108 protein-coding genes and 2 other RNA genes are annotated in these 115,343 nt (G+C 60.0%); 43 read left to right on the top strand and 67 right to left on the bottom strand.

Annotated elements, in window-relative coordinates; genetic code table 11:
- Nucleotides 1-163: 163 nt before the first annotated feature.
- On the top strand, nt 164-835 hold the full coding sequence (locus FF098_RS15630; RefSeq protein ID WP_166426585.1) for an HAD-IA family hydrolase: 672 nt from the start codon (nt 164-166) through the stop codon (nt 833-835).
- Between the two features lie 10 nt (nt 836-845).
- Here the strand turns inward: FF098_RS15630 and FF098_RS15625 are convergent, their stop codons facing one another.
- Nucleotides 846-1,046 (bottom strand): hypothetical protein, encoded by a 201-nt coding sequence (locus tag FF098_RS15625; protein WP_155142283.1) that lies wholly within the window; start codon nt 1,044-1,046, stop codon nt 846-848.
- Between the two features lie 202 nt (nt 1,047-1,248).
- Between FF098_RS15625 and FF098_RS15620 the strand changes: the two genes are divergently transcribed.
- The 3 genes from FF098_RS15620 to murD all read left to right on the top strand — a co-directional run bounded on the left by FF098_RS15620 (nt 1,249) and on the right by murD (nt 4,771).
- Entirely contained in the window at nt 1,249-1,959 is a 711-nt protein-coding gene (locus FF098_RS15620; RefSeq protein WP_188544148.1) for a helix-turn-helix domain-containing protein, read from the top strand.
- 93 nt (nt 1,960-2,052) lie between these two features.
- A complete protein-coding gene (locus FF098_RS15615; RefSeq protein WP_155142281.1) occupies nt 2,053-3,411 on the top strand; it encodes a hypothetical protein in 1,359 nt (452 codons plus the stop codon).
- Entirely contained in the window at nt 3,401-4,771 is a 1,371-nt protein-coding gene (murD, locus tag FF098_RS15610) for a UDP-N-acetylmuramoyl-L-alanine--D-glutamate ligase (RefSeq protein WP_155142279.1), read from the top strand. Before FF098_RS15615 ends, murD begins: the two co-directional genes overlap by 11 nt.
- A gap of 7 nt (nt 4,772-4,778) precedes the next feature.
- Here murD and FF098_RS15605 read toward each other — a convergent pair whose 3' ends face one another.
- From FF098_RS15605 to FF098_RS15570, 8 genes are read right to left on the bottom strand one after another with little or no spacing between them, the layout of a single operon-like run.
- Nucleotides 4,779-5,915 carry a bifunctional 2-methylcitrate synthase/citrate synthase gene (locus FF098_RS15605; protein ID WP_188544150.1) on the bottom strand — a complete coding sequence of 379 codons (1,137 nt, stop codon included), beginning with the start codon at nt 5,913-5,915 and terminating at the stop codon, nt 4,779-4,781.
- Nucleotides 5,916-5,933: 18 nt separating this feature from the next.
- On the bottom strand, nt 5,934-6,281 hold the full coding sequence (locus tag FF098_RS15600) for an antibiotic biosynthesis monooxygenase family protein (protein ID WP_155142276.1): 348 nt from the start codon (nt 6,279-6,281) through the stop codon (nt 5,934-5,936).
- Nucleotides 6,281-6,946 (bottom strand): sulfotransferase family protein, encoded by a 666-nt coding sequence (locus FF098_RS15595; protein ID WP_155142274.1) that lies wholly within the window; start codon nt 6,944-6,946, stop codon nt 6,281-6,283. Before FF098_RS15595 ends, FF098_RS15600 begins: the two co-directional genes overlap by 1 nt.
- A 23-nt stretch (nt 6,947-6,969) precedes the next feature.
- Complete coding sequence (prpB, locus tag FF098_RS15590) at nt 6,970-7,881, bottom strand: methylisocitrate lyase (protein WP_155142272.1); 912 nt, start codon at nt 7,879-7,881, stop codon at nt 6,970-6,972.
- On the bottom strand, nt 7,881-8,114 hold the full coding sequence (locus FF098_RS15585) for a hypothetical protein (RefSeq protein ID WP_205967534.1): 234 nt from the start codon (nt 8,112-8,114) through the stop codon (nt 7,881-7,883). The genes prpB and FF098_RS15585 overlap by 1 nt, the downstream gene beginning before the upstream one ends.
- Nucleotides 8,114-8,278, bottom strand: a complete 165-nt coding sequence (locus FF098_RS15580) for a hypothetical protein (RefSeq protein WP_155142270.1) — start codon at nt 8,276-8,278, stop codon at nt 8,114-8,116. Before FF098_RS15580 ends, FF098_RS15585 begins: the two co-directional genes overlap by 1 nt.
- On the bottom strand, nt 8,275-8,466 hold the full coding sequence (locus FF098_RS15575) for a hypothetical protein (RefSeq protein ID WP_155142268.1): 192 nt from the start codon (nt 8,464-8,466) through the stop codon (nt 8,275-8,277). Before FF098_RS15575 ends, FF098_RS15580 begins: the two co-directional genes overlap by 4 nt.
- A gap of 4 nt (nt 8,467-8,470) precedes the next feature.
- Nucleotides 8,471-10,003, bottom strand: a complete 1,533-nt coding sequence (locus FF098_RS15570; RefSeq protein WP_155142266.1) for an MmgE/PrpD family protein — start codon at nt 10,001-10,003, stop codon at nt 8,471-8,473.
- A 261-nt stretch (nt 10,004-10,264) separates the two neighbouring features.
- Here FF098_RS15570 and ald point away from each other — a divergent pair, with 261 nt between their 5' ends.
- The 7 genes from ald (at nt 10,265) to FF098_RS15535 (ending at nt 16,873) form a co-directional block, all read left to right on the top strand.
- Complete coding sequence (gene ald, locus FF098_RS15565) at nt 10,265-11,377, top strand: alanine dehydrogenase (protein ID WP_155142265.1); 1,113 nt, start codon at nt 10,265-10,267, stop codon at nt 11,375-11,377.
- 164 nt (nt 11,378-11,541) lie between these two features.
- Nucleotides 11,542-12,366 (top strand): ferredoxin--NADP reductase, encoded by an 825-nt coding sequence (locus FF098_RS15560; protein WP_155142264.1) that lies wholly within the window; start codon nt 11,542-11,544, stop codon nt 12,364-12,366.
- A gap of 106 nt (nt 12,367-12,472) precedes the next feature.
- Entirely contained in the window at nt 12,473-12,997 is a 525-nt protein-coding gene (locus FF098_RS15555; protein WP_155142262.1) for a hypothetical protein, read from the top strand.
- A 93-nt stretch (nt 12,998-13,090) separates the two neighbouring features.
- Nucleotides 13,091-13,498, top strand: coding sequence for a hypothetical protein (locus FF098_RS15550; protein WP_155142260.1), 408 nt, complete (start codon nt 13,091-13,093; stop codon nt 13,496-13,498).
- A gap of 13 nt (nt 13,499-13,511) precedes the next feature.
- Entirely contained in the window at nt 13,512-13,910 is a 399-nt protein-coding gene (locus FF098_RS15545) for a hypothetical protein (RefSeq protein WP_155142257.1), read from the top strand.
- 125 nt (nt 13,911-14,035) lie between these two features.
- The gene (locus FF098_RS15540) at nt 14,036-15,556 is read left to right on the top strand and encodes an aldehyde dehydrogenase family protein (RefSeq protein ID WP_155142255.1); all 1,521 of its coding nucleotides are present in this window, start codon (nt 14,036-14,038) and stop codon (nt 15,554-15,556) included.
- An 84-nt stretch (nt 15,557-15,640) separates the two neighbouring features.
- Complete coding sequence (locus tag FF098_RS15535) at nt 15,641-16,873, top strand: SGNH/GDSL hydrolase family protein (RefSeq protein ID WP_155142253.1); 1,233 nt, start codon at nt 15,641-15,643, stop codon at nt 16,871-16,873.
- A 7-nt stretch (nt 16,874-16,880) separates the two neighbouring features.
- Here FF098_RS15535 and FF098_RS15530 read toward each other — a convergent pair whose 3' ends face one another.
- From FF098_RS15530 to ssrA, 4 genes are all read right to left on the bottom strand, one after another.
- The gene (locus tag FF098_RS15530; protein ID WP_155142252.1) at nt 16,881-17,399 is read right to left on the bottom strand and encodes a hypothetical protein; all 519 of its coding nucleotides are present in this window, start codon (nt 17,397-17,399) and stop codon (nt 16,881-16,883) included.
- Between the two features lie 39 nt (nt 17,400-17,438).
- Nucleotides 17,439-19,532 carry a glycoside hydrolase family 43 protein gene (locus tag FF098_RS15525; protein ID WP_155142251.1) on the bottom strand — a complete coding sequence of 698 codons (2,094 nt, stop codon included), beginning with the start codon at nt 19,530-19,532 and terminating at the stop codon, nt 17,439-17,441.
- 173 nt (nt 19,533-19,705) lie between these two features.
- Nucleotides 19,706-21,289: a vWA domain-containing protein gene (locus tag FF098_RS15520; RefSeq protein ID WP_166426584.1), complete on the bottom strand. Its 1,584-nt coding sequence runs from the start codon at nt 21,287-21,289 to the stop codon at nt 19,706-19,708.
- Between the two features lie 561 nt (nt 21,290-21,850).
- Nucleotides 21,851-22,233: a transfer-messenger RNA gene (ssrA, locus tag FF098_RS15515) on the bottom strand.
- An 89-nt stretch (nt 22,234-22,322) separates the two neighbouring features.
- Here ssrA and FF098_RS15510 point away from each other — a divergent pair.
- Nucleotides 22,323-22,631 carry a helix-turn-helix transcriptional regulator gene (locus FF098_RS15510; RefSeq protein WP_155142248.1) on the top strand — a complete coding sequence of 103 codons (309 nt, stop codon included), beginning with the start codon at nt 22,323-22,325 and terminating at the stop codon, nt 22,629-22,631.
- Here FF098_RS15510 and FF098_RS15505 read toward each other — a convergent pair.
- Complete coding sequence (locus FF098_RS15505) at nt 22,628-23,698, bottom strand: hypothetical protein (RefSeq protein ID WP_155142247.1); 1,071 nt, start codon at nt 23,696-23,698, stop codon at nt 22,628-22,630. The two genes, FF098_RS15510 and FF098_RS15505, sit on opposite strands and share 4 nt — an antisense overlap.
- 126 nt (nt 23,699-23,824) lie before the next feature.
- On the opposite strand from FF098_RS15505, the gene FF098_RS15500 reads away from it, so the two are divergent.
- The 3 genes from FF098_RS15500 (at nt 23,825) to FF098_RS15490 (ending at nt 26,134) form a co-directional block, all read left to right on the top strand.
- Nucleotides 23,825-24,619 carry a thymidylate synthase gene (locus FF098_RS15500; RefSeq protein ID WP_155142246.1) on the top strand — a complete coding sequence of 265 codons (795 nt, stop codon included), beginning with the start codon at nt 23,825-23,827 and terminating at the stop codon, nt 24,617-24,619.
- Nucleotides 24,620-24,647: 28 nt separating this feature from the next.
- A complete protein-coding gene (locus FF098_RS15495) occupies nt 24,648-25,175 on the top strand; it encodes a dihydrofolate reductase (protein WP_166426583.1) in 528 nt (175 codons plus the stop codon).
- Nucleotides 25,176-25,369: 194 nt separating this feature from the next.
- The gene (locus tag FF098_RS15490) at nt 25,370-26,134 is read left to right on the top strand and encodes a MipA/OmpV family protein (protein ID WP_166426582.1); all 765 of its coding nucleotides are present in this window, start codon (nt 25,370-25,372) and stop codon (nt 26,132-26,134) included.
- Here FF098_RS15490 and FF098_RS15485 read toward each other — a convergent pair.
- Nucleotides 26,131-26,772, bottom strand: a complete 642-nt coding sequence (locus FF098_RS15485; protein WP_155142243.1) for a lysoplasmalogenase — start codon at nt 26,770-26,772, stop codon at nt 26,131-26,133. The genes FF098_RS15490 and FF098_RS15485 overlap by 4 nt on opposite strands.
- 104 nt (nt 26,773-26,876) lie before the next feature.
- On the opposite strand from FF098_RS15485, the gene FF098_RS15480 reads away from it, so the two are divergent.
- On the top strand, nt 26,877-27,755 hold the full coding sequence (locus FF098_RS15480; RefSeq protein ID WP_155142242.1) for a crotonase/enoyl-CoA hydratase family protein: 879 nt from the start codon (nt 26,877-26,879) through the stop codon (nt 27,753-27,755).
- Entirely contained in the window at nt 27,755-29,176 is a 1,422-nt protein-coding gene (locus FF098_RS15475) for a coniferyl aldehyde dehydrogenase (RefSeq protein WP_155142240.1), read from the top strand. The genes FF098_RS15480 and FF098_RS15475 overlap by 1 nt, the downstream gene beginning before the upstream one ends.
- A 4-nt stretch (nt 29,177-29,180) precedes the next feature.
- Here FF098_RS15475 and FF098_RS15470 read toward each other — a convergent pair whose 3' ends face one another.
- From FF098_RS15470 to ybgC, 15 genes are all read right to left on the bottom strand, one after another.
- Nucleotides 29,181-29,915: a hypothetical protein gene (locus tag FF098_RS15470; RefSeq protein ID WP_155142238.1), complete on the bottom strand. Its 735-nt coding sequence runs from the start codon at nt 29,913-29,915 to the stop codon at nt 29,181-29,183.
- Between the two features lie 71 nt (nt 29,916-29,986).
- Nucleotides 29,987-31,246 (bottom strand): MFS transporter, encoded by a 1,260-nt coding sequence (locus tag FF098_RS15465; RefSeq protein ID WP_155142236.1) that lies wholly within the window; start codon nt 31,244-31,246, stop codon nt 29,987-29,989.
- Nucleotides 31,247-31,326: 80 nt separating this feature from the next.
- Nucleotides 31,327-32,124, bottom strand: a complete 798-nt coding sequence (gene thiD / locus FF098_RS15460) for a bifunctional hydroxymethylpyrimidine kinase/phosphomethylpyrimidine kinase (RefSeq protein ID WP_155142234.1) — start codon at nt 32,122-32,124, stop codon at nt 31,327-31,329.
- A complete protein-coding gene (locus FF098_RS15455) occupies nt 32,121-32,648 on the bottom strand; it encodes a hypothetical protein (RefSeq protein ID WP_155142231.1) in 528 nt (175 codons plus the stop codon). Before FF098_RS15455 ends, thiD begins: the two co-directional genes overlap by 4 nt.
- 43 nt (nt 32,649-32,691) lie before the next feature.
- Nucleotides 32,692-34,062, bottom strand: coding sequence for a phosphoglucosamine mutase (glmM, locus tag FF098_RS15450; protein ID WP_155142229.1), 1,371 nt, complete (start codon nt 34,060-34,062; stop codon nt 32,692-32,694).
- Nucleotides 34,063-34,191: 129 nt separating this feature from the next.
- Nucleotides 34,192-34,992, bottom strand: coding sequence for a dihydropteroate synthase (gene folP, locus FF098_RS15445; protein WP_155142226.1), 801 nt, complete (start codon nt 34,990-34,992; stop codon nt 34,192-34,194).
- Between the two features lie 65 nt (nt 34,993-35,057).
- Entirely contained in the window at nt 35,058-36,980 is a 1,923-nt protein-coding gene (ftsH, locus tag FF098_RS15440; RefSeq protein WP_155142224.1) for an ATP-dependent zinc metalloprotease FtsH, read from the bottom strand.
- Nucleotides 36,981-37,027: 47 nt separating this feature from the next.
- Entirely contained in the window at nt 37,028-38,359 is a 1,332-nt protein-coding gene (gene tilS / locus FF098_RS15435; RefSeq protein WP_155142222.1) for a tRNA lysidine(34) synthetase TilS, read from the bottom strand.
- Complete coding sequence (gene ybgF, locus FF098_RS15430; RefSeq protein WP_166426581.1) at nt 38,353-39,402, bottom strand: tol-pal system protein YbgF; 1,050 nt, start codon at nt 39,400-39,402, stop codon at nt 38,353-38,355. The genes tilS and ybgF overlap by 7 nt, the downstream gene beginning before the upstream one ends.
- A 162-nt stretch (nt 39,403-39,564) precedes the next feature.
- Complete coding sequence (gene pal / locus FF098_RS15425; protein ID WP_155142219.1) at nt 39,565-40,092, bottom strand: peptidoglycan-associated lipoprotein Pal; 528 nt, start codon at nt 40,090-40,092, stop codon at nt 39,565-39,567.
- Nucleotides 40,093-40,268: 176 nt separating this feature from the next.
- Complete coding sequence (gene tolB, locus FF098_RS15420; RefSeq protein WP_166426580.1) at nt 40,269-41,600, bottom strand: Tol-Pal system beta propeller repeat protein TolB; 1,332 nt, start codon at nt 41,598-41,600, stop codon at nt 40,269-40,271.
- 150 nt (nt 41,601-41,750) lie between these two features.
- The gene (locus FF098_RS15415; protein WP_155142217.1) at nt 41,751-42,677 is read right to left on the bottom strand and encodes a hypothetical protein; all 927 of its coding nucleotides are present in this window, start codon (nt 42,675-42,677) and stop codon (nt 41,751-41,753) included.
- A gap of 29 nt (nt 42,678-42,706) precedes the next feature.
- Nucleotides 42,707-43,123, bottom strand: a complete 417-nt coding sequence (gene tolR, locus FF098_RS15410; protein WP_155142215.1) for a protein TolR — start codon at nt 43,121-43,123, stop codon at nt 42,707-42,709.
- The gene (gene tolQ / locus FF098_RS15405; RefSeq protein ID WP_155142213.1) at nt 43,124-43,843 is read right to left on the bottom strand and encodes a protein TolQ; all 720 of its coding nucleotides are present in this window, start codon (nt 43,841-43,843) and stop codon (nt 43,124-43,126) included.
- 173 nt (nt 43,844-44,016) lie between these two features.
- Nucleotides 44,017-44,445, bottom strand: a complete 429-nt coding sequence (ybgC, locus tag FF098_RS15400; protein ID WP_155142212.1) for a tol-pal system-associated acyl-CoA thioesterase — start codon at nt 44,443-44,445, stop codon at nt 44,017-44,019.
- A 99-nt stretch (nt 44,446-44,544) separates the two neighbouring features.
- Between ybgC and FF098_RS15395 the strand changes: the two genes are divergently transcribed.
- Nucleotides 44,545-45,147, top strand: a complete 603-nt coding sequence (locus FF098_RS15395; protein ID WP_155142210.1) for a PH domain-containing protein — start codon at nt 44,545-44,547, stop codon at nt 45,145-45,147.
- Here the strand turns inward: FF098_RS15395 and FF098_RS15390 are convergent.
- The 14 genes from FF098_RS15390 to tkt all read right to left on the bottom strand — a co-directional run bounded on the left by FF098_RS15390 (nt 45,144) and on the right by tkt (nt 57,182).
- A complete protein-coding gene (locus FF098_RS15390; RefSeq protein ID WP_155142208.1) occupies nt 45,144-45,572 on the bottom strand; it encodes a DUF3052 family protein in 429 nt (142 codons plus the stop codon). The two genes, FF098_RS15395 and FF098_RS15390, sit on opposite strands and share 4 nt — an antisense overlap.
- Nucleotides 45,565-46,041 (bottom strand): HD domain-containing protein, encoded by a 477-nt coding sequence (locus FF098_RS15385; RefSeq protein WP_166426579.1) that lies wholly within the window; start codon nt 46,039-46,041, stop codon nt 45,565-45,567. The genes FF098_RS15390 and FF098_RS15385 overlap by 8 nt, the downstream gene beginning before the upstream one ends.
- Before the next feature lie 8 nt (nt 46,042-46,049).
- The gene (locus FF098_RS15380; protein WP_155142203.1) at nt 46,050-46,511 is read right to left on the bottom strand and encodes a GFA family protein; all 462 of its coding nucleotides are present in this window, start codon (nt 46,509-46,511) and stop codon (nt 46,050-46,052) included.
- Between the two features lie 40 nt (nt 46,512-46,551).
- Nucleotides 46,552-47,586, bottom strand: a complete 1,035-nt coding sequence (gene ruvB / locus FF098_RS15375) for a Holliday junction branch migration DNA helicase RuvB (protein ID WP_308419385.1) — start codon at nt 47,584-47,586, stop codon at nt 46,552-46,554.
- A gap of 10 nt (nt 47,587-47,596) precedes the next feature.
- Nucleotides 47,597-48,256 carry a Holliday junction branch migration protein RuvA gene (gene ruvA, locus FF098_RS15370; RefSeq protein WP_155142201.1) on the bottom strand — a complete coding sequence of 220 codons (660 nt, stop codon included), beginning with the start codon at nt 48,254-48,256 and terminating at the stop codon, nt 47,597-47,599.
- Nucleotides 48,253-48,771 carry a crossover junction endodeoxyribonuclease RuvC gene (gene ruvC, locus FF098_RS15365; RefSeq protein WP_155142199.1) on the bottom strand — a complete coding sequence of 173 codons (519 nt, stop codon included), beginning with the start codon at nt 48,769-48,771 and terminating at the stop codon, nt 48,253-48,255. Before ruvC ends, ruvA begins: the two co-directional genes overlap by 4 nt.
- 90 nt (nt 48,772-48,861) lie before the next feature.
- Nucleotides 48,862-49,971, bottom strand: a complete 1,110-nt coding sequence (locus FF098_RS15360) for a tetratricopeptide repeat protein (RefSeq protein WP_166426578.1) — start codon at nt 49,969-49,971, stop codon at nt 48,862-48,864.
- Nucleotides 49,972-50,162: 191 nt separating this feature from the next.
- Nucleotides 50,163-50,810 (bottom strand): thiamine phosphate synthase, encoded by a 648-nt coding sequence (gene thiE, locus FF098_RS15355; RefSeq protein WP_155142195.1) that lies wholly within the window; start codon nt 50,808-50,810, stop codon nt 50,163-50,165.
- Nucleotides 50,811-50,855: 45 nt separating this feature from the next.
- On the bottom strand, nt 50,856-51,254 hold the full coding sequence (locus FF098_RS15350) for an MAPEG family protein (RefSeq protein ID WP_155142193.1): 399 nt from the start codon (nt 51,252-51,254) through the stop codon (nt 50,856-50,858).
- Between the two features lie 20 nt (nt 51,255-51,274).
- On the bottom strand, nt 51,275-52,168 hold the full coding sequence (locus FF098_RS15345) for a fructose bisphosphate aldolase (protein ID WP_155142190.1): 894 nt from the start codon (nt 52,166-52,168) through the stop codon (nt 51,275-51,277).
- A gap of 292 nt (nt 52,169-52,460) precedes the next feature.
- Nucleotides 52,461-53,657 (bottom strand): phosphoglycerate kinase, encoded by a 1,197-nt coding sequence (locus FF098_RS15340; RefSeq protein WP_155142188.1) that lies wholly within the window; start codon nt 53,655-53,657, stop codon nt 52,461-52,463.
- Between the two features lie 99 nt (nt 53,658-53,756).
- Nucleotides 53,757-54,197, bottom strand: a complete 441-nt coding sequence (locus FF098_RS15335) for a hypothetical protein (RefSeq protein ID WP_155142186.1) — start codon at nt 54,195-54,197, stop codon at nt 53,757-53,759.
- Nucleotides 54,198-54,204: 7 nt separating this feature from the next.
- The gene (gene gap / locus FF098_RS15330; RefSeq protein WP_155142184.1) at nt 54,205-55,212 is read right to left on the bottom strand and encodes a type I glyceraldehyde-3-phosphate dehydrogenase; all 1,008 of its coding nucleotides are present in this window, start codon (nt 55,210-55,212) and stop codon (nt 54,205-54,207) included.
- Between the two features lie 11 nt (nt 55,213-55,223).
- Nucleotides 55,224-57,182 (bottom strand): transketolase, encoded by a 1,959-nt coding sequence (tkt, locus tag FF098_RS15325; protein ID WP_155142382.1) that lies wholly within the window; start codon nt 57,180-57,182, stop codon nt 55,224-55,226.
- Nucleotides 57,183-57,415: 233 nt separating this feature from the next.
- Between tkt and FF098_RS15320 the strand changes: the two genes are divergently transcribed.
- From FF098_RS15320 to FF098_RS15305, 4 genes are all read left to right on the top strand, one after another.
- Nucleotides 57,416-57,697, top strand: a complete 282-nt coding sequence (locus FF098_RS15320) for a hypothetical protein (RefSeq protein WP_155142182.1) — start codon at nt 57,416-57,418, stop codon at nt 57,695-57,697.
- Complete coding sequence (locus FF098_RS15315; RefSeq protein WP_155142180.1) at nt 57,697-58,029, top strand: cell division protein ZapA; 333 nt, start codon at nt 57,697-57,699, stop codon at nt 58,027-58,029. The genes FF098_RS15320 and FF098_RS15315 overlap by 1 nt, the downstream gene beginning before the upstream one ends.
- A 6-nt stretch (nt 58,030-58,035) precedes the next feature.
- Nucleotides 58,036-58,190, top strand: a non-coding RNA gene (ssrS, locus tag FF098_RS15310) — 6S RNA.
- Between the two features lie 15 nt (nt 58,191-58,205).
- Nucleotides 58,206-58,799 carry a 5-formyltetrahydrofolate cyclo-ligase gene (locus FF098_RS15305; RefSeq protein ID WP_155142177.1) on the top strand — a complete coding sequence of 198 codons (594 nt, stop codon included), beginning with the start codon at nt 58,206-58,208 and terminating at the stop codon, nt 58,797-58,799.
- A gap of 3 nt (nt 58,800-58,802) precedes the next feature.
- Here the strand turns inward: FF098_RS15305 and FF098_RS15300 are convergent, their stop codons facing one another.
- Complete coding sequence (locus FF098_RS15300; protein ID WP_155142175.1) at nt 58,803-59,372, bottom strand: hypothetical protein; 570 nt, start codon at nt 59,370-59,372, stop codon at nt 58,803-58,805.
- A gap of 2 nt (nt 59,373-59,374) precedes the next feature.
- On the bottom strand, nt 59,375-61,150 hold the full coding sequence (locus tag FF098_RS15295) for a DUF885 domain-containing protein (protein ID WP_155142172.1): 1,776 nt from the start codon (nt 61,148-61,150) through the stop codon (nt 59,375-59,377).
- A 140-nt stretch (nt 61,151-61,290) separates the two neighbouring features.
- On the opposite strand from FF098_RS15295, the gene FF098_RS15290 reads away from it, so the two are divergent.
- From FF098_RS15290 to FF098_RS15250, 9 genes are all read left to right on the top strand, one after another.
- A complete protein-coding gene (locus tag FF098_RS15290; protein WP_155142171.1) occupies nt 61,291-62,115 on the top strand; it encodes a TIGR00282 family metallophosphoesterase in 825 nt (274 codons plus the stop codon).
- 122 nt (nt 62,116-62,237) lie between these two features.
- A complete protein-coding gene (locus tag FF098_RS15285) occupies nt 62,238-63,179 on the top strand; it encodes a LysR family transcriptional regulator (RefSeq protein WP_155142169.1) in 942 nt (313 codons plus the stop codon).
- 80 nt (nt 63,180-63,259) lie between these two features.
- Nucleotides 63,260-63,619, top strand: coding sequence for a hypothetical protein (locus tag FF098_RS15280; RefSeq protein WP_155142167.1), 360 nt, complete (start codon nt 63,260-63,262; stop codon nt 63,617-63,619).
- Nucleotides 63,620-63,698: 79 nt separating this feature from the next.
- Nucleotides 63,699-65,114 carry an alkaline phosphatase PhoX gene (locus tag FF098_RS15275; protein ID WP_155142164.1) on the top strand — a complete coding sequence of 472 codons (1,416 nt, stop codon included), beginning with the start codon at nt 63,699-63,701 and terminating at the stop codon, nt 65,112-65,114.
- Nucleotides 65,115-65,217: 103 nt separating this feature from the next.
- Entirely contained in the window at nt 65,218-65,961 is a 744-nt protein-coding gene (locus FF098_RS15270) for a YebC/PmpR family DNA-binding transcriptional regulator (protein WP_155142162.1), read from the top strand.
- Nucleotides 65,962-66,101: 140 nt separating this feature from the next.
- Nucleotides 66,102-67,160, top strand: a complete 1,059-nt coding sequence (locus tag FF098_RS15265; protein WP_155142159.1) for a GIN domain-containing protein — start codon at nt 66,102-66,104, stop codon at nt 67,158-67,160.
- A gap of 399 nt (nt 67,161-67,559) precedes the next feature.
- On the top strand, nt 67,560-68,123 hold the full coding sequence (gene efp, locus FF098_RS15260; protein ID WP_155142158.1) for an elongation factor P: 564 nt from the start codon (nt 67,560-67,562) through the stop codon (nt 68,121-68,123).
- A gap of 134 nt (nt 68,124-68,257) precedes the next feature.
- Nucleotides 68,258-68,638, top strand: a complete 381-nt coding sequence (locus FF098_RS15255) for a BlaI/MecI/CopY family transcriptional regulator (RefSeq protein WP_155142156.1) — start codon at nt 68,258-68,260, stop codon at nt 68,636-68,638.
- 37 nt (nt 68,639-68,675) lie between these two features.
- Entirely contained in the window at nt 68,676-70,373 is a 1,698-nt protein-coding gene (locus FF098_RS15250) for a M56 family metallopeptidase (protein WP_155142154.1), read from the top strand.
- A gap of 82 nt (nt 70,374-70,455) precedes the next feature.
- Here the strand turns inward: FF098_RS15250 and kdsB are convergent, their stop codons facing one another.
- Genes kdsB through galE form a run of 3 tightly spaced genes read right to left on the bottom strand, consistent with a single transcriptional unit; the run spans nt 70,456 to nt 72,680 of the window.
- Nucleotides 70,456-71,256, bottom strand: coding sequence for a 3-deoxy-manno-octulosonate cytidylyltransferase (gene kdsB / locus FF098_RS15245; RefSeq protein ID WP_188544151.1), 801 nt, complete (start codon nt 71,254-71,256; stop codon nt 70,456-70,458).
- Entirely contained in the window at nt 71,253-71,696 is a 444-nt protein-coding gene (locus tag FF098_RS15240) for a VanZ family protein (protein ID WP_155142152.1), read from the bottom strand. Before FF098_RS15240 ends, kdsB begins: the two co-directional genes overlap by 4 nt.
- Nucleotides 71,697-72,680, bottom strand: coding sequence for a UDP-glucose 4-epimerase GalE (gene galE / locus FF098_RS15235; protein WP_155142150.1), 984 nt, complete (start codon nt 72,678-72,680; stop codon nt 71,697-71,699).
- 142 nt (nt 72,681-72,822) lie between these two features.
- On the opposite strand from galE, the gene FF098_RS15230 reads away from it, so the two are divergent.
- The gene (locus tag FF098_RS15230) at nt 72,823-73,563 is read left to right on the top strand and encodes a metallophosphoesterase family protein (protein ID WP_155142148.1); all 741 of its coding nucleotides are present in this window, start codon (nt 72,823-72,825) and stop codon (nt 73,561-73,563) included.
- Between the two features lie 2 nt (nt 73,564-73,565).
- Here FF098_RS15230 and FF098_RS15225 read toward each other — a convergent pair whose 3' ends face one another.
- From FF098_RS15225 to FF098_RS15210, 4 genes are all read right to left on the bottom strand, one after another.
- The gene (locus FF098_RS15225) at nt 73,566-74,891 is read right to left on the bottom strand and encodes a class I SAM-dependent methyltransferase (protein WP_155142146.1); all 1,326 of its coding nucleotides are present in this window, start codon (nt 74,889-74,891) and stop codon (nt 73,566-73,568) included.
- Nucleotides 74,892-75,085: 194 nt separating this feature from the next.
- Nucleotides 75,086-76,240 (bottom strand): acetylornithine deacetylase, encoded by a 1,155-nt coding sequence (gene argE / locus FF098_RS15220; RefSeq protein ID WP_155142143.1) that lies wholly within the window; start codon nt 76,238-76,240, stop codon nt 75,086-75,088.
- Nucleotides 76,241-76,295: 55 nt separating this feature from the next.
- Nucleotides 76,296-77,138 carry a cupin-like domain-containing protein gene (locus FF098_RS15215; RefSeq protein ID WP_155142141.1) on the bottom strand — a complete coding sequence of 281 codons (843 nt, stop codon included), beginning with the start codon at nt 77,136-77,138 and terminating at the stop codon, nt 76,296-76,298.
- Nucleotides 77,135-78,325 carry a GNAT family N-acetyltransferase gene (locus FF098_RS15210; RefSeq protein WP_166426577.1) on the bottom strand — a complete coding sequence of 397 codons (1,191 nt, stop codon included), beginning with the start codon at nt 78,323-78,325 and terminating at the stop codon, nt 77,135-77,137. Before FF098_RS15210 ends, FF098_RS15215 begins: the two co-directional genes overlap by 4 nt.
- A gap of 173 nt (nt 78,326-78,498) precedes the next feature.
- Between FF098_RS15210 and FF098_RS15205 the strand changes: the two genes are divergently transcribed.
- Entirely contained in the window at nt 78,499-79,947 is a 1,449-nt protein-coding gene (locus FF098_RS15205) for a lipopolysaccharide biosynthesis protein (protein WP_166426576.1), read from the top strand.
- 33 nt (nt 79,948-79,980) lie between these two features.
- Here FF098_RS15205 and FF098_RS15200 read toward each other — a convergent pair whose 3' ends face one another.
- Nucleotides 79,981-80,601 (bottom strand): HAD-IA family hydrolase, encoded by a 621-nt coding sequence (locus tag FF098_RS15200; RefSeq protein WP_155142135.1) that lies wholly within the window; start codon nt 80,599-80,601, stop codon nt 79,981-79,983.
- 69 nt (nt 80,602-80,670) lie between these two features.
- Nucleotides 80,671-82,473, bottom strand: coding sequence for a peptide MFS transporter (locus FF098_RS15195; protein WP_155142133.1), 1,803 nt, complete (start codon nt 82,471-82,473; stop codon nt 80,671-80,673).
- Between the two features lie 178 nt (nt 82,474-82,651).
- Between FF098_RS15195 and FF098_RS15190 the strand changes: the two genes are divergently transcribed.
- The gene (locus FF098_RS15190) at nt 82,652-83,095 is read left to right on the top strand and encodes an HIT domain-containing protein (RefSeq protein WP_155142131.1); all 444 of its coding nucleotides are present in this window, start codon (nt 82,652-82,654) and stop codon (nt 83,093-83,095) included.
- Here FF098_RS15190 and FF098_RS15185 read toward each other — a convergent pair.
- Entirely contained in the window at nt 83,092-83,790 is a 699-nt protein-coding gene (locus FF098_RS15185; RefSeq protein WP_155142129.1) for a tellurite resistance TerB family protein, read from the bottom strand. The two genes, FF098_RS15190 and FF098_RS15185, sit on opposite strands and share 4 nt — an antisense overlap.
- Before the next feature lie 113 nt (nt 83,791-83,903).
- Nucleotides 83,904-85,310, bottom strand: coding sequence for a dihydrolipoyl dehydrogenase (gene lpdA / locus FF098_RS15180; protein WP_155142127.1), 1,407 nt, complete (start codon nt 85,308-85,310; stop codon nt 83,904-83,906).
- 151 nt (nt 85,311-85,461) lie between these two features.
- On the opposite strand from lpdA, the gene FF098_RS15175 reads away from it, so the two are divergent.
- The gene (locus FF098_RS15175; protein WP_155142124.1) at nt 85,462-86,076 is read left to right on the top strand and encodes a DUF998 domain-containing protein; all 615 of its coding nucleotides are present in this window, start codon (nt 85,462-85,464) and stop codon (nt 86,074-86,076) included.
- A 44-nt stretch (nt 86,077-86,120) separates the two neighbouring features.
- On the opposite strand, the gene odhB is transcribed toward FF098_RS15175, so the two are convergent.
- The 8 genes from odhB to FF098_RS15135 form a co-directional block, all read right to left on the bottom strand.
- Entirely contained in the window at nt 86,121-87,725 is a 1,605-nt protein-coding gene (gene odhB / locus FF098_RS15170) for a 2-oxoglutarate dehydrogenase complex dihydrolipoyllysine-residue succinyltransferase (protein ID WP_155142123.1), read from the bottom strand.
- 4 nt (nt 87,726-87,729) lie between these two features.
- Entirely contained in the window at nt 87,730-90,708 is a 2,979-nt protein-coding gene (locus tag FF098_RS15165) for a 2-oxoglutarate dehydrogenase E1 component (protein ID WP_155142121.1), read from the bottom strand.
- 187 nt (nt 90,709-90,895) lie between these two features.
- Nucleotides 90,896-91,798 carry a succinate--CoA ligase subunit alpha gene (gene sucD / locus FF098_RS15160; protein WP_155142119.1) on the bottom strand — a complete coding sequence of 301 codons (903 nt, stop codon included), beginning with the start codon at nt 91,796-91,798 and terminating at the stop codon, nt 90,896-90,898.
- 21 nt (nt 91,799-91,819) lie between these two features.
- Nucleotides 91,820-92,356 carry a hypothetical protein gene (locus tag FF098_RS15155; protein WP_155142117.1) on the bottom strand — a complete coding sequence of 179 codons (537 nt, stop codon included), beginning with the start codon at nt 92,354-92,356 and terminating at the stop codon, nt 91,820-91,822.
- Between the two features lie 75 nt (nt 92,357-92,431).
- On the bottom strand, nt 92,432-93,625 hold the full coding sequence (gene sucC, locus FF098_RS15150; protein ID WP_155142115.1) for an ADP-forming succinate--CoA ligase subunit beta: 1,194 nt from the start codon (nt 93,623-93,625) through the stop codon (nt 92,432-92,434).
- Nucleotides 93,626-93,858: 233 nt separating this feature from the next.
- Nucleotides 93,859-95,286, bottom strand: a complete 1,428-nt coding sequence (locus FF098_RS15145) for a M23/M56 family metallopeptidase (protein WP_155142113.1) — start codon at nt 95,284-95,286, stop codon at nt 93,859-93,861.
- An 89-nt stretch (nt 95,287-95,375) separates the two neighbouring features.
- On the bottom strand, nt 95,376-96,998 hold the full coding sequence (locus FF098_RS15140; RefSeq protein WP_155142110.1) for a M56 family metallopeptidase: 1,623 nt from the start codon (nt 96,996-96,998) through the stop codon (nt 95,376-95,378).
- Nucleotides 96,998-97,399, bottom strand: coding sequence for a BlaI/MecI/CopY family transcriptional regulator (locus FF098_RS15135; RefSeq protein WP_155142108.1), 402 nt, complete (start codon nt 97,397-97,399; stop codon nt 96,998-97,000). The genes FF098_RS15140 and FF098_RS15135 overlap by 1 nt, the downstream gene beginning before the upstream one ends.
- 178 nt (nt 97,400-97,577) lie before the next feature.
- Here FF098_RS15135 and FF098_RS15130 point away from each other — a divergent pair, with 178 nt between their 5' ends.
- The 4 genes from FF098_RS15130 (at nt 97,578) to FF098_RS17885 (ending at nt 103,306) form a co-directional block, all read left to right on the top strand.
- Complete coding sequence (locus tag FF098_RS15130) at nt 97,578-98,609, top strand: DUF3667 domain-containing protein (RefSeq protein WP_166426575.1); 1,032 nt, start codon at nt 97,578-97,580, stop codon at nt 98,607-98,609.
- Nucleotides 98,610-98,671: 62 nt separating this feature from the next.
- Nucleotides 98,672-99,568 (top strand): oxygenase MpaB family protein, encoded by an 897-nt coding sequence (locus tag FF098_RS15125; protein ID WP_155142104.1) that lies wholly within the window; start codon nt 98,672-98,674, stop codon nt 99,566-99,568.
- 105 nt (nt 99,569-99,673) lie between these two features.
- Nucleotides 99,674-100,699 (top strand): aspartate-semialdehyde dehydrogenase, encoded by a 1,026-nt coding sequence (locus tag FF098_RS15120; RefSeq protein WP_155142103.1) that lies wholly within the window; start codon nt 99,674-99,676, stop codon nt 100,697-100,699.
- 210 nt (nt 100,700-100,909) lie between these two features.
- On the top strand, nt 100,910-103,306 hold the full coding sequence (locus tag FF098_RS17885) for an FG-GAP repeat protein (protein WP_155142100.1): 2,397 nt from the start codon (nt 100,910-100,912) through the stop codon (nt 103,304-103,306).
- A 34-nt stretch (nt 103,307-103,340) separates the two neighbouring features.
- Here the strand turns inward: FF098_RS17885 and FF098_RS15110 are convergent, their stop codons facing one another.
- A complete protein-coding gene (locus FF098_RS15110; protein WP_155142098.1) occupies nt 103,341-104,090 on the bottom strand; it encodes a hypothetical protein in 750 nt (249 codons plus the stop codon).
- 35 nt (nt 104,091-104,125) lie between these two features.
- A complete protein-coding gene (locus FF098_RS15105; protein ID WP_155142096.1) occupies nt 104,126-105,541 on the bottom strand; it encodes a serine hydrolase domain-containing protein in 1,416 nt (471 codons plus the stop codon).
- Nucleotides 105,542-105,779: 238 nt separating this feature from the next.
- On the opposite strand from FF098_RS15105, the gene FF098_RS15100 reads away from it, so the two are divergent.
- The 4 genes from FF098_RS15100 to FF098_RS15085 form a co-directional block, all read left to right on the top strand.
- Entirely contained in the window at nt 105,780-107,507 is a 1,728-nt protein-coding gene (locus FF098_RS15100) for a calcium-binding protein (RefSeq protein ID WP_155142094.1), read from the top strand.
- A 170-nt stretch (nt 107,508-107,677) separates the two neighbouring features.
- The gene (locus FF098_RS15095) at nt 107,678-109,801 is read left to right on the top strand and encodes a calcium-binding protein (protein ID WP_155142092.1); all 2,124 of its coding nucleotides are present in this window, start codon (nt 107,678-107,680) and stop codon (nt 109,799-109,801) included.
- A gap of 183 nt (nt 109,802-109,984) precedes the next feature.
- Nucleotides 109,985-113,161 (top strand): calcium-binding protein, encoded by a 3,177-nt coding sequence (locus tag FF098_RS15090; RefSeq protein WP_155142090.1) that lies wholly within the window; start codon nt 109,985-109,987, stop codon nt 113,159-113,161.
- Between the two features lie 101 nt (nt 113,162-113,262).
- Nucleotides 113,263-115,343: calcium-binding protein (locus tag FF098_RS15085; RefSeq protein ID WP_413228470.1), on the top strand; the 2,081-nt coding region annotated here is incomplete at its 3' end.

The raw sequence follows: 115,343 nt of genomic DNA, 5'->3' as shown, positions 1-115,343 counted from the left end.
TTTAGGGTCCTTCAGAATCTGGCTTAACGGGCTTTCGCCCGCTCTCTAAATGACGATTCGTTTCGTATTATGGCACTGCCTTGGTAATCAACGCCCTAAGACGGGTTTTTCTTTTCCCCGCGTCACCCTAGAAGGCTTAGAAACGCATGAAGGGGCAAGTTGCATGGCATTTCAGGACATGGTGGTGATTTTCGATCTCGACGGCACGCTGGTCGATTCGGCACCGGATCTGGCCGGCGCCATGAACCATGTGCTGGCTCTGGAAGGCCACCCGCCCCTGCCATTGGAAAAAGTCCGCAGCCTCGTCGGCAATGGCGCCCGCGCCCTTCTGGAACGCGGCTTTGCCGAATATGACCATACCGATATCGCCACGGAAGAGATGGAGCGCCATATCGGCACCTTTATCGACTGGTATGTCGATCACATCGCCGATGACAGCAGGCCGTTCCCGGGCTGCGAGGAAATGCTGGATGCCCTTGCCGCCCATGGCGCGGCGCTCGCCGTCTGCACCAACAAGACCGAAAGGCTGGGATTTGCCCTGCTCGAGGCAATCGGCCTGAAAGACCGGTTCGAGACGATCATCTGCCGCGACACGCTGGCAACTTACAAACCGGCACCGGAACCGCTGCTGGAATGCGTCACGCGCACAGGCCGACAGAGCGGCGTCATGATCGGCGACACCATGACCGACCTGTCGGCTGCCCTTGCCGCCGACATGCCTTGCCTCATCGCCTCATTTGGCTATGGCAGCTTTACCGGTGAACAAAAGAAAAAGGCCGGGTGGTTCGACGCCTTCGACGCCCTGCCCGGCCTTTTATCGAAAATGTGTGACTGATCAAGTCAGCCTATGCATGCGCCTGCTGGTTGATTCGCCGCGGCATGCCATTGACCATGTCGCTGCGGATATCCGTCCGGGCGGAACGCATGGTTGATACAAAGCCCTCATTGACGAGCTTCACATCAACATCAAACCCTTTTTTACGCCAGTAATCGTTGATCAGATTTTGCAAACGGTGAGCGCCGTCCTTTGTACACAAGTCTGACATTGATCGAATTCCTCCTGTGCTTGGGTGAACTTTTTATGCCCATAAGCAAGCAGAGAATCCTTATCTTGTCCACACGAAAAATAGTTTAGCCTGATAACATTTATAGGAAATTCATTTGTTGCAGTGCAAAATCCTTGTTTAGCGCTAACATTCACTGCTCAAATATGTTGTTATATAATATTCTATAGGTTAGGCTAATAATATGGACAGAATGAAGATCATGGCGAGATATGCCTATCCCAACCAGAATGCGCCCGAACCGGCAGCTGAAGGGGATGTGGGGTCAATCGGGGCGAGAATCAAATCCGCCCGCAAGACAATCGGCCTGAACCAGGCCGATCTCGCCCTGCGCCTGGGCGTTTCCCAGCCGACCGTCGCGAACTGGGAAACCGGCGTTCACGACCCGCGCCAGCTGATGCTGGCAAAGCTCGCAGAGGCACTGCACGTCAATCTCGGCTGGCTTGCCTCCGGCGAGCGTTCCATGGCCGAACGGGACAAGCACCCCGCCGCCGCATATCTGCGCCGGGCGATCCACCATGTGCCGGTCATCCCCTATTCCCAGACTGTGCAGATGCTGGATCACGAGGCGTTCGACCCGCATGAGATCGCGACCGACTACATCCCGGTCACGTCGGGCAGTGAGCGCATGTTCGGCTTCTTCTCGGCTGACGCGGCAATGAACCTCGCCTTCCCGTCCAACACGCTGGTCGTCATCGACTATAATCACCGCGTTCCCGCAGACAGCGACATAGTGCTGATCCGGCGCGAGGACGGCACCCCCCTGCTTCGGCGCTGGCGCAAGGAGCCGTCGCGGCTCGAGCCCTATTCCAGCGATCCGAACCACGAGACACTGTATGTCGACAAGCTGACCGACATCATCGGAACCGTCACCGTCTCCATCCGTTTCCACTGATAACGCAGAGATCATGCTCTCGCCGCATTTTGGGGGCGAATATTGTCTTGTTAAGGCAATTGCCTCTACAGATGAGGGGAAACGGAACGACGCATGACAGACACCCCCAAGCGGGCCGACCGGTTCGCGCTTGCCGGATGGCAGGCCGACGAAACCGACCCCGCCATCCATTTCGATTTCACCTGCTCGCGCTTCGGCGCGTTTCGCGAGACCGTCGCCTGGCCGATGCTGGGCGCGCCGCTGAAAGGTCATATCGATGAGGGGCTGGCCGGGCTGATCGACCTCCTGCATGCGGCCCTTGGTGTCAGCTATTTCAAATGCGCGGCGGCCCATACGCTGGCCCTGCCCGGCGACCTTGGCCCCGAAGCACGGGAGATGGCCGTCAGTCTCTATACAGATGGCCTTGCCGAGTTCTATGTCCGCGCCGGACTGCCATGGCCGGCTGACCTGTCTTTCGAGTTCGAGGGCAAGCGCCACCAGCCCCACAGGGGCGGGGCAGCCCCCTTCCCTCAGATCGCCGAAGCGCTCGTCGCCTTTGGTGGTGGCAAGGACTCCTACGTCGCCGAACGCATCGTGGAAGAAGCCGGCGTCTCCTGGGCGGCGTCATCCTCGGTCATGTCGGATAAGGTCGCCAACACGATCCAGGGCACGTCCGTCACGCCGGTCCATTTCATGCGCCGCACGCTCGATCCGAAAATCCGTGAGGTAAATAATCAAGGCGCGTTCAACGGCCATGTGCCAATTACCGCGATCAACTCGCTGATGCTGGTCATTCTTGGGCGCCTGACGGGAGCGAGATACGCGATCTTTGCCAATGAACGCTCCGCAGACGAACCGACCATGGATCTGGGCGGCATCAGCGCCAATCACCAATATTCCAAGTCGAGCTTTTTCGAGGAGAAACTGCGCGCCGCGATCCACGCCGCCGATCCCGGTGCACCGGACTATTTCTCCATCCTGCGCCCCTTCTCGGAAATCTGGATCGCCCGTGCTTTCGCCGGCACGACGCTACCCAAGGTGAAGTTCACCAGCTGTAACCGCAATTTCCAGATCACCGGCGACGACAGCCCGCGCTGGTGCGGGGAATGCGCCAAATGCGCCTTCACCTCGCTGATGCTCGCCCCGCACATGCGCCGTCATGAGGCGGAGACAATCTTCCCCACTCTCTTTCCGGACAAGGTAGACTTGCTGCCGGTCTATCGCGAGCTGCTCGGCCTGACCGATACCAAGCCGTGGGACTGCGTCGGCACCATCGATGAGTGCCGCGCGACGCTTTATCAGATGAGCCTGATGGAGGACTGGAAGGACATGGCCTTCGTGCGCGACTTGCTGCCGGAAGTGCTGGCGCAGAATACGCCAGAAGAATTGCAGGCCTTTTGGGATGAAGGCCTGACTGAAGCACCACGCCATTTCGTGCCGCAGAAATTCATGGAGGCTGCCCGTGCGCTCTGAACAGGACATCAGCCTGCTGATCATGCATGGCCTCGGCGTCGAGGGCCGCGCCACCCTGCCCTGGTTCCTCGAGCGTTCAACTTGCCGGATCATCGCCATCGACAAGGCGGAAGCCGTCGAGCGCCTGCCAGAGGAACTGCGCCGCAACGAGCGTATCAGCTTTGTCGAAGAAAACCGGGTCACTATACCGGAAGAGAACCACGACACGACGCTCTATCTGCGCTCGCCCGGCATCCCGCCGCGCAACAAGGTCGTTGCCGCCATCGCCGAGGCCGGTATCGCGTCAACGACACCGACCGGCTACTGGATTGCGCAGCACGCCCCGGCGGGGACGATCACCATTACCGGCACCAAGGGCAAGAGCTCGACCGCCAGCCTGACGGCAAGCCTCTTGAAATGGTGCGGCGTCAAGGCCGAAGAAATGGGCAATATCGGGCGCACGCCCTATGAGGCCAATCCCGGGCCGGACACGATCTGCGTGTTCGAACTCTCATCCTACATGATGCACGACCTGCCGCAGGCGGATATCTTCCACACCGTCACCTCTCTCTATACGGAGCATACCGACTGGCACGGCACTCATGAGGCTTATGCCGAGGCGAAGATGCGGCCCTGGTTCTTCGACCCGCCCGCACCGGGCCTGACCAGTGGCGAACTGAAGCCCTACCTGCTGGAGAAACCCGACGGCGTGCGCTATTTCGAGGATGTGGTGCCCATTACGGCGGGCACGATCTTTCTCGGTCAGGGACTGACCTTCCGCCCGGCCGATTACAATGAGGCCTTCAAGGCCCCGACCATGGTTATGGCCCTGCGCACCGCCATCGCCATCGCCAAGGCGCGCGGCCTCGCCGAACCGGCCACCATGTATGACGCGCTGGAAAAGCACCTGCCGACATGGTCCGGCCTTGAATGCCGCCAGCAGATCATCACCTCGACGGACGGCAAGATCTGGGTCGACGATTCCCTCGCCACCGTGCCCGAGGCAACGGAGTCTGCGCTGACCCGCTGGGCTCGCACGCCCATACATCTGATTCTTGGAGGCAAGGATCGCGGCCAGTCTTTCGGCGACCTGATGGCGACCTGCGCCCTGCGCCAGGATGTGCGTATCTATGGCTTTGGCGACACAGCGGGCAAGATCGCCGATGCGGCTGAGGAAGCCGCCCTCGGCGTGCGCTTCCACGGCGCCAAAACGCTGGAAGACGCGATCACCATGGCCGCTGCGGCGGCAAAGGAGGGAGAGATCGTTCTCTTCTCCCCTGCCGCATCCTCATCGGAAATTCACGGCAACTATAAAGTCCGCTCGGGGATATTCAGGCAATACGCCTCTGGCGGGCCCGGCGCGAAACCGGGCCGCGCCTGACGTTTTCTCAGCGCTCGCCGATCGGCGTGACCGACCGCTCGTCAGGACCGGTATAGTTCGACAGCGGACGGATCAGCTTGTTTTCGTCCAGCTGCTCGGCGATATGCGCCGTCCAGCCGGTGATCCGTGACATGACGAACAGCGGCGTGAACATCGGGATATCGAAACCCATAAGGTAATAGGCAGGCCCCGCTGGGAAATCGAGATTGGGATAGATACCCTTCGCCTCGACCATGGTGTCGTCGAGAATGCGCGACATCTCCCAGTATTTGCGCGCCTCGTCCGTGTCGATAATATCGACCATGGCCTTGAACGCGTCGGTCATGGTCGGCACGCGTGAGTCGCCCGAGCGATAGACCCGGTGGCCAAAGCCCATGATCTTGCGCTTCTCTTTCAGGGCCGTCAGCATCCACTCGCGGGCGTTCTCCGGCTCGCCGACTTCCTTCAGCATGTGCATGACCGCTTCGTTCGCGCCGCCATGGAGCGGGCCTTTCAGTGCGCCGATGGCGCCGGTGACGGCAGAATAGATATCGGACGTCGTCGAGGCGATGACCCGCGCGGCGAAGGTCGAGGCATTGAAAGAATGCTCCGCATACAGCGTCATGGAAATATCGAAACACTTGATCACTTCCGGTGCCGGCACCTCGCCGAAACACATGTGGAAGAAGTTCTCCGAGAAGCTCAAGCCCTCGTCAGGCCCGATCGGTTTCTCGCCCTTGCGATGGCGATAGTCCGCCGCAACCATTTCCGGGATCTTCGCCATCATGCGGATCGACTTGTCGTAAAGCCCTTCCGGCGATGAATCATCGGCGGTCGGATCTTCCTGGCCGAGGAAGCTGACCGAGGTGCGCACCGTGTCCATCGGATGCGCATCGCGATTATACCGCGCAATGACGGAGAGCAAATCATCCGACAGGCCGCGCTCGCTTTTCTCACGCTTCCTGAACTCCTCCAGCTCGCTCGCGCTCGGCAGGTCGCCATTCCAGATCACATAGGCGGTTTCCTCGAAATCGGCTTGCGTTGCCAGGTCCTGCACAGCATAGCCGCGATAGGTCAGCGAGTTCGTTTCCGGCATCACCTTTGAGATCGCGGTATCGTCGGTCACGACACCGGCAAGGCCGTATTTTATATCGTCGCTCATCATTTCCTCCGTACTATTATCTTATTTCACCGCGGGGCGGCCATCGGGGCCGGAATAGGCCCGCTCGATCCGCGCCACGCGCAATTGATAGTGGGCATACCATTCACGTATGCCCTTGTCTTGTGCCGCCAGGTGATCCGACTGCTTTTTCCAGTTCACGATTGCGCTCTCGCTTTCCCAGTAAGAGACAGTGATACCGAAACCCTCCGAATTGCGTGTCGATTCAATGCCAAGATAGCCAGGCATGGTCTCGGCCAGCGCCGCCATGCGATCTGCCATCGCCTCATAGCCCGGCGCAGGCTCGCGCAGCTGGTTGGCGAAGATTACCGCGTAATAGGGCGGCGTGAGCCCCTCGGCGAAACTGGTCATCAGCCCATCATTTCCTTGCGGCGTTCGGCAAAAGCGGCGCGCTCATTCTCATGGGGGAACGGGCCGTCAGGCACCGGCGTTCCGAGGAAGTCGCAGAGCGGGGCCCAGCCCTCCTTCACATTGAACTCCAAGAGCCGGTCGGCAGGCACGGTGTCGCGAACATGCTGGTTATGCTTCTCGAAGACGGAGATCGCGAAATCCTTGTCATCGAAGCGATCCTCGAAATGGGTCTTCCAGACCAGCTTCTCGGCATAGAGGCCGGTCTTCACCATGGTCCGCAGGCTGGGCTTGAACAGCCAGCGCATGCCGATGGAGAGTTTTTCCGCCGTGTTCGGCTCAAACTGATAGATCGTATTCTTGGCGCTCTCATACCAGCTTTCCGGGTCGCGCACGGTCAGGACCACCTTGGCATCCGGATAGGCGGCGAGGATCTCTTCCCAGAAGTAAGCGACCGGGTAATCGACGGCTGCGCCATAGTCTGCGAACGGCACCGACCAGTCGTGCGGCTCGCCTTCCAAGGCCGCCTTCCATGTCGGCAGGTCCTGCGGCCGCTTCATCAGCTCGAACATGTGATAGCACGGCTGGTCCATCAGCTTTTCCAGCGCGAACTTAAGCGAAAACGTTCCCGTACGGCCCAATCCCGCGCCGATTACCTTCAGTGTCATGATCCCTCTCCCCTCCTCCGGGATTAATCCATTGGTGTGTCGCCGACCTCGAAGTTATACAGCGACTGGTCGAAGCGGTTATATTCCTCGTAACGCAACAGGTCGTAAAGGTCCTTGCGGTGCTGCATCCTGTCGAGAATGCCGTTCTGGTCGCCATTGGTGAGGATGTGGTCCAGCCCGCGCTCGACCTCGCCCATGGCGAGGCGCAGCGTCGTCACCGGATAGATCACGACGTTGAAGCCGAGGTCTTCGAGCTCTTTCTTGTTGAGTAGGCGGCTCTTGCCGAACTCGGTCATGTTGGCGAGAATCGGCACGTCGAGCGCCTCGCGCACGGCTTCGAATTCCTTTTCGGATTTCATCGCCTCGGGGAAGATCATGTCCGCCCCGGCATCGACATAGGCCTTCATCCGGTCGATGGAAGCCTCCAGCCCCTCCACCGCGCGGGCGTCGGAGCGGGCGATGAGCACGAAATTCGGGTCGAGCTTCGCATCAGCCGCGGCGCGCACACGCTGGACCATGGTGTGGGTGTCGACGATCTCCTTGCCATCCAGATGGCCGCAGCGTTTCGGCATCACCTGGTCCTCGATATGGCAGCCGGCGAGGCCCGCCTCTTCCATCAGGCGAATGGTGCGGGCCGCACTCATCGGCTCGCCGAAGCCGGTGTCGATGTCGATGAAGGCCGGCAGGTCGGTGACACGGGCGATCTGCTTGCCACGTGTCACGAACTCTTCCTGGTTGGCGATGCCGATATCCGGCAGGCACAGATCGGCAGCCATGACGGCACCGGAGACATAGACGCCGTCAAAGCCCATGCGTTCGATCAGCTGGGCGCAGAGCGGGTTAAAGGCACCCGGAAACTGGTGCAGCTTGCCATCGGCCAGCTGGTCGCGAAAATCGCGGCGCTTCTGTTCAGCGGTTTTCTTTGTAAAGAGCATTATTTATCCTCGTCATCCGTTTTGTCCGTATTGTCTGAACTGCCCATGGCCACGGCAAAGGCGGCACCAATCCCTGCCCCGATGGCGACACCGAGAGAAATCCCAAGGGCGACATTGTCCAGAGCCACGCCGAGCGATGTACCGATGGATATGCCGACACCGATACCGAGCGCAAAGCCTGCCGGGTTCATGGCCTGTTTCTCGGGTGTCTGTTTTTCCGGCTTGTCTGCCATCAGTCATCACCTCCAGCGATACGCCCTTTCCACAACGCGAAGATCGCGCCAGCGAGCGCAATGATCACCACCACCATGATCGCGATCCAGACGATCTCGACCAGTACGACGATCAGGGCACCGACGATAAGAGCTGCCAACAAGGCAAATCCGAACAGTTTCATCGCTTCAGTCCTTTCTTCCCCTTGACCCGCCGGTAATTGACCAGAAGGCTGATCCCGATAACGAGACCGGAGACCACGCCCACGAGCACGGCAATCCAGATGATCTGTATAGCCAGCAGGACGAGCAGCCCGAAGGTCAGGCCGATCGCCATGCCATAGGTGATGGGGCGGGGTTTGTTCCTTGCCATGGCGCTAGAATATCCCCTTCAATTCATTCGTTTCCAGATACTCACGTGGCGCGGCGGGGTTGAGGGCGCGCACATCGGCGGCGGTCAGCTCCGGCAAGCGCTGGACGAGGTCTAGGAAGCGCTCGCTTTCTTCCTTCTCGAGAATATCGTCGGTCAGGGTGCGGAATTTCTGGATGTAGTGCTCGCGCACGAAGGGCCGCGCGCCGAACGGGTGGGCATTGGCGACGCCCAGCTCGTCCTCGATGGTCGAGCCGTCTTGCATGGTGATGACGACGCGGGCACCGAAGGCCTTCTCGTTCGGGTCATGGCTGTGATAGCGGCGCGTCCATTCCGGGTCTTCGGTCGTGGAAATCTTGTGCCACAGGCGCACGGTATCCTCGCGCTGGGCCCGCTCCGGGGCGTAGGATTTCACATGGTGCCATTCGCCATCCTGCAGGGCGACGGCGAAGATATACATGATCGAGTGGTCGAGCGTTTCGCGGCTCGCCTTCGGGTCCATCTTCTGCGGGTCGCCGGAGCCGGTGCCGATGACATAGTGGGTGTGGTGAGACGTGTGCAGAACGATTGACTTGACCTTGTCGAAGTCGTCGATCTTCTTGCCCATGCGGAAGGCGAGATCGATAAGCGCCTGGGACTGGTACTCGGCGGAATGTTCCTTCGTGTAGGTATCCATGATGGCGCGTTTCGCCTCGCCATTGCCTGGCAGCGGCACGATATAGGTCGGGCCGTATGGGCTGTCGCCCTTGTCCCGCGCCGTGCGGCCATTGAGGATGAAGGAGATGATGGAATCCTCGCCTTCATAGATCGGGCTCGGCGCGCCCTCGCCGCGCATGCAGCGGTCGACTGCCTCAATCGCGGTCTTGCCGGCATAGGCAGGGGCAAAGGCTTTCCAGGTGGAAATCTCGCCCTTGCGCGACTGGCGCGTCGTGACCGTGCAATGCAGCGCCTGCTGGATCGACTGATAGGTGATCTCTTTATCAAGTCCGAGCAGCGTGCCGAGGCCGGCAGCAACAGACGGGCCGATATGGGCGATGTGGTCGATCTTGTGCTCGTGCAGGCAGATGCCTTTGACGAGGTTGACCTGGATCTCATAGCCCGTTGCGATGGCGCGCATCAGCTCGTTGCCGTCCTTGCCCATCTGCTGGGCGACGGCGAGGATCGGCGGGATGTTGTCGCCGGGGTGAGAATAATCGGCGGCAAGGAAAGTATCGTGATAGTCCAGCTCGCGCACCGCCGTGCCATTGGCCCATGCTGCCCATTCGGCGGAGACGTGGGCCCCGATGCCGAGGCCGAACAGGCTTGCGCCGACCTCGCGCGGATGGGTCAGGGCCTGTGCCCGCGCCGTCTTGATCGGCCCGCGGTTCAGCGAGGCGATGGCGACGGAGGCGTTGTCGATAATGCGGTTGATGATCATGTCCTGAACGTCGTCATCGATGGCGACGGGGTCGGCGGCAACCTCGGCCATCTTCCAGGCCAGCTGGTCTTCGCGCTTCAGCTCATCCTTTGACGGGTGGGCTCTGACTTCATGATCGATCATGGGGCATCCTCTTGAAATTGTATGAATTCTTGGTCGTTACATGGCTCAAACCCGGCAGGCTGGCAACATCCCTGCCCAGCATGAGCATAAGCGTCCAAGCCCCGCCGTCCAGACGCCGCGCCGGACTGGCCGCGCCGCGATTTCGCGCAACATCATAGCGAGTTGTCACGGGGCTCTTTTCACGTTGCGGCTTTTAAGGGAAAAGGCCGCGAGTGGAATCAGTTCCAGAAACCATACCGATCGATCACAAGGAGACCCACCATGCGCGTTGGCTGCCCGAAGGAAATCAAGACCCGCGAATACCGTGTCGGCCTGACGCCTGACAGCGTGCTGGAGCTGACCCGCGCTGGCCACGAGGTGATGATCGAGACCAATGCCGGCACCGCCATCGACTTCACCGATGACGAATACCGCGCCGCCGGGGCCAGCATCGTCGACACGCCGGAAGAGATCTTCGAAAAAGCCGAGCTGATCGTGAAGGTGAAGGAACCGCAGCTGAACGAATGCGCGATGCTGTCCGAGGGCCAGACCCTGTTCACCTATCTCCACCTCGCCGCCGACAAACCGCAGGCCGAAGCGCTGGTCAAATCCGGCTGCATGGCGATTGCCTATGAGACGGTAACGAGCGACCAGGGTGGCCTACCGCTGCTGAAGCCGATGTCAGAGGTTGCCGGGCGCATGTCGATCCAGGTCGGCGCCAATGCCCTGCAGATGGCCTCCGGCGGGCGCGGCGTTTTGCTCGGCGGTGTGCCGGGCGTCTCCGCCGCCAATGTCATGGTGCTCGGTGGTGGCGTTTCCGGCTTCCATGCCGCGCAGATGGCCGTCGGCATGCATGCGGATGTCACCATCTTCGACAGGTCGCTGAACCGGCTGGAGGAGCTGGACAACCATTTCGGCAATCGCGTGCAGACCGTCTATTCCACCGCCGGGGCCATCGCCGAGGCGGTGAAGGATGCAGACCTCGTCATCGGCGCTGTGCTGGTGCCGGGCGGCTCGGCCCCGAAGCTGATCACGAAGGACATGCTGTCGACAATGAAGAAGGGCGCGGTCCTCGTCGATATCGCCATCGACCAGGGTGGCTGCTTCGAGACCTCCAAGGCGACGACCCACGACAATCCGACCTATGAGGTCGACGGCATCGTCCATTACTGCGTTGCCAACATGCCGGGCGCCGTTGCCCGCACCTCGACCTTCGCGCTGAACAACCGCACCATCCCGCATGTGGTCAACATCGCAAACATGGGCCCGAAAAAGGCGCTGAAGGCCGACCGGCACCTGCGCAACGGCCTGAACGTCGCCGATGGCTGGATCACCCACGAGGCTGTCGCGGAAGCGCTGGGCATGAAAATGAAAGAGGCCGAGAGCTTCATTTAGTTTTTCTAACCAATAGTCCCGAATAAATCGCCGGACTGACGCTTTTGTGGGCGATTATCGCGTTGCAAAAACCGGTGTGCGGCTCTAATTAGCTGAGACAAGCGGCTGCCTGCCCTGATGGACGGCAGCCGTATCAGTTTTTCTAAACGTGATGAGGCAGGCTCATGTCAGAGACGGCGACAGCAGCACCGAAACCGGCGAACCCGAACGCCCCGACCGAGGAAAAAGTCCTCTCGGTCGAGCATTATACTGACCGCCTCTTCTCGTTCCGCATCACCCGTCCGATGAGCTTCCGCTTCCGTTCCGGCGAATTCATCATGATCGGCCTGCCGGCAGAACCCGGTGCTGAAAAGCCGAAACCGATCCTGCGCGCCTATTCCGTCGCCTCCCCGTCATGGGACGAGGAGCTTGAGTTCTTCTCGATCAAGGTCGAGGACGGGCCGCTCACCTCCCGCCTACAGAAGATCCAGCCGGGCGACACCGTGCTGCTCGGACGCAAGCCTGTCGGCACGCTCGTCCATGACGCACTGACGCCGGGCAAGCGGCTCTACATGTTCTCTACCGGCACCGGCTTTGCACCCTTTGCCAGCGTCATCCGTGACCCGGAAACCTATGAGAAATTCGACGAGGTCATCGTCACCCATACCTGCCGCGAAGTGGCCGAGCTGCAATATTCGCAACAGCTGGTGGAAAGCCTGCCCAACGATCCGCTGATCGGCGAGTTCGTCGGCGACAAGCTGAAATACTTCCCCTCCGTCACCCGCGAGGAGTTCAAGCATGTCGGCCGCATCACCGACCTGATCGAGACCGGCGCCCTGTTCGAGCACCTGAACGTGCCGCCGCTGAACCCGGAAACCGACCGGGTCATGATCTGTGGTTCGATGGACATGATCAACGACACCAAGGCGCTGGTCGAAAAGGCAGGCCTCGAAGAAGGCTCCAACGCCGCCCCGTCGCAATTCGTCATCGAAAAGGCGTTTGTCGGCTAGCCTGGAGTCCGGCCCGAAACATTTTATCCGTGGAATTGCTTTTCATGCTAGACTCCTGAGCTCAGGCGCTCGTCTCAAGAAGCGCCGGGACAGAGGGAGTTTAACGATGAAATCAGCACTCACACCCATCTTCGCAGCTATGGCGGCACTGGCACTGACCATTCTGCCCGGCACGGCGTCAGCGCAATCCAGTGATATCTATGACGGCAATGCCGGTGGCCTGCAGGGCGGCTGGCAGGACTGGAGCTGGGCAGAAATTGAAATGCAGAGCCCGGTCGGCGGCGAGATCTATCCGATCAAGATCACGGCAGACGAATGGGAAGCACTGCAACTGGGCCGTCAGGACAAGGTAATGGTGCCCGAAGGCCTGACGCTCGATTTCTACATCAATGGCGGCACCGGTGGCGGCCAACGCATCGCCGTGCAATTCGCCAATGTCGATGAACAGATTGGCGAGACCTATGTGATCGAGCTGAAGGCAACGACCTGGAGCCCGGTTTCGATCAATCTCGATGAGATTGGCGTCAGCGGCAAAAAGTTCAACATCATCCGCGTGATCTGCCAACAGCAATCAGCCTGCGCACCGTTTTACGTCGACAAGATGTTCTTCGGATCGCCGGCAGCTGAATAAATGCTGGCAAGGGCATAACCGCCCTTGCCTGGCCACTCCCTCCTCCCCATATCTATTAAAAGTTGCGTCAGGATCTGAGGGAGGAGACGCATCATGAGTATCAAGGAAGCGCCGCTGATCAGGGCTGTCAGCCATTACGGTCCCTTGCCCGGCTTTCTGTTTACCAATCCGATCCTGAACGGATTTATCCCCGTCATCCTTTCGACAATTACTCTTGCCTGCGTCGCTTTTTTTCTGGGTATGGAGGTCCATGTTCCGAACTCGCAACTGAACGGCGCAGTCAATGGTATCAGGGTTGCTGCAATTATTGGCCTAATACTCTCCGTTCCCTTTTTGATGATCGCATTTATACGGGGACTGATTATCGGCGACGATCGGGTGTTCTATTCGCTATTTGGGTTTGGAATAGTCTTGGCTATTGCGTTCCTGTTTTTTTTGGACTGGTTGTTCTTGCCTACCATCAATGGTTGGGCCTCCGATCACCAACTCACATTCTTCTAGATAGGGCTCTACCATGTCACTGAAGGAACAACCGCTGCTCAACGCCATGAAGCGCTCCGGCGCGTGGCCATCCTTTTTCTTCACCAGCGCGTTCCTGTCCGGTTTCACGCCGATGAGCATCGCCGCCATCGTCGGCGGGCTTTCCATCGTCATCTATACGTCCGCACACGGTGCAGTTTATGCACCACAGGTCGCAACCCTCTTCCTGACAGGCATGGCAATCGCCATGGTCATCACCTTTGTCTGCCTTGCGATAGCCAGCCAGTTCTATATCGAGGATGAGGAAGACCAGAAGCGGCATGACATGCTGTGCCGCGGCGCCCTGTTGACCTTCCCGCTCTATATAGGGGGCGGCGTGATCCTGCGTTTGGTCTTCGCCGACTGGCTGCAGGCGCTCGGCCCCTTGCAATAACAACCACTGCAATAGCCGCAAAATGGGCACCTCACTCACCTATTCTTGAGCGCCAGTAGTCACAGGGACCGGAACGCTGGCCTGCCATCCTTGTTGTGTTTGTGAGCACAACAAGGAGTACCCCCATGGAATTCATGCGCCGCCTCGGTTTCGGCTCCCGCAAGCCAAGGGAAGCACAGCCCGTCACCCTTCCCCTTTATGCAAATGGCAAGGATCTGCAGACCAGTGAGACGAAAGATGTCTTCGACCCCGGCAAGCCTGATACACTTGTCGGGCGGATCGGTCAGGCAACCGAGGCGCAGTCGAAAGAAGTTCTGGATGGCGCATGGAAAGCCTGGAGATCATGGGCAGCTCTGTCACCCGAAGAGCGCGCGGAGAAACTGATCGCGGCCTTGGAAGGCCTCGACAAGACCGCTGATGAACGCGCCCGGTTGAACACGCTGGAAAACGGCAAGCCGCTGATGGAATCGCAGATCGAGATGCAGGTCTTCGTCGACCGCTGCCGGCTTGCCGCGGAACTCGCCCCGGCCCTGAACGAGGTCGAGACGTTCGATCCGGAGACGGAAGAAAGCGTGAAGGGCCGCCAGCCGTATAAATTCAAAACGGAAGTCCGTCGCGAACCGATGGGCCTTGTTACAATCATAGCCCCCTATAACTGGCCGGTGGCGATCACTGCCGCGACCCTTCCCTATGCCCTGATCGCGGGCAATTGCGTGACGATCAAGCCGCCCTCGTCCAACCCACTGGCCCTGACAACGACGATCCGACACTTGGCCGAACGCCTGCCTGCCGGTGTGCTGAACATCGTCTCCGGCGGTCATGAGGTGATCGAACCGCTGATCACCGACAAGCGCGTACAGCATGTCTCCTTCACCGGGTCGACCGGCGGTGGCCAGAAGATCATGGAACTGGCGACGGAGAACCTCGCTCGCACCACGCTGGAGCTGGGCGGCAATGACCCGGTGATTTTCCTAGAAGGCGCCGGCCTTTCAGACGAGACGATCAGCCATCTGGCGTTGACGTCCTTCATGACGGCAGGTCAGGTCTGCATGGGCATCAAACGCGTCTATGTGCATTCCTCTCATTATGACGAGCTGGTCGAGAAGCTGAGCGCGGAACTCGACCAATGGCTTGTCGGTCATGGTACGGAAGACGATGTGCGCATGGGCCCGCTGATCGACGAGGACCAGCGCGATTTCGTCTCCAGGCTGGTCGAGGAAGCGCGCGAGGCGGGATGCGAAATCCGCGAACTCGGCACGCTGACCGATACCGCCAAGACCGGCGGCTGGTTCCTGAAACCTACGTTGGTTCTCAATCCGCCGGAAGACAGTGGCATCGTCGCAAAAGAACAGTTCGGCCCCGCCCTGCCCATCGTGAAATTCGACGATGAGGATGCGCTGGTCGACAGGTTGAACGAGGAATGGGCCGGGCTGTGTTCCTCGGTCTGGTGTGCCGACATTGGCCACGCCACCCGTGTTGCCCGCAGGCTGCGTACCGGCACGACGTGGATCAACACCCACAACGCCAACTCGCTGGATGACCGCGCCCCCTTCGGCGGCTTCCGCCTGTCAGGCGTCGGTCGGGAGATGGGCAAGGAAGGCCTGTTCGAGTTTACAGAGGCGCACACAATTACCCGGCAAGCCTGACCGGCGTCAAAAGTGAGCGTTAACACTGGACCTGACCGATGGCCCATTGCATAGTCTTCCTCAAAAAATACTGGAGGAAAGACCATGGCCATCGGCAGGTTACTATTCGGCATTTCGGCGTGCGCAATCGCAGCACTGACCAGTGCGACGGCACAGACAGACGACCTGGAATGGGTCGGCTCCTGGGGGACGGGCCAGCAGCTGGTCGAGGAGCGCAACGAGCTGCCGGAAGGCTTCACCGATGACGTGATCATTCACCAGACCGTCCATCCCACATTGGCCGGCGAGCGCATCCGGGTACGCTTTTCCAACGAGTTCGGCGACGGACCGCTGGAAATAGAAAGCGTGACTGTTGCCGACGCGAGTGCATCGGGCAGCATCGAGATAGAGGATGGCAGCGCCGTCACCCTCACCTTTTCCGGGGCTTCCGGTGTGACGATCCCGCAAGGTGCGGCGTGGTATTCCGACCCGGTCGATTTCAAAGTTACCCCCTTTGACGATATCGCGCTTACGATGACGGTTGGCGATGCGCCGGAGAACCAGACCGGTCATCCCGGCTCTCGCACCACGACCTGGTTCGCGTCGAAGGATGACGAGATCACGGAAAGCTCCGGAAACCAGCCGCGCTGGTATTATATCGCTGGCATCGACGTGCTGGCCCCGGCGGACCATGCGTCTGTCGCCGTCATCGGCGACTCCATCACTGATGGGTATGGATCGACTACTAACGGTAATGACCGGTGGACGGACTTCCTCGCCCGCCGCCTGCAGGCGAACCCGGCAACACAGAATGTCTCCGTACTGAATATGGGGTTTGGCGGGAACTGCGTGACCCGCAACTGTCTCGGGCCCAACGTGCCCTCCCGCATCGAGCGCGATGTGATCGCCCATCCCAATATCGGTCATGTGATCATTTTCGAAGGTATCAACGACCTCGGTGGCCTAGCCCGGAATGCACCCGAGGACAAGGAAGCCCATGATGAACTGGTCGCCCAGATCATCGCCGTCTACGAACAGCTGATTGCCCGCGCCCATGCCCATGACATCAAGGCCTATGGCGGTACGATCACCCCGTTCAAGGGCGGCGATTACTACACCTTCAACGAGAACACGGAAAATGCCCGCCAGCAGATCAATGACTGGATCAGGAACTCAGGGAAGTTCGATGGTGTGCTCGATTTCGATGCGGCCCTGCGCGATCCGGAAGACCCGCAACGCCTCAAAGCCGAATACGACAATGATCACCTGCACCCGTCAGTCGCGGGCTATGAGGCCATCGCCAATGCTGTGCCGCTGGAGCTGTTCGAGGCGGACTAGCGACCGCTCACAAGATATCACTGATCGAAGCCAGAGCCGTGTTGCCTGCGATCATGGCGGCGCTGTGCAGGCACAGCAACATAATCGCAACCGTGATTGCCTTTCTCCATCCTGCTTTACGCAACCAGGTCAGCATCACCACCGTGATGACGAAATACAGCCAGACATCGGCGGCAAGCCAGAGAACATGTGTGACAAGGCCGGATATGAGCACCCATACTGCAACACTGACCCCGACGATGCCCGCATCCGATACACCAATACGCCTTAGTACCCATACGCCTGCGCCGAAGAGAAGTGTGGTAAAGACTGGCGAAAAAATCAGGCTCTGAAACAGGAGATAGTAATCGATCGCCTGATCCATGTCCGGTAACCCGGAAAAAGAACCGCCTCGAACAATCTGCAGCGCCGCAGTATACAGGAAGACAGGCAGTGTCAGCACCGGCAGGGTCCGGGCGATATATACAAGCATACCGCTATCGGCCACTCTCAAAGTGGTCAGAATCTTCAGCGCGGCTGCCTTCATGTGCTTCCCTCTACCAGCCAGACGCCGGATTGAAGCACCCTAGCGCGATGCGTCCGCCAGCGTCCACTTGAACCGGACCCCGTCCTGGCCGTCCGGGTCAGGGCCCGGGCTGTCGGCGATCAGGTAACCCCCGTCAGGGTCAAGCCGCAGGAAGCGGTTCGACTCCAGCGACATCAGCACGATCTCGCCGGTCGGTGTTTCCGACCACTGGAACAACTGGTCTTCAAGCTCTCCCTTGGTCAGGTCGATCACGTTGTTGCGCTTTGGCGTCAACGCCATGCCATCGCGCCGGAAGGAGACCTGCCCCTTGCCATGGTCGACCACGGTGTAGGGCAGTTTCAATAGATCGTTTTCCGGTGGGTTCTCGAGCATGGCGACCGAAAGCATGATCTCACGCCCATAGGGAATCGGCGCAAGGCCATAGGAGGCGGGTTCATGGACATCGAAGGCATCGAAATCGGCATAGCCGCCAGTCGTGCCGCCTGTGTTGAACGCGAATAGCGAATAGCGCACGCCCTGGAAGGTGAAGAGCTGGTAGACGGTGAAGAAGGGATCGCCAATGTCTTCGAAAGTCTCTCCGTCCACGGACCAGCTGAACTGCGCTTCCTCGCTCATGAAGTCGGCATCGGCCCGCAGCCAGACACGGGTGGCATCGATGCTGACACGGTCGGTTACCCCGCCCTCATTCTCGTCAACGCGGATGATATCGAGACCGTCCGCCGTTTTCTCAACCGCGATATAGCCATAGGGCCGGTTGAACAGGGCGAGCCCCGCGCGGTCCCCTTCTGCCATACCGCTGGCATCGAGGATCGTTGTCGGGACGGAGCGCGGGCCGATGGCGCGCTGGGTAAGCGTCGTCGTTGAGCGCAGCAGGTTTTCCGCTGCGTCGGCCTTGAGCCGCAGATAGCCGGGCCGCTCGGTCAGCGACCAGTCATCCTCGACCGGCACATGGTTCCACTGCCAGACATTGGCGAGGTCCGGGCCGTTGAACTCATCATCGCGCTCATATGGCGCCTTGGGCGCCTGCACCGGCCCTGTGGCGGGCTTGACCCATGTGCGCGGCGTGCGTTCCAGATTGCCGGGCAGGCCGAACCACGGCCAGCCATCTTTCCAGGTGATCGGCGACAGGGCCGTCAGCCTGCCGATGGAATTGGCGTCATACATGGAAAAGCCCCACCACTCGCCTTCCGGCGTCTCGACAATGCCACCCTGATGCAGGGACAGCCGGTCGCGGGAGGACGGGTCGGCGGGCGTCAACTCGAATGGCGGTTCCTGGTCGCGCAGGAAGATGTTACCGGTGTTGATCCCCCGGCCCTTCATCAGGCCGAAATCCTCATGCTCTGAAATCGCGCGGATCACTTCCCACGGACCATAGGGCGACGGTGCCCGCGCCGCAGGCATGCGCATGGAGTCGCGATATTCGGCACTGATCAGAAAATAAGTGTCGTCGAACTTGTAAAAATGGATGCCTTCGCCAAGGCCCGAGCCCGCTTCGAGCACCACCTGCTCCGTACCGGGAACGATATTGGTCAGGTCCTCGTTCAGCTCGGCAACGCGGATCTGCTGGTATCCCCAGACGATATAGGCCTTGCCGTCATCGTCGAAAAGGATGGAGAGGTCGTGGAAGCTCTCATCCATCTCCGAATGCGTCCATGGGCCAGCCGGATCGGTGGCAGTGAATTTCTGGGTGTTGTGGCCGTTCACATTGCTGAAGATGTAAAACGTGCCGTCATGGTGCCGGAAGGTTGGCGCCCAAAGTCCACGCCCATATTCCTGACCGCCATCCTCAAGGCGAAACGCCGGGCTCAGGTCCAGACGATCCATCGCATAGGACAGGAATTCCCAGTTGACGAGGTCCTTGGAATGCAGCACCGGCAGGCCGGGCATGGAGTGCATGGTGGTGCCGGTGAGATAGTAATCATCGCCCACACGGATCATGTCCGGATCAGAGAACTCGTCATAGAACAGCGGATTGGTATAGGTGCCATTGCCATTATCGGCGCTCCAGCTCTCCCGCAGCGGCCGCTCGTCCTGCGCCGAGGCAGTGCTCGCTCCGAAGCCGGCAAAGGCGATGGCCGTCAAAGCGCTTGCCACCATTGCCCGCTTCTTCCAGGTATATGATTTCGCAGCCATATTCTTCCTCCCGGTCGTTTTCCTCTAGTCCCGGATTACCTTACTCGGCCCAACCGGAATAGTCATGCGAAGGCGAATGCAATCGTTTGCCTTAAACTGCCTGATTGGGATACCGCATAACAAAACGGGTCCGAAAACCGGACCCGCCTCACTCCCCCCGAAAATGGAAAAACCTACTTTTCCATGTTCTCGGCGATATCGACCAGCTTGACGAATTCGGCCCGCTCGCCATAGCGGTCGCGGCCCTTCACCTTCGTCGCCATGTCGGCGATCTTGCCATAGGGCAGGTCCTCGACCTCGGACACGCGGGCAAGGCGCTGGCCGAAGGCGGCGACCATGGCCGCGAACTGGGCATCGTCCGGCGCGGCGTTGAAGCTGCCATACATATCGGCGGCCAGGATCGGCTGGTCGATCAGCACGCTCTCGGTCTCGCCCGGCAGCTTGTAGCGCATCTTCAGGAAGGCCAGCTCGCTGGCATCGCCTGCTGACGGCTCCTCAGCATTCGTAGAATAACGCAAGGGATCGATACTGCCCTGGTCACCGACAAGGGTTATCTCGTACATTGCGGTGACCATGTGGCCGGAGCCGATATCGCCTGCGTCGACCTTGTCGTCGTTGAAGTCTTCTCGGTTCAACAGCCGCGTCTGATAGCCGATGAGGCGATATTCCTTGACCGCCATAGGGTTGAACTCGACCTGGAATTTCAGGTCGTTGGCGATGGGGAACATCGACGAGTTCAGCTCGCGCACCAGAACCTTGCGGGCCTCGTCCAGCGTGTCGATATAGGCGGCGATGCCGTTGCCGGACTGGGCCAGCTTCTGCATCATCACGTCATTATAATTGCCACCGCCGAAGCCGAGAACGGTAAGAAAGATACCCTCCTCCCGCTTGCGGGCGACATAATCCTCCAGCCGCTGCGGGTCGGCAATGCCGACATTGAAATCGCCATCGGTCGCAAGGATGATACGATTGACCTTGTCGTCGGCGAAGTTTTCTTCCGCCAGCGAATATGCAAGCTCGATACCCTGCCCGCCTGCCGTCGATCCGCCTGCGGACAGCTTGTCCATGGCCTGCATGATTTTTGTCTTCTTGTTGCCTGCGGTCGGCTCCAGCACCACGCCGGCGGCGCCGGCATAGACAACGATGGAGACGGTATCGTCCTCGTCCATCTGGTCGACAAGAAGCCCGAGCGACTTTTTCAGCAGCGGCAGCTTGTCATCATTGTTCATGGAGCCGGAAACATCGAGCAACAGCACGACATTGGTGTCCAGTTCTTCATCGGGCTCGACATCATAGCCCTTCACGCCGATCTGCATCAGCTTCGTGGTATCGTCCCATGGTGTCGGATAGGTCCAGACCGTAGCGGCGAAAGGCTCGTCAGCGCTTTTCGGCTCGCCATAATCATAGTCGAAATAATTCAGCATCTCTTCCACCCGGACAGCTTCGGATGGCGGCATGGAGCCGCGGGTCAGCGACCGGCGAACAAGAGAGTAGGAGGACGTATCGACATCGGCGGAGAATGTCGAGACCGGTTCCTCAAGCACCAGCTTGACGGGGTTCTCCTCGCCATTGTCATATTGCTCCGTATTCATCGGCTCGGGTGGTGGTGCCATCAGGGCGGGCGCAGCCATTCGAGCGCTTGCAGATGGCATCGCAACCTCTGCCATGACAGGCGCATATCCGACTGCCGCCTCGTCGCGCGTTGTACATGCCGCCAGAATGGCGAGTGATGCAGTTGCCAGAAAAATCTTTTTCATGAGGTATCCCCTCTCCCGGTTTGTTCCGATCCCAGATGGCAGTCTGATCATGACGCGAATGTGGCGGCAAGAGGGTTTTTGAGAGGAGAAAGTACTGAAATGGTTTATTTTTACCATACAGTACACAGAGCAAATACTCACTTGCGTGAGTGGGTGTTTGCTTCGCGTTTGTTTGGCATCTGGATGAGAAGAAACAAGTTCGTCGCTTCCGGTACCCAAGACACAAAGGAGTGCCCGCGGGCCTGCGGCCCGCTAGTGGTATGAAAAGGCGCACCTACTGTTTCTCAGCGTGCTGGATGTTCAAGAAGTATCTAGAGGGAAATTAAGTCCGACGCTTCTGTTGCCAGGTGCGCGCGGGCCTGCGGCCCGCTACTCATAAGATTAGGCGCACCTACTGGCTCTCCGCCCGTTGGATATTCAAGGAGTATCTGGAGGGAAAGTTAAGTCCGACGCTTCTGTTGCCAGGTGCCAGCGGGCCTGTGGCCCGCTAAGCTTATGAAAAGGCGCACCTACTGGCTCTCGGCCCGTTGGATATTCAAGGAGTATCTGGAGGGAAAGTTAAGTCCGACGCTTCTGTTGCCAGGTGCGCCGGGAAACCCCGCCCAGGCCTTGATAAGAGGCGTGGGGCTTTTAAAAGCGAGTTACACGCGCTGCATTACGCTGCGAGTGCGAACTCTTCATCGTAGTTGTCATTTGCAACTATAATAGTGGCCCAATAACGGAAGCCATCCGGGCGAAAGCAGAGCCTTTACACGTTCGTCGATCCTATTTCGGCCCCGCCGCAAGACCCGAAGTGACTGATTTTGCTCAGCTATCAGGTCCTCTGGTGGAGCCGCCGGGTACCGCCCCCGGGTCCGATCCGCTTATTATGAACGCCTTTTATCGCCATAGCCGGTTGCCCGGCACTACTTGATATAGGGGTAAACACGCAGGATTTGAAGCCGCTGAGGTGGAAGAAAACTTCAATCTTGTAACAATAGCGCAATAATTGCGCGGTATAACGCGAGATGAAGACCGGTCAGGGTTGAGAGAGATGGAATCCTCAGATTTCAAAAAGTGGCGTAAATCGCTCGATATGTCGCAGAAGGACGCAGCCCATGCGCTCGGCCTGAAACGTCGGATGATCCAGTATTACGAAAAGGGCGAGCGCAATGGCGACAAGGTCGTCATCCCGCTGACCGTGCGCCTTGCCTGTTATGCCGTTGCGCAGGGCATCGAGGATTATCGTGGTCCGCACCGCAAGACTCACCACCGCGACAAGCATGAGAAACCAACCAAGGCCGATGTGCCGCTGACCGTCGGTGAGCTTGAAAAGGCCAATGAGGGCGTCAGCGAGGACTAGTTCCGCGCGAATTCAATTCCGGTCACGATCAATGGCAGCACGGCGCACAGTCCCGTCAGCATAACAAGCATCGGCGCAAGCGGCGCCATCCATGCCTTGCGGAAGAACGGCTGAGACCCGACACCAATCAACAGGCACAGGCACAGCGCCATCAGGACAAGCGCGGCTGGCTTGAGCATGCCGCCAGCATCGCCTGTTATCCGGAATGAACCATAGAGCAATGCCGCGAGAACAAATGGCGTCAGGCTCATCACGCTACGCAGGAAAAGCCCCGGTGCGCGCGCATGTCCGGTCTGGTACAACAGCACGCCAGCCACGGCGATAATGTATGGCAACCAGCCCAGCGCCGCTTCGCCCACAGGCCCGGTTCCTGCCGGACTGAGGGCAATGTTGGCGACCAGCACCAGCGCGATGACAAGTGTCACCGGCAGCACGAATTGCGCCGCCCAGATCAGCGCATAGCGCACAGCCCCAATCATCACGCGCTGACGGCGCACAAAGGCGGCGAGCAGCCCGGCCAGCGCCAGTCCTCCAGCAAGAAGAACCAGTTCCAGCCCCTCCGCTTCCTGAACCTCGATCCCGCCAATATCCATCACCGCGAAGGCTGGAATTGTCACAAGCGCGGCGATGAAGGCGAACATGATCACCGTGACAGGTATCGCGACCAGCCGCGCGAAGACGATAGGCCAGTCGGGCCACAGGCCGGCAGCCTGCCCGCGCTGATCGATGATGCCGGCGGCCAGCGCTACGGCGAAGAGCCACGCAAAGGCGCCCGGCCAGTCATGGCCGAGCCAGACCCACGCTCCGGTCATGGCACCGATGACAAGTGACGCGATGAGGGTTTTCAACCACCGCCCCTTTCCGCCGAGAAAGAACAGAGTTGCGGCAAGGGAAGCGCCAGCAGCCCAAATGGACATACCCATTTTCTGGTCGAACCATGTATGCATTGCGCTGAGGAAAGAAACCGAAACCAACGCATAGAGTACCAGCGCGCCTGCGGCGCTGACCGGCAGCCAGTAGCTGAAAATCCCCCCCAAGGGCTCGCGCTCTTCCCGCGTGACGAACATGTACTCAAAACCCCATTCCAGCGGCGATACTATCGCAGCAAGTCCTGCTCGTCACCTGCCTCGCCACTCTGCAATGTGAGTAACTGGCGCTCGCCAATCCCGCGCGAATCCCTACAGTTGGAAGCCATGCAGCAATATCTCGACCTTCTCACTCATGTGCGCGACCACGGCGTTGAGCGTGGCGACCGCACAGGCACGGGCACGCGCTCGGTCTTCGGCTATCAGATGCGGTTCGACCTGTCGGACGGCTTTCCCATGGTCACGACGAAGAAGCTGCATATCCGATCCATCGTGCATGAGCTGCTCTGGTTTCTGTCTGGCGAGACCAATATCGGCTACCTGAAGGACAACAAAGTCACGATCTGGGACGAATGGGCCGACGAGAATGGCGATCTCGGCCCGGTCTATGGCGCGCAGTGGCGCTCCTGGCCGTCGCATAAGGGCGGCACGATCGACCAGATCGAGTGGCTGCTGGGCGAGATCAGGACGAACCCCAATTCCCGCCGCCTGGTCGTGTCGGCGTGGAACCCGGCGCAGCTCGACGAGATGGCGCTGGCGCCCTGCCACTGCCTGTTCCAGTTCTATGTCGCCGACGGCAAGCTCTCCTGCCAGCTCTACCAGCGCTCTGCCGACATCTTTCTCGGTGTGCCGTTCAATATCGCATCCTATGCGCTGCTGACGCACATGATCGCGCAGGTCTGCGGGCTGGAAGCAGGTGATTTCGTCCACACGCTCGGCGATGCGCATCTCTACCTGAACCATCTTGAGCAGGCGGATTTGCAGCTCTCGCGCTCGCCCCTGCCCCTGCCCCGGCTGGTGCTGAACCCTGAGGTAAAAGACCTGTTCGCCTTCACGTTCGATGATATAAGGATCGAAGGGTATGAAGCGCACCCGTCCATCAAGGCACCGATTGCGGTCTAGGACGCGGGATAACTGCTGGAACAGGGCAATGATTGACAGACAGACGAATATCCGCCTCGCCATCGTCGTGGCGATGGCGCGCAACTATGTGATCGGCAAGGATGAGGGCCTGCCCTGGCAGTTGCCGGAAGACCTGAAGTGGTTCCGCCAGGTGACCATGGGCAAGCCGATCATCATGGGTCGCGTGACGTTCGATTCGATCGGCAAAGCGCTGCCGGGCCGGGACAATATCGTCATTACAAGGAACAGCGATTTTCAGGAAGAGAACGTTACCGTCGCCAGCGACATGGAAGACGCCATTGCCATTGCAGAGGCCTTTGCCATCGCCCGCGAAGTGAACGAGGTCGCGATCATCGGCGGCGCGCAAATCTATGCCGAAGCCCTGCCCAATGTCTCACGCATCTATCTGACCGAGATCGATGCCGACATAGACGGCGACACCCACTTCCCGGAATTTTCCATGGATGACTGGGACCGGTCCGTTGCGCAGGAGATCACCTCCGATGACCGCAACCAGTATGCCGCCCGAATGCTGACGCTCGACCGCAAAGGCTGACATCGCCTGCGTGCTGATCTAGACACGGCACCAGACCAGCCCCCTGCCTGAAGAATGGTTTTGCCAAGGGAACGATGGTGGGCTCGATGTTGTTATGCATGCTTGTCTGATCGAGGTGCGAATTGTCCCATTTGTTATCCCGCCCAAACGTAAGCAGAAAAACTATTGTCTCTGCGATGGCCAGTCTTGCCGGTATGGCAGCGTTCAGCGCTGGCCAGGCGCTGGCCCAGACCCATCCCTACGAGGCTGTTGAGGAGGTCCGCGACTGGCGCGTGGATGTCGGTGGTGGTGGCATTTACGGATTCAATCCCGGTGGCGGCGCGTCGGACCAGCTGAACTTCACCTTCTGGGGCTCTGCCAGCTACAAGGACCGTATCTTTGCCAACGGCCTCGATGGCATCGGCTATAACATCGTCAAGCAGGACAGGCTGCGCATGGGTGTTGCCCTACGCCCTGCCTATGGCGCTGAATCGGAGCTTGAGGGCCTGGAGCTTGCCGAGTTCGGGGCCGACCTGACGGCCTATGCCTATCAGCGCCTGCCGGGCAATGTCGTGATCGGCGGCCGCATCCAGCGCGACGTCACGGACGTTTCCGACGGGACAAGCTATTTCGCGCAAGTCTCGCAACAGTCTATCACGCGCGTCGGCCTGCTGAACCTGACCGCCTATCTGTCGGCCGGGGATGCCAATCGCAACATGACCTATCTCGGCATCACCGAGGAGGAAGCGGCGGCGACCGATTACGATTTCTACGATCCGGGCGCCGGCTTCACGCGCGGGGGTGTCGCCGCCCTGCTCGCCATTCCGATCCTTGATGACTACGGCGTCGGCGGTTTCGTCAATTACGAGCGCGCCATCGACGTTGCGGCGGACAGTCCGCTGATCCTCGACAGCAAGAACGAGGAAGACACCTTCCGCTATGGCATCATCTTCGTGCGTCGCTTCGCCTCCGACACCTAGACGCTGGCGGCGAACAGCAGCTGAGCGCCGAAATAAAGCGGTGTGATGACGATGAAATTGACCGGCGTGGACGCAACGAAGCGATCGCGCCCGACCATCATGTCTGACAGGGCAAACATCACCGCGGCGAGCGGTACCGTCCACCCACCCGGCGTGCTTGCGCCGAAGGCGGTGATCACCATGACATTGATGACGGCTGTGTACGCGCCGACCTGCCCCTTGAAGTCCGGCGCCAGCCGGGCACTGATATAGCGCCAGTACAGAAACGTCACCGCGGCCATGATGACCGCCCCCAGAAGCATCGGCATGAGGACGAGGCCCGTGCTGGCAAAGGCAGCGATATACACGACATGGCCCAGCAGGAAGACGCCGATACCGGCCTTGAACAGCGCTTCCCGGTCGCGGATGATCAGGATCACATCGCCGATAAGGCACAGGAACAGTGCAGCGAATACGAGAATGCCATAAAGCGAGCCGAACGCGCCCATCAGCATCGCCTGCGTTACGAACATCAGCGAGGCGAGCGGCTTGAACGCCCATTGCCCGGCCTGCCAGCCGCGCACTTCTGCAACCGTGAGCCCGACCGCTGCGATGATGCAGGCTAGCGACGGCCAAAAGAGCGCCAGGATCTCAGCCATTCATTCCTCCGCACCCTTTTCCGGCTTTGATTCAGGGCTGTTGTTCATCATTGTCTGGCTGACAGGCATAGGCCATTCTGCAAGGAAATAAAATGGAGACGCGCATGAGCGAGACCCGCGACTGGCAATGCTTCGAGATCGCAACGGACGATCACGGCATCGCCCACATAACCCTCAACCGCCCGGAAAAGCGCAATGCGATGATCCGCGCCTTCTGGGACGAACTGCCTGAAGCCATCCGTATGCTGGACAAGTCCGGCGAGGTGCGCGTGATCGTCATCTCCTCTACGGGTCCGCATTTCACCGCCGGAATCGACCTGACCGGCTTTGCCGACATGACCGGCAATCTCGGCGCGGGCGAGAGCGACATTCACCGCGAGGCCAATCGCGGACTCGATTTCTATGCAATGGCAAAACGCATGCAGGATGCGTTCACAGCACTGGAATCTGCCCGCGTGCCGGTGGTCGCAGCCATTCAGGGCGGGTGCATCGGCGGCGGTGTCGATATGGTGTCGGCCTGCGACATGCGGTTCTGTACCGAAGATGCCTATTTCACCGTGTACGAGATCAATATCGGCATGACGGCGGATGTCGGCACCTTCCCGCGGCTCCTCAACCTGCTGCCTGAGGGCATCGTGCGGGAGCTTTCCTATACCGGCCGCAAGATGGGCGCGGAGGAAGCCGCCCGCTACGGCCTGGCCAATAAAGTGTACACGGATCATGCCGCGATGATGGACGGCGTGATGGAAATGGCTCGCGAGATCGCCACCAAGGCGCCGATGGCGGTGCATGGCATCAAGAACATCATCACCCATGCCCGCGACCACAAGACGGCAGAGACGCTGGATTATATCGCGCTGTGGAATGCCTCCATGCTGAAACAATCCGAGGTAATGACAGCAATGATGGCGAAACAGTCCGGCGAGCCGGGCAAGTTCGCGCCGTTGCCACCGCTGAAGAAAGTCTCGGGCGAGGAGGAATAATGGACGCATCATCCGATGCCGCACTCGATCACCTGAACGCGCTGTTCCAGCGCCAGCGCGATGCGTTCTCCTTTGCCAGTGCGCCGTCGATCGCGCAGCGCCGGGCGACGCTGAAGAAGCTTGAAAGCCTGATTGCATCGTACAAGGACCGTATCGTCGAGGCAATCAATGCCGATTTCGGTACGCGCTCCGCGGTCGAGACACTATCGTCGGAAGTGGCGCTGACAATCACCAACTCTAAACACATCCGCAAGAACCTCCATCGCTGGGCGAGGACACGATCTGTCTGGAACCACTCTTCCATTCCCGGCACCGCGCAGCTGCAATACCAGCCCAAAGGCGTCGTCGGCATCATCTCACCCTGGAATTATCCTTTCCAGCTGGCGATGGTGCCGGTCATCACAGCGCTTGCCGCCGGCAACCGGGTGTTGCTGAAACCATCGGAGATAACGCCGAATACGTCGGCCCTGTTGAAGCAGCTATTGGCACAGATGTTCGACGAGACTGAAGTCGCCGTCATCACCGGCGGACCCGATGTCGGCGAGGCGTTCTCCGCCCTGCCCTTCGACCACCTGTTCTACACCGGCTCGACCCGCGTCGGGCGGCTGATCGCCATGGCGGCGGCGAAGAATCTCACACCGGTCACGCTGGAGCTGGGCGGCAAATCGCCGGCCATCATGCTGCCCGATGCCGACATGGCCAAGTCGGCCACCACGCTGTCCTTCGGCAAGTTCTACAATGCCGGGCAGACCTGCGTCGCGCCGGACTACCTGCTGGTACCTGAGGGAAAGGGCAAGGCCTGGGCCGATGCGCTGATGGGCGCTGTCGCGGAGAGCTTCGAGGACCTCGTCACGGATACGGACTATTCCGGCATCATCTCCGGCCAGCATTACCAGCGCCTGACCGGCATGATCGAGGAAGCACGGCAAGGCGGCGCGACCATCATACAGCCGCCCCATGATGCCGACGCGATGAAGGCGGCCCGCAAGCTGGCGCCGACCATCGTTCTCAATCCGCCAACTGAGGCTGCGATCCTGCAGGAAGAGGTTTTCGGGCCGATCCTGCCGATCATCGAGAAGCCGACGACAGCGGACATGGTCGAGCATGTCACAGCCCGTGACCATCCATTGGCGCTTTATGTCTATTCGAAAGACAATCGCGCTGCCGACGAGGTGCTGGCGAAGACGACCTCCGGCGGCGTGTGCGTTAACGGCACGATCCTGCACCTGGCGGTCGAGGACCTGCCTTTCGGCGGCGTCGGAAAGTCAGGCTATGGCGCCTATCACGGCGAGCGGGGCTTCCGGGAATTCTCCCACGAGCGCTCGATCTTCCGCCTGCCCGGCTGGTTGCCGGCGGGGCTGCTCGCCCCGCCCTATTCCGGGCTGATGAAGAAATTCATCAACTGGCAGATCGGAAAGTAGACGATCAGTCCTTGTACTGAGCGGCCTTGGTCCGCAGGGCCTCCAGCGAGGTCTTCAGGTTATCCCCCAGCTTTTCGTTCGGCGCATCGAGGTTATAGCCATTGATGGCAAACTCCTGATCGTGATCATCCCGCACGATTGTCCTGCGGGAACTGCTACTGCCCCCACCCTTGCCGCTCGATGCGCCCTTGATATAGCCCTCGCGCTGCAGGTCCCTGATCAGGATGCCATCGAGTTCGACCGGACGCTTGGCCTTGGTCAGCACATCGACCGCATCATCCCAGTACCCGAGGCTCCATAGTTCGGCGAACATCTTGTCTTCGTTCTGCCCTTTCAGGATACGGTTTGTCATATGCCAGGTCTGGACATAGGCATAGGCGCGATCTTCCTTGTACCGCTCGGCGCTTTCTGCATTCGGATAGAGCTGCACCAGCAAATCCAGATCGGCAAGCTGGCCGACCTTGTTGTCGCCCTCCGACCCGCGGAAGCCTGCCCGGCTCGCAAGCACCATGGCCTTCTGCTCTTCGCTCAGGGAAGGGTCGTTATAGAGGTTCAGGTATTTCTGCTCCATAATGTAGATGGTGTTGAAGCCGTTGACCGGCGTCATGAGGAGGGTTCTCAATTCCTCTGTGAACACATTCTGGTCCTTCGCCTCCGCGCCATGCAGCGCGCAGTAAAGGGCAAAAACGACGATGCCGAAAACAAGACGGCCGGACATGGTACGCAGATAGCTGAGCATTCAAATCTCCTTTTGTGAGGGAGATTTATAGATCGCCGGGTCTGGCCTGTCCCTTCCCTGTTCAGGGGAGATCAGGCCTTTGTCGGCGATCCTTCTTCATCCTCCGGCACGCGCGGGTCGATCTCGAAGACCGCTGGCGCAGCACCTGCCGGAACGGGAACATAGTCTTCCGTTTTCTCGTCCACCGGCACTGGCTTGCGCTGGGTCAGGCGATAGAGGCCGAAGATGGTCAGCAATCCGTAGACGGTCGCATTGTAGAAGAACAGCGATGACGCACCGAAGCCCTTCATCACGAACGGCGCGATGATCGGGCCTGTCACGGCACCGAAGCCGTATAGCAGAAGGAGGCCGCCATTGATGGAGACGAAATCCTCCGCTTCGGCGAAGTCATTGGCATTGGCGACGCCGAGCCCGTAGAGCGGCAGGTGAAACATGCCGAGCATGAGCGCAAAGACGATGAGCAGGTTCTGGGCATCTGGCCCGAACAGGCTGATCAGCAAGGCACCCGTTCCGGCAAGAAACGCCGTGCCGACGATGACGCGCCGCCGGTCGATACGGTCAGACAACCAGCCGATCGGGAATTGCGCCAGTGCGCCACCGGCAATGATGGCACTCATGAACAGGGCAACGACACTGACATCATAGCCGATATCCTGAATGAAAACCGGGGCCAGCGCCCAGAAGGCACTGCCTGACGCGCCCGCAGCGACAACCGCCCCGCAGGCGAGCGGCGAGAGATTCCACAGTTTCGGGATATTCAGCTTGGCCGATTTGATCGGCTTTGGCGCGGCAGCGGTCGTCAGCGCGACTGGCACCAGCGACAGGGAGATGAGGATGGACACGCCGACGAACAGGACGAAGCCGGCCGGGTCGGCGACATTCAGCATGAACTGGCCGGCGGTGACGGCGGTGAAGTCGGCAATGCGATAGATCGAGAGTACCGTGCCGCGGTTCTCGTTCGTCGCGCGCTCGTTCAGCCAGCTTTCGATGATCATGTGCAGCCCGGCAAAGCAGAAGCCGGCAAGCGCCCGCATGACCAGCCACGAGACCGGCTCGACGAACAGGATGTGTGCCAGCGTCGCGGCGGAAGCGACGGAGGCGAGCGCCGTGAACGCCCGGATATGCCCGACATTCTTGATAAAGCGCGGCGCATAGCGGCAGCCGAGAATGAAGCCGACGAAATAGGACGAGGTGAGAAAGCCGATGGCCGAGAGCGGAAAGCCCTCGATATTCGCGCGCAGGGAAAGCAGCGTCGATTGCAGCCCGTTGGCGCCGAGCAGGATGGCAGCGGCGACCAGCAGGGAAAAGACGGACAGGATGGCGTTTCTCATGGCGGGTCTTCTATGCCATGTCGGGCTGGGCGCAACCACCCACGCAGATTAAGTTTTTGTGGCTTTGCTGGTCGAAGTGATCAGCCCTTGTCCAGCGAGTGGGCATGGTTCAGGGGTCCATTTCCCGAACCGAGCCCCGGGGCGGTCTTGATCGCCTTCCAGACATAATCGAGCGCCTGCGTCACCGCGTGGTCGATATCGAGCCCTTGCGCCATTCCGGCGGCGATGGCCGAGGCCAGCGTGCAGCCGGTGCCGTGGGTGTTGGTCGAGCGGATGCGCGGCTTCAGGAACGACCGGGGTGGATGATCACTGGTGCACAGGACATCGGTGACCGTCTGCCCCCCGCCATGGCCGCCCTTGACGAGGGCAGCCTTGGCCCCTGCCCCGACCAGGCTCTGGCCTGCGAGCTTCTGTGTTGCCTCACCCGTCACAGTCAGGCCGGTCAGCACCTCTGCCTCCGGCATGTTCGGCGTGACGAGCGCCGTCAGCGGTAATAGCCTGTCCTGGATGAAGGTCGCGACATCACTGTCGCCGAGCGAGTCGCCGGAGGTCGCGACCAGCACGGGGTCGAGTACCGCCGGAATGCCGGGATTGGCCTTCAGCGTTTCCTCGATGATCTCAGCCGTTGCAACAGAGCCGATCATGCCAATCTTGATGACGTCTGCGCCAATATCCGACAGCACGGCATCGATCTGGCCTTTTATGATGTCGCCAGGAATGGGGTGTATGCCTGTGACGCCCTGCGTGTTCTGCACCGTCACTGCCGTGATCGCCGTTGCGGCGTAGGCGCCAAGCGCCGTCACCGCCTTGATATCGGCCTGGATGCCCGCCCCGCCGGAGGGGTCTGACCCAGCAATGATCAGGACACGACCTTTCATGCAGATTTCCTCCTTGCGAGTTTTGCAATACGGGGATGGAAAAGGAGGACAATAAGCGCAAGAACAACCTTGGCAACGCCAGCGATCAGATAATCGTAGCGGCCAATGATGGATTGGCCTTCTGCGATAAAGTCTTCATCGTGATCCTGTGACATCACGACGGTTTTTGTCCAAAGAAATTCCATGAGTTCCAAGATTGGAGCGACGAGATTACCGATACCAACAATTAGCAGATATAGAGCGATCAGAATTGTCCCTGCCGAGACGATCTCCTCGGCGCTGACAGCTGTTTCCGCCAGGCCATTATTCTCGTCTCGAGGCACGATCAGGCCTGCTAGTGATTTTGAAAAAGCGATAGGCATTAAGCCACTGGAAAACAGGATGGCGAAATGAATGAGGCCCGTCAGGGCATCACCCCCAACTTGGAAAAAGTCGCTGATCGTCCAAGGCAATGTCAGCAAGGCCGTGAGACAGAAAAATACGCCTAACAGACGAAACAGGACGATCGCAATGCCCTTGACCATAGCTTCTCCTTTCTCGAAGAGAGCCTAGCAAGTCAGGGTTGTCTTAGCCAATCGCTTCTTCGAGCGCCGCAATAATATCCTTCACGCCGCGCTTGACCAGCGCTTCGTCCTCGCCTTCGGCCATCACGCGGATAACCGGCTCGGTACCGGATTTGCGAATGACGACACGGCCCTTGCCGTTGAAGGCGGCTTCTGCATCCTCGATTGCTTTTTTGACCTGCTTGTCATTCAGCGGGTCGCCGTCCGTATAGCGGACATTCTCAAGTAGGCTCGGGAATGGCTTGAAGCGATTGCAGACCTCGGAGACCGGCTTATCCTCCGCCGCCACGACAGCGAGCACCTGCAGCGCGGTGATCAGGCCGTCACCGGTGGTCGCGTAGTCGGTCAGAATGACGTGACCGGACGGTTCGCCGCCAATATTGGCCTCGCTCTCGCGCATCGCCTCGACCACATAGCGGTCGCCGACTTTCGTGCGCGTCAGGCCGAGGCCCAGATCTTCGAGATATTTCTCGAAACCCATATTGGCCATGATGGTAGAGACGACCTTGCCACCGCGCAGGCGGCCCCGCGATTGCCAGTGGGCAGCGACGGTCGCCATCATCTGGTCGCCATCGATTATGCGGCCTTTCTCGTCGCATATGATGACACGGTCGGCGTCACCATCGAGCGCGATGCCGATATCGGCGCGATATTCCTCGACAGCTTCCTGCATCGCCTTTGGTGCGGTCGAGCCGACACCACGGTTGATGTTGAAGCCATTGGGATTGACGCCGATCGATTTCACATCCGCGCCCAGTTCCCAGAGAACACTGGGGGCGACCTTGTAGGCTGCACCATTGGCGCAGTCGAGGACGACGCGCAGGCCTTCAAGGGACAGGCTGCGCGGAAACGTGCCCTTGGCGAATTCAATATAACGCGCACCGGCTTCGTCGATACGCTTGGCGCGGCCAAGGTCCTGAGCATCGGCGAGGCCAACATCCGGGCTGTCAGCCATCAGGCGTTCGATTTCCAGCTCCACCTCGTCGGACAGCTTGTAGCCATCCGGGCCGAAAAACTTGATGCCATTGTCATGATACGGATTATGGGAGGCGGAGATCATTACCCCGATATCGGCACGCAGGGAGCGGGTCAGCATTGCCATGGCCGGAGTCGGCAAAGGGCCGAGCAGGAACACATCCATGCCGGCGGCGGTGAAACCGGCGGTCAGCGCCGGCTCGATCATGTAACCGGAGAGCCGCGTATCCTTGCCGATGACGACCCGGTGGCGATGCTCTCCCCGGCGGAAAACACGACCGGCGGCCATGCCGATACGCAGGATATTGGCAGGCGTCATTGCGCCGGCATTGGCCAGTCCACGCACGCCATCCGTGCCGAAAATTTCGCGTTCCGGTGTCTTTGCTTCGTCGCCGCGCATGGCTTTCTCTTTATGCTTTTTCTTCTTACCCAAAATGACCTCGTAAAGCGGTCACAAGCGTGTGTAACAAGAGGCACGCCTGAATTCGAGCGCATCCTACATCACAAATTGCGACGAACCGTTAACGTTCTAATGGCTTTCTATTGCTGAAAACATGGCCAGAGCCTGTCGCGTGGCGGCGACATCATGGACACGGAACATTGTTGCGCCCCGTGACGCACCGGCGAGGACCGAAGCGATAGAGCCGCCGAGGCGGTCATTGGCAGGCATGTCGCGGTCGATGGCGGATATGAAGCGCTTGCGCGATGCCCCGAGCAGCACCGGGCAGCCCAGCGTCGTCAGGCGATCCAGCCCTGCCAGCAGGGCAAGATTATGCGCCACAGTCTTGCCGAAGCCGATGCCGGGATCGACGATAAGGCGGTCCTTCGGCAGGCCCCCGGCGATGCAGGCTTCGATCCGCTCGCCAAGCCAGCCGGTGACCTCCTCAACGACATCGCCATAGACCGGGTTCTGCTGCATGGTTTTCGGATCACCCTGGGCATGCATCAGCACCACCGGCATCGCCAGTTCGGCAGCCGATTCCAGGCTATCATCGGCCCAGGTCAGGGCGCTCACATCGTTCCAGATATGGGCCCCGGCAGCATGGGCGGCGCGGGCGACAACTGGTTTGCGGGTGTCGATGGAAATGGTCGCGCTCGTGTGCTTCACCAAGCCCTCGATCACCGGGACGACACGGGCGATTTCTTCTTCTACCGGCACATCGTCTGCCCCCGGACGGGTGGACTCACCACCTATGTCGAGAATATGCGCGCCCTCCTCCACCAGCTGCAGGCCATGCTCGACAGCACGGGCAGCCTCCGAGTAGCGCCCGCCATCGGAGAAGCTGTCCGGGGTGACATTGACGATCCCCATGATCTGGAAACTGCTCATAAACCCTCGAAACAAAAAAGCCGCATGCGGAGAACATGCGGCTTCTTCACAGTCAGTTCAAACCATCAGGCGTTTTGCGGCTCGCCATCCGGCGCGTCGCCTTCCTTGCCACCAGCAGACGGAGAGCCGGCGCTGGGCACGGAAGACGGCGGGTCCTGCGGTTTGTCGAACGGGTCTTCGCGGACGATCTTGCCGCCGTTCAGCAGCTGGTTGATCTCCTCGCCGGTCAGCGTCTCGTATTCGAGCAATGCTTCGGCAAGGGCTTCCCAGCCTTCACGGCGCTCGGTCAGGATACGCTTGGCTTCGACGAAGCCTTCATTGACGAGGCGCTTGACCTCCTCATCGATCAGCTGGGCCGTTTCCTCGGAGATATTCTGTGTGCGCGACACGGAATGACCGAGGAAGACCTCGTCCTGGTTTTCACCATAGGCAACGAAGCCGAGCTTGTCGGAATAGCCCCACTGCGTGACCATGCGACGGGCAAGCTTGGTTGCCTGCTCGATGTCGGAGGCCGCGCCTGAGGTGACCTGATCCTTGCCAAAGGCCAGTTCCTCGGCGACACGACCGCCCATCATCACGGCGAGGCGCGATGTCATCTGGACGTAGTTCATCGAGTACTTGTCAGCTTCCGGCAGCTGCATGACGAGGCCGAGGGCCCGGCCACGCGGGATGATGGTCGCCTTGTGGACGGGGTCGGATTCCGGCACCGTCAGCGCGACGATGGCGTGACCAGCCTCATGATAGGCCGTGTTGCGCTTTTCACGCTCGCTCATAACCATGGAGCGACGCTCCGCGCCCATCAGGATCTTGTCCTTGGCGTCCTCGAACTCCTTGTTGGTAACGAGACGCTTGTTGCGCCGTGCCGCCATCAGGGCAGCCTCGTTGACGAGGTTTGCGAGATCGGCGCCGGAGAAGCCCGGCGTGCCGCGCGCAATGGTTCGGATGTTCACATCCGGTCCGAGCGGTACTTTCTTGATGTGGACGGAAAGGATCTTCTCGCGACCGACAAGGTCCGGGTTCGGCACGACGACCTGGCGGTCAAAGCGGCCCGGGCGCAGCAGTGCCGGGTCGAGAACGTCCGGCCGGTTGGTCGCGGCGATGAGGATGATGCCCTCATTGGCCTCGAAACCGTCCATCTCGACCAGCAGCTGGTTCAGGGTCTGCTCACGCTCGTCATTACCGCCACCGAGGCCTGCGCCACGGGACCGGCCGACGGCGTCGATCTCGTCGATGAAGATGATGCAGGGCGCGTTCTTCTTGGCCTGCTCGAACATGTCGCGGACGCGGGATGCACCGACACCGACGAACATCTCGACGAAGTCCGAACCGGAGATGGTAAAGAACGGTACGTTCGCCTCGCCGGCAATGGCGCGGGCGAGCAGCGTCTTGCCGGTACCCGGAGGGCCGACGAGCAGAGCACCTTTGGGGATCTTGCCGCCAAGGCGCTGGAAGCGCATCGGGTCTTTCAGGTAATCGACGATCTCTTCAAGCTCTTCCTTGGCCTCGTCGATACCGGCAACGTCATCAAAGGTGACGCGGCCATGGCGCTCGGTAAGCAGCTTGGCGCGCGACTTGCCAAAGCCCATGGCTTTCCCGTTGCCACCCTGCATCTGTCGCATGGCGAAGAACAGGAGCGCCAGCAGCAGAGCGAACGGCAACAGGTTGATGAAGATGGACAGGAGCAGCGGCATGTCCTCTTCCGGCTTGAACTCGACATTGATACCGCTGGCCTCAGCGCGATCTGCCACGGATGGCTGGATCGTCTCAGGCACGGCAACAACATAGGCATCGCCGCCAGAGGTCGTGCCCGTGGCCTTTTCGCCTTCGAAGGTAATGGAATTGATGCTGCCATTGTCGAGCTGTTCGGAGAACTGCGAATAGGTCAGCCTTTCGACGCTGGTGCTGGGGCCGCTGGAAGACACATAGTGCACCATCAAGAGGAGCACGAGGAACATCACAGCCCAGATCAGCCAGTTACGTCCATTCATTGAAAAATCCTGTTCTTGCTTCGGGTCGTATTTCGGTTCGGGACCGTTCAGAAACGAATGATCCGGCGAAAAAGTCGTTCTTCGGTTAACGCTTCTACATGTAAGTCGGCGCGGGCCTCGTTCCAAGGCGCAGCGGCATGCCAAAGCATTGTTTTTGCGTAAGATGGCACTGCAAATAACCGGCCATCGTGCCACAGGCCCGGCATGGTAGAGGCAAGACGGGTCCTTGTCACCGGCCCGGGGGCTGAAAAGCCGATGGGGCCAAGCGAAAAACCGCTTTGTTTTCGGGCAGTTGGCGGAATTGCGACGATAAATCGCCGGTCCCACAAGACACGGCCGGGCGTATCGGCGTTGATCGGCATCACCGCCCCGCCGCCAGCGCCATCCGCCCGCCCGTTCAGTGCCGCCGGTTCACGCATGATGATGAGGTCGTCACCGTCCACGGTACACATGGCACCGGCAAGGGTGATCGTCTTTTCCAGCCCCCCTTTCGGGACATCGGTGGGGGAGACCGGCATATCGCTGCCGCCTGCGGCCTCGATCGCCCGGGCGAGCAGCCTGTACGCCAGCCCTCCAGGCAGATCAGCCAACCGCCTGCGCGAAAGCATGACGGTGCCGGAACCCGTCACCCAGCCACCGGCTGCGCGAAAAGCATCATCCAGCTGCGCTTCCTGCAGGCTTGCCGTCTCGGCAAGGGATGTTGCCGTCCGGTTCAGGGCATCGACACTGAGAAAATCCTGAACGCCCGCTGCGGCAAGAAAGGCACGGCGGCGCACGCGCTCATAGGTGGGATCGTCATTGGAAGGATCGTCAGCGATGGGCAGGTCGTTGGTTTCCGCGATGTTGCGCAGGGCCGACCGCCGCCAGGAGAGGAGCGGGCGGACGAGCGCGACGGGTGCCCCCGCCCCGGCAGCGATCAGCCTTTCCGGTCGCATGGCCGCGAGCCCTTCTGCCCCGCTGCCGCGTGCGAGCCGCGCCAGCACGGTCTCCGCCTGGTCGTCGGCATGGTGAGCCGTCAGCAGGACAGTTGCGCCCTGCCGATTGCAGGCACCAGCAAGCAGGCGATATCGGGCTGCCCGGGCCGCTGCCTGAATGCCGCTTGATGGCTTGTCGCCCGTCCATTGCAGGGTCAGGTGTTCTGTCCCCTGCCCGGAACACCAGTCAGCGACCATCGCTGCTTCGGCGGCAGCCTGTGACCGCAAGCCGTGATCGACCGTCAGGGCCAGGATACGCTCTTTCGGGAAAGCCTGTGCCACTGCCCAGAGCAGCACCATGGAATCGGCACCGCCCGAGACCGCAACAGCAAGACGCTCGCCCCGGTAATGAGCGAGCGCCTGTGTCACCTGTTCGATGAGCTTTGTGTGGTTGTTGGTCAGCACCCGGCCTTGCCGCGTTCGATCGCCATGCGGTCCTGCAGGGCGGGCGTCATGTTCGGGAACTTGCTGCCCATGACCGTATAGATCTGGCAGGCCTCGGCATTCTTGCCGAGACGGTTATAGGAAATGCCGAGCTTCAGATAGCTTTCCGGCGCGCGGGCATCGTCTGGCCATTTCTTGATATGGTCGAGAAACGCAACGGCGGCGCGGGAATTGGCACCGGTCGCGAGATAGATCTCGCCCAGCCGGTATTGCGCATCGGCTGCGCGCGGATCTTCCGGATAATCCTGCAGGAACTGGGCGAAACCTTGCTCCGCCTCCTGATAATTGCCGCTGAGCAGCGCATCGAACGCGCCTTCATAGGCGGCATCCGGGTCCATCAGCCTGTCCTCGGCGTCATTGATGACAGGGAACGGGCTGTCGACACCCGCGGGAAGGCCTGTACCCTGACCGGAATTATTCATCGTGCCGCCATTGCCGCCATCAGCCGGACGCACCGGCGCACGGCCACGCAGGTCCGATGGGCCGCCCGTGGCACCGCCACCGGACTGGCCGGAATAATCGTCTTCATACAGAAGGCCTGACCCGTCATCATAGGGTTCGCCGCCATAGCCGTCACCAACACCGCCATCATAACCGCCCTGTGCCTGCTGCTGGCCCATGACCGACAGGGCCTGCGTCAGCGATTCAATACGGCGGTTGTTCTGGTCGAGCTCATAGCGCAGCCGCTCCACTTCCCCGGTTAGGGTCTGCAGTTCGCGTTCGATCTGGCTGACGCGCACTGTCATTGACGCAGCGGAACCATCCTGGCCTTGCGGCAGGGCAGACTGACCTGTCACGCGAGATGGATCGAACCGGTTGCCCTCGGCGGAATAGACAACCCCCTGCAGGTCAGAAATCGCACGCTCGATACGGTTCAGCCGTTCCGGCGTCACCGGTTCCTGCTGGGCACTGGCCACAGCGAAAAGGCTGGTGCCCGACAGGGCAATAACCGTCAGCACACAGGCTTTTTTCAGTGGTTGGCGAAAGAGCCTGATCTGGGACATGGTCGACCTCATCTGTTTGATATCATCACAATACTCAGCGTCAGCCTGTCAGGCAACGATGGTTAAACTGTGACAGACGGCATTCGCCGTCCTGAAACAAAAAATGCGCCAGAACATGTCTGGCGCATTTGAACTCTACCACAATGGCAGTCACGCGACGCCTTAGGCGCCTGTGGTGACCAGCATGGTGGAGGCGTTACGGTTCTGGGCCCATGCCTGCGGATTGGAACCCGATGCGATCGGGCGTTCTTTGCCGTAGGAAATGGTGGTGATGCGCGATGCATCGATACCAAGGCTCGTCAGATAAGCTTTGGCGGCGTTTGCACGGCGGGCACCGAGGGCCAGGTTGTATTCACGCGTACCGCGCTCGTCGCAGTTACCGGCAATGCGCACGCGGGCTTCCGGATATTGCTTGAGCCAGGCGGCCTGACGGGACAGCTGGGCCTGAGCTTCGCTGGTCAGATTGTACTCGTCGTAACCGAAGAAGACGCGGTGACCGACGTTCTCTTCCAGATCTTCCTGGGAACCAGGGACGATGGAAGATGTTTCGACCGGCGTTCTCGGCGTTACGACTTCACGGGTCGGTGTGTTGTCGACAACTTCTGTTTCTTCAGGTGTAGAAGAACAGGCAGCTACGGCCGCGAGGGCAACAACGATACCGGTATTCAGAAGAAATTTTTTGATAGGCATTTTAAACTTCAGCTCCACTTTGCGTTCTGCAAGGCTGTTTGAGGCGTTGAAGGTCCCTCTAAAGCCCCCTTGTATGCAGGGTTAGGCTCCCCATAAGCCTGTTGACCGCGCTGAATCTACTCTTATTCCAGCTTTTTTCAATAAGGACTGAAGATTGTTGCTAAAACTTCACCCATTTACGGCAGTAAAGGCGACCAGGCCGGGTCTGATGCTTCACCGGGCGTCGTAACCTGGCGCAAATTCTGGCCTGTCAGGTCAATGGACCATAGGGAAACCGGCCCGCCTGCGTGGCTTTCGCGCGAGAACATGATGACACGGCCATTAGGTGCCCATGTCGGCCCTTCAGCAAGGTAGCTCTCCGTCAGCAGACGCTCTCCTGACCCGTCGGGGCGGACAACGCCGATATAGAACCGGCCCTGATGCTGGCGGGTGAAGGCGATGAGATCACCGCGGGGCGACCATACCGGCGTACCGTAGCGACCTTCCTTGAAGGTGATTCGGCGCTGGTTTGAGCCGTCGGCATTCATGACATATATCTGCTCCGAGCCGCCACGGTCGGACGAAAACGCGATTTGCGAGCCATCCGGCGACATGGAGGGCGAGGTGTCGATCGCCGGGTTATCCGTCAACTGAGTTGTCTGGCGCGTGCGCAGGTCCATGATCGAGATATCGGAATTGCCGTTGCGCTCTGCGCTGAGCACAACCTTGGTACCGTCAGGCGAGAACCTTGGAGCAAACGTCATGCCGCGATAGGCACCGAGGGCTTCCTGTTCACCGGTTTCGATGTTGAACAGATAGACCTGCGCCGGACGGTAATCGAACAGCGCAAGATAGGTGATCTGCTGCTGGGTCGGCGAGAAGCGTGGCGTCAGCACGTCATAGTCGAGACCATCGGTCAGCGGAACCGGGTTGGCACCGTCCTGGTCCATGATCATCAGGCGCTTGACGCGATCCGTCTTCGGGCCGGTTTCGCCGACAAAGACGACGCGGGTGTCGAAATAGCCCTTTTCGCCGGTCAGCTGCTCATAGGTAAAATCGGCGACCTTGTGGGCGGCGCGGCGCCAGTTTTCAGCCGGCGTCTTGAAGGCGATGGAAGCGAGCTGCTGATTGCCATAGACGTCCCACAGGCGGGTATTGACCTGGATGCGGCCATCGTCGGTCGGCAGCACCTCGCCCGCAATCAGCACCTGGGCGTTGATGATGCGCCAGTCTTCAAAACGCGGACGCTCGTGGATCGTCTCCAGCTTCTGTACATAGGCGCGCTGGTCGATCGGCGAGAAAAGCCCGGAGCGTTCAAGGTCCGCCATGATCACATTGGTCAGGTCCTGTGCCAGCGCAGAGGTTTCCGAGCCGGCAGAGAGATAAGCCGGCACAGCGATGGGCATGGGTTCATTATTGGCTTGGGTGATCTCGATCTTCACCTGCGCAACAGCGGGTGTCAGGCTGACAACAGCACCAGCAATAGCCGCAGCAAATATCGAAAAGATTTTCATAGGCATACGGATCATAATATCTCTCTTGTTACCCAAATGTTCCAGCGCCCAGCCGTCGGCCACTGCACTGATTTTTCCGCGACAAGCATGGCCAAAGTTAGACCATGCTACTTGCAATTCCCGACTTACAATCCCGTCAGGTCCACACAATCCAGCCACTGCTGACTAGAACCCGACCATTTCGGCCGGATTGAAAGTCATTTCGAACGATTTCCATTCATTGTAGCGGTCAAGTGAGAGGAAGTTGTAAGGGGCACAATCGATCACGGCATTGATTGCACTGCGTTCTGCAACTTTCCAGAATGGATTACCCGATGTGTTTATCTGGATCGCGTTCTGCACTTTCGGAGTGCTTTTCAGCGAGCCATCACGATTGAGTTCGAAAGACAGAGTGACGATCAAAGTCTCAGGTTTTGGGGCGCCAAGGAAGGCCTGGGCACTCCAGCATTCCGCCATCCGCGCTTTCATCTTTGCTTCCTCGCTTGCCAACAGGCGATCGCCGAGGCCGACCTGGTTGACATCGCGGTCACCCTGCTGGGCCTGACCGGTTTCGGTCGGCGCCTCGCGCGGGGCATTGGTTTCCTCACGGTCGAGATCCGTCAGGGCGCTTTCCAGCGCTGACAGGTCGAGCTCCGGCTCCTTGGGCGGCTCCTGCTTCGGCGGATCTTTCTTCGGAGGGTCCTTATTCGGCTCTTCCTTTTTGGGCTCTTCTTTCGGCTGCTCCGGTTCTGGCTCTGGCTCCTCTATGGGCTCAGGTTCCTGCTCTTCCGGTTCTGGCTCCGGTTCTGGCGGCAGCTGAACGGGCTCTGGTTCGGGCTCAGGCTGCTGTTCCTGCGGCTGTTCGGGCTGGGTGGTCGGAACAGGGGGCTGCTCCTCTCTCTCTTCCGGCGCGGGCTGCTCCACGGCTTCAGCCTCCGGCTCTACCCGCGTTTCGACAACGGACAGGCGGTCCGACAGCTCGGCCTCGGAGATGATCTCGATCGGGACGATCGGATCGGACGGGCCCACGGGCCGCCAGCTCGCCGGGATGATGAACCAGACGCCGACCGCCGCGACATGCAGCATGGCTGATATGAGGGTGGCAAAACGCATCGCCGGGAAACTGCCTCCTGGGCCGTAAACTATTCGGTGACCAGCGCCATGCGGGTGAAGCCGGCCGCCTTCATGCGGCCCATCACCTTGGCGACGCGGTCATACACAACGGTCTTGTCGGCCCGGATATAGATGTCCTGCTGATAACCGGCTTGCGCCACGGCCTGCAGATGCGGGACGAGGTTGTCGTAGTCGATCGCCGTTTCCTGGACATAGATCTCGCCATCGGCGCGTATCGTGATCGTCAGCGGCTCGACAGAGCTGTTGATCGCCGTCGCCTCAGTTTCCGGGGCATCGACCTCGATACCGACTGTCAAAAGGGGCGCGGCGACCATGAAGATGATCAGCAGCACCAGCATGACATCGACCATGGGCGTGACGTTGATTTCGGCGACCGGCTTGTTGCGGCCACGGCCATTGCGGTTGTTGCCGACGCTCATACCCATCTATTTGGCCCTTTCGTCGAACTGGCGCGACAGGATGGTGGCAAACTCGTCGGCGAAACCCTGCAGCCTGACAGCGTAGGAGTTCAGGGCCGAGGAGTAATGGTTATAACCCATGACCGCCGGGATGGCGGCGACGAGACCGAGAGCCGTGGCGAACAGCGCTTCGGCGATACCGGGCGCAACGGCGACCAGCGAGGTGTCGCCCTGCTGCGCGATGGCCTGGAAAGCGTTCATGATGCCCCAGACGGTACCGAACAGGCCGATGAACACGGCAGCCGAACCGATCGTTGCGAGGATAGAAAGGCCCTGCTCGGCCTTTTCAAGTTCGCGGTTGATGGTGACGTTCATCACCTTTTCGATACGGTCCTGGGCCCCGACAGCGAGAGAAGAGGATTTGACCATCCCCCTCGCCCGCTCCCACTCGCCCATGGCGGCGACGAAAACGCGCGCCATCGGGTGATCGGCCTTGTCGCGCTGCTTCATGTACAGCTCGTCGAGTGGCTTTCCGGACCAGAAGGCATCCTCGAACTTTGACGACTTGCCCTTCAGCTTGCCGAGCAGCATCGACTTGTCGATCATGATTGCCCAGGACCAGATGGAGGCCAGTACAAGAATGACCATCACCGCCTTCACCAGCGGATCGGCCTGCATGAACATGCCCCAGATGCTGAAATCGTGACCCAGCGCGGCGTCCGTCGTGATGGACACTTCAGTCTGCATGGAAGACCCCTCAAAATTGCGGCGCTGCAGCGCCTGTTAACCGTAATCATGCCCGTCTAGCACATCTGACGGCATTTAGTACGACTGTTCTAGGACAAAATAAGGCAGACGGCAGCCTCTACGGCCCGCCTGACAATGATTTAATCCATGGTGAATAATCGGTTAATGCCGGGTCAGGGCTGATCGTCTTTTCCTGCCGGGGCAATTCTCTCCATCAACTCGGCCGACAGGCGGCGTGGCCTGCCATCGAGGGAGATACAGGCTATCTCTACTTCCGCCGATGCAAGCTGTTCCTCGCCGCGCCAGATTTCCTGCTTAAACCAGAGCCTTGCGCCTTTTGCGGCGTTAACAGTGCTGCGCACCTGCAGGAGATCGTCGATGTGGGCCGGGCGTATGAACTCGACACTCATGCGCCGGGCGGTAAAGGCCAGCTTCTCCTCGCCTTCCAGCAGCGCCGCATGGCCGATGCCTGTCTCACGCAGCGCTTCAGTCCGGCCGCGCTCGAAGAATTTCAGGTAATTGGCGTGATAAACAACGCCGGAAAAGTCTGTATCTTCATAATAGACCCTGACTTCGATGGCATATGGGTTGGCCGCTGGCATGGGGAACCGCCCTTCCTTAATTATGTTTGTGGAGTGATCCGGTATTTGCCGGCCAATGGCAAGCCGAGGACGGTCGGCACGCCCGGAGGGAAGCAGACTATGACCAGCTACGTGCGCCAGAGCCTTACCCACGAGGAACAATTGCTGGCTGAAGGCAATTTCCCGTGGCCGTACCATGCCCTGTCATGGATTGCCCTGTTCACGCTCGGCTGGTTCCTCATCGGCATCTATATCTGGGCGCGCATGCAGATCCATTTTTCGGTCACCGAAGTCGGCGTGACTTCCCAGCGGGTGCTGATAAAGCGCGGGCTGTTCAACAAGCGCACTATGGAGCTGGGCCTTGCCAGCGTCGAACAGGTCGAGGTGCGCCAGAGCCTGATCGGACAGATATTCAACTTCGGCACGCTGGAAATGCATGGCTCCGGTGAAGGCGAGATTACAACACCGCCGATAGCACGTCCTGTCGCCTTCCGCCGTGTGCTCTCCGAGGCTATCGCCCATGCGCGCAATCCGAAGGTGCGGATCGACCATGATGACGAATTCACCGTACCTCCCGGAGCTGGTGTCGAAGGCCAGAGCGCAAATACGCATTTCAACGTCCCGCTTGGCCCGCACACCCGGCAGGCCTCCCGGCCATCGCCCCGTCCGGCAGCAGGACATAAACCCCTCATTGCGACACGGACTGCGCCGCCTGCCCGCTAATACCTGTCCTTCACGGGGATCACCAGTTTGAGCCCGGACCAGACTTTATCGACAGCGCATTTCTTGATATCGACCAGCCCGTTTTCCAGCGCTGTAGTACGGGCGACTTGTTCGTTCACAGTCGTCTCGACACCTGACGTCTTTTTTGGCCAGCTCAGCCAGATCATGCCATCTTGCGACAGCTGGTCGCGCATGATCGCCATATAGACCTGCAGCTTGTCGGCGCGGGTGACGAAGACATGGATCAGGTCGAACGGCCCGCCGGACAGGCCGCGCCACGTCTTGACCAGCTTGCGTGCGGCAAACCCATCGTACCCGGACAATTGCGGCAGGGTCTCGGGCACATTCATCAGCAATGCCCGCTGGCCGTGGCGATAGCCGAGCTTCTTCAGCAAGGGTGTGCCGGAATAGCCTGCCTCAGCCATAAACGCTCCTGATCGTTTCCACCGTTTCCGGCGGCAATACTTCTTCCAGCATTACCAGCGCCTTGCGGTATTTCGCTTCCTTCCTGGCCCGGGTCTCAGGATCGGGGATCGCATCGACGCCGGACAGGTTATCGCTGGCATCGCAATATTTCACTGCGCGGGCAAGGTCATTGGCCAGGACCCGGGGCATGTAGTCTGCAAAGAAATCATCCCCGTCCCGCTTGCTCATGGCATCGACACCGTCGCGGATCGTCTTGCCGAAGGCGGCCTCAATCTCGTCAAGTGACGTGTCCGTCTTCTCGACCGTGTCATGCAATACGGCGACGATCTCGTAGTCCGCGCCGAGGGGTCGGGCGCGGCGGGCGACATCGAGCACATGCCAGAGATACGGCACACCGCCCTCATCCGCCTGGCCTTCATGGCGCTCGGCAGCGAAAACATAGGCACGGGTGATGGTTTTGATGCTCACGTTATTCATCACCGTACCAGATTCAGGGCCTCGCGCCGAGCGAGGCTTTCCGCCGACCATTGGGTCGGAAGGTCATAGAAGATTTCGAAGGCAGGCTGGTCGTCAGGGATCGTCACCCATGGCACTTTCGAGCGGATAAAGATATGGGCGTCGGGCTTGATCGTGTGACGCTTGTCCAGCGTCTGTACACGAACGAAGATCATCACCTCGCGTGCGCCGTAATCGCTCCACAAGGCGGTCTGGCAAGTCTCACACCGCCAGACAATGTGCGGCCTGCCGCTGGAGGTCGGCATCGCCTGCGGCACCGGTGTACCGTCCAGTATTTCCACATTCGCAGTCTCGATGATGGCGTTGATAGCGAAGGCACCGCCCGTCTGGCACTGGCAGTCGCTGCAATGGCAGCAGTTCACGAACATCGGCTTCTCGAGCAGTCGGTAACGCACCTGCCCGCAAAAACATCCACCATCCATGGCTCTCTCCCATGATTGCGACGAACTCTGTTTCTTCACACTACTTCCCGAACAAATCCTGCCCGGCGGACTTCGGTGCCTGCAGGCCAAGATGGGCCCATGCGCGGGGCGCGAGCAGGCGGCCGCGCGGGGTGCGCTGGATCAGGCCTTGCTGCAAGAGAAAAGGTTCGATGACATCCTCGACCGCATCGCGGGCCTCGGCGAGCGATGCGGCGATGGTTTCGACACCGACCGGGCCGCCGCCGAAATGCTCCGCAATCAGACGAAGATAGCGCCGATCGAGCACGTCGAGGCCGAGCGTGTCGACCTCCAACCGCGTCAGGGCGCGGTCGGAGACATTGCGGTCAATGATCGAGGCATCCTCGACCAGCGCGACATCGCAGACCCGGCGCAACAGGCGCCCGGCGACCCGCGGCGTGCCACGTGAGCGACGGGCGATTTCCCGCGCGCCTTCCTCAGCCATCTCCGCGCCCAGCTTGCCGGCACCGCGGGTGACGATCTGTGTAAGTTCTTTCTCGTCATAGAAATCGAGCCGGACAGGGATACCGAAGCGGTCAAGCAGTGGCTTGGACAGAAGGCCCGACCGCGTCGTCGCGCCGATCAGGGTGAAACGAGGCAGGTCGATCTTGACCGAGCGGGCGGACGGCCCCTCCCCGATCAACAAATCAAGCTCGAAATCCTCCATCGCCGGATAGAGCACTTCCTCCACCGCAGGGGTCAGCCGATGAATCTCGTCGATGAAGAGGACGTCTTTTTCTTCAAGGTTTGTCAGCAGCGCTGCGAGATCGCCCGCCTTGGTGATGACCGGGCCGGAGGTGGCGCGGAAATTCACGCCCAGCTCATTGGCAACGATATGGGCGAGCGTGGTCTTGCCGAGGCCGGGTGGGCCATGGAAGAGAACGTGGTCCATTGCCTGGCCGCGCCGGGCGGCGGCTTCGACGAAGACGGACAGATTGTCCTTGGCCTGGCGCTGGCCGACGAAGTCAGACAGCCGTTTGGGCCGCAGAGCCGCATCCGCGTCTTCCGGCCTGCGCTCGCCATCGATGATCCTGTCCTCTGGCATCGTGTTGCTCATGCGCCAACCTTCATGTCGTTGCCAGTTCCTTCAGGGCGGCCTTTATCAGCGCCTGAACGTCCGCCTGCGGATTATCAGTGGCCGCCCGGGTTACGGCCTGCCTGGCGATTGTCGGGTCATAACCGAGATTGCCGAGTGCTGAGATGGCGTCGGCTTTCGCACCGGTCGGGGCGGCTGCCGGTGGTGTCGCAGCAGCTTCAGCCGGGGCCTTGCCGCCCTTGCCCGCCAATGTCTTGGCGAGACCGGCATTGCCCGCGACCACCGCCATCAGGTCCGGCGCCTTGCCCGACAGCTCGGTGACGATCCGTGTTGCGATTTTCTTGCCGACGCCCTGCGCCCGCGCCACGGCAGCATCGTCGCCAACGGATATGGCATCGAGCAGGCCAGCCGGGTCGAGCACCTGCAGGATCGCCAGCGCGGCCTTGGCACCGACGCCATTGACGGTCTGGAGCAGGCGGAAGCAATGACGCTCCGCCTCGCTGGCAAAGCCATAGAGCCGGATGAAATCCTCGCGCACCACCGTGTCGATGGACAGACTCGCCGCCTCGCCCGGCTGCAACCGGTCGAGCATGCGGGCGGTGCCGTTCACTTCGTAGCCGACGCCGTGGACGTCGATGATCGCCGTCTCGGTGGATACGCTGAGCACCGTGCCTTTCAGATGACCGATCATGCGGACCTCCGTGCCTGCGCACTGACGCCGGCCGCAGCGGCGTGATGGGAATGGCAGATGGCGACAGCGAGTGCGTCGGCAGCGTCCGCGCCCTGCTTGCCGGCCTTGGGCAACAGCACACGGATCATCGCCTGCACCTGGCGCTTGTCGGCATGGCCGACGCCGGTCACCGCCTTCTTGATTGAGTTGGCGGGATATTCGGCGACCGGCAGGCCAGCACTGGCCGGGGCCAGCAGGCAGACGCCACGGGCCTGCCCCAGCATCAGGGCAGAGCGCGGATTGGCGTTGACGAAGGTCTCTTCCACGGCGGCCATGGCCGGGCGGAATTCTGCGAGGATCGCCATCAGGTCAGCATGCAGGCAGGCGAGACGCGCGCCCATCTCAAGCTTCGGGTCGGGCTTTATCTCCCCCGCCGCGACGAAGGCGAGCCGCCCTGCGGCATCGGCCTCGATCACGCCCCAGCCGGCAGAGCGCAGCGCCGGATCGATGCCCAGAATTCGAATCATTTCACTCATGGGACCAGCATAGGGGAGTTCGAACACAAGGCGAACACTTTGCGCGATCTTTTGCAAAAAGCCGAGGTTTGCGCCTGAATTGGGGGACGATCAGTCGCGCAGCTTGCGGCGCTTGGGCTTGTCGTCTTCCTCGTCTTCTTCCGGTTCTTCGACCTTTTCAGGTTCGACGGAGGCAACGCGTGTCTCCTGAGACTGGGCCCGGACAGTCGTCTCGGTAGCTGGCGTTTGCGAGGCGTAAGTCTGGTTTCTGGGCTGCGGGCGCACGGTGCGCTGGGCGATCAGCATTTCTTCCAGTTGGTCACGCAGGCCGGTGCGCTCGGCAACGACCTCCTGCGGCTCGCCTGCCGATGAGGCGACGGATTTCTCCGCCCAGTTAAGCGCCCTTGCGAGATCCTGCGGCCTGCCTGTGCCTTCTGCCAGCGCGACGGCATAGAGGAACTGGCCTTCGGCATCGCCGCCCTCTGCCGCTTTCTGGAACCAGTCGGCGGCTTCCTTCGAGGATTGCGGCATGCCCTTGCCGTTATAGGCGAGCAGGCCAAGCGAGGTGTAGGCAGGCAAGAGGCCCTGCGCCGCTGCCTGTTTCAGCCAATAGACGGCACGTTCCGGATCGCTGTCGATGCCAAGCCCGGCTTCGAGGATGAGCGCGAGATTGTACTGGCTGTCGGCATCGCCCTGTTCGGCGGCCTTTTCGAACCAGTTTGCGGCCTGGGCGTAGCTGTGCGGCTTGCCGGTTCCGGTGAGATAGGCAAGGCCGAGATGATATTGCGCGGCGGGCTCGCCTACCTCTGCGGCCTGCTCGAACAGCTCGGTAGCGCGATTGGCATCCTCCGGCACGCCCTGACCAGTGGAATAGAGATAGCCGAGGCGGACCATGGCGAGGGTGTGGCCGGACTCGGCCGCCTTGGCATACCAGCCGGCGGCGCGGTTATAGTTCTGCTGGACGCCGTCGCCCTTGAAGGCCAGTTCACCCAGCGCGTATTGCGCGAACGGGTGCCCAGCCATGGCGGATTTGACATAGAGATTGCGCGCGGCAGGCTTGTCCTGCGGGCCACCGAGCCCCTTCTCGTTCAGCTGCGCCATCAGGAATTGGGCGTCCGGGTCATCCATGGCGACGAGCGGCGCGGCGAGCCTGCGGGCTTCTTCATAGTTCTTCGCGCGATAGGCCTCGAGCGCCGGGCGCAGGGAGCTTGCCTGCGTCACGGATTGCCCATTCCCACCTTGAAGCGGCACAGCCTGAACGGCACCTGCGGCAGGAACCGCAATGACCAAGCTGAATGGCAACAGCGTCAGATATGTCAGGCTTTTACGCATATACGCCACACATGCTCATGATTCAGGGGCAAAAGGATAGCCACACCATGGCAATCAATGCCTCAAGCGTTAATGCGCGGTTAACGCTTGTTGCCGAGCACAGCGGCGAAGCGACCCATGGCCGCGACGGGGCCGTCGGGCGCGTTCCAGACAGCGCCGGAGACGGCAATGAAGTCAGCGCCAGCCTCGATCAGCGGCGCGGCATTGTCCGGCGTGATGCCGCCAATGGCGACGCAGGGCACGGTCGTCGCCTTCGACCAGAAATCGAGAATATCCGGCTCGGCCCGATGCACGACCTGCTTCGTGCCGGTGGGATAGAACGCGCCAAACGCGACATAGTCCGCCCCCGCCTCGCCCGCCTCCATCGCCAGATGGGTGGAGTTGTGACAGGTCACGCCAATGCTGGCATCCGGCCCGAGGATCTTGCGCGCCTCGTCATAGGGGGTGTCGCTCTGGCCGATATGAACGCCGTCTGCGCCGGCCTTCCTGGCGAGGTGCGGATGGTCGTTGATCAGAAACGCCACATCGAAACGCTGGCATAGCGGCAGCAAGGCGTCAGCAGCGCGCAGGACTGCCTCGTCCGGCACATCCTTCAGCCGCAACTGGAGACAGGCGATCTGCGCTGGCGTGTCAGCCCCGGCGGCGAGCACATCGGCATAGAGGCTCGCAAAGGCATCGACATCGTCGATCGCCGGCGGCGTGATGAGGTAGAGCTGGCAGTCGGTCATGACACTGATTAAGGCGCAATTGCATTGTGGCGCAAGGGCTTACGCTCAGGTGAGGATCAGCCGCTGGAACAGGAACAGCGCCCACATGGAAAAGATCGCAAGGAAGTTGATGGTGAAGATCAGTCCGCGGCGGATGATGTCTGTCGATAGTGTCGCGACATAGAAGTGCCAGAGCCGCCCGGCGGTGAAGGCCCAGGCGAGAATGAAATAAACGCTATTCACCATGTCGCCAGCCCACAACATGGCGACCAAGGCATAGAACAGCACCGGGGCCTCGAACTGGTTGGAGAGGTTGGCGCTGACCCGCACCTCCAGCGCTTTCACATCCCGGCCCTCGCGCTGGTACTTTCGGATGAGTGATAGCCACGCATAGAGGAACACGATCAGTGCCAGATGGACCGCAACCGGCCACAGGATGAGGTCGCGGTCTATCTGGGTCAGCATGAAGTCTCCGTCAGCAGCACTCAGCCAGCTTTGGAGGCTTCACAGATCGAGTCAATCGCTGCCTTGAGCATGACATTGAATTCCTCGTCCGACTGTTGTGCCGACAGCCCCTCGGTCAGGCCCCGGGAAAAGGATGCGATCATGCCGGTGTTCTGCGCCAGCTTCTCGTTCGCCTCGTCGCGGGAATAGCCACCGGACAGGGCGACGACGCGCATCACCTTCGGGTGCTCAATCAGGGAACGGTAGTGATTTGCCTTGCTTGGCAGCGACAGCTTCAGCATTACCTGAGTATTCTCCGGCAAGGCATTGAGATGATTTGAAATCTCTTCGAGAAGTATATCTTCCGCCTCGGCCTTGTCGGCGATGGTGATGGTGACTTCCGGCTCGAGGATCGGCATCAGGCCATGCTCCCGGATCTGCTCCCCCACCTCGAATTGCTGGGCGACGATGGCGGCGATGCCGTCCCGGTTCGCGGCATCGACGACGGAGCGCATCTTGGTGCCGAAGATACCCTTGGCGACGGCCCGCTCGCACAGGGCATCGAGCCCGGGGATTGGCTTCATCAGCTTGACGCCGTCCTTCGCCTCCTCAAGCCCCTTGTCGACCTTTAGGAAGGGCACAACGTTGCACTGTTCCCATAAATATTGAGCGGTCGGGGTGCCATCGATCTCGCCATCCATGGTGCGCTCGAACAGGATTGCGCCGATCACTTTCTCGCCGGTGAAAGCAGGCGACTTGATGATCCGCGCCCGCATCTCGTGCATCAGCGCGAACATTTCCTCGTCATTGGCATAGGCACCCTCTTCGAGGCCATAGCCCTTCAGCGCTTTCGGTGTCGAACCGCCGGACTGGTCCAGCGCGGCGATAAAGCCGCCCTTCTCGGCCATCTGGGTGGCCATGTCAGACTTGCTCATGACGGCCTCCGCATACAGAATTTTCAGGGTTCAATGAAACACGCGCACCGGCGTGAGCGGCGCCCCGGGCACCGCAAGTCAGGATCGTCTCCATTCACTCTCTCCAGTTATCAGGTCCGGGCAGCTCTTTTCGTCGATACCGACGCGGCCGCTTGAGGGTAGTCTAACTGAAGGATATCGCAGTGCACCATAGCGCGCGCTGCATAAAAGCGAGTGTTAGCGCTACAAACTTCGATGTTAGCGCTATAGTGAGATTATTGGCTTACGGAGCGTCAGGGGGTTGGGCGCAGGCTCAGGCCTCAAGCGCCTTGACGCCCGGCAGGACCTTGCCTTCCATCCATTCCAGGAATGCGCCGCCAGCGGTCGAGACATAAGTGAAGTCATCGACGACGCCCGCCATGTTCAGCGCGGAGACCGTGTCCCCGCCGCCGGCGACGGCGACGAGCTTGCCTTCTTTCGCCAGCTTCGCCGCGAATTTGGACGCTTCGACCGTCGCGACATGGAACGGCTCGGTCTCGAACGCGCCGAGCGGACCGTTCCAGACCAGCGTCTTACACTTCTCGAGGATTTCGGCGATGTGATCGACACTGTCCGGCCCGAGGTCGAGGACCATCTCGTCAGCCGCAACACTATCGGCCGCTTTCACTTCCGATTTCGCGCCGGCCTTGAACTCCTTCGCGACCACGACATCCTTCGGCAGGATGATCTCGCAACCGGAATTGCCCGCCTTTGACATGATCTCCTTCGCCGTACCGACGAGGTCCGGCTCTGCCAGCGACTTGCCGACATCCATGCCCATGGCGAGCAGGAACGTGTTGGCCATGCCGCCGCCGACGACGACATATTGCGCCTTGTCGATCAGGTTGGTCAGCACGTCGAGCTTGGTGGAGACCTTCGCGCCACCGACGACGGCCATCATCGGCGGGGTTGGCGCGGCCAGCGCCTGGGTCAGGTAATCGAGTTCTTTTTCCATTGCCTTGCCAGCGGCGGACGGCAGCAGATGCGCCAGCCCCTCGGTCGAGGCATGGGCGCGGTGTGCGGCGGAAAAGGCATCGTTTACATAGAGATCGCCATTTTCGGCCAGCGCCTTGACGAAGTCCGGATCGTTGGCTTCCTCGCCCTTGTGAAAGCGGGTGTTTTCCAGCACCACGATATCGCCTGCCCCGGCGGCGGAGACAGCGGCCTTGGCTTCGCTGCCGATGCAGTCGGCGCCGAAATAGACACGCTCGCGCATGATTTCTTGCAGCTTCTTGGCAACCGGCTCCAGCGACATGGACTTGACCCGCTCGCCTTTAGGGCGGCCGAAATGGGACAGCAGCACGACCTTGGCGCTGCGGTCGATCAGGGCACGGATCGTCGGCAGGGCCCGTTCGATGCGCGTAACATCGGTGATCCCGCCCTTGTCGTTCATCGGCACATTGAAATCGACCCGGACAAGGACGCGCTTGCCGGCAAGTTCCTTGAAATCACTGATGGTCTTGTAGCTCATGGTCGCGTCTCCATTGATCGGGATCGGTTAAGGGGCGTTGGCACTGGTGTAGACCGCGTGTAGGCGGAAGGAAAGGGCTGCAAAAGGTACGACGTCGGCTTACTGGCCAGCATCATCAACCGGACACCGGGTCCAGGTGACAGTTCCCTGCGGGGAGATCTTCGTCATCGTGTCGCCATTGACCTCTATCTCGACGACTTCCTCATAGGGATCGCCCTCGCCGGTGCAGCGCAGGCCTGCTTCGTAGCGGCTCATCTGATCGTCGATGGCAGAGAGCTCGAACATGTAGCAGGTGTTTTCGAGGCCGGTGATGGTGCGCCCCTCGATCTGCAGCGGCGCTGCGTCCGAGGTGCCGGGCGCAAGCGAGCAATCGGTGAAGTCGTTCGCCCAGAGCCCCTGGAACGGATAGACGCCATCCGCCGGGCGGATACCGCCAGCGGCAGGGTCGGCAGCAGGATCAGGTAGTTGATCAGAAGAAGGCTCCTCCCCTCCGCCACAGGCGGCCAAGGCCAGAAGGATGAAGGGGAGGATGCGTTTCATATGGTTCCTACAGGAACTTCGCCATGGCGAGGGCGGTATCGGTCATGCGGGTGGAGAAGCCCCACTCATTATCGTACCAGCTCAGCACACGGACGAGCTTGCCTTCCAGGATCTGCGTCTGCGGGGCAGCGAAGGTCGAGGAATGCGGGTTGTGGTTGAAGTCGGACGAGACCAGCGGTGCCTCGGTATAGCCAAGGATGCCCTTCATCGCGCCTTCGGACGCTTCCTTCATCGCGGCGTTGACCTCTTCGACGGTCGTATCGCGCTTCGGCGTGCAGACAAGGTCGACGACAGAAACGTTCGGGGTCGGAACGCGGATCGAGGAACCGTCGAGCTTGCCGTTCAGGTCCGGCAGGACGAGGCCGACGGCTTTCGCGGCACCGGTCGAGGTCGGGATCATCGACAGGCCGGCAGCGCGGGCGCGATAGAGGTCCTTGTGCATGGTATCCAGCGTCGGCTGGTCGCCGGTGTAAGAGTGGATCGTCGTCATGTAACCGCGCTCGATGCCGACCGTGTCGTGCAGCACCTTGGCGATCGGTGCAAGGCAGTTGGTCGTGCACGATGCGTTGGAGACGATCATGTCAGTCTCGGTCAGGACGTTGTGGTTGACGCCGTAGACGATGGTCTTGTCCGCGCCGGAGGCCGGTGCGGAGACGAGCACGCGCTTGGCGCCCGCTTCCAGGTGCATCATGGCCTTTTCGCGGGCAGTGAAGATGCCGGTGCATTCAAACACGATGTCGACGCCCATCTCACCCCATGGCAGGTCGGCCGGGTTGCGCTCGGACAGCACCTTGATCGGGCCGGTGCCGGCGTCGATCGTGTCTTCGGTGGTCTTCACCTCATACGGGAAGACGCCGTGTACGGAGTCATAGCGCAGCAGGTGGGCATTGGTCTCGACAGGGCCAAGGTCGTTGATCGCGACGACCTCGATGCCCTCGCGCTTGTTCTCGATCATGGAGCGCAGTGCGAGGCGCCCGATACGGCCGAAGCCATTGATGGCTACACGAAGTGTCATTCTGTCTCTCCTTACGACAATAATTCTTTTGCCTTGGCGGCGATGGCGGCGCTTGTGATGCCGAAATGCTCGAACAACTCCTCGCCCTTGCCGCTGGCGCCAAAGCCGGTCATGCCGACAAAGGCACCCTTGCCCTTGCCTGCGGTATAGATGATGCGGTCCCAGCTCTGCTGGATGCCGGCCTCGGCAACCACGCGGGGACCATCCCCCAATACGTCTGCTATATAGGACTCATCCTGGTCCATGAACAGGTCGAGACACGGCACGGAGACGACGGCGGCGGTGACGCCATCCTTTTCCAGCTCGGCTTTCGCCTCCATCGCCAGTTCGACCTCGGAGCCGGACGCAATCAGCGTGATGTCGCGCTTCTTGCCGCCGGACAGGATATAGCCACCCTTCTCGCAGGGATTGCCTTCGGCCATCTCGGTGCGCAGCTGGGTCAGGCCCTGACGGGTGAGAGCCAGGCCGCTCGGCTTGTCGGTCATGTTCAGCGCGACTTCCCAGCATTCCGCCGTTTCGACCACGTCGCAGGGGCGGAACATGTAGAAGTTCGGGATCGCTCGCAGCGCGGACATGTGCTCGACGGGCTGGTGGGTCGGGCCGTCTTCGCCAAGGCCGATGGAGTCATGGGTCAGCACGTGAATGACGCGGATACCCATCAGCGCGGCAAGGCGCAGGGATGGACGGCAATAGTCAGAGAAGATCAGGAAGCCACCTGAATACGGGATCACCCCGCCATGCAGCGCCATGCCGTTCATCATCGCGGCCATGCCGTGCTCGCGGATGCCGTAATGGACATAGCGGCCGGTCGGGTCTTCCGCCGTCAGGGCCACCGTCTGCGAGGTCTTGGTGTTGTTCGAGCCGGTCAGGTCGGCAGAACCGCCGAGGGTGAACGGGATTGCCTCGTTGATGACTTCCAGCGCCATTTCTGACGCCTTGCGAGTGGCGACTTTCTTCGGCTCTGCGATCAGGCCGGAGACGTATTGCGAGATTGCGCTTCGCAGATCGTCCTTCACATCGCCGGCGAGCGCTTTCTTGTACTCCGCGGCCTTGTCGGACTTCGCCATACGCGCGTCCCACTCGCCACGGGCGGCAGCGCCCTTCTTGCCGTTCTGCTGCCAGGCGTCGAACACGTCGGAGGGAATGTCGAACGGCTCGTGGGCCCAGTCGAGGCTCTTGCGGGCAAACTCGATTTCCTCGGCGCCCAGCGGTGCACCGTGAGCGGATTTGGTGCCGGCTTTCTTGTTGGCGCCCTTGCCAATGACGGTCTTGCAGGCGATCAATGACGGCTTGTCGGATTTCTGCGCGGCCTCTATGGCTTTCGCGACGGCATCCATGTCGTGGCCGTCGACGCGGGTGACGTCCCAGCCCGACGCCTCGAAACGCTTCAACTGGTCGGTCGAGTCGGCCATGGAGACCGCGCCGTCGATGGTGATGTTGTTGTCATCCCACAAGACGATCAGCTTGTTCAGTTTCAGGTGACCGGCAAGCGACAGGGCCTCCTGGCTGATGCCTTCCATCAGGCAGCCATCGCCGGCGATGGTGTAGGTGTAGTGGTTGCAGATATCCTCGCCATAGCGCGCGCGACAGTGTGCCTCTGCGATCGCCATGCCGACGGCGTTGCCGAAGCCCTGGCCGAGCGGACCCGTTGTGGTCTCGACGCCCGGCACGTGGCCATATTCCGGGTGGCCGGCGGTTTTGGAGCCGAGCTGGCGGAAATTCTTCAGGTCATCAATGGTCATGCCCGGATAGCCGTTCAGATAGCTGAGCGAGTAGATCAGCATCGAGCCGTGCCCGGCGGACAGGACGAAGCGGTCGCGGTCCGGCCAGTCGGGGGCCGTCGCGTCGAACTTCAAAAAGCGGGTGAACAGTGTCGTGGCGACATCCGCCATACCCATCGGCATGCCCGGGTGACCGGAATTGGCCTGTTCTACGGCATCCATCGACAGGGTGGCGATGGCGGCGGACATGCGTTTTTGCAGTTCGGGAGAAAAGTCGGTCACGGATGGGTCCCCTCTCTATGTGGCGGGCCTTGAAGGTCAGCTTGTCTGATGCCGCTTCTCTTGCACCTGACTGGGCGAATTTTCAACCCTGATGTTAGCGCTAAACTACTCCGAAATCGATTGTTAGCGGTGTCAGAGTTCAGTGCTGGACAGGAGCGGTGCCGGACAGATAAGGTCTCTTAAAACAAGAGGTTCTGCCCATGGCCACACTGGAAAGTTCAGTTCGCGATCTGAAAGTGGCGCTCGATGATCTGAGCGCCAAGGTAGAACGCCGTTCCCTGACCCTCGCCGACCAGACGGAAACGCTGTCGAATATGCGCGACCAGGCGGGGTCGGCCCAGAAATATGCCGGCAAGGCGGCGCTCGACCTTGCCTCGGTTATCGACGATCTGCGCTCCCTCCTCGATGAGGACGAGAGCCAGAAGGTTAGCGCCGACGACACGACCAGTGACAGTAACAGTGACCCCGAAGAGGACGATTAATGGGACAGGTGACGATCTCGATCAATGGCCAGAACTACAATGTCACCTGCGATGACGGCCAGGAAGACCGGCTGAAGGAACTGGCCAATTATTTCGACGGGCATGTCAGTCGCCTCGCCGCCCAGATCGGCAATATCGCCGATTCCCGCCTCATGCTGCTCGCCGGTCTGACCGTCTGCGACGAACTGAAAGAGGCGCAATTGCTGATCCGCGACCTGGAGGATGAATCCGGCCTGACCAGCGAAAAGGGCGCGGCCGAGATCATCAAGTCTGTGACCGACCGTGTTCACGAAATCGCCGAGAGGCTTGAAGAACCCTCGACAAGCGCCTAGATATCGAGATCGCTGCCCGGCCCGTCAGGATACTTTCCCCGGGGCCTTAAATTCTCAAATGGGAGCTACCTCTGCCCGGGCCGTGGTCCGGTGCACGCGGCGCCCACCTGGTCCATCGGGTCCAGGGCGAACGCAAATCCAACGGCCAGGGCGGCACTTTATTTCTGCGGGGACCAATGCCGAAGCTGACTGACTTTCTGCCGGACCCGTTTGGAAAGGACATCTATCGCCTGAACGCGAAAAAGGCGCGAGAGGATGCCCATCTCCGCCGCCCCCACGCCGCCCGCCAGGCCGCAACCCATTTCATCGCTTCCGTTCCCTTCGCCAATCGCAAGTGCATCGCCGTCTATTATCCTGCGGGCACGGAGCTTCATACCTGGCCGCTGGTCGAGGAATTGCAGACAGAGGGCAAGACCGTCTGCCTGCCCGTAGTCGCCAATACCAACAAGCCGCTGATCTTTCGTGCCTACACGCCGGAAATGCCGCTGGAAAAAGGGCCCTATGGCATTATGGCCCCCGCTGCCACTGCGCCCGTGTGTCATCCGGACCTGTTGATCGTGCCCTTGCTGGCCTTCCGCCGCGATGGCGGGCGTCTCGGCATGGGCGGCGGTTATTATGACCGCACGCTGCAGCAATTGCGCCGTGAACGGAATGTCCTCGCCGTTGGCTATGCCTATGCCGATCAGGAGATGGAGAAATTTCCCGTCGACCGCCACGACCAGCCGCTCGACTGGATCGTGACGGAACGCGAAGCGATCAAGGTGCGGTAGAATTCAGGGTGTGCAAATCGGTACGATCACACCGCCCTTTATAGGGACAGGTTCTGCAGTGATCATGTTTGCAGCCATTTCTGGCTCCAGTACCTTTTTCGCCCTTTCAGGATTCGACTCCCGACGTCCGGACACTGATCCGGCCTCGCTAGTTGTAATGTAATCACCAAGGTAAACGACGCTCCCGGCTGGAGCATTGAACGCGAGACTTACTTCGCGTGATACCGGCCTTGTACCTGCATCTATTTCTTCCCTGAAGGATGTTGCATAGAAGCCCGCAGGCGCAGAGTAGGCACGGATTATCGTATCATTCGTCGGCGCGACTGTTTCGCGAATGCGGTTCCAGGAAGAGCAATTGCCTGTGATAAAGCCCTTCTCCAGATCGTACTGTGTAAAATAAATATATCCCGGCTGATCCGCTGGTTCTGTCTGCACACCCACAACAAGAATGGTCCTGTCTTCAGAAACACGCGCTTTGGCCGGATTAATTTCCTTGACGCCATTCATGAGGCAACCCGATGTCAGGGCACCTAAAGAGAAAAAGACAATCAACAACCTGCCAATGCAGTACATCGCTACCCCTTCTGCTCTTCGATCCACGCCTTGATGTGATCTTCCAGCACTGACAGCGGCACGCCGCCATTTTCCAGCACGGCGTCGTGGAACAGGCGGATGTCGAAATCCTCGCCCAGTTCTTCCTCGGCCAGCGCACGCAATTCCGTGATCTTCAACTCACCAGTCTTGTAGGCGAGCGCCTGGCCCGGCCAGGTGATGTAGCGGTCGACCTCGGTGGTGATGTTGTTCATCGACAGCGCGGAGTTCTCCGCCATGAAGTCGATTGCCTGCTGGCGGGTCCAGCCCTTGGCGTGAATGCCGGTATCAACGACGAGGCGGCAGGCCCGCCACATCTCGTAGGAGAGCTGACCGAACTTCGTATACGGCGTTTCATAGAAACCCGCTTCCTCGCCAAGGCTTTCGGCATAGAGCCCCCAGCCTTCGACAAACGCCGTGAAGAACGTAAAGCGCCTGAACGGCGGCATGTCGAGCTGCTGGGCGAGCGCGATCTGGTGATGGTGACCCGGCACCGCCTCGTGCAGGGTCAGCGCCTCCAGCTCATACAGCGGCCGCGTGTCGAGCTTGGTCGTATTGACGAAATAGAAGCCAGCCCGGGTGCCGTCGCCCGCGCCCGGCTGGTAATAGGCCGTGGTCGTCTTTTCGGCGATATCGAGGGGGATTTCCTTCAGGCCGTATGGCAGGCTCGGCAGGGTGGCGAAGAGTTTCGGCATCTCGCCATCCATTTTCTTGGCAATGCGGGCGGCCTCAACCATCCGTTCCTCGCCGGTCTTCGGATAGAATTGCGGATCGGTGCGCAGGAAAGTGAGCCACTCCTCGAACGTGCCGTCGAAGTCTGCCTCCTCGATCACTTTCTCCATTTCGGCGCGAATGCGCGCGACCTCCGACAGGCCGGTCTGGTGGATTTCATCCGGCGTCGCGTCGGTGGTCGTAAAGCTGCGGGCGAGATAGGCGTAATAGTCCTGCCCGCCTTCGACCGAGCCAATGCCGTCGATCGTGCGGCAGGCCGGCTGATATTCTTCCATGTAGAAGGTCTCGAACGTTTCAATCGCCGGGATAATTTCCGCCTCGACAATCCCGGTTGCCTTTGCCTTCAGCTCATCGAACCGCGCCTGCGCCATCGTCGCGGGCTTCGTCGCGAAAGGATCGAGGAAGACACTGTCCGATACATCATCGACGATATGGGTGCTGATGGAATCTTCATAACCCTCCATCGAGGCACAAGGCTGGGTCCAGCCACCCTCGATCCCGGTACGGATCGTCTCCGTCGCCGTTTCGATATACTCATCCATCTTGCCAAGCCGCGTGACGTAAGAGGTATAGTCATCGGCGTCGAAGAAAGGCAGCAGGTCAGGCAGCCCGGTCATGTCGAGATGCGGCCCACCGCGATTGGAGATGAGGATGTATTTGCCCGCATAGTCACCGGCCTCGATCTCGTCTTCCAGCTGCTGTGTCAGAAGCGCGTAATTCAGCTGGTTGTCTTCGCTAAGGGTTGCCGGATCGATAGCCTCGAGCTTGGCGAAGAATTCCTTCCTGTCTTCAACAGCCGCGTCATAGGCAGCAACCGACGGATCGCCCAGCTCGTCCCCGGCGACATCCTCGCCCAGCATCGTCGCATAGGTCGGGCTCTGTTCCAGATACCATTGCCAGTGGGCATCCATCACCGCCTCGAAGCTTTCGTCCGCCTCCTGCGCAAACGCAGGCGCAGCGGCACACAGCGCAGCGACAGCAGCGCTCAGGGAAAGGGCGAATGAACGGGGTTTCCGGGTTGATGGCATGAAAGTCTCCTCTTCGGGCGCAATCGTGCGTATGGCCTCGGTCATAAGTCAAGCTTGCCAGAGCGCCAAACACAGCGCTTGCGTTCGCCCCTGATCGCTCGCATAAGCGGACCATCCCAAGCTGCAGGAATTGTGACTACATGCGTCTAGCGTTTTTCGGTGATGTGATGGGCCGGTCCGGCCGGAAAGCCCTGTCCGATCACCTGCCGCGCCTGCGCCGCCGCCTCGCCCTCGATTTCATCGTCGTCAACGCAGAGAACGCCGCCGGCGGGTTCGGCGTGACCGAGGCGATCTGCGAGGAAATCTTCGACCTCGGCGCCGACGTGATCACCACCGGCAACCACGCCTATGACCAGCGCGACAGCCTCGACATGTTCGACCGCGAACGCCGCCTGCTGCGCCCGGCGAACTTCCCCGCCTCCAACCCCGGGCGCGGTGCCGGTCTCTATGATACGCGTGACGGACGCAGCGTGCTTGTCGTCCACCTGCACGGCCAGCGCTTCATGAACCCGATGGACGATCCCGTGCCGGCGCTGGAGCGGGAGATGGAAGGCCTGATGCTGGGCCGCGAGGCCGACGCCATCATCGTCGACATGCATGCCGAGGCCTCATCGGAGAAATATTCCCTCGGCCAGTATCTCGATGGCCGCGTCAGCCTCGTCGTCGGCACCCACACCCATGTGCCCACCGCCGACACGCAGATCTTCCCGCGCGGCACGGCTTTCCAGTGTGATGCCGGCATGTGCGGCGACTATGACAGCGTCATCGGCATGGAAAAGGACGGGCCTGTCTCGCGCTTCACCACCAAGCTTCCGGGTAATCGCCTGCAGCCCGCCTCCGGCGAGGGAACGGTCTGCGGGGTGTATGTCGTTACCAATGACAAGACAGGTCTGGCGGTGCATGCCGAGCCGATCCGCGTCGGCGGGCGCCTGATCGAGCAGCAGCCGGCACCCGTAGAACGCTAGTGGTCGGCCACATCACCAGTTTTGGTGAATAAAGTATTTCCTTTTCCACGGGCTCGACTAGATTGGAATAGTCGAAGAATAACGTGTGATTACACGCGTTTAGTGTCAGTGGGGAAACAGGCATGGGCCAGCTCGAAGATATGGAAATCTTCACAGAGATCGTTCGCGCCGGTGGCATCACCCATGCTGCTGACCGACTGAATATCGCGCCGTCCGCCGTCTCTCGCCGCCTCAAGGATATCGAGGCCCGCCTTGGTGTGCAGCTGATGAACCGCACGACCCGCCAGATGGCGCTGACTGAAACCGGCCGCGCCTATCTTGCCCATGCAGAGCGCATACTCAGCGATGTCGAGGAAGCCAATAACGAGATCACCCGTGCCAGCGGCGAGATATCCGGATCGATCAAGATCGCTGCGCCCCTGTCCTTCGGCCTGTCACACCTGGCGGGCGGACTATCCGATTTCATGACCAGACACCCCCAGGTCACCCTCGATGTCGACCTTTCCGACAGGCGTGTCGACCTGGTGCAGGAAGGCTTTGACCTCGCCATCCGCATCGGGAATTTGCCGGATTCTTCCCTGCGCGGCAGGAAGATCACGGATATTCCGACCGTACTTGTCGCAAGCCCCGCTTTCATCGAGAAATACGGTCCCCTTGATTCCCCTGCCGACCTCGATGGGCTGCCGGGGCTGGTCTATACCGGCGATACCACTGCGGGGAACTGGTCGTGCAAGTCGCCTTCAGGTCAGGAGATCAAGTTTCGCATCAAATCGGCGATGCTCTGCAATAATGGCGACATGATGCGGGAGGCCTCAGCGGAAGGCCTCGGACTGTTACGCGTACCCTCCTTCATCGTGGAAGATGCGCTTCGGTTCGGGTCGCTGATCTCCCTCTTTTCAGATCACGACTGGGGCAGTGTCGGCCTGCACCTTCTCTGGCCGCCAACGCGGCACCTGTCGGCCAGAACGAGAGTACTGATCGACCATCTCGCCGAGACCTTGGCCAAGGGGTGCCAGATCGAGAAGGCGAAGCAACCGGATGCCGGATCGCGGGCGAATGGTTAATTTTTTATGAACATCTGGTAATGTCGGGAGCGTATGGTTAACCTGCCGTGTAAGGGGAGCGGAACAAGGAGGGGATTATCATGCTGTCTCAAATTCTGAACGACCTCGGCACCGCCATTTCCATGGTGCTCGACTTCAACAACATTTTCATGGTGATCGCCATTCTGGTGATCAGCGTCTTCACCGGCCTGCGCATGGGCAATTACGGCAATATCTTCGGCGCCGTCATGGAAAGCACCGTGCTGCTGGCGATAGTCACCTATCTCTGGAACTGGCTGTCGACGCCGGGTCGCTTCAATGTCGATGTCTGGGAATCAGAAACCATTCTGGCCTGGAACAATCTCATGGGACTTACCGGCATGGCGCTGGTCGGTTACCTGTGCGTGTTCTTCATCCTGGTCTCCGCCGTCTACATCATCAAAGCAATCGCGAGCCGCTAAGGCTGTCACGCGAGCCAGTTTAAGTTGACCGGTCGCAGGCTTGCTCGCTAGCGTCCTCCCCGTCAGAGGAGGACGTTGCATGACCAGCCGGAACACGATTGCGCTTTCACGAAGAGCCCTGTTGCGATCAGCCTGCGCGACCGGGCTCTTCTATTCAGGCCTGCCTCTACTGCAAGGGGCGCTGGCTTATTCCGCAAACCCCGGGCTGTCGCTGATCGCCGATCCCGACAACCTGCTCGACCTGCCGGAAGGCTTTACCTATCGCGTCGTCTCGCGCACCGGCGGGGTGATGTCGGACGGCCTGCTCCGCCCCGGCCGCCCGGATGGCATGGCCTGCTTTTCCGATCCGGACAGCGCCGATCGCTGCATCCTGATGCGCAATCACGAGAATTGGCCGGACACGGAGGATGGCAGCCCGTTCGGTCCGGACGAGGCGCTTGCCGACCGGCTGACCGCTGCCCAGCTCTATGACCGCAAGGCCGATGGCAGGCCCTTTACAGGCGGCGTGACGAAGACCGTCTACAACATGAAGTCGGGTGAGATCGAACAGGACATGCTCGCCCTTGCCGGAACCACAGGCAATTGTGCCGGTGGCGCGACGCCGTGGGGCAGCTGGCTGAGCTGCGAGGAGTCCGATGTGACGAGGGGCGATGGTGCGGGCAAACCCCATGGTTTCGTCTTCGAAGTGCCCTCCTCCGCCACCGGCCCGGTCGACGCCATCCCGCTGACGGCGATGGGCCGCTTCACCCACGAGGCGGCGGCGGTCGACCCGGACAACGGCATCGTTTACCTGACCGAGGACAATTCAGAGGGCCTGTTCTATCGCTTCATCCCGAATGAACCGGGCGAGCTTGCAAAAGGCGGCAGGCTTCAGGCACTGGCAATCAGGGGCTGGAAATCCGCCGACACCAGCAACTGGCCACGCGACTGGGGCGGCGGCGGTGCCGGGTCGTTCGAGACAGGCCGGGATTACGAGGTCGAGTGGCTGGACATGGAGGATGTGGAAGCACCTGATGGCGATCTCGCCGAGCGGGGTTTCGCCGCCGGCGCGGCACGCTTTACCCGCGGCGAAGGCATGGCCTTTGGCCGCCAGACGCCCGACAGCCCGGGCGATGTCTTCTTTAACTGCACCAATGGTGGCGCGGCGCGGACCGGACAGGTCTGGCGTTACCGGCCCGGCGCCGACGGTTCTGCGGGCATACTGACGATGCTGTATGAAAGCCCAGGCCCTGACACGCTTGACCTGTGCGACAACCTCGCCATCGCGCCATGGGGTGACCTGATCCTGTGCGAGGATGGCGCAGGCGACCAGTATCTGCGCGGGCTAACGCCGGATGGCACGATCTATGACCTCGCCCGCAATGCCCATCCGGACGGGTCGGAATTCTGCGGGGCCTGCTTCTCACCGGATGGCGACGTCCTGTTTGTCAATATTCAGGAGCCGGGCATCACGCTGGCGATCGCAGGTCCCTGGGCCTCCATCAGAAACGGCTGACAGAAAGCCTGATCGCGCTTCAAACCCTTGAACCGGTCACCAAGCCGCGCTAAATGGCTGAAACTTTTATCGAAGCTTTCAGCCATCAGCAGGATATATCGTCATGGCCGGTCACTCTAAATGGGCAAACATCCAGCATCGCAAAGGGCGTCAGGACGCCAAGCGATCCAAGATGTTCTCCAAACTGTCGAAGGAAATCACCGTCGCGGCCAAGATGGGCACGCCGGACCCGGACATGAACCCGCGCCTGCGCCTGGCCGTCGCCAACGCCAAGGCGGTGTCCATGCCCAAGGACAATATCGAACGCGCGATCAACAAGGCAGCCGAAGCCGGCGGCGATGACTATGAAGAAGTGCGCTATGAGGGCTTCGGGCCGGAAGGCGTCGGCATCATCGTCGAGGCGCTGACCGACAACCGCAACCGCACAGCCTCCGACGTGCGCTCCACCTTCTCCAAGAATGGCGGCAATCTGGGTGAGACGGGCGCTGTCTCCTTCGGCTTCGACCGGGTCGGCCAGATCCGCTATGGCGGCGATGTCGCCACCGAAGACGAAATGATGGAAGCCGCCATCGAGGCCGGTGCCGACGATGTCGTCTCCTCAGATGACGGCCACGAGATCTACACTGCCATCGAGGACCTGAACGACGTCTCCCGCGCGCTGGAAGAACGCTTCGGCGAGGCCGACGGCACGGCGCTGATCTGGCGGCCCCAGAACCTGGTGCCCGTCGAAGGTGAAAAGGCAGGAACGGTGTTCAAGCTGGTCAATACGCTCGACGATCTCGACGATGTCCAGAACGTTTACGCCAATTTCGACATTTCGGACGAAGACATCGAGAAATACGCCTGATTTCAGATATTTAGAGAAAACCGGCCCTTTTCGTCAGGGGCCGGTTTTTTCACATACTGCGTTACTAACAATTTAGTTGCTGGTAAAATCCGCTACTTTACTGTTTCCTGAGAGGGAAAATTCCGAAGGAGGAACGACCAATGATCCATCGTCATTTCAAAGCGGGTATCGCTGGCACCGTCCTGGCAACCGCGCTGAGCGTGGGGCTGGCCAGTGCGGAAGTGAAAAGCAGCGACTTCAGCGGGTTCGACACACTGATGCTCGAAGATTTCATCGGCACGGTCAGCGTGACCATCGGCGATGGCGACGGCATGAGCGTCACCATCGATGACCGCAATGGTGGCAAGGAGCCTGTGCTGGTCGAACAGCGCGGATCGACCGTTCGGGTCTACAGCCGCGACGAACCGGATCACAAGAAAATCTGGAAACAGCTGAACTGGCAGCGCGACGGCAGCAAGGCCTTCCGCAATTTCCTGACCGATTATCCGGTTATCCAGATCACCCTGCCCGCCGGTACCGACCTGGTTGCCGACGATCTCGCCGCCTTCGTTACGGTTGGTGACCTGAACAGCGACCTAACCATCGAAAGCACGATCTACATGGAAGGCACGATCGGCAATCTGACCAATGCCGATGTCAATATTTCCGGTGCGGGTGACCTGATCCTCGCCAATGTCACCGGCGAGATGAGCGGCAATATTGCCGGTTCCGGCAGCCTGAAGTTCGATACGGTGGGATCTGCCGACATTTCCATCGCGGGGTCCGGCGATGTGTCGGCGCGCCGCGTCGAGGGTCCGGCAGAGGTCGATATCCGCGGCTCCGGCGACGTCTTCCTGGGCGAGATCGGGGCAAACGCCGATTTCGACATCGCAGGCTCCGGTGATATCGAGGCTGGCAATGTGAACGGTGGCCTCGCCGTCAAGATCAGGGGCTCCGGCGATATCTCTGTCGGCACCATCAACGGGCCGACTGAAGTCGACATAGTCGGCAATGGCGATGTCAGCATCAAGGATGGCGATGCCGCCGACATGCGGGTCAATATCAGCGGCTCGGGCGACCTGGACTTTGGCGGCATTGCCTCCAACCCCAGCGTCTCCATCCGCGGGTCGGGCGATGTCTATATTCGCGATTATACCGGCAAGGTATCGACCAGTGGCTCAGGGGATATCACCATCGGCAATATCGTCATCGATGATTGATCGATCTCCAGAGGAAAAGATAAAAAGCCGGGTTCAACGCCCGGCTTTTTTATTATCCTGTTCTTCAAACCGGTGCCCGGACATGAAAAAGCCGGACCGCGCGTATCGCTGCAGGTCCGGCTGATTAGTGGACGTTTCCCATCCCTTTATATCTGTCACGTTGTTGTCTGTTATAATGTGACAGCTTTTAGTCACGGCAATACACCCCATGTCAGAATGAAAAACAAGACAGAATCGTCGCTGCATTGCAACAATTCTGACACATTTCGCGATCTGCGGGGTCATCATCGCCGGGATTGTTTATGTTGCAAGGAAATGGGCAACATGCCAAAAGCACGCGCACCATTCAAGCAAGGCCGGCGCTAACGCCGGGCCAGCCCAGAGATCAGGACACACAGCATGAAAATCAACGGCAACGAAGTACGCCCCGGCAATGTCATCCAGCATCAGGACTCCCTCTGGATTGCGGTGAAGACAGACGCCGTAAAACCAGGCAAGGGCCCGGCCTATGCCCAGGTCGAGCTGAAGAACCTGATTGACGGTCGCAAGCTGAACGAGCGTTTCCGCGCCTCGGAGACCGTTGAGCGTGTACGCCTGGAGCAAAAGGATCACACCTATCTCTATCAGGAAGGCGAATTGCTGATCTTCATGGACTCCGAGAGCTACGAGCAGATCTCGATCCCAGCGGACATGATCGGTGAGCGCACGGCATTCCTGCAGGACAACATGCCGGTCGTTCTCGACATGCATGAAGGCACGCCGATCGGCGTGCAGCTGCCCCAGCATGTAACACTGGAGATCGTCGAGACCGAACCGACAGTGAAGGGCCAGACCGCCTCCTCCTCCTACAAGCCGGCGATCGCCGATAACGGCCTGCGAGTGATGGTGCCCCCCTATATGACGACGGGCGAGCGCATCATCGTCGACACCGAGACGGTCGAATACGTCAAACGTGCTGACTAGATATATATCTGACGCCCTGCCCGGTTTTCGGAACGCCGAAGACCGGGTTTTTTCACACAGAATGTTACTAAATGGATAGTTTCGCAGGGCCCGGATTCCGCATAATCTGAACTATAAGCTTAGTCGAGGATATCATGCCGCGAAAACCATCTCCCATTCTGACCGAAGCCGAACAGCGCGTGATGCAGGCTTTGTGGGAGCTGAAGGAAGCATCCGTACGCGATGTGCACGAGAAGCTGAACGGCATGAAAAAGGTCGCCTACACGACCGTACTGACCGTCCTGAAAATTCTTCATGACAAGGGCTATGCGAACTACCGCAAGGAAGGGCGCGCCTTTGTCTATTACCCGGTACTGAGCCAGAAAGAGGCACGCCAGCGGGCGCTGTCGCAGCTGGTCAGCCGGTTCTTCGAAGGCTCGCCGCAGGCGCTTGCCGAACATCTCGTCGAACTCGATGAAATCGACATCAGCGACCTCCAGGCCTTGAAGAAAGAGATGAACGACACAACATCCTGAAGCACAGAGGGCGTGCCGGACCAGGGGAAACAGGGACATGGATCTACCCGGCCTTTTTACTGAAATTGCCTTGCGCCATCTGTGGCAGGGTCTTCTCATTATTGGCGTTGTAAGCCTGCTGCTCGCCGGCAGGCGTTTCTGGAGTGCCGAACACCGATCGTGGCTGTGGACGGCAGGCCTCGTCCTGTCAGCGGCGCTGCCGGTCGCGACACTCATCGACCTGCCGAAGATCGAGTTCGGTGGCACCGCAGAGGCTGGCGCGACGATGGCCGTGCCCGCCGCCGCTCCGGTCATCTATCCGGCGCAGGAAAACTTCTTCACCCCGCTTGCCGGGATCATCGAAATGCTGCCGCTGCCGCTGATCCTTGCTGCCCTCGTCTCTATCTGGATCGGCGTCAGTGTCTGGAAGATTTTCCGGATCGTGTCAGCAGCCCGGCAAACCCATGACCTGGTACAGAGATTGAAACCCTGCCCGCTATCGACGGACATGCTGCCGCGCGAATGGCCTGAAGAGATCGAAGTCATGCAGGCGGACGGCGTAAAGACCCCGATGGCGATCGGGTTGATGAATTATCGCGTCATCCTGCCGGAAAGCCTGGTTGCCAGCCTGCCGACCCATCAGATCCGGCATGTGCTGTCCCACGAACTTGCCCATATACGCCGCGGCGACCTGCAATTCGCGCTCATCCAGCGCCTGATCGAGGCCGTGTTCTGGTGGAGCCCGCTGACATCCTTCATCGGATCCCGCCTGCGCGAGGAACGCGAAATGGCCTGCGATGACCGGGCGGTCGCCATGAATGGATGCTCGCGCCAATATGCCAGCGCCCTTCTGGAGAGCGTTACCCTGCTGGTTGCCGACAAGCGCAAGCATGGCCATCAACACGGCCACGGATGCAGCGACATGCTGGCCCTGTCGGCCTTTGATCATCACTCCCGCGGTGCCTTCCGCGCCCGCATCCGCCGCCTGATCGGTCAGGGCTATCGCGCCCGGGTCGACATGGGCCGTGTACAGATCGCAGGCTTCTCCCTCGTCGGCGCTGCCGTTCTTGGCCTGTTTGTGTTCACCCCCCGCGGAGTGCTCGATTCCGGACTGGATATTGCCGCGAAGCGCCCCTATCTGACTGCCGGCATGGATACGATCCTCGACGAAGGCTATGCCAGCCGCGATGCAACACTGCAGGCCCTTCTGACTGAATTGCAGTCTGCCGACCCCCGGGCCGTCCGTATCGAGATGGTGCCTGCTGTGTCAGAGGCGCGCCTGCCGAAACTCGCGATTGCCTCTGCGTCGCGGCATGAGACAAGGTCTGTCCTGCGCAATGCATCCAGCAAACACGCAGAAGAACAGTGCGAGGAAGACCAGCACCACGACCACGATCACGACACTGATTTTCACATGGACATGAACGCCGATCATGACATCGACGTGGATGTGGATGTGGATGTGAATACGATCACGGCCATGGCAGGTGCTGCCATGATAGAAATCGAGAAAATGGAATTGATCAGCGATGTCGTGAACCCCTCGCCGGACATGACAACTGAAGTCATCATCATCACCCGCGAGGGCAACAGCAGGAAGGTCGTCAAGCAGGTCATCCGCCATCGCGACGCCCAAAGCCTCAGCATTGCCTCCAGGGATGGACGCACACTGACGATGACGCTGCAGGAAGGTGAAGACGGCACCTACGCTTATCAGATGTCCGGCGGCGTTGGCGAGATCGTCACCGTTCACTGATCCATGAGATACCTGACATGACGAAGGGCGGTCTCAAGGCCGCCCTTTTGATTTGTTGGCAACAGAAGGCCTCCAGGAAGCCTCAGCCGGCTGCCGCAAGTCTCTTTTTGAATGCCTCGAAATCGGCTGGCGTATCGATCCCTGGTGCGGCCTGAGGCACGATAGCTGCTGCGATGCGCTCTCCCGCTTCGAGGATGCGCAGCTGCTCCAGCTTCTCGATCGCCTCCAAACGACCGGCAGGCAGGGTGTCATAGGCTTTCAGACTGGCAGCGGAAAACGCATAGATGCCGATATGCAGGTAATAGGCGGTCGGGTCGGTCACCCTGCCGCCCTCGTCACGGGGGTATGGCGCCAGCGCCCGGCTGAAGTACAGCGCATCGCAGCCGCCATCCGGGCGCTGATGGCCCAGCAGCGCCTTGACGCAGGACGGGTCCTGTGGCGAGCCCGGCCCGTCCGCCGGTTCCGGCGCGAACGGGCAAACCAGCGTCGAGACAAAGGCTGGCCGTTCGCTGCCCAGCGCGGCGCGGTGTACGGCGATCAGCGCATCGAGATGGGCCGGATCGGTTTCCGGTTCATCGCCCTGCATGTTGACGATGATGTCGGCGACTTCTCCTTCGGCAGCGGCGACCTTTTCCGCGGCCTCGGCAACGCGCGCCGTGCCGGTCTGATGGTCGGCGGAAGTCATCACCGCCTCACCACCGAACCCGCGCACAGTTTCCAGAATGCGCTCATCATCGGTCGCGACGATGACCCGGTCCGCAGACGCAGCGGCGGCCTTTTCATAGGTATGCTGGATCAGCGGCTTTCCGCCTGCGACCAGCAATGGCTTGCCCGGCAGGCGCGAGGACGCATAGCGCGCAGGAATGACAATCATGGCCTTCATCGTATCACCGCTTTCCTGTCCATGCGGTCGTTGAGGGCCAGCGTGCCCGCAGCCACCAGCATCCCTGCCGTCACGCCGGCTGCATTGGCGAGCATGTCTGCCATGTCGGCCTCACGCACCCCGCCCATGCCCTGCAATATCTCCATCAGCCCGCTATAGGCGATCAGCAGGACAGGCAGCAACAATGCCCTGCCAAAAGGTTTCAAGGCAGCCAGGATCGCTGTGCCGCCGAGGGCACCATAGGCAACGAAGTGGGACACCTTGTCGGCATGGTCTTCGGTACCGAACAGGACGCCCGACAGCCATCGGCTGAAGGCAGGGCCGCCCGGCACGCCGTCAGGGTTCGGTATCAGGCTGAGGATAGTAACGATGAGCAGGAGAACGGCAAAACAGATGCGCATGGTCAGGACAAACCATCGCGCGCGGACAAATTCGATCATTCAGGCGACATCTCTCTGCTTGACGAAGGTTTCCCACTTGATCGCGCTGCGGACGATATATTCAAGATCGTCATAGCGCGGCACCCAGTCGAGCACGGCGCGGATCTCGGCATTGTCGGCGATCAGTAGTGCCGGATCGCCCTTGCGGCGGGAAACGACTTCGGATGGCAGCTTCTGGCCCGTCACCTGCTCGACAGCGGAGATCACATCGAGGACAGATGCACCGAAACCATAACCGCAATTGAGCGTCACGCTTGCTCCGCCGTTGCGCAGATAATCGAGAGCGCTGAGATGAGCCTCTGCCATGTCGGAGACATGGACATAATCGCGGATGCAGGTACCGTCCGGGGTCGGATAATCATTGCCATAGATCTGCAATTTCTCCCTGCGCGTACCAACCGCGATCTGGGCGGCGATCTTGATCAGGTGACGGGGGCCGCCTTCCTCGCCTGCACGCCCGTCCGGGTCCGCCCCGGCCAGATTGAAATAACGCAGCACCGCCGCGCCCATGCCGTTTGCATCGGCGATATCGCGCACCATGCGCTCGGCCATGGACATGGAGGAGCCGAACGGCGTGATCGGGTCCAGCGGCGTTTCTTCGCGGATCGGCATCCGGTCAGGCACGCCATAGACGGACGCGGTCGACGAGAAAACGATACGGCGAACCCCGGCAGCCGTTGCCGCCTTGATCAGGTTATAGGTCGCAATCGTGTTCTGTTCGTAATGGGAGGCCGGATTGTTCTGCTGGGCCTTTGGCAGGCGCTCGCCGGTGAAATGAATGACCTCGTCGATGGAACGGGCCTTGAACAGGCGTGTCAGCTTGGCGATATCGGATAGGTCGGTGCGCACGACATCGACGCCTCCGAGCGCCGGCGGCAGGTCAGCCTCCGGCTCGAGCGCGATGAAATCCTCGCCTGCATCCATCAGGCTCAGGAGCATGTGGGTGCCGGGGTATCCACCGGCATTCGTCACGGCAATGGTCACGGCGTCCTCCCTAAGGACCACCCCTAACCTAGGTGAATTCCTGCGCAACACAAAGCGTTGTTGATCAAGGTTTCGAAAAATTGAAGATTGGCACCCAATTTATGTGTCATGTAAGCGTAACAAAGTATGGTAAGTCCTGAAGATGTTGTTCAAACAGAAGCCTGAAAAAACAGAATTCTCGGCCCGGGCCCCCGATGGTGTGCGGGTTTACGCCATTGGCGATATCCATGGCCGGCAGGATCTGTTACTGGACCTGATGGAGCGCATCGAGCGCGATGCGGATATGCCGCACCGCATCATTTTCCTCGGTGACTATGTTGATCGCGGGGAAACCTCCGCCGATGTCATCGATTACCTGATCAACCTGAAGCGGGAACGCGGTGACGATATCGTCTTGCTGCGCGGCAACCACGAACAGGCCATGCTCGATTTCATCGCAGCACCGGAAGAGACCGCAAACTGGATCGAATGGGGCGGCGGCACGACGCTCGCCAGTTATGGCATCGACCAGATTGCAGGCGAGCATCCGGAAACCCTGCGCGACATGCTGATCGAGCGCCTGCCCGACAGCCATTTCCGTTTCCTGCTGGATCTCGCCAACTGGCATATCGAGGGGGATTATATCTTCGTCCATGCCGGCATGCGCGCCGGGGTGCCGCTCGAGCAGCAGCGCGAAGAAGACCTGTTGTGGATCCGCAATGCCTTTTTCGACCAGAAGCCGGGCACGTTTGGTGAGACCTGCATCGTTCACGGCCATACGCCGAACGAGGACACGCCCCTGGATGCCGGCTGGCGGATCAATGTCGATACGGGTGCGGTGTGGACCGGCAGGCTGACCGCCGTGGTGCTGGAAGGCACGCACAGGCGGTTCATCTCGACCTGATATCAGGTTCCGGTGCTGACGCTGATCAACTGCGGGCGCTGCATGGAGGCAAGGACCGCGCGCAGCGTGTCAACACTGCCCGGACCATCGGTAACGGCCAGCGCCTTGCCAAGCTCCGTGCCGTAATTGGCATCATCGACGATCGACAGGTCCGGCGACATGAACACCAGGCGGGCACCATCAAAGATCGCTTCGCGCCAGTGCTCCAGCGCCTCGCGGCGATGGGTCGATGAGGCAATGATCAGGTCCGGCACCGGCAGCGATAGCTCGCGCTCGCACAGGACGTCCACTGACGGCCCCTGCCCCAGCGTCACATGGCTTCCATGCAGGTCAGCGTCGCGGGTGATCAGGGCGGATACGACAGAACCATCGATACCGAACCAGTCCAGCATCGCCAGCATCGGCGCATCGGCGCCGATGACATGGGCATGCTGGTCGAAACGGCGGGCATCATCGAAGAAAGACTGGACACGCTGCCGATTGCGTTCCATGCGCCAGGAGAACGCCTGACAGGTCTGGGCGCTGGTCAGGGCGAGCGAGTTCTCCTCATCCCACAGTCGGGCAAGCTGGCTCAGCCATTCGGTATCGTCATAGCCATGATAGTCGGCATGGGTCAGGAAGACACGCAGGGCACCGCCATCGGTCTCCGTCATCCCGCCACGGATGATCTTGAGGCCGGCGGAACGTGCCAGCTGCTCCAGCACTGTCAGCGTGTACACACCTTGCGCATCGGCATGGAATGCCGACGGATTGTTGCGCATCAGGGCGAGCGAGGCATAGGCCGTCTCGATGACCACTAGGCCGTCCCTTGCCAACAGGCCCTTTACCGCCTGCAGGAATTCCTTCGGGGCACTCTGTTCGCCAAAGGTCGATATCGCGCTGATGACATCGAATTTCTCGCCGCCGCATTTGGCGTCGAGCTCTTCCATGACATCACCCTGTGGAAACACACCACGGATCGCTGTGCCCCATTTCTCCTCGCCCTGGCAACGCAGATGGCGGTCGACGCCGACACCGTCGATCCAGCGCGGCAGGTAAGACAGGAATGTGCCGTCGCCGCAGCCGATATCAAGGGCGCGGGCATCGCGTGCACTGAGCATTTCCATCAGGCAAGTAACCGTTGCACGCAGGCGATGGCGCACGGTGCGGCAGGCGGCATGATCGTGCAGCGGTACAGCCGGCATCTCCCAGCCACGCTGCAGCAGGCCACAGGCAGTCGCATCCTTTTCGGGATCACAGATCACCCAGCCATTGTCTCCGCCAAGCGTGAAAGCCGGCGTCAAGGCCCTGGAGCCGCAAGCGCGGCAATGTTCGATCTTGTTACTCATACCTTTTGCCCCAGACAGTTTTCTGTTTGTCGTCCGGACAATGCGCCCCACCCACTTAAAGGCAGGTAAAGGCAGGGATGAGTTTTACTCCGTTTCCTGAATTATTGTGTAAGCAAACCCTTAAAATCGTAGCGATCTTCAGGCTTCGTTTACGAGACTGAAAAGAGGGTAAACGGAATATTCCCGATTGGTTATCAGGAAGCCATGCGGGCAACAAGGCGCCGCATGAAATCCGTGCCCGCACGCATCTGGTCGAGGGAGATGAACTCGTTCGCCTGATGCGCCTGGTCGATTGAGCCTGGCCCGCAAATCACCGTGGACAGCCCGGCCTGCTGGAACTGTCCGGCTTCGGCGGCATACGGCACGACCTCTGTATGGTTATGGCCGGAGATGGCCTTGACGAGATCGGCGGCGGGGTTGTCGGGGCGCGGGGCAAGGCATGGCGCCTTGGTCATCCACTCGGTCTCGATGGAGCAGCCTTCGTCGCGCTCTTTCATCTGCGCCTCTATCTGGCGGGCATAGGCGGTGAACCGGCCATGGATTTCCGCCGGGTCATCCCCGGGGATCGACCGCAAATCCCAGTCGAAGGAACAATCCGCCGCCATGATATTCAGTTGGGTTCCCCCATTAATGACATTCACGGTCATGGTCGTATACGGAGGATCGAACGGGTTTTCCGGCGCGTCGGCGCGCAGTTCCCGCGCCATGTCCTCGATAAAAGTAACAAGACGGGCCGCAATCATGACGGCGGAAACGCCGCGCTGGGTCTGGCTGGAATGGGTCGTGAAGCCCTTCACGCGGGTACGGAAGGAAGAGATACCCTTGTGCCCGTCAATGACCTTCATCATGGTCGGTTCACCGACGATGACAGCGGCGGGGCGCGGTACTTCGCGCACGATTTCGTCGATCATGTCCGGCGCGCCGAGGCAGCCGACCTCCTCGTCATAGGAAAGCGCAAAGATCAGCGGCTTCTTCAGGCCCGCCTTCTGCATTTCCGGCACCAGCGACAGGCCGATGGCGGAGAAGGCCTTCATATCGCAGGTACCTCGGCCATAGAGCTTGCCGTCACGCTCCGTCACCGTGAATGGATCGGTATCCCATGGCTGGCCGGTGACAGGCACGACATCGGTATGGCCTGAGAGGACAACGCCGCCCTCCTCTGCCGGGCCGACAATGGCGTACAGATTGGTCTTGCTGCCATCATGGTTGGCAACGCGCTTGGTCTCCACGCCCAAGCCGTGAAGATAGGCCTCGACATCCTCGATCAGGTTGAGGTTGGACTTGGACGAGGTGGTGTCGTGAGCAACGAGACGGGAAAGCCAGTTAATCTGGTGGGAAATATCAGTCATGAGCCTTAGATAGAATGTTCCGGGCCAGAGGAAAAGAAGCTGGTTTAAAGCAGTTCTAGAGCATGCCGAGCCGATCGAGCACTCTCGCCGAGAAATCCTTTACCGGAATGCGCGGATCACCGGCGCGCAAGGGCGGCGGGTTCAGGCCACGCCGGCGCATCAGCCCATTGAGGCGATAGATCCGCCTCTGCCGGTCGCTTTCTTCTGAACGCCAGGTGATGCTGAGGGAAACGGACACTTCATCGCCGTTTTGCACCCAGTGCGGTGCCTTGACCGGCACATAGAGGGCATCGCCCGGGGTGAGGTCCCATGCCGTCGCCCTCGCCTCCATGGCCGGTTCATAGGCAAGGTTGCAGTGACCCCCGTCATGATAGGCTTCATGCTGGCGGGCCGTCACGATCTCCTCATCATCCGCCGGGAACAGGTGCATGGTTTTCTGGCCTCGTACCTGCAGGAGGATGTTATGCTCCGGATCGAGATGAAATGGCGTTACTGCGCCCGGTGAGGATGCGAAGATGAAACCCTCCGGCCTGTAGGCCTTTCCCGTCTGCTTCTCGGCCAGCGGCACGATCTGCGACAGGCAGTCCATCATCAGCTTGCGATAATCCGGGTCCGTCTCGATGTTGCGAAGCGCAACCCAGGACCCGGCCCGGTCAATATTGGCGAGTGTCTCGGCCACGGTCAGGCCATTGGACGGCGTCGCAGACGGGTCGGGTTGGCTGACATCTATGTTGCCGAGATTATATTCGACCTGATCCGCCGGCAGGGTTTCACCCAGCCTCGCAAGACGATCCGTTTCCAGCAGCGGATGGCTCAACAGGCTATGGCGGAGCTTTGTGGCGCGGGCGGGATAGGCAATTCCGAAAGCGGACAGCGCTTCATCGGCAAACACAGTCATGTTCCAGCCTCCATATCTCTCGCGCTGACAGGCCGATTGTCACCCAAGCGGCGTATACGCGTGCCCACCGCCGATGCATGCTCCAGAAGCCGTGCGGCAGTAAGCGGAAGACCATACCGCAATCCCTTGCGGGCGATGACGATCTGCATGACCGACACGGATTGCGCCCAGAGCCCCCTCAGGCAGGTATTCGCGCTGGTCGCACAGGAATCGACGAAACCTATGGAAGGCTCGTTCAGGAAATATTTCAGGCAGTGAAACTCCAGCTGCATGCCGGGCGAGTAGCTGGCGTAGTCCGCATCATATGCCACCTTCAGGGAAAACACCCTGTCTGCGCTGCGCAGATCGAGAGCGTATGCCACGCCTTTTCCCCCTACCGTCAGACGGCTGAAGATCAGTTGGCCACGTTGCATGGCAGCTTCGGCGAGGTGGCGGAAAAAGGCTGTCTCGGCCGGGCGGCAATTGATGGCCGTGCCGACCTCGCCTTTCCAGCCCTTCTGCTCCAACGCAAGGAAATCATCGAGCCAGTCAGCAAGCTGCGCCTGATCCTGCAGATGTTCGAACCGCACATCGCCCAACTCTGCCAGCCTGCGGCCGAGGCGGCGCAAGCGTTTCTTGCGACGGCTAGAGACATGCGCTTTCAGGTAGCCCTCCAGGTCCTGCGTCGCATCGATCGCGGGTCGCTCGACCAGTTGCACGATATCGCAGCGCCGGTTGCCCCCTGCGCAGAAGGCCTCCAGCGCCGCCCTTACGGCGGTATCTGCCGCCATGTGGGTGAACCGGCAAAAGTTTATATACGCAGGTGCCCTGTCGAGACACTCGGTCAGCATCCTCGCAAACACCACCTCCTTGCCCCGGCGCACCAGGGGGGTAGCGAGAAACTGGTGTGCATGCAGATGAGACCTGTAATGGCCGAGCGGCAGGTGAGCATAGCGCGCGTCGCAGGCGAAAACTGCCAGACCGATCAGCCGACCCTTCTCAAAGAAGGCGACGATGATCGCCTCATCCGGCCCGATGAGGCCCACAGCCGCCTGCGCTGCCCAGGGCTCGAGGAAAACATTGCGGTCTGCCACATCGGCAGACAATTCTTCCCACTGAGCCCACAAGGCCGTGATGCTCTCTTGCGAAAACGGCAGAATGTGCGCGCCATCGGCCCGGCATCCATCCTGTCTGTCGCTGTAAGCCATGCGTTTTGTCCTGTCAGTTTCCCGGCGCGCGTTCCTGCCAGACCCGGATTTATTAATCTCTCTGAAGTCTTGGCTGCCTATAACCATACAAGAACTATGCCTAAGGACCGTTAACGATGGCCGGGAATCCCGAGCATGAGACAAATGAGCGCGAGCCTTCGCTAGGAAGCAGGGTGGCGAAGGCGACTGCCTGGATCGTTGCCGGGCGTCTTGGCGTGCGCCTGGCCGGTTTCGTGAACATGCTGATCATTGCGCGCCTGCTGGTGCCTGACGATTTCGGCGTCGTCGCCATCGGCCTGACTGTCATGCAGCTCCTGCAGAATGTCAGCGACATGGGCATCGCCCAGACGGTCATCCGCATGAAGAACGCCACCAAGGCAGACCTCGACACGCTGTTCACCCTGTCTGCCGCACGTGGCGTCGTGACAGCCCTTGTCCTTGCAGGCATCGCCCCCCTCGCCGTCGCGGTCTATGGCGACGAGCGGCTTTTATCCGTGTTCCTGCTGATCGCCCTGCACCCGCTGCTGACCGGTTTCGTGAACCCGCGCTTTTTCGAGTTCGAGCGCGAGATCGACTTCTCCCGCGATTTCCGCGTCGCGCTGATGGCAAAGCTGGCGGAGGTCGCCACCGCGATCACCATCGCTGTCATCTTCCGCAGCTATATCGCGCTGATCGCAGGCCTCGTCGCCGGAGGCATGGTCCGGCTGGTCCTGTCCTATGCCATGCGGCCATGGCTGCCGGGGCTGGCGCTGTCCTCCTTCCGCCAGGTCTTCGGCTTCATGGGCTGGCTCACCGGCATCAGCTTTGCGGCGGCCCTGAACAACAAGCTCGACGCGTTGATCCTGGGGCGGATCGTCGGCCCCGCTGGCACGGGTCTTTACTATGTCGGTGAGCAACTGGCTGAGTTGGCCACGCGAGAATCCGGCGAACCGATCGCCCGCGCGCTCTATCCCGGCTTTGCAACACTGAGCGGTACGCCGGAACGCATGCGCGAGGTGTTCCTGCAAGGGGTCGCAGCCCTCGCCATCATCGCCCTGCCCGCCGCCATAGGATTTGCCCTTGTCGCCGACCTCGCCGTGCCCTTGATCCTCGGGGCGAAATGGGCCGAGGCTGTGCCGGTGATCCAGTTCATCGGGCCCGTGCTCGGCCTGCAATCGCTGGTACTGGCAACGCAAAGCTATGCCATGGCGCAGGACCGCCCGCAGCTGATCTTCTGGCGCGAGCTGGCGTTCTTTTTCTTCCGCACACCAATCTTCATCGCCGGAGCCATGATGTATGGCCTGATCGGCGCGGTTGCCGCGACGGCGCTGACCGGGATCGGGCACCTCGCCCTCAACCTGCATCTCTACCAGCGCCTGTCCGGTGCACCCTTCTGGCAGCCGCTCTGGGTCGCCCGGCGCAGCTTGATTGGCGTGGCAGCGATGGCTGGCCTGATCGTTTTCCTGCGTCCTGCCCTCGATAACCTTCCGGGCTTTGTGAGCCTTGCCGTCCTGGTTGCCGTTGGCGGTAGCGCGTTTGTCGGAACGCTGATTGCGTGCTGGTTCGCCGAAGGCAGGCCAGCGGGGATCGAGACGACAATCCGCGACAAGTTCCTCGTCCGGCTTTTCCCGAACGCTGTCTGAGAGAAACCCTGCAGCACTGGCAGCGCAGCCCATTCAGGGGGCAGGCACACTCAGTCCGAATTGCGATAACGCCCGCTGCAATGTCCCGGCAGATGTAAAATGATGAGCATGCAGCCCTGCCCTGATCGCGCCATCTACATTCCGCTGGCTGTCGTCTATGAACAATGCCCTGTCCGGGGCAGTGCCATAATGGCCGATGATATTCTGATAGACCGCTATATCGGGTTTGCGCGCACCAAAGCGAGCCGTCGTGAACGCTGCCTCACCGAATACGGCAACAATGTCAGGTGAAATCCGGGCAATACATTCCTGATGCAACATACCGTTATTGGTCAATGTGCAGATCCTTGTCTGGCTGCGCAGCGCGTCCGCGATGGAAAGTACAGCTGGATCGGGCCTCGTCGCCTCCCGCCTTGCGCGCACCCATCCCTCCTGATCGAGAGTGCTGGCAAACAGACTGTTCCATGCGTCCAGATAGGCAGCCCCGTTTTCATGGGCACCTGCCTCTGCTGCATCTTCCCATCCGGAGTTCAGCCAGTCATCTTCCAGCCTGTCGATCGCGATGCCCGTCGCCTCCGACAAAAGGCGAAGGCGCAAGGCGCGATCATAGCGACACAACACGTCATCGATATCGAAGATCACAAGCTCGATCATGGCATACGCCCCAAGAAATGAAAAAGCCCCGCGCAAATGGCGGGGCTTTTTGTCTGTTCGTCAAAGCGCCTAGTCGGCACCCTTCATCGCTTTCTTGATGATCGGCGAGATCAGCAGCATGACCACCGCGAGACCCATCGAGACATAGGCGATGTTGGTATAGACCATCGCATAGGTCTCCTTCGCTGCAGCGATATTGGTGATCTGGCCCCCCAGCGTTTCAACGCCAGTCGAGGATGCGATGACACCGGCGAGATAGTTGGACAGGCCCGAATAGAGGAACCACGACCCCATCGCCATGCCGACGACGCGCGCCGGGGCCAGCTTGGTGACAGCTGACAAGCCTACCGGCGACACCATGAGCTCGCCCATCGTGTGGATCCAGTAAATCAGGAACACGAAGTAGACGGCGACGAGCCCGGTACCGGACGAGGCGATCCCCGCGTTCAACGCGAGGAAGCCGAGACCGGCGAGGAAGACACCGAAGGCGAACTTGACCGGTGTCGATGGGTTGTACTTGCCGAGCTTGATCCATACCCAAGCGAGAATTGGCGCAAAGATGAAGATGAAGCCCGCATTCAGCGACTGGAAGACAGGCGCCGGCACCGGCATGCCGAACATGGTGCGATCGACGAGACGGTCCGTGAACAGGTTCAGCGAGGAACCGGCCTGCTCGAACAGCGCCCAGAACGGCATCTGCGCGATGATGAAGTAAAGCGCCGCCAGCATGCGGGAGCGCTCGTCGCCTTTCAGCTTCGCGATCGAATAGCCGATCAGGAAGATGAAGACAGCGATGCCAAGTGCACCGACAAACCATTCCGGAATGAGCTGGGCATTCATCACCAGCAGCATCGAAACCGCGATGATGCCGAGACCGGTAAGGTAGCACATGATTTCGACATTGAAGATGCCGAGAACCTTTTCCTTCAGCTTGGCCGGGTTTGGCGGCTCTGCATGGCCTTTCAGCCAGGGCTGGCCGATGACGAACACGACAAGGCCGAGCAGCATGCCGATACCGGCAAGGCCGAAGCCGTATTTCCAGCCATGGACGATACCGAGATAGCCACAGGCGAGCGATGCCATGAACGAGCCAAGGTTGATGCCCATGTAGAAAATGGTGAAGCCTGAATCCCGCCGCTTGTCACCGAAACCATACAATGCCCCGACGATGGTGGAGATGTTTGCCTTCAGGTAGCCGACACCGGCAATGATGAGCGCCAGCGAGAGATAGAGAATGTTCACATAAAGCTGTTCCTGCTCGATACGCGTCTCATAATCAGCCGTGGCGATTTCAGCTGGCAGGCCGACAGCCTCAGGGCTATCGATAATCATGGTGCCGCCATCTTCCGAGAAGCTGATCAGCGAACTTGCCTCCCCGGCGACGATCAGCTGGTTGGCATCACCGCCGCGACCGTCGAGGGTCACTTCATATTCCGTGCCCTGATAGGTCAGGATTTCGCGAGACCCGGAGCCCTCGAACGCCATGCCGAAATGGCCGAGCACCAGCAGGATCGCCCCGAAGGTAACCGCCTTTCGCTGGCCGAGATAACGGTCGGCCAGCGTGCCGCCGATGATGGTCATGATGTAGACGAGCGCTGTGTAGGCGCCATACATCACGGTCGAACGTTCGTCAGAAAACAGGAAGTGCTGGGTCAGGTAGATAACCAGCAGGCCACGCATGCCGTAATAGGAAAAACGCTCCCACATTTCGGTGAAGAACAGTATGGCGAGACCCTTCGGGTGCCCGAAGAAACTGGTATCCGTTTCACCGCCTTTCGTGTCGTGCGAAGGCGACGGCTCATGCTGTTGCGGATCGGGGATCGGCTCATTGCCGAGTTGATCGTTCTTGTCGGTCCCGTTGGTATCAGACATCAAAAACCCTCATCGCGGGTCTGTCGCCCGCCTAAACTGTTGACAGATCAGCCGGAAACCGGCGCATTGCCGCGCAGTCTATGACACTTTCTTGTCGAGACCAAAGGCAAAAGGCGCTAGGGAATTAGCCGATAATGTCAGCAGAAGCCTCGATTATTCAGGCAGGGGAAACAGGCACATGGCTCGCTTTGAGCTCCACGAGAGACTGAACGCCGACACGCTGCCGGGCGGTGTGTTGCAGCTATGCATGCTGCGCGTCATGGACGATGCGCGCTTCGACTGGATCGTCATGGTGCCGCGCCGCACCGGCCTGACGGAGCTGCACGATTTGCTCCCGCCTCAGCGAGCCATTCTGATGGAAGAAATCTCAGGGGTCTCCGAACGGCTGAAGGCCGCGACGGGCGCAAGGAAAATCAATGTTGCCATGTTCGGCAATATGGTGCCGCAGCTGCATATACACGTCATCGCCCGGCATGAGGATGACCCCGCATGGCCCGGCGGCGCGGTTGGTTTCGGCACGCGCGAGCCGATGGATGATGCGGCAAGGAAAGAAAAGCTCGACAGGCTGATGCCGGTGCTGCGGCCTGGCCTCAACACCGGTGCGCCGTCAGCGCTTTTCTAGATCTGGACCGGCGCCCGGTCGACCGAATGGCCGACCTCGACATGGAGTTGGGCGACGAGGTCCGGGTCCAGTTCCAGCCGCGCCGCGAGCATGGAGAGGTAGCCCTTCTCCGCCGGACCGGTCTCATCGAGCGCGATCAGCGATGCGGTATAAAGCTCTACCGCCTCTTCCGGGGTGTCGGCCGATTTGGCGACAGCATCGACATCGAGCGGCTTGTCGAGTTCGGCGAAGACGAAGTCGCGGTCCTTTGCGTCCAGTTCCATCTCGGCGAGCTGCGCATTGATGCGCTTGCGCTCGTCCGGCGTGATGTGACCGTCGGCCTTGGCGGCGGCGAGCATGGCACGGATCAGTTTACGGGAGAGTGCCTCTTGCGCTTCCTCAGGCTCAGGCAGGAAGACCGGCTGTCCGCCACCGGCAGCGGGCACAGAGGCAGTGCCGGATGTGTGGCGCTCGCCTGTCGTGATGCTTGGCTGAGGGGAGCCTTCGGCCTGTTTCTTTGCCTGCCAGTCCTGCCATGCCTTGTAGGCAAGGCCGCCGACCACGGCGACGCCGGCGATTTTTGCCGTGTTCTTGACCATCTTGCGCCCGCCCTTGCCACCGAGGATCAATCCGGCGATGCCGCCCGTGGCAGCACCACGGGCAAAGCCACCCTTGTCGTCCCCAAGGAACTGATCCAGCAGCGATTTCGAGCTCATGTAATTTCCTCCAGATGGTCATTGTTGTCAGGAGGATAGATAGGAAACGACCCGCCCCATTCAATATGGAGCGGGCCAGAAGTGTTTCATTTCAACAGTCTAGTCTGCGCGGCCTAGGCCTGCATCGTCCAGCCTTCGACGCCCATGGCTGCCTGGCGCAGGGCCTCGGTGCGGGTCGGGTGCGGGTGGGAGGTGCGCGCGATGTCTTCCGACGAGCCGCCGAACTCCATGACGATGGCGGCCTCCGCGATCATCTCGCCGACGCCGGTGCCGATCATGTGGACGCCGAGGACCCGGTCTGTCCTGGCATCGGCCAGCACCTTCACGAAACCATCCGTGTCATGATTTGTCTTGGCGCGGGAGTTGGCGGCGAAGGGGAACTTGCCGACCTTGTACTCGACGCCCGCTTCCTTCAGCTGTTCCTCGGTCTTGCCGACATTGGCAACTTCCGGCCAGGTGTACACGACGCCAGGGATCAGGTTGTGATCGATATGGCCCGGCTTGCCGGCAATGACCTCGACACAGGCGACAGCTTCGTCCTCTGCCTTGTGCGCCAGCATCGGGCCGTGGGTGACGTCGCCAATGGCATAAACACCGTCTGCGGACGTCTTGAAATGGTCGGTCGGAATGAAGCCGCGCTTGTCGGTCTCGATGCCAACGGCTTCCAGCCCCAGCCCCTTGGTGACCGGGCGGCGGCCGATGGCGACCAGTACCGTATCAGCCTCGATCACTTCACCATCGCCGCCATCAGCCGGCTCGACGGAGACCTTCACCTTGGTTTTCAGCGTCTCGACGCCGGTGACCTTGGTCTTCAGTTTGAAGTCCATGCCCTGTTTCTTCAGGATACGCTGGAAGCCTTTCGAGACCTCGCCATCCATGGTCGGCAGGATACGGTCGAGGAATTCGACGACGGTCACCTTGGCACCGAGGCGGCGCCAGACGGAACCGAGCTCCAGCCCGATGACGCCGCCGCCGATGACGACGAGATGCTTGGGAACTGATTTCAGTTTCAGCGCACCGGTGGAGGAGACGATTTGTTCCTCGTCGATCGCGACATTCGGCAATGGCATGACTTCTGAACCCGTCGCGATGATGATGTTTTTCGCGTTCAGCTCTTCGGTACCGCCATCGGCTTTGTGGACGGTCACCTTACCCTTGCCGGTGATCTCGCCGCGACCGAGATAGCCGGTCACCTTGTTCTTCTTGAACAGGTATTCGACACCCTTGGTCAGCCCCTCGACAGCATCATCCTTCTGCTTCAGCATCTGGTCGAGATCGAAGGAGAGCTTGCCGGTCTTGATGCCAAGCTGTTCGAAATCGGTCTGCGCGGCGGCGTAGAGTTCGGAGGCATGCAGCAGCGCCTTGGACGGGATGCAGCCGACATTGAGGCAGGTGCCACCGAAAGTGCCGGTCTCGCGCATCTCGATACAGGCAACACTCATGCCCAGCTGCCCTGCCCTGATCGCGGCGTTATACCCGCCGGGGCCGCCACCGATTACCACTACGTCGAAATCTGCCATTTGTCCGTCTTTCCACTGCTGTTGCATCGTGTTCAGCGTGGCTTAGACCTGTGCCTTGGCGGGGTCAACTGCAAGGGCCTTGAGCCTTTTATACCAGCGCCTTTCAACGCACCTCCTGAGTACTTATGTTGGATATAACGAGGGAGGAAAAATGAGACATATCGCATTCTGGACGGCGATCCTGACCGGCATCGTGTGGCTTGTCATGCTGGTCGCCGGCGGGTTGGCATGGCCCGGCTACAGCCATGTCAGCCAGTATATTTCGGAACTTGGTGCCATCGGTGCACCGCAGGCCTTTGCCATCAACTGGTTCGGCTTCATGCCCATCGGCGTATTGATGATCGCCTTTTGCCTTGCCGCGATGCTGGCGCTGCCGAAGTCGGTCGGCTCGATCCTTGGGTTTCTCGGCCTGATCCTGTGGGCGGGCGGCTATGTCATCTCGCCTTTCTTTCCGTGCGATTATGGCTGTCCGGTCGATGGGGACCAGACGCTTGCACAGATGATCCATAATCTCGGGGCGGTCGTGAGCTATCTGGCAGGTGCTGTCGCTCTCATGCTGCTTGCCGGGGCGACAAAAAAGTGGCCGGGCGAGACGCGCGGCCTGGGGCTGTTCGCGCTTGTCGCAGGCATTATCTGTCTCGCCTGTTTCCTGTTCCTGGCCCCACACCCATTTGTCGGCCTCGTCCAGCGGCTGGGCGAACTGGTCACTTTCGGCTGGATGATCGCCTGCGGGTTTTACCTCGTCCGGACAAAAGAAAACCCCTGACGGGAAAACCATCAGGGGTCTGAATTTCAGTCTTTGAAGCGACCTTACAGATCGAGCAGCAGGCGCTGCGGATCTTCCAGGTTTTCCTTCACGCGGACGAGGAAGGTAACCGCGCCCTTGCCATCGACAATGCGGTGATCGTAGCTCAGCGCCAGATACATCATCGGGCGGATGACGATCTCGCCATTGACGACGACCGGACGCTCCTCGATGCGGTGCATGCCGAGAATGCCGGATTGCGGCATGTTCAGGATCGGTGTCGACATCAGCGAGCCATAGATGCCGCCATTGGTGATGGTGAAGGTACCACCCTGCATCTCTTCCAGCTTCAGGTCGCCCTTGCGCGCACGGGTGCCGTAGTCGACGATCTGCTTCTCGATCCCGGCGAGCGACATGTGGTCGGCATCGCGCAGTACCGGCACGACGAGACCTTTCTCCGTACCCACCGCAATACCAATATCGTAGTGGTTCTTGTAGATGATGTCGGAGCCTTCGATCTCGGCGTTGACGTCCGGCACTTCTTTCAGCGCGGCGATACAGGCCTTCACGAAGAACGACATGAAGCCGAGCTTGACGCCGTGTTTCTTCTCGAACAGGTCCTTGTAGGCCTTTCGTGCCTCCATCACCGCCGTCATGTCGACGTCGTTGAAGGTCGTCAGCATCGCTGCGGTATCCTGCGATTCCTTCAGGCGGCGGGCGATGGTCTGGCGCAGGCGGGACATCTTCACCCGCTCTTCGCGGTCGCCAAGCTCGCGCGGCGCGGACGGCGCCGGAGCTTTCGACTGGGCCGGTTTGGAATAGCCGGATTCAAGCGCGGCAAGTGCGTCGCCCTTGGTGATGCGGCCATCCTTGCCCGTGCCCTGAATGCGCGAGGCGTCGAGATTGTGTTCCTCGATCACGCGGCGCGGCGCGGGCGACAGTTTCTGGTCATCAGCGCCAGCACCGACGCTTTCGCCAGCGGAAGCTTCAGCACGCGGCGTCGGCGCATTGGCCGGGCCCTGGCCCTGAACCTTGCTGTCGCCGGATGATTTGCCCCCGGAAGACTTTTCAGCGGAGGATTTCGATGAAGAACCCTTCGCCCCCTCGGCAATGATGCCGAGCACATCGCCGACGGCGACGGTTGCGCCGGCCTCGGCTTTGATTTCCTTGATCGTACCGGAGACGGGCGCGGGCACATCCATGGAGGCCTTGTCGGTTTCCAGCGAAACGACAGGATCGTCCTGGTTCACATAATCGCCAACCTTGACCAGCCACTCGCCGATATCGGCCTCGGTCACGCTCTCGCCGGAAGACGGCGCGGTGATCTCGACTTCCTTGCCTTCGTCAGCGGCGCTTTCCTTGGCACCGCCCTTGGCTACGCCTTCGGACTTTGCTGCAGCGCCATTGGATTTCGGCTTGGCAGCGCCGCCGGATGCGCCTTCCTCGATCTCGCCGAGCAGCGCGTCGAGTTCGACGGTATCGCCTTCCTTGGCGGTGATCTTCGACAGGACGCCGGCCGCAGGTGCAGGCACCTCGACGGAGACCTTGTCCGTCTCCAGCTCGACGATCGGCTCGTCTGCCTTGACGGTGTCGCCTTCCTTTTTCAGCCACTGGCCGATGGTGGCTTCGGTGACCGATTCACCCAGCGTTGGTACACGGATTTCCGTCATGTCTTTATTTCTCCACGGTTAGCGCTTCATCGAGAAACGCCTGCAGTTCTTCAAGGTGGCGGCGCATCAGGCCGGTAGCGGGCGAGGCAGATGCCGGGCGGCCGACATAGCGTGGCCTTTTATGCTTGGCGCCGATCTGGTTGAGCGTCCATTCGATGTTCGGTTCCATGAACGTCCAGGCGCCCATGTTCTTCGGCTCTTCCTGGCACCAGATCATCTCGGCATTCTTGAACCGCTTCAGCTCATCCATCAGCGAATGGGCCGGGAACGGATAGAATTGCTCCGTACGCAGCAGGTAGATGTCGTTGATGTCGCGCTTCTCGCGCTCCTCCAGCAGGTCGTAATAGACCTTGCCCGAACAGATCACGACGCGTTTGATCTTGGAATCGGAAACCAGCTTGACGGTCGAGCCGGGGTTCGTCTCCGCATGGTCCCACAGGACCCGGTGGAAGGACGAGCCGGGGCCCATGTCCTTCAGGCTCGATACCGCCCGCTTGTGACGCAGCAGCGATTTCGGCGTCATCAGGATCAGCGGCTTGCGGAAGTCGCGTTTCATCTGACGGCGGAGGATATGGAAATAGTTCGCCGGGGTCGTGCAGTTGGCGACCTGGAGGTTATCCTGGGCGCAGGCCTGCAGATAGCGCTCCAGACGTGCCGAAGAGTGCTCAGGCCCCTGCCCCTCATAGCCATGCGGCAGGAGGAGGACGAGACCCGACATGCGCAGCCATTTGCGCTCGGCGGAAGAAATGAACTGGTCGAAAATGACCTGCGCACCATTGGCGAAGTCGCCGAACTGGCCTTCCCACAGGGTCAGGCAGGTCGGGTCGGCGAGCGAATAGCCATAGTCGAAGCCCATGACCGCGAATTCGGACAGGTTCGAATCGATCACCTCGAACTCGCCCTGTTCCGACGCGATATGGCGCAGCGGCGTGTAGCGTTTCTCCGTCTTCTGATCGACGAATTGCGCATGGCGTTGCGAGAACGTGCCGCGGCGCGAATCCTGGCCGGACAGGCGCACGCGATAGCCCTCGCGCAGCAGTGACCCAAACGCCAGTGCCTCTGCCGTTGCCCAGTCGAAACCCTCGCCGCTGTCGAACATGTCAGCCTTGGCTTTCAGGATGCGCTGCAGCGTCTTGTGCGCCTCGAAACCATCCGGCACGGTCGTCATGACCTTGCCGATTTCCTTTAGCCGGTCGATGTCGACAGCAGTGTCGCCACGGCGATCATCGTCCTGCGGCGGAGCGAAATCCGACCAGCGACCATCGAGCCAGTCGGCTTTATTGGGCTTGAATTCCTCGCCGGCCTTGAATTCGTCTTCAAGGAAGTTGCGGAACTCGTTCTGCTGTTGCTCGATCCAGCCATCAGGAATAACGCCCTCTTTTTCGAGGCGCTTGGCGTATTTCTCCATCGCCGTCGGCTGCTTGGCGATCTTCTTGTACATCAACGGCTGGGTAAAGCTCGGCTCGTCGCCTTCATTGTGGCCGAACCGGCGATAGCAGAACATGTCGATGACGACATCCATGCCGAATTCCATGCGGAATTCCGCCGCGACCTTGGCGGCGTAGACGACCGCTTCCGGGTCGTCGCCATTGACGTGGAAGATCGGCGCCTCGACCATCTTGGCAACATCCGACGGGTACGGAGAAGAGCGCGCGAATTTCGGGCTCGTCGTGAAACCGATCTGGTTGTTGACGATGAAGTGGATCGTGCCGCCGGTGCGATAGCCCGGCAGGCCGGTAAAGCCGAAGCATTCCGCCACGACACCCTGCCCCGCAAACGCCGCATCGCCATGCAGCAGCAGCGGCAGGACGTGGGTGCGGGCAACCTTCACATCGCCAGCATCCATCAGGTCCTGCTTGGCGCGACACTTGCCGAGAACGACCGGGTTCACCGCTTCCAGGTGAGACGGGTTGGCAGCCAGCGAAAGGTGCACCTTGTTACCATCGAACTCGCGGTCCGACGATGCGCCGAGGTGATATTTCACATCGCCCGATCCGCCGACGGATTCAGGTGTGACGGAGCCGCCCTGGAATTCGTGGAAGATGTGGTGATACGGCTTGCCCATAACCGCAGCGAGGACGTTGAGGCGGCCACGGTGCGGCATGCCGAAATTGATTTCCTTCACGCCCAGCGCGCCGCCGCGCTTGATGATCTGCTCCAGCGCCGGCACCATCGCCTCGCCACCATCGAGACCGAAGCGTTTCGTGCCGGTATATTTGACCTGCAGGAATTTCTCGAAGCCTTCGGCCTCGACCAGCTTTGACAGGATCGCCTTCTTGCCTTCTTCGGTGAAGGAGATGTCCTTGTCCGGGCCCTCGATGCGCTGCTGGATCCAGCTCTTCTGTTCCGGCGAGGTAATGTGCATGAACTCGACCGCGAAGGTGCCGCAGTAAGTCCGGTGCAGTATTTCCATGATCTGGCGCAGGGTCGCGCTTTCCAGACCCAGCACCATGTCGATGAAGATCTGCCGGTCCATGTCCTTTTCCTCGAACCCGTAGGACTTCGGGTCGAGCTCGGGATGGATTTTCTTCTTCTGCAGGCCGAGCGGATCGAGATCGGCGATCAGGTGACCGCGGATGCGATAGGCGCGGATCAGCATCAGCGCCTTGATGGAATCCTTCGTCGCGGCATGCACGTCAGCCGGGGCGAGGTCCGGCTTTTTCTCGGCGATCTTCTTCTCGAAGGCATGCTCCAGCGCGCCCCAGTTTCCGTCGAGGGCGGCGGTCAGCTCATCGCCGGTGCGGGGCGGCCAGTCGGTGCGCTCCCAGCTCGGGCCTTCGGCATTGCTTTCGGCAAGGTCGGTGTCACCCAGCTCGTCGAAAAACGCGCGCAGCTCGGGATCGACCGAGGCCGGGTCGCGGGCGTAGCGGGCAAATTGCTCTTCTAGATAGAGCGCGTTTCCGCCGGACAGGAAGGAAGTAGCAGCGTGTGCTGCATTGCGGGAGAGGCCGTTTGCCCCTCCTTGAGAGCCATCATGGGCCATATCAGGTCCGATCTGTCAGGGGCATGAAGACCCCATTCTTTCATCTGGGGGGACACGCCCCCGTTAGCTATATTGCGGGCGCGTATAGCAGTGATTTCAACGCCCTGTCAGCATCTAATTAAGCGCAGGGGCTGCAATAGCAACACCCTGCTACAGGCAGTTTAATATGCCCCCTGTTTAAAACCGCTTAAGCGCCTTTCAGCAGGTCGACGAGGGTCGTGCCCAGCGCCGCTGGCGTCGGCGAAACGGCGATACCGGCCGATTTCATCGCCTCGATCTTGGCTTCGGCGGTGTCATCGCCACCGGAGACGATGGCACCGGCATGGCCCATGCGGCGGCCCGGAGGCGCCGTGACACCGGCGATGAAGCCGACGGTCGGTTTTTTCACCTTGTTTTCGGCCAGGAACCGGGCGGCATCAGCCTCGGCGGAGCCGCCAATTTCACCGATCATGATGATCGAGGTCGTCTCGTCATCGGCGAGGAACATTTCGAGGCACTCGATGAAGTCGGTACCCTTGACCGGATCGCCGCCAATGCCGATGCAGGTCGACTGGCCGAGGCCCGCCATGGTCGTCTGGTGAACCGCTTCATAGGTCAGCGTACCGGAGCGCGAGACGATACCGACATTGCCGCGCTTGTGGATGTGGCCCGGCATGATACCGATCTTGCACTCGTCCGGCGTGATAACGCCCGGGCAGTTCGGCCCGATCAGGCGGGTCTTCGAGCCGTCGAGGGCGCGCTTGACCTTGACCATGTCGAGCACCGGGATGCCCTCGGTGATGCAGATGGCAAGCTCGATCTCCGCGTCGATGGCTTCGAGGATCGAATCAGCAGCGAAGGGCGGCGGCACATAGATGACCGTCGCATTCGCGCCGGTCGCTTCCTTGGCTTCGGCGACCGTGTCGAACACCGGCAGCGTCGCGCCCTTGGCGGCGTCGCCCGCTTCCCAGGTCATGCCGCCCTTGCCCGGCGTCACGCCGCCGACCATCTTCGTGCCATAGGCAATCGCCTGCTCGGTATGGAAGGTGCCGGTATTGCCGGTCAGGCCCTGGCAGATGACTTTGGTGTCTTTGTTGACGAGTACGGACATTTTTCGATCCTTAAAGGTTGGTCAGTCAGTAATGGTTTCTGTCAGCGGGCAGCCATTGGCGTCATCGCCTTCGGCTCGATTGATATAGACAAGGCCGTCCTGCAGGACGTCGTCCTGAAGCAGCACTTCGATTTCGTGCGCGCGGCCTGCCATGGGGTATTTCGAGACGCAGAAGGTCGATTTCTCTTCGCCTTCGCTCTGCTTCTTGAACAGGGCGCTTGCCTCCAGCGCTGCGACCATATTCACATAGGAGATCGCCTGATAACGAAGGCCGCAGGTGGCCAGGTGTGCAGGGTCCGCACCATCCTTGATGAAGATGCTGAAAAAGACCGATTGGCCGTCACCTCCGCCAAAGCTTGCCCGCCATGCATTGTCGCCCGGCGGCGCCAGTTCTCCGAGATTATCCGGCGAGGCAACCCGCCAGCCACGCTCATCAGCGCGCAGGCGCAAATCCTGCGGATTTGCGTCTGCCGCCGCACAGAGCCGGGCGAATGTACCGACCATCAACCGTGCATTGATCGCTTCATTGACAGCATCCGACTGGGCATGGGCAGGCATTGTCAGCCCACAGAACACTGTGGCGAGAGCTGCAATTATACCTGCGCTATGTCCGGCTGGTCGGATCACTGAAGCTTACCCCTGAACGGCTTTCACGATTTTCTGCGCAGCATCGTCGAGGTCGTCGGCGGCGATGACGTCGAGATCGGAGTTGTTGATGATCTCCTTGCCCTTCTCGACATTGGTGCCTTCCAGGCGCACGACCAGCGGCACGTTGAGGCCGGTTTCCTTCACGGCGGCGAGCACGCCCTCGGCAATGACATCGCATTTCATGATGCCGCCGAAAATATTGACGAGGATGCCTTTCACGCCCGGGTCCGAGGTAATGATCTTGAAGGCTTCCGTCACCTTCTCTTTCGTCGCGCCGCCACCGACATCGAGGAAGTTGGCAGGCTCTGCGCCATAATGCTTGATGATGTCCATGGTCGACATGGCAAGCCCGGCGCCGTTGACCATGCAGCCGATATTGCCGTCGAGCTTGACGTAGGACAGGTCGAATTCCGACGCGCGCAGCTCCAGCGGGTCTTCCTCACTCTCGTCGCGCAGCTCCATCAGGTCGGCATGGCGGAACCCGGCATTGGAATCGAACGACACCTTGGCATCGAGCACCCGCACATTGCCGTCGGTCATGACGATCAGCGGGTTGACCTCAAGCATGTCCATGTCCTTCTCGGTGAAGGCCTTGTAGAGAACGCCCATCAGCTTCATGCCCTGCTTGGCAGCCGGGCCTTCGAGGCCCAGCGCCTTGACGAGGCGGCGGGCGTGGTGCGGCATCAGGCCGGTCGCCGGGTCGATCGCCACGGTCACGATCTTCTCCGGGGTCTTCTCGGCGACTTCCTCGATATCCATGCCGCCCTCGGTCGAGGCGATGAAGGCGATGCGGGAGGTCGCGCGGTCGACGAGAACGGAGAGATACAGCTCGGTCTCGATATCGGCGCCATCCTCGATATAGATGCGGTTGACGACCTTGCCTTCAGGGCCGGTCTGCTTGGTAACGAGGGTAGAGCCCAGCATCTTGCGGGCTTCCTCGGCGGCATCTTCCGGCGTTTTCGCCAGGCGCACGCCGCCTTTTTCACCGGCTTCGGCTTCCTTGAACTTGCCCTTGCCGCGGCCGCCAGCGTGGATCTGGGCTTTCACGACGTACAGACCCGCCTTCATCGACTTGGCTTTCTCAAGCGCCTTGTCGCCTTTCAGCACGACGACACCATTGGCGACGGGGGCGCCGAATTCTTTCAGCAGTTGCTTGGCCTGATATTCATGGATGTTCATGGGCGGGTTCTCTCGTCTTGCTGAAGCGGGCCGGACGGCCGGACGTTAATGATCACCAGCGCTTATAACACCGCCGTTTTGCGGCGCAACCGCGCTGGCCACCCCAAACCATCAATAATTTCGACAGCGACGATAGAAAGTGGCAATAGCTGACCCGCAGCGCGCAAGTCATGCTCTTCAAATGAAAAAGCGCCGAGCAACCGGCGCTTTTTGTCCCTGCCCTGGTGAGTGAGTTACTTGCTCAGGCCCGACCAGACCGTCGCCGGGTCGACCCTTGTGCCGTGAACCAAGGTTTCGATATGGACATGGGGACCGCTCGATCTGCCGGTATTTCCGAGTTCAGCAACCTTCTGCCCCTTTTTGACGCTCTGACCTTTTTCAACCACCCACGCATCAAGATGAGCGAAAACCGTCGTCACGCCGCCTGCAGATTGCAACACGACGACTTTCCCATAATGAGGTGAGCCACGGAAATCCTCAGTGACTTCGAGGACAATGCTGTCGGCGGGAGCATAGATTGGAGAACCCATGCGCTGAACAAGGTCGACACCATTGTGCATCTCTTCATCCCTCCCTCCGAGGATGGGGGGCAATCTGCGCATTCCGTATGATGAGGTAATTTTCGCCCCCTCCACGATCGTCGCATTTTCGCCAGAAGCTGCATTGGCGCCGGTCCCGAGGGTCAGGGCTGCGCCCATGCCGACCACGCTGAGGCAGGCGACGGCCATGTAAAGCCCGGCTGCGGCAAAGGGTGACTTGCGGGCACCGCTCGCACCCTCCATAATATGGGTCATTCTCATCTTTTCGTCCTTTAGCTGAGAGGTTGAGAAGGCGGCAGGCGGGCATGGCAGTGCCCGGCCTGCCATTTTCTTTTCGGCAGAGAGTTTTGTCAGGCGCAGGGCCGCCAGCAGGGTGCGGGCATAGGCCTTGCGCGAGGATGCATCGGCACGCGACAGCGCGGCGCGATCGCATTGCAGTTCGGCGGACAGGCGCCAGCGGCGCACCATCATGGCGATGAACGGGCTCGGCCACAGCAGGATTGCCGCAAGCGAGAACGCGAAGGCGATGTCCGTATCGCGGCGGGTAAGGTGGGCTGCCTCATGGGCGATGACCGGCTCGATCGCTGCCTCGCCCACTTCCTCCAGCAGGCTCGCCGGGATGACGATGGCGGGCTTGCCAGCGAAAAGGATGCCGGAGAAAGCGAAGGGGGAAATGTCCTCGGCACAAACCAGTACCGGCACATCCGTGTCCGACACGAAGACCGGGCACGACCGGCGCACAAGCAGCGCAAGACGGACACGCCCGATGAAGAAGTTTGCCAGCATGGCTGCCGCAACGACCGCATACAGGATCGCTGCACCCAGCAGCCCCTTGTTCAGCAGACCCGCAAACGGCATGCCCGCGGGCTCGCCACCCTGCCCCACGCCAACAGGGCCGTCGAGGAAGGACAGGTCCTGAGGCATGGCGATCTCGATAGCTGCAGGCAATGCCGGCAGGAAGCCCGCAGCGACCAGACCGGCCACCGGCAGGACCGCCGCCAGCAGGTGCAGCGCCCACCAGGCCGACCAGTCGGATTGTTCGTCACGAGCCAGATAGCGCGCCGACAGCCAGACCAGACCGGTCCAGAGGAGTGCAAAAGTCAGTAGGGTGATGAATGTCATAACCTGCCCGGTTCATGAAGTTATACTGATAGCTTGATCAAGAGGGCTGGCCCGGATCAGGCGTGATCGGCCCAGCCCACTCCCTGCCCTTACTGGTCGTCCTGCAGCTTTTCCTGCTGCTTGCGCATTTCCGTAACCTCGCGCTCGATTTCAGCCCTGGCACGCTCGATCTCCTCTTGCGCACGGGCCAGTTCGCGCTCGACTTCCTGCTGAATTTCAAGACGCTCCTCAGCGGTCAACTCATGGTCGCGTTCGATCTCGGCAAGCTCGCGGGCGACTTCTTCACGTGCCATCTCGATTTCGACACGGGCTTCCTCGATATCGATCCGGGCCTGGGCGAGGTCTTCTTCGGCCTGAGCCATATCTTCGCGGATCGCCGCTTTTTCTTCCTCGCTGAGGTCATCCCAGTCACGCACGAGACGGGTACCATCCTCATAGGTAATGACCTGCTGGAATAAGCCGTCTTGCTCCATGTTGTTGACCATCGCGATGTCCGTCTCGACACCGTCGAGCGCAAGCGCGGGCGGTGCAGTCGGCTCAACCATGGCAAGGCGCGTTGGCTCGGTCGGCTCGACCGGTGCCGTCATTTCTGTCGGCACCGCTGGGGCAGACAGCCTGGTCGGCGCTTCAGGTGCATTGTCAGCGGTCATCGTCGCCGCGCCGGCGCAGCCGGCAAGGGCCAGCGCCATGGCAGCGGCACCGAGCGTCAGTTTCTCGCGCAGGCCGATCGCCTTGACGCTGCTGGTCTTCAATATCCTCGACAGTCTCATTTTTTCGTCCTTTAGCTCTGTGGTTGAAAAGGCAGCCAGCGGGCATGGCAGTGCCCCGGAATGACCTCCGTGCTGGCTGGGGATACGCAGGGCATCGATGAGCGATTGCGCATAGGCCCTTCGCGTGGCGGAGCTGGCCCCGGCAAGGGCAGCAGCATCACAGGCAAGCTCGGCGGAAAGCCGCCAGTCGTCGACAAGGGATTTCAGGAACGGGCTGACCCAGAAGAGGATCGTCAGCACGCTGAGCCCCATCGACCATTCCGGATCGCGGCGGGCGATATGCGCCCCCTCATGGGCGATGATGCCGTTCAGCCGGTCGCCATCCATCTCGTCCGTCAGGCAGGATGGCAGGATGATTACGGGCCTGAACCCGCCCCGGGCAAAGGGCGTCATCGCCTCGTCAGTGATCAGCACCGGCGCGTTACCACGCAGCAGCGGCTCAGGCCGCGCGCGGTTGACGATCGCCCCTACCCGCGACCGGCCAATGGCAAAGCGCAGGCCGAGGAACACGATCCCGCCGGCATAGATCACCGCCAGCACTGGCGCGACAACCGGCAGCACGGTCCGGAAGGCGCTGACAAGAAACGCCATCAGGTCAAAACCCTGCTGTTCTGCGCCGGTTGATGACGACCCGGCCAGTGCCGGATCGATCATGTATGGCGAGGCACCCGGCGCGGGCTGGGGCATCGCCTCTCCTGCCAGCGCGGCTTCCGCTGACAGCAAAGACAGGCCATCAAGAAAAGCCGGCTTCAACGACGGAAAAATGACCATCAGCACAAGGAATACCGGCGGCAGCACGCAGGCGACGATTGCCGCAAGCCAGTATGCCGGCCATGACAGGTAAGGCGCGGTGTCGCGCGACAGGGTCTGGTGCAGGTCGACAGCGGCGCGGACAAGCCCGCTCCACACGAACGCGACAAGAAGAAACAGGACGACAGCCATCAGCGTGCCTCCCCTTCGTCTTCGCTGTCATCCAGCATCGCCTGCAATTCGTTCAGCTCATCCTCGCTGAGCAGCTTTGAATCTGTGAATGCCGTGACCGGCAGCGCGCCGTTGATCTCCAGCACCCGCGCCGCGAAATCGCGCGTCATCGCTGCAATGGTCGCCACCTTGGTGATCCCGGCGGCATAGACGCGGATGCCGTGGACATCGTGCGTATCCAGCATGCCCTTCTCGACCATGCGGTCCAGCGTCTTGCGGGTGGAAGAATAAGACCAGCCCAGATCGGCCGAGATCGCGTCATGAATTTCCCGCGCGCTCTGGCGGCCCGACGACCACAGCGATTTCAGGATGGCCAGCTCGCTCTGGGACGGTTTGGCGGCGTTTTTATCGGCGTTCGACATGACTTCTCATTCCTTCGGCGCGCCCAAGGCAGACGCGCCTGCTTGTTGTCGCAACCTTGCGACAGATGTCGCACCCAAGTCAATCGGCATTTTTATTAACTGGGCGTAACATGGATTGTTGGCGCAAGGCCCGGTGCCCCCTACACTGGCACGGGTTTCCAGGATGCGTTTGAGGGCGATGAGCAACGACAGGAACATCTGCAGCAATTGCGGCAACTCGCTGCGTGGCAAATACTGCCATGATTGCGGCCAGCGGGCGAACGAGCCGCGTCGAGCCGTCATCGGCCTCGTACAGGACTTTTTCGTGGAGACCCTGTGGCTCGACGGCCGGCTGCTGCGCTCCATCGGCATGCTGCTCTGGCGCCCGGGACGCCTCGCCCGTCATTATCTCGACGGCAAGCGCGTGCGGTATACGCCGCCTTTCCGCATGTACCTGTTCGCCAGCGTGTTCTTTTTCTTCCTGACATTCTTCCTGATCGGCTCGGCCAGCAATACCGCCATCGGTGATGATCCGACGTCGATACGGGATTTCGTGAACGGCTTCCAGGAAGGAGTACAGGGCGACGGCGCTGACCCGGCAGACGCTTCGGCGCCGGATACCGACCGCGAAAGCACGCAGCAGGAAGATGAAACAGCGATAGCTGACACAGTCACACAAGAGACGCAGACGGACGATCCCGTTTTGGATGAGGCGGGCACGTCTACAGAAGGCTCATCATGGCTCGACCAGAGTTGGGAGGAGACTGATTACACAGGTCCGGACTGGTTCGAACCGCATGCCAGGAGGCTTTATACGGCGACCCAGCGGGTCCTCGACGAGCCGCGCCTTTATCTCAATTCACTGCAGAACAACTTACCCCGCGTTCTCCTGCTGGCCCCGCTTTTCTATGCCGCGCTGCTCGCGCTGTTTTACGTCTATCGCCGCAAGTTCCTGTTCTATGATCATCTCGTCGTCAGCCTCTACATGCATGCGGCACTCTACGCCTATCTGCTGATCGCCCTGCTCCTCTCCATGAGCCCGTTCCTCGGCTGGCTCGTGCCTTTTCTGTTCATATGGCCGATGCTGCAGCCCTATGCAGTGTTGCGACAGGCCTATGGCTCCAACTGGTTCTCGGTCATCGCCAAGGGCTTCCTGATCACGTCGATCTACAATCTCGTCGTCTTCATTCTAGTCCTCTTCGGGGTGTCCTACGCACTGTACCAGAGCTGATCGCGCACGAATTTTAGCGGCGCTGCGGTGTTTCCGAACTTGTTGCCAAGAGGAACCACGCCATGCCGCTGAGACGACTGATCACTGCACCGCTGGACAGCCAGGCCCGGGACTTTCTCTACACGGGCCAGATCACCCCTGAGACGTTCGCATCACCGGCAGGCGAGGAAGCGCTGTTCGCGGCGGACTCTGTCACCTGGCGCGTCTTCAAGAACCCGGTTTCGCTGTACATCGGCGGGATAGCTGCGGTGATCCTTGAGTTTGCCGACCCGCGCGTGCGCTCGGGCGTATGGGACCATTCCAGCTTCCGGCGGGAGCCTGTCGAGCGGATGAAGCGCACCGGGCTTGCCGCCATGGTCACCGTCTATGCGGCGCGCCCGGTCGCCGAAGACATCATCGCGCGGGTCAATCGCATGCATGAAAAGGTACGGGGCGAGACGCCGGACGGCATGGCTTATCACGCCAGCGACCCGGACCTGCTCGACTGGGTACAGGTCACCGCGACCTATGGCTTTCTAGAAGCCTATCACAGCTATGCCGCGACACTGACCGATTTAGAGCGCGACCGTGCCTATTCAGAGGCACAGGCCGGTGGCGCCCCCTATGGCGCGAAAAGCCTGCCCGCCAGCAGGGCCGAACAGGCCGCCATGTTCGAGCAGCGCAAGGCGGTGTTCGAGCCATCCCCGATCATTGATGATTTTCTCGAGATCGTGCGCAAGGCAAGGACATTGCCTGCCCCGGCCAGTCTCAGCCAGGACATGCTGGTGCGCGCGGCGGTCGATCTGGTGCCGGAAGATATCCGCGAGATCCTGCAACTGGGCGACCGCTACCGGCTGCATGGCTGGGAACGGACCATGATCAAGGCGATGGCCAGCATGGCCGACAAAATGCCCCTGCCCTCAGCGCCGCCGGCCATTGCCTGCAAACGCCTCGGCCTGCCGGTTGATTACCTGTATTGAGGGCCACCCGGATCATCTATTGCTCGGAATAGAAACCCTCACTTGACATTATCGCGCGGGAACGCCAAGCAGCGCGCACGAAATCTCTAAAACTGGAAGTTCATAATGGCTTATAATGTAGCAGTGGTTGGCGCGACGGGTAATGTCGGCCAGGAAATGTTGTCGATCCTCGAAGAGCGGATGTTCCCGGTAAAGGACGTCTACGCGATTGCCTCGCGCTCCTCGCTCGGCCGCGAGGTCTCCTTCGGCGACCGCACCCTGAAATGCCAGGACCTTGAGCAGTTCGATTTCTCCAAGGTCGATATCGCGCTGTTCTCCGCCGGCGGTTCCGTCTCCGCCGAGTGGGGCCCGAAGGCTGCCAAGGCCGGTGCCATCGTCATCGACAACTCTTCCCACTTCCGTATGGACCCGGACGTCCCGCTGATCGTGCCGGAGGTGAACCCGGACGCCGTTTCGGGGTACACGAAGAAGAACATCATCGCCAACCCGAACTGCTCCACAGCGCAGCTGGTTGTGGCGCTGAAGCCGCTGCATGACCGTGCACGGATCAAGCGCGTGGTCGTCTCCACCTACCAGTCCGTTTCAGGCGCCGGCAAGGCCGCCATGGACGAGCTGTGGAACCAGACAAAGGGCATCTTCGTCGGCGACGAGCCAACACCGGAAGCCTTCACCAAGCAGATCGCCTTCAACGTCATCCCGCATATCGACGTCTTCCTTGATGACGGCTCGACCAAGGAAGAATGGAAACTGGTTGCCGAGACCAAGAAGATGCTCGATCCCAAGATCAAGCTGCACGCGACCGCCGTGCGCGTGCCGGTCTTCGTCGGCCATTCGGAAGCCGTGAACATCGAGTTCGAAAAACCGATCTCCGACCACGAGGCCCGCGACCTGCTGCGCGAATCCCCCGGCCTGATGGTGATCGACAAGCGCGAGGACGAGGGCTACATCACGCCGGTCGAATGCGTCGGCGATTTCGCCACCTATGTGTCGCGCATCCGCACCGACCCTACGGTCGAAAACGGCCTGTGCCTGTGGGTCGTCTCCGACAATTTGCGCAAGGGCGCGGCGCTGAACGCGGTGCAGATCGCAGAATTGCTGCTCAACAAGGGCCACCTGAAAGACCGCGGCTAGGCGCGCCCCTTTCCATTAAAGTGATTTAAAGCGCGTCATGGCCAATGACGCGCTTTTTTTGCATAGCGGCGATCGTCTCGCGTTCTTCGTGAGCAGGACTGCTCCTACGCTAATTGAATCTGGTGTATCAATCACCAGCCAAAGTGCTACCCTCCATTGAGAGAGAGAAGTTGCCGGACGAATTGCGGCGCGTACCTTGCGGAGGAAAACATGGCTATTGAACTTGAGAATCTTGATGCGGATACGGGTACTCGTATCGATGGGCTCTTCCCAAACCATCTGATTGGCGGGGCTAATGCGATTGTCGGCGATATCAATGGCGATGGCATAGATGATTTCATTATCGGAGCCAGGCAAACAGAAGTCTCGGGTTCAAGCGCAGCCGGTCAGGTCTATGTCGTTTTTGGAAAAGATGGCGGACTGGGTGCGAATTTCGATCTATCATCGCTTGACGGGACAAACGGGTTTACGATTTCCGGATCCTATCAAAACCAGTATCTTGGAGAGTATGTCTCCGCCGCCGGAGATTTCAATGATGACGGCCTGATGGATTTCCTCGTATCTGAGAAGAATGAAGCAGGTACCTCCGGCGCTGTCCATCTGATCTACGGCACTTCCTCCGGCTTTTCTGCCGATTTCAACTTGGAAGATATCGATGGCACAAACGGCAGCACAATATCCGTAGACAGACTTGTCGCGTCGATCGAAAATATCGGCGACATGAACGGTGACGGCGTCGATGATATCCTGATCGGCTCGGTAATTTCAGGGTCGAGCTATCAATTCGATGTCGTGTTCGGCACCTCCTCAGGCTTGGGTGCAGATTTCTCGACTACCTCTCTTAACGGCAGTAACGGCTTTTCCATAACCGGGACTGACGCAAGGCTCTTCGGATATGCTGTTAGCAAGGCAGGCGACATCAATGGTGACGGCCTTGACGACATCATTCTTGGCGCATTTCAGGAGGGTGAAAATGGAGCGGCTTTTGTCGTTTTCGGATCATCATCGGGTTTTGCGGCAGACATCGCGCTGTCCTCCCTCAATGGAAACAATGGTTTTAAACTGGTCGGCATTGATGATGGCGACGATGCCGGATTCTCTGTAGGCGGCGGGGGAGATTTCAATGGCGACGGCTATGACGACCTGATCATCGGCGCACCGGACGGAGAGCCGTACGGTGAAGGGTATGTCGTTTTCGGCACAGCGTCAGGTTTTTCATCAACTTTCGACTTGTCGGCGCTAGATGGCTCAAACGGATTCGTCCTGAATGGCACGCCTGACCTTGGCAACGATGCGGAGGGCATGGAATTTGCCGGCGACGTCAACGCGGACGGCTATGATGACATCCTGGTTGGCTCCCCCTATGCTGACGAAGTATTTGTCGTATTCGGATCGGCCAGTGGCTTGGGTAGCAGTGTGGACCTTGGGACGATCGACGGCAATGGGGGCCTGTTGATAACAGGCACTCAATATGCACGCGCAGGTGTTGGCTTGGCCGGCGGTGGCGACATCGATAATGATGGCATTGACGACATCCTGATTGGATCAATCTTTGCCTCGCCAAATGATATAGCACGCGCAGGGCAGGTTCATGTCGTCAGTGTCGGTTCTATCCTTGGGGTCGAAGCGATTATCGGTGACGAAAACGATAACACGCTGGAGGGCACTGAGGACCGGGATCATATTGAAGGTCGCGACGGCAATGATACGCTCTATGGCTATGGCGATAATGACGATCTCTACGGTCAGGCCGACCACGATGTCCTTTATGGCGGTGACGGGAATGATGAACTCTTCGGCGGCCTGAACTACGACTATCTCTATGGTGAGGCAGGTGAAGACGTCCTTTATGGCGGCGGCAGCAATGATCTGCTTTCCGGCGGAGATGATGACGATACTCTGTACGGGGAGTATGGTGAAGACCTGCTGATCGGCGGTGCCGGGAACGACTATCTGGATGGCGGATTGCTGAACGATCGCCTGTTTGGCGGCCTCGGCGACGATTCCCTGTTCGGCGACTTCGGCGACGATTACCTCGTCGGCAATGACGGCAATGACCTGGTCGGCGGCGGTGCCGGCAACGACAATCTTCATGGCCGCGATGGCGATGACCGGCTCTATGGCGAGGCCGGCAATGACTGGATGCGCGGCGGGGCTGGCGCCGACAAGCTGTCGGGCGGGGCCGGTAGCGATGCCCTCTTCGGCGAGGATGGCGACGACAATCTTTATGGGTATGCAGACAATGACCGCCTGTGGGGCGGCGGCGGCAATGACTGGATGAAGGGTGGCGATGGCGACGACTATCTCGATGGCGGCGACAAGTTCGACGCCCTGTTCGGCGAGGGTGGGGCCGACACCTTCGCCTTCACCGGCGACTGGCGCCATGACCGGATCATGGACTGGGAAGACGGGATCGACGTGATCGATCTGTCCACGCAGGGCCTGAAGACTGGCGCGGAGACCGACGCCGATGCCTTCGCCAAGCTGAGTGTCGTACAGGATGGTTCGGACACGGTCGTGTCCATCACCGGCGACACCTACAACTCGATCACCCTGATCGGGGTCGACGCAGCAGACATCAACGCCGACGACTTCGCCTTTGCGTAAGGCGTAGTCAGGGTGTCAGGTGAGTGCCCGGCGCTTAGCCCACCGGGCCATACCCGTATTTCTGGCTGATGACCAGGATGCCGACGATCTGGATGATGATGTTGGTGAGGATGTTCAGCACCACCACGATCACGGCCAGCAACCCGACGCGCCACGCCTTTTGAAAGCCGCTGACCTTTTCAAACCCGCCGCGATAGCCTGTCTGGAACGCGACGAACAGCGATACGACCGCCAGCGCCATGCCATAAAGGTTCAGCATGTTGCCAGGCACGAACAGCATGATCGTAAGGACGACCGGCATCAGGCTGGCGCTCGGCACGATTACGGCGAAGAAATAGCGCTGCCTCAGCGCCATGGTGGTACGCTCGCCCCAGAACGGGTAGACCAGCGACAACAGCACCATGCTGATGATCTGCAGGATGGGCCACAGGCCGAAGACCCAGAGCACGGTTTCCTTGCCGATATCCTCATAGGTCATGCCCTCAGGCAGCGGCATGCCGGATTGAGCGAAACCGTTCGCATAGGCCCCGATCATGCCCTCATTGCCACCGATCCACCAGATTTTCAGGGCAGAGAACAGGGCAAAAAAGGTCAGCCACAGCCTGATCGACGGCGTGTACCTGTTGCCCCAGTCGGGCGTCCGGGCCGCGGCAAAATAGCGCTTGGGATGCACCCATAGTACGAAGATCGACCTGAGGCCGCGAATATTCAGCCCAAAGAGGTCCTCGGCGATTGCATCCATGGACAGCGCGTTGCGGCCGTCTTCTTTTATTTTATCGGCCATCAGCCCCTCCCCGGTGTTCATCTGTCACCTTCCCGTCAGGTTGCGGCGCGCGGCCCGCTGTAATACAGGACAAGCCTCAACACGGCCCAGGCCACACCGGCCACGGCACTTGCCACCAGCGCCAGCGCAAGGTCCGGCGAATAGCGCTGCAACGTCCCCATGGAAACGCCGAACAGCTGCGGGACAAGAAAAATACAGACCCACGCCAGCGCAATCGTCGTGAGCATCGGGAACCAGAGGCTGAAGGCGCCGCTCACGCCGGACTTGGCCCGCAACCCCGCCCGGCTCAACGCAACCTGGACAATGCCAACCACAAACAGCACCGGCAGCAGGGCAAACAGCAGGAACAGTCCCATCCGGCTCCAGCGCCCCGCGTCACCGGCGGGGGTATAGTCGAGGCCCAGCGCGCGTGCGCTTATGGCATTCATCAGGTTGGCATTCTCGCCAAAGCCCATGCCACTGCTGGCATTGATCAGCACCACAGCCGCCTTGCGCTCTGCCGGTTTCATGATCGCCAGCGTCTCCACGCCCGGGGTAAGCCCGGTATGCGATACGGTGCCGTTTGCCGTGTCGAGATACCACCCGAAACCGTAAAAGGGAGAGACTTCGCTTGCCGGCTGCATCATCTCGACCTTGCCCCGTGCACTGATGATATCATCCTCGCCATTCATCATGACCGCCAGATAGAGTGCCGTGTCGCGAGCCGTCGCGATGATGCCACCGACAGGCGCGGACATGCGATCGCTCGCCGCTTCTTTCAGGGCACGCTTTCCGCCAAACCACGGCACATGCCCGCGCGCAGTTTCATGGACCCCGCCATCGGCAACGAAGCTGTGCTCCATGCCGATCGGCTCGAGTATCTGGGTCTCGACATATCGCGCATAATCCTGCCCGCTCAGCTCTTCGATCAAGGCACCGAGGACGTAGTAGTTTGCGTTGGAATATTCCCACCTTGTGCCGGGCTCATGGGCGGGCGACCATTGTGCGATCCGGGCAACCTGGCGCGACAGGCCGTCGGCGCTTGCCCCCTCGCCTGAAAGGCTGTCATTACCCTGAAAGGTCGAGTACCCGCTCGTGTGACTGAGCAATTGCCGGATCGTGACATTGCGGCCCGGGCTTTCCGCAAACCCGTCAAGATACTGATGAATCTCCGCATCGAGATCGACCTGTCCAGACTCTACAAGCTGCATGACCGCCAGCGCCGTAAAACTCTTGGCGATCGAGCCGAGGACAAAAGGCGTGTCCGGCGAGATTTCACGGCCACTGCCCGCCACCATCTCGCCATGGGCACCTGACATGATGTCACTATCGTCCAGCACGGCATAGGAAAGGCCCGGCGCACCCGAAAGCGGCAGCTCCACGGCGATAATCTTCTCTATGCTTTCCTGATGGATGCCCGCATGCAGCGCCGTTGCGATACCCAATAGCAGTGCGACCAGAACAAACCGCATGGCGTTCTCCCCTCTCCTTTATTCCTGCCCGGCGCCATATATAGGTAGTTTTGGTGCTGATTGCCAAGCGTGGGGGCAGCAACGGTGCCTGCGGAGACGAAACCGGATGGTTTTCGGCCCTTCGCCATAAAATTTATGTCTCGCTGTGACCCGCTCCGGTCCGATTTTACGCTTCTCTATAGTAGGGGCTTGCTTTCCAGAAGGCGGGCCTGAGGGATCGACAAATCAGGAGAGAATTATGGCAACGATTACAGGCACTTCCGGGAGTGATGCACCGACCGGAACCCCGAATGACGACATCTATGACATGCTTGCCGGCGACGACACCGCCTATACAAGCTTCGGCAATGACGAAATCAACGGCGGAGCCGGGTATGATACCTATTATTTCCACGCCCCGTTCCTGGAGCTGGTGCAAGGATTTTCCGTGCGTTTTGCCAACGGCCAGATGATCTTCGACGGTCTCGGCTTCACCGACACCCTCAACTTGATCGAGCGCCTCTTCGTTGTCACGGACAATACCAGCACTTTCAGCGACTATGTCGACCTCGGCGACTTCGGCGGCGACAGCCAAATCTGGACCTATGGCGGTGATGACGAGATCTTTATCTCGGCAGGCGATACGACTGTCGATGCCGGCGCAGGCAACGACATCGTGCATCTCAACTCCGGTACCAATGTGATCTATGGCCAGGCCGGCGATGACACCTTCATCGTGACCAATTCAACCGGCGTCAATACGACCATCTATGGCGGCGCTGGCGTGGATACGCTGGACGTGCGGGGCCTGACGCCAGACCCGGATACGGGTTACTACCCCCAGACCTATATCGCCTTCAGCTCGATGGAAGTTATTATTGGCGGCTCGCTTTCCGAGACCTGGTATGGCGGCGATGAGGACAACGAGTTCTACGGCAATGATGGCGACGACAACCTCCAGACCTTCGGCGGCAATGACTCGCTGATCGGTGGCGACGGTGATGACAATCTCGAGGGTGGTGACGGACTTGATTTTCTTGCTGGCGGCAATGGCAACGACACAATGGACGGCGGTGACGGCGACGACCGGATGTTCGGCGAGGCCGGATCAGACCTTTTGCGCGGTGGTCTTGGTAATGACTATCTTGTCGGCAATGAGGGCAATGACGTGCTCGTTGGCGGTGACGGGGCCGATAACATCCAGGGGCGCGATGGCGATGACCGGATGTATGGCGAGGCCGGCCATGACCGCATGCTGGGCGGTACGGGTAATGACTATCTCGTCGGCAATGAGGGCAACGACCTGCTGATCGGCGAGGACGGCAATGACGAACTGCATGGCCGCGAAGGCGATGACCGCATATTCGGCGAGGCCGGTTATGACGTGATCCTCGGCAATGAGGGCAATGACTATCTCGTCGGCAATGAGGGCGATGACGTACTCGCCGGTTTCGATGGTGATGACAACCTGCATGGTCGCGAGGGCGCTGACCGTATATATGGCAGTATTGGCAATGACTGGATCAAGGGCGGTGCGGATGATGACTACCTTGTCGGCAATGAAGGCTCCGACGCTCTGTTCGGCGAGGACGGGGCCGATTCCATGCATGGCCGCGAGGGCAATGACCGGCTGTGGGGCGGCGGTGGCAATGACTACATGAAGGGCGGCGACGGCAATGACTATCTCGATGGCGGCGACAAGTTCGATGCGCTGTTCGGCGAGGGCGGTGCCGACACCTTTGCCTTCATCGGTAACTGGCGCCATGACCGGATCATGGACTGGGAAGACGGGATCGATGTCATCGACCTGTCGACGCAGGGCCTGCGAACAGGCGTTGAGACCGCAACCGATGCCTTCGCCAAGCTGAGTGTCGTGCAGGACGGGGCCGACACGATCGTCTCCATCACCGGGGATACATACAACTCGATCACCCTGATCGGCGTCGATGCAGCAGACATCGACGTCAGTGATTTCAATTTCGCGTAGCGCAACGCCCGCTGCATCACCAATCCCACACTGCAACCGCCGGAACGGCGGTTGCAGTCCCCCTTCCGTGGATTAACCTGTAGCTTTATCGATCCAAGCTGATAGGCTTGAGGAGAGAGAGAGAGAAGCGGCCGGGCGACTTTCCGGCGCGAGCCTGACGGAGGAAACTCATGGCTACCGGCGAAGATCCAATCATCATTGATGAAGACGTCACGGGGGCTCCTGCCCTGCTCATCGATACCGATGACGACTATTGTATCCTGGAAGATATCACTGTTTCCGGTGTTAGTGGCGAACCCGCCATTCAGGTTGCGAACGGCGCAACGACCGGCACTTTCATAGAGGTTGCAGGCCGGGTGACCGTGGCTCCGGGTACCTATCTGGCCAATATCGTAATTGACGGTTCAGACACCGTCCACGTGACAGAGACAGGTGAGATAATCGGTGACGCGGAAGCAATCTCATCCTACTCCGGCGGTCAAAATAATATAACCATCGATGGCGATGTTACTGCGCGTCTCGGAACAATCAACCTGACTGGAGAATCCAATTCGGTCTCCATCGGCACTATGGGCAGCGTCCATTCAGAGTCTGATTATGCCGTCTCCATATACAACGGTAAAAACAACCTTATCTACGTAGCAGGAACAGTTACCGGCAATTTTGGTATTCTGACGCAAGGTGTCGATGGCTCGCGTGTTGATACTATCATTGTCGACGGTATGATCGATGTCCAGGACAGGGCGATTTCTTTCGAGAGTGACGGCGACCAGAATTTTGGTACTCTGAGTATTGACGGTGATGTCACCTCCCAGGGGGTCGGCTTGTTTGTAGAACTCGACCTTGAAGCACGGATTTCGGGCACGCTGATATCCGGCGGCAATGCCATCGAGGTTGCAAATGTTCCAAACGCAAAAATCACCCTTTTCGTAACAGGAACGGTAGATGGTGACCTGATGCTCGGCGAGCTGGGCGACCAAGTTTATACATCGGTCCAGACCGGCCCTGGCCAGCCAGTCCTGTTCGGTGAGATTTCGGAAGGGTCGTCCGTCTGGATGAACGGAGGAAACGACAGGTTCAATACCGGCGCGACCGGGGTGTATGCGACGGATACCACGTCGTACATCGTATATGGCGGCGATGGCGACGACCAGATATACGGCTTGGCCGGAAACGACACCATTTCGGGCGATGCAGGCGATGACATGCTGATCGGCAATGATGGCAATGACATGATTTCCGGTGGATTAGGTCAAGATTTCATCGACGCAGGAGCTGGCGTTGACAACGTAAATGGCGGCGCCGGTGATGACTTGCTGCAGGGCGGCAACGGTAACGATATACTTTATGGCGGCTTGGACGATGACAGATTATTCGGCAACGACGCAAATGACGTATTATATGGCGACGAAGGCAGCGATTACCTCGTAGGCAATGCTGGTACGGATACACTTTTGGGTGGTCTGGGGAATGACAACCTCCAGGGGCGCGAAGGCAACGACCTTATTTATGGCGAGGAAGGAGCTGATTATCTTTATGGCGGCGGCAGTTTTGACAGCCTTTCCGGTGGCGCCGGCAATGATACTCTGTATGGAGAAGATGGTTTAGACGTACTGGCTGGCGATGCCGGAAATGACTTCTTGGACGGTGGATCATCTGATGATCGACTGTATGGCGGAAGTGGCAGCGACCTACTCTTGGGTGATCTTGGCGCCGACTATCTCGTCGGCAATGATGGCGATGACGTGGCCGGTGGCGGCGATGGCGATGACAACATCCATGGCCGCGATGGCGATGACCGGCTCTATGGCGAGGCCGGTAATGACTGGATGCGCGGCGGGGCTGGCGCCGACAAGCTGTCGGGCGGGGCCGGTAGCGATGCCCTGTTCGGCGAGGATGGCGACGACAATCTTTATGGGTATGCGGACAATGACCGCCTATGGGGCGGCAGCGGCAATGACTGGATGAAGGGTGGCGACGGCGACGATTACCTCGATGGTGGCGACAAGTTCGATGCCCTGTTCGGTGAGGCAGGCAACGACACCTTCGCCTTCACCGGCGACTGGCGCCATGACCGCATCATGGACTGGGAAGACGGCAGCGACGTGATCGACCTGTCGACCCAGGGCCTGCGCGGCGGCGGCGAGACGGCGGCCAATGCCTTCGCGAAGCTGACAGTCATCCAGCTTGGTGCCGACACGGTCGTGTCCATCACCGGCGATACCTACAATTCCATCACCCTCGTCGGCGTCGATGCAGCAATGATCGACACGGACGATTTCGCTTTCGCGTAAGGGCGAACGAGTCCTGCCAGGCCACCAGCGGGTGGCAACCGTCAGGAAAAGACGAGACCCTGCGCGCATTGGCGCGCAGGCCTCTTGCTGCCCCCTCTTCTATCTTACCCGCTGACTCGCTATTTACCCCGGACTTGTGGTAGGCTGACAGAATAGGAAGTTCTGTCCCGGGAGGAGAAAACCATGGCAACCATCAACGGCACCAGCGATCCGGATACCCTTGAAGGTACCGATGAAAAAGACGTCATCTGGGGTTATGGAGGTGATGACGAGATCGACGGCAAGGATGGACCCGACTTCCTATACGGCGGCGACGGTGATGATGTCATCGATGGCGGAGAAGGCGATGACGAGATTGAGGGCGAAGATGGCGACGACCTGCTCGACGGTGGTGCCGGTAATGACGACCTCAGCGGCGGAGCCGGCAACGACATTCTCAACGGCGGGGATGGTGATGACTTACTGGAGGGCGGTACAGGCAATGACACTGTATCCGGGGGAGATGGCAATGACCACATATACGCCGGCACAGGAGCTGACATTTTTGACGGCGGCAGCGGTTTCGACACGATCAGTTATGCCATTGCCACGTTAAGCGAGACGATCGACATCAGTGGCTATTTCGGAGATCTGGACACATTCGAGATCCACTATTACGAGCGCGGGGATAGCCCCCTCAACAGAGACTACGGCGCTGATAGCCCGATTGAATATGACCACGCCACAGGCGCCATCTCGGGCGGCGAGACCGATGACGATACGCTTCTCAGTATAGAAAGCGTTCTGGGTGGGCGCGGCGCCGACGTGATCACCGGGGACGCCTCGGACAATATCATGCAGTTTACGAGAGGGGCCGATACGATCGACGGCGGCGACGGCGTTGACACGCTCGTCATCGGAGAGGGCTTTTATCGGGACGTAACGCTGAACCTGATGGAAAGCACCTATACGTTCAGTAGCTACGGGGTTTCATACGATTACGATATCTCATTCACCAGCATAGAGAATATCATAGCCTATACCGGCTATTGGTATGAACCCTTTGAATCGACAATTGTGGCCACCCATGACGTCAACACACTGTTCGATGCCAGCGGCCTCACCACCATGGCCGGTCTTGCCGGTGACGATGTGCTGGTCGGCGTTGTAACTTATTTCCAACCTGGCGGCTTTGGCGGCGACTATGTCAGGGGCCAGACATTTGCCGATTACTCCTTTGATGACGATTATGGCGCAATTTCGGGTATCACGGTCGATCTTGCAGCCGGTATCATTATCGATGGTTTCGGGGACAACGACACGCTGGTCGACATCTGGAACATCAAGGGCAGCGATTTTGCCGATGTTATCAGCGGTGATGAGGAAGATAACAAGCTGGTCGGCAATGGCGGAGATGATGTGCTGACCGGCCTTACCGGCGACGACTTCCTGTCCGGCGGAGCCGGCGTCGACATCCTCGATGGCGGTGACGGAATCGATACGGTCGAGGCCTGGCGCGATGGCGGCACGAGCGGTGTCACCATCGATCTGGCAGCGGGTGTGATGACCGACTCCTACGGAAACACGGACACCCTCATTTCCATGGAATCGATCACGGGTACGGATTATTCCGATACACTGAACGGCACTGCGGAGAGAAACGTCATAAATGCCGGGGACGGCGATAATGTCGTCCATGGTCTGGGTGGCGATGATTATCTGGAAGGTGGCAGGGGTATAGACCTGTTCTATGGCGGTGCCGATAACGATTTCCTGAGAGGGGACGACGCTGACGATACACTCTATGGCGATGACGGCGATGATGTCATCTATGGTGGGTTCGACAACGATGTTCTCTATGGCGGGGCCGGTAATGACACCCTGAATGGTGAACGTGGCAGGGATGTTCTCTTCGGTGACGCTGGCGATGACATATTATACAGCGATGAGGACGAAGACTCTATTTCCGGCGGCGATGGTAACGATTTTATCTACAGCGGCAGGGATGATGACTCTCTGGGCGGCGACGCCGGTGATGATCATCTTGACGGGGGTTTTGGCAATGACCGGATCTTCGGCGGCGACGGTAATGACATTATATATGGCGGGTCCGGCGGCGATTATATGGTCGGCAATGACGGTGACGACGTGTTCATCGATTATTCCCGTGACCACAATCTGGCTGGCGATAGAAACATTCAATACATTGCCGCCGATCTTTTCCGCGGGCGGGAAGGATATGACACGGTCGACTTCTCCGGATACGGCTCCAATCTTGCGCTCGAACTTACAAAGACCGTCACCTTCACAGACGGAACGGTCGAACGGGTTTTCATCAGTATAGAGCGTGTTATCGGCTCCGCCTTTGGCGATTCCATCAGCGGAGATGAATTGGCGAACCGCCTCGATGGCCTCGATGGCGACGATACCCTAGCCGGACGCGATGGCAATGACATCCTCGAGGGCGGCGCCGGGAACGACCGCCTCTTCGGCGAGGCCGGCAACGACCAGCTGCGCGGCGGGGACGGCGATGACTATCTTGTCGGCAATGAAGGCGACGACTTTGCCGGCGGTGGTGCCGGGGCCGACAATCTGCAAGGCCGCGAAGGCAATGACCGCCTGTTCGGCGAGGCGGGCAATGACCGCCTGCTCGGCGATGCCGGGGCGGACTATCTCGTCGGCAATGAAGGCAACGACCTTCTGATCGGGGGCGACGGCAATGACGAACTGCATGGCCGCGAGGATGATGACCGCATTTTCGGCGAGGCGGGCAATGACAAGATTCTCGGTAATGAAGGCAATGACTACCTTGTCGGTAATGAGGGCGATGACGTACTCGCCGGGTTCGCCGGTGACGACAACCTGCATGGTCGTGAAGGCGCTGACCGCATCTACGGCAGCATCGGCAATGACTGGATCAGGGGCGGTGCGGACGAGGATTATCTCGTCGGCAATGAAGGGTCCGACGCGCTGTTCGGCGAAGATGGGGCCGATTCCATGCATGGCCGCGAGGGCAATGACCGGCTGTGGGGCGGCGGCGGCAATGACTGGATGAAGGGTGGCGACGGCGACGATTACCTCGACGGCGGCGACAGGTTCGATGCGCTGTTCGGGGAAGGCGGCGCCGACACCTTCGCCTTCGTCGATAACTGGCGCCATGACCGTATCATGGACTGGGAAGACGGGATCGATGTGATCGACCTGTCGACGCAGGGCCTGCGCAGCGGTGCCGAGACAGCCGCCGATGCCTTCGCCAAGCTGACCGTGGTCCAGAACGGCGATGACACGGTGGTCTCCATCACCGGCGATACCTACAACTCGATCACCATGATCGGTGTCGATGCATCGGACATCGATGTCAGCGATTTCAATTTCGCATAAAGCCGCCACAGCTCCTGCGTGCATAAATCGAGAGTCAAGTCTTTAGCATTATCTAGATCATGCTATGGTTCCCCCATTAGAACAACTAATTGAGGGGATCCATGGCGGAGATCAACGGAAGTGGCGCTGGCGAGACAATTGATGGCACGCTAGAAGGCGACATCATTTCCGGGCTGGACGGTGATGATATCATCGACGGCCTCGAGGGTGACGACATCATCATCGGCGGGGCCGGCGCCGACATACTGACTGGCGGAGACGGGCTCGATATCTTCTCAACCAGCGGAGATATTTACTCAAATACACTCAATGAGTTTTACGGTGACACGATCACTGATTTTTCCGCCGGCGAGGTCATCAGGTTTTATGCCGCGTTCGAAGAATACGGTAACTTCACCTACACGCCGGATCCCGTCGACCCGACAACCGGCGTTCTTGACCTTGGCGACGGCAATGTTCTGACCTTCGAGAACATGGAGATAGGCGCCCGCTTCGCCACATTCAGTGACCGCGCCAGCTTTACCGAAATCAGGCTTTTCGAAGAGGACGGGTTCAACTTCCTCCTTGACGAAGACAAGTTCGAGATCGTCAACAAGAGTGGCGTCGGCGATATCGCGATCGAAGTGACCGAGGGCACCACGATTGGTTATGATCCCTCCGGAATTTTTCCTCATTTCGGCAGCATCACGCTGACCGGCGAGACTATGTCCCTGCTCAACGAAGGCAGCGTGCTCTCTGCAGTCCTGCGCGGCACGACGGTTGATATACTCAACTATGGTATAATCGGCGGTGTTGATTCCTTGTTTGGTGTTGTCGTTGGTGCCATTCCGGATGAAAGCGGTCAGACAGCTTCTGTGGAGAACGCTGCAGGCGGCAGTGTCTTTGCGGCCGCAGCATTTACGGTAGACGGAACCGGCTTGTTCGACACAGTAACCGTTAGAAACGACGGTTATGCCGAGGCAGCCTTCGTTCTTGTACAGGGCGGTGGTTTCGACCTTGAGGTAAAGGATCTAGAAATCATCAATACAGGGACGATGATCACCCGGGACTCCGATCATGTATATAGTGGCCAGGCGAGCCTCGGCATCACAGCGTCAGGTGCTGAATCCACACGCATTATCAATGAAGGCACGATAGAAGTTCAGTCTACAAATGGTGGGACAAGTTTCAGCAGTGCCGTTGTCTTCTCCTTGGGGCAGACAACTGAATTAGTGGTGATCGAGAACAGCGGAACTGTCATCTCCACCAGCGATGTGGCGGTTTATGACTATATCACACAAACGAACGGCAACGGCACGGCCTTCATTACCAATCATGTTGGCGGCGTGATGATTGCTGACAGCGACAATGACGGTGACGGGCGTCTTATAAGGGCTGCAACCATAAACTCGAACTCGCCGGATACTCTATATGAAACCCGGGCCAATTTCGTCGTCGCCAATGACGGCGAAATGGTCGGCGACATCAAGTTCTTCGTTGCGGATGACTTCTCGTTGGCAGGCGGGATAGTCTTCAGGTTCCAGCCGACAGGTATTGCCACCCCTGCCCTCTCCATAGCGGGGATTGAGGATTTAATCGATCCGCTAACAGACGAACAGGGCAATGTTCTATATGATGAGAATAACAATCCGATCTTCCCCGATGAGATAGAGCATCCTTCATTTGGCACTCTACAGGTCGTGATCGAAGCTGACAGATCCGTCAGTGTTTACGACTCAAATGGCGACAAGATTCTTGTCTTGCCTGAGCAGGCAGATATCGCCGATGGCTCTTTCGATGACATGCTGACGAATAATGGTTCTCTCACCGGCGATGTATTCCTTGGGTTAGGCGATGACAGCTATCTGAACACTGGCACGACGACCGGCGAGGTCTTCGGTGGTTCTGGCGCGGATAGCCTTGTTGGCGGTGCCACATCCGATACCCTGTACGGAGAAGTCGGGAATGATTTCCTCGCCGGGCGCGACGGCGATGACGTGCTGGATGGGGGTGATGGTGACGATCGCATGTTCGGCGAGGCCGGGGCCGACCTGCTGCGTGGTGGTCTTGGTAATGACTATCTTGTCGGCAATGACGGCAATGACGTCCTCGCCGGCGGCGACGGCGCGGATAACATTCAGGGCCGTGATGGCGATGACCGGTTGTTCGGTGAAGGCGGTCACGACCGTATTCTCGGTGGTAC

It is taken from the genome of Aquisalinus luteolus (genome assembly GCF_009712425.2).
Classification (GTDB): Bacteria; Pseudomonadota; Alphaproteobacteria; order Caulobacterales; family Parvularculaceae; genus Aquisalinus; species Aquisalinus luteolus.
Note: the sequence above shows the minus strand (reverse complement) of the source record. Positions and strands in the feature narration are given on the sequence as shown.

Excerpts from the sequence above, each read along its gene's own strand:
- FF098_RS15630 (WP_166426585.1), top strand. The coding sequence starts at position 164 with ATGGCATTTCAGGACATGGTGGTGATTTTCGATCTCGACGGCACGCTG.
- FF098_RS15625 (WP_155142283.1), bottom strand. The coding sequence starts at position 1,046 with ATGTCAGACTTGTGTACAAAGGACGGCGCTCACCGTTTGCAAAATCTG.
- FF098_RS15620 (WP_188544148.1), top strand. The coding sequence starts at position 1,249 with ATGGACAGAATGAAGATCATGGCGAGATATGCCTATCCCAACCAGAAT.
- FF098_RS15615 (WP_155142281.1), top strand. The coding sequence starts at position 2,053 with ATGACAGACACCCCCAAGCGGGCCGACCGGTTCGCGCTTGCCGGATGG.
- FF098_RS15605 (WP_188544150.1), bottom strand. The coding sequence starts at position 5,915 with ATGATGAGCGACGATATAAAATACGGCCTTGCCGGTGTCGTGACCGAC.
- FF098_RS15600 (WP_155142276.1), bottom strand. The coding sequence starts at position 6,281 with ATGACCAGTTTCGCCGAGGGGCTCACGCCGCCCTATTACGCGGTAATC.
- FF098_RS15595 (WP_155142274.1), bottom strand. The coding sequence starts at position 6,946 with ATGACACTGAAGGTAATCGGCGCGGGATTGGGCCGTACGGGAACGTTT.
- prpB (WP_155142272.1), bottom strand. The coding sequence starts at position 7,881 with ATGCTCTTTACAAAGAAAACCGCTGAACAGAAGCGCCGCGATTTTCGC.
- FF098_RS15585 (WP_205967534.1), bottom strand. The coding sequence starts at position 8,114 with ATGGCAGACAAGCCGGAAAAACAGACACCCGAGAAACAGGCCATGAAC.
- FF098_RS15580 (WP_155142270.1), bottom strand. The coding sequence starts at position 8,278 with ATGAAACTGTTCGGATTTGCCTTGTTGGCAGCTCTTATCGTCGGTGCC.
- FF098_RS15575 (WP_155142268.1), bottom strand. The coding sequence starts at position 8,466 with ATGGCAAGGAACAAACCCCGCCCCATCACCTATGGCATGGCGATCGGC.
- FF098_RS15570 (WP_155142266.1), bottom strand. The coding sequence starts at position 10,003 with ATGATCGATCATGAAGTCAGAGCCCACCCGTCAAAGGATGAGCTGAAG.
- ald (WP_155142265.1), top strand. The coding sequence starts at position 10,265 with ATGCGCGTTGGCTGCCCGAAGGAAATCAAGACCCGCGAATACCGTGTC.
- FF098_RS15560 (WP_155142264.1), top strand. The coding sequence starts at position 11,542 with ATGTCAGAGACGGCGACAGCAGCACCGAAACCGGCGAACCCGAACGCC.
- FF098_RS15555 (WP_155142262.1), top strand. The coding sequence starts at position 12,473 with ATGAAATCAGCACTCACACCCATCTTCGCAGCTATGGCGGCACTGGCA.
- FF098_RS15550 (WP_155142260.1), top strand. The coding sequence starts at position 13,091 with ATGAGTATCAAGGAAGCGCCGCTGATCAGGGCTGTCAGCCATTACGGT.
- FF098_RS15545 (WP_155142257.1), top strand. The coding sequence starts at position 13,512 with ATGTCACTGAAGGAACAACCGCTGCTCAACGCCATGAAGCGCTCCGGC.
- FF098_RS15540 (WP_155142255.1), top strand. The coding sequence starts at position 14,036 with ATGGAATTCATGCGCCGCCTCGGTTTCGGCTCCCGCAAGCCAAGGGAA.
- FF098_RS15535 (WP_155142253.1), top strand. The coding sequence starts at position 15,641 with ATGGCCATCGGCAGGTTACTATTCGGCATTTCGGCGTGCGCAATCGCA.
- FF098_RS15530 (WP_155142252.1), bottom strand. The coding sequence starts at position 17,399 with ATGAAGGCAGCCGCGCTGAAGATTCTGACCACTTTGAGAGTGGCCGAT.
- FF098_RS15525 (WP_155142251.1), bottom strand. The coding sequence starts at position 19,532 with ATGGCTGCGAAATCATATACCTGGAAGAAGCGGGCAATGGTGGCAAGC.
- FF098_RS15520 (WP_166426584.1), bottom strand. The coding sequence starts at position 21,289 with ATGAAAAAGATTTTTCTGGCAACTGCATCACTCGCCATTCTGGCGGCA.
- FF098_RS15510 (WP_155142248.1), top strand. The coding sequence starts at position 22,323 with ATGGAATCCTCAGATTTCAAAAAGTGGCGTAAATCGCTCGATATGTCG.
- FF098_RS15505 (WP_155142247.1), bottom strand. The coding sequence starts at position 23,698 with ATGTTCGTCACGCGGGAAGAGCGCGAGCCCTTGGGGGGGATTTTCAGC.
- FF098_RS15500 (WP_155142246.1), top strand. The coding sequence starts at position 23,825 with ATGCAGCAATATCTCGACCTTCTCACTCATGTGCGCGACCACGGCGTT.
- FF098_RS15495 (WP_166426583.1), top strand. The coding sequence starts at position 24,648 with ATGATTGACAGACAGACGAATATCCGCCTCGCCATCGTCGTGGCGATG.
- FF098_RS15490 (WP_166426582.1), top strand. The coding sequence starts at position 25,370 with ATGGCAGCGTTCAGCGCTGGCCAGGCGCTGGCCCAGACCCATCCCTAC.
- FF098_RS15485 (WP_155142243.1), bottom strand. The coding sequence starts at position 26,772 with ATGGCTGAGATCCTGGCGCTCTTTTGGCCGTCGCTAGCCTGCATCATC.
- FF098_RS15480 (WP_155142242.1), top strand. The coding sequence starts at position 26,877 with ATGAGCGAGACCCGCGACTGGCAATGCTTCGAGATCGCAACGGACGAT.
- FF098_RS15475 (WP_155142240.1), top strand. The coding sequence starts at position 27,755 with ATGGACGCATCATCCGATGCCGCACTCGATCACCTGAACGCGCTGTTC.
- FF098_RS15470 (WP_155142238.1), bottom strand. The coding sequence starts at position 29,915 with ATGCTCAGCTATCTGCGTACCATGTCCGGCCGTCTTGTTTTCGGCATC.
- FF098_RS15465 (WP_155142236.1), bottom strand. The coding sequence starts at position 31,246 with ATGAGAAACGCCATCCTGTCCGTCTTTTCCCTGCTGGTCGCCGCTGCC.
- thiD (WP_155142234.1), bottom strand. The coding sequence starts at position 32,124 with ATGAAAGGTCGTGTCCTGATCATTGCTGGGTCAGACCCCTCCGGCGGG.
- FF098_RS15455 (WP_155142231.1), bottom strand. The coding sequence starts at position 32,648 with ATGGTCAAGGGCATTGCGATCGTCCTGTTTCGTCTGTTAGGCGTATTT.
- glmM (WP_155142229.1), bottom strand. The coding sequence starts at position 34,062 with ATGCGCGGCGACGAAGCAAAGACACCGGAACGCGAAATTTTCGGCACG.
- folP (WP_155142226.1), bottom strand. The coding sequence starts at position 34,992 with ATGAGCAGTTTCCAGATCATGGGGATCGTCAATGTCACCCCGGACAGC.
- ftsH (WP_155142224.1), bottom strand. The coding sequence starts at position 36,980 with ATGAATGGACGTAACTGGCTGATCTGGGCTGTGATGTTCCTCGTGCTC.
- ybgF (WP_166426581.1), bottom strand. The coding sequence starts at position 39,402 with ATGTCCCAGATCAGGCTCTTTCGCCAACCACTGAAAAAAGCCTGTGTG.
- pal (WP_155142219.1), bottom strand. The coding sequence starts at position 40,092 with ATGCCTATCAAAAAATTTCTTCTGAATACCGGTATCGTTGTTGCCCTC.
- tolB (WP_166426580.1), bottom strand. The coding sequence starts at position 41,600 with ATGATCCGTATGCCTATGAAAATCTTTTCGATATTTGCTGCGGCTATT.
- FF098_RS15415 (WP_155142217.1), bottom strand. The coding sequence starts at position 42,677 with ATGCGTTTTGCCACCCTCATATCAGCCATGCTGCATGTCGCGGCGGTC.
- tolR (WP_155142215.1), bottom strand. The coding sequence starts at position 43,123 with ATGGGTATGAGCGTCGGCAACAACCGCAATGGCCGTGGCCGCAACAAG.
- tolQ (WP_155142213.1), bottom strand. The coding sequence starts at position 43,843 with ATGCAGACTGAAGTGTCCATCACGACGGACGCCGCGCTGGGTCACGAT.
- ybgC (WP_155142212.1), bottom strand. The coding sequence starts at position 44,445 with ATGCCAGCGGCCAACCCATATGCCATCGAAGTCAGGGTCTATTATGAA.
- FF098_RS15395 (WP_155142210.1), top strand. The coding sequence starts at position 44,545 with ATGACCAGCTACGTGCGCCAGAGCCTTACCCACGAGGAACAATTGCTG.
- FF098_RS15390 (WP_155142208.1), bottom strand. The coding sequence starts at position 45,572 with ATGGCTGAGGCAGGCTATTCCGGCACACCCTTGCTGAAGAAGCTCGGC.
- FF098_RS15380 (WP_155142203.1), bottom strand. The coding sequence starts at position 46,511 with ATGGATGGTGGATGTTTTTGCGGGCAGGTGCGTTACCGACTGCTCGAG.
- ruvB (WP_308419385.1), bottom strand. The coding sequence starts at position 47,586 with ATGAGCAACACGATGCCAGAGGACAGGATCATCGATGGCGAGCGCAGG.
- ruvA (WP_155142201.1), bottom strand. The coding sequence starts at position 48,256 with ATGATCGGTCATCTGAAAGGCACGGTGCTCAGCGTATCCACCGAGACG.
- ruvC (WP_155142199.1), bottom strand. The coding sequence starts at position 48,771 with ATGAGTGAAATGATTCGAATTCTGGGCATCGATCCGGCGCTGCGCTCT.
- thiE (WP_155142195.1), bottom strand. The coding sequence starts at position 50,810 with ATGACCGACTGCCAGCTCTACCTCATCACGCCGCCGGCGATCGACGAT.
- FF098_RS15350 (WP_155142193.1), bottom strand. The coding sequence starts at position 51,254 with ATGCTGACCCAGATAGACCGCGACCTCATCCTGTGGCCGGTTGCGGTC.
- FF098_RS15345 (WP_155142190.1), bottom strand. The coding sequence starts at position 52,168 with ATGAGCAAGTCTGACATGGCCACCCAGATGGCCGAGAAGGGCGGCTTT.
- FF098_RS15340 (WP_155142188.1), bottom strand. The coding sequence starts at position 53,657 with ATGAGCTACAAGACCATCAGTGATTTCAAGGAACTTGCCGGCAAGCGC.
- FF098_RS15335 (WP_155142186.1), bottom strand. The coding sequence starts at position 54,197 with ATGAAACGCATCCTCCCCTTCATCCTTCTGGCCTTGGCCGCCTGTGGC.
- gap (WP_155142184.1), bottom strand. The coding sequence starts at position 55,212 with ATGACACTTCGTGTAGCCATCAATGGCTTCGGCCGTATCGGGCGCCTC.
- tkt (WP_155142382.1), bottom strand. The coding sequence starts at position 57,182 with ATGTCCGCCGCCATCGCCACCCTGTCGATGGATGCCGTAGAACAGGCC.
- FF098_RS15320 (WP_155142182.1), top strand. The coding sequence starts at position 57,416 with ATGGCCACACTGGAAAGTTCAGTTCGCGATCTGAAAGTGGCGCTCGAT.
- FF098_RS15315 (WP_155142180.1), top strand. The coding sequence starts at position 57,697 with ATGGGACAGGTGACGATCTCGATCAATGGCCAGAACTACAATGTCACC.
- FF098_RS15305 (WP_155142177.1), top strand. The coding sequence starts at position 58,206 with ATGCCGAAGCTGACTGACTTTCTGCCGGACCCGTTTGGAAAGGACATC.
- FF098_RS15300 (WP_155142175.1), bottom strand. The coding sequence starts at position 59,372 with ATGTACTGCATTGGCAGGTTGTTGATTGTCTTTTTCTCTTTAGGTGCC.
- FF098_RS15295 (WP_155142172.1), bottom strand. The coding sequence starts at position 61,150 with ATGCCATCAACCCGGAAACCCCGTTCATTCGCCCTTTCCCTGAGCGCT.
- FF098_RS15290 (WP_155142171.1), top strand. The coding sequence starts at position 61,291 with ATGCGTCTAGCGTTTTTCGGTGATGTGATGGGCCGGTCCGGCCGGAAA.
- FF098_RS15285 (WP_155142169.1), top strand. The coding sequence starts at position 62,238 with ATGGGCCAGCTCGAAGATATGGAAATCTTCACAGAGATCGTTCGCGCC.
- FF098_RS15280 (WP_155142167.1), top strand. The coding sequence starts at position 63,260 with ATGCTGTCTCAAATTCTGAACGACCTCGGCACCGCCATTTCCATGGTG.
- FF098_RS15275 (WP_155142164.1), top strand. The coding sequence starts at position 63,699 with ATGACCAGCCGGAACACGATTGCGCTTTCACGAAGAGCCCTGTTGCGA.
- FF098_RS15270 (WP_155142162.1), top strand. The coding sequence starts at position 65,218 with ATGGCCGGTCACTCTAAATGGGCAAACATCCAGCATCGCAAAGGGCGT.
- FF098_RS15265 (WP_155142159.1), top strand. The coding sequence starts at position 66,102 with ATGATCCATCGTCATTTCAAAGCGGGTATCGCTGGCACCGTCCTGGCA.
- efp (WP_155142158.1), top strand. The coding sequence starts at position 67,560 with ATGAAAATCAACGGCAACGAAGTACGCCCCGGCAATGTCATCCAGCAT.
- FF098_RS15255 (WP_155142156.1), top strand. The coding sequence starts at position 68,258 with ATGCCGCGAAAACCATCTCCCATTCTGACCGAAGCCGAACAGCGCGTG.
- FF098_RS15250 (WP_155142154.1), top strand. The coding sequence starts at position 68,676 with ATGGATCTACCCGGCCTTTTTACTGAAATTGCCTTGCGCCATCTGTGG.
- kdsB (WP_188544151.1), bottom strand. The coding sequence starts at position 71,256 with ATGAAGGCCATGATTGTCATTCCTGCGCGCTATGCGTCCTCGCGCCTG.
- FF098_RS15240 (WP_155142152.1), bottom strand. The coding sequence starts at position 71,696 with ATGATCGAATTTGTCCGCGCGCGATGGTTTGTCCTGACCATGCGCATC.
- FF098_RS15230 (WP_155142148.1), top strand. The coding sequence starts at position 72,823 with ATGTTGTTCAAACAGAAGCCTGAAAAAACAGAATTCTCGGCCCGGGCC.
- FF098_RS15225 (WP_155142146.1), bottom strand. The coding sequence starts at position 74,891 with ATGAGTAACAAGATCGAACATTGCCGCGCTTGCGGCTCCAGGGCCTTG.
- argE (WP_155142143.1), bottom strand. The coding sequence starts at position 76,240 with ATGACTGATATTTCCCACCAGATTAACTGGCTTTCCCGTCTCGTTGCT.
- FF098_RS15215 (WP_155142141.1), bottom strand. The coding sequence starts at position 77,138 with ATGACTGTGTTTGCCGATGAAGCGCTGTCCGCTTTCGGAATTGCCTAT.
- FF098_RS15210 (WP_166426577.1), bottom strand. The coding sequence starts at position 78,325 with ATGGCTTACAGCGACAGACAGGATGGATGCCGGGCCGATGGCGCGCAC.
- FF098_RS15200 (WP_155142135.1), bottom strand. The coding sequence starts at position 80,601 with ATGATCGAGCTTGTGATCTTCGATATCGATGACGTGTTGTGTCGCTAT.
- FF098_RS15195 (WP_155142133.1), bottom strand. The coding sequence starts at position 82,473 with ATGTCTGATACCAACGGGACCGACAAGAACGATCAACTCGGCAATGAG.
- FF098_RS15190 (WP_155142131.1), top strand. The coding sequence starts at position 82,652 with ATGGCTCGCTTTGAGCTCCACGAGAGACTGAACGCCGACACGCTGCCG.
- FF098_RS15185 (WP_155142129.1), bottom strand. The coding sequence starts at position 83,790 with ATGAGCTCGAAATCGCTGCTGGATCAGTTCCTTGGGGACGACAAGGGT.
- lpdA (WP_155142127.1), bottom strand. The coding sequence starts at position 85,310 with ATGGCAGATTTCGACGTAGTGGTAATCGGTGGCGGCCCCGGCGGGTAT.
- FF098_RS15175 (WP_155142124.1), top strand. The coding sequence starts at position 85,462 with ATGAGACATATCGCATTCTGGACGGCGATCCTGACCGGCATCGTGTGG.
- odhB (WP_155142123.1), bottom strand. The coding sequence starts at position 87,725 with ATGACGGAAATCCGTGTACCAACGCTGGGTGAATCGGTCACCGAAGCC.
- FF098_RS15165 (WP_155142121.1), bottom strand. The coding sequence starts at position 90,708 with ATGGCCCATGATGGCTCTCAAGGAGGGGCAAACGGCCTCTCCCGCAAT.
- sucD (WP_155142119.1), bottom strand. The coding sequence starts at position 91,798 with ATGTCCGTACTCGTCAACAAAGACACCAAAGTCATCTGCCAGGGCCTG.
- FF098_RS15155 (WP_155142117.1), bottom strand. The coding sequence starts at position 92,356 with ATGCCTGCCCATGCCCAGTCGGATGCTGTCAATGAAGCGATCAATGCA.
- sucC (WP_155142115.1), bottom strand. The coding sequence starts at position 93,625 with ATGAACATCCATGAATATCAGGCCAAGCAACTGCTGAAAGAATTCGGC.
- FF098_RS15145 (WP_155142113.1), bottom strand. The coding sequence starts at position 95,286 with ATGACATTCATCACCCTACTGACTTTTGCACTCCTCTGGACCGGTCTG.
- FF098_RS15140 (WP_155142110.1), bottom strand. The coding sequence starts at position 96,998 with ATGGCTGTCGTCCTGTTTCTTCTTGTCGCGTTCGTGTGGAGCGGGCTT.
- FF098_RS15135 (WP_155142108.1), bottom strand. The coding sequence starts at position 97,399 with ATGTCGAACGCCGATAAAAACGCCGCCAAACCGTCCCAGAGCGAGCTG.
- FF098_RS15130 (WP_166426575.1), top strand. The coding sequence starts at position 97,578 with ATGAGCAACGACAGGAACATCTGCAGCAATTGCGGCAACTCGCTGCGT.
- FF098_RS15125 (WP_155142104.1), top strand. The coding sequence starts at position 98,672 with ATGCCGCTGAGACGACTGATCACTGCACCGCTGGACAGCCAGGCCCGG.
- FF098_RS15120 (WP_155142103.1), top strand. The coding sequence starts at position 99,674 with ATGGCTTATAATGTAGCAGTGGTTGGCGCGACGGGTAATGTCGGCCAG.
- FF098_RS17885 (WP_155142100.1), top strand. The coding sequence starts at position 100,910 with ATGGCTATTGAACTTGAGAATCTTGATGCGGATACGGGTACTCGTATC.
- FF098_RS15110 (WP_155142098.1), bottom strand. The coding sequence starts at position 104,090 with ATGGCCGATAAAATAAAAGAAGACGGCCGCAACGCGCTGTCCATGGAT.
- FF098_RS15105 (WP_155142096.1), bottom strand. The coding sequence starts at position 105,541 with ATGCGGTTTGTTCTGGTCGCACTGCTATTGGGTATCGCAACGGCGCTG.
- FF098_RS15100 (WP_155142094.1), top strand. The coding sequence starts at position 105,780 with ATGGCAACGATTACAGGCACTTCCGGGAGTGATGCACCGACCGGAACC.
- FF098_RS15095 (WP_155142092.1), top strand. The coding sequence starts at position 107,678 with ATGGCTACCGGCGAAGATCCAATCATCATTGATGAAGACGTCACGGGG.
- FF098_RS15090 (WP_155142090.1), top strand. The coding sequence starts at position 109,985 with ATGGCAACCATCAACGGCACCAGCGATCCGGATACCCTTGAAGGTACC.